Source organism: Pseudomonas sp. KUIN-1, from assembly GCF_009176725.1.
Taxonomy (GTDB): domain Bacteria; phylum Pseudomonadota; class Gammaproteobacteria; order Pseudomonadales; family Pseudomonadaceae; genus Aquipseudomonas; species Aquipseudomonas fragariae.
Genome location: NZ_AP020337.1, coordinates 2,802,888 through 2,918,230 on the forward strand (window position 1 = coordinate 2,802,888; position 115,343 = coordinate 2,918,230).

A 115,343-nucleotide genomic window follows, 5' to 3' on the forward strand; every position below is an offset into this window, starting at 1 on the left:
GTCAACGGCAACGTGACGCTTGAAGGGGGTGAGGTGGCGGGGGCAGAGCTGCCCATGGAACTGCACGACCTCAAGGTCCAGGCGTTGATTGCCGGAGCAAGCGTACAGCTCAATGGCGGCTGGAAAAGTGGCAGCACCGGGCAGGGCAGCATAGGCGGTCAGGTGGCCTGGGGGCAGAGCCTGAACGTCGATGTGAGCCTCAAGGGCTCGCGCCTGCCGATCACTGTCGAACCCTATGCGGCGGTAGAGGCGGCGCCTGATCTGAAAATCTCCATGCAGGGCGAGCGACTGGCCATCTCCGGCAAGGTGCTGGTGCCCAATGGCGCGATTACCGTACGCGAGTTGCCGCCTTCCACTGTGAAGCTCTCCGGTGACACGGTGATCGTCGGACAGCAGACCGAGGAAGGCGCTCCGCCGCTCGCGGTGGCGATGGATATCGATGTGGACGTCGGCCAGGAAAAGCTCAGCTTCAGCGGCTTCGGGCTGACCGCCAATCTGGTCGGGCATGTGCACATTGGCGACAATCTGGACACCCGTGGCGAACTGAACCTGAACGATGGTCGGTATCGCGCCTATGGGCAGCGGCTGACCATCCGCAAGGCGCGTCTGCTGTTTGCCGGTCCGGTCGACCAGCCTTATCTGGACATCGAGGCGATTCGGCAGACCGACGACGTGATTGCCGGTATTCGCCTGACCGGCAGCGCCGAGCAGCCTACCACCGAGGTGTTCTCCGAACCTGCGATGAGCCAGGAGCAGGCGCTTTCCTATCTGGTCATGGGCAGACCGCTCAGCACTTCCGGCGAAGACAACAACATGGTCGCTCAGGCTGCGCTGGCATTGGGTGTGGCAGGTAGCTCGTCGACCACTGGCAAGCTCGCCGACAATCTGGGGATCAAGGACTTCGAACTGGACACCTCGGGAACCGGCGACAAGACCAACGTGGTTGCCAGCGGCAAGATCACCGACAAGCTCAGCCTGCGTTATGGCGTGGGCGTGTTTGAACCGGCCAATACCATCGCCTTGCGCTATCTGCTCAGCAAGCGCGTGTACCTGGAGGCCGCGAGCGGTGTTGCCAGCTCGCTGGATATTTTCTATAAAAGGGACTTCTAGGCAAGGGCTGGTGGCGTTAAAAGCACGGCTCTGCACCCAGCCGTCTGGCCTTTCCCGGGCGTCTTTCTTGCAACTGCAAGTTACCTCACATGTCATCTACCTTCAGGTTGCCGGCCATCATGGATCGATTCAACGCCATGCGCGTGTTCACCCGTATCGTCGAGCTGGGCGGTTTCGCCAGGGCGGCCGAGAGTCTGCACATGCCCCGTGCCTCGGTGACGATTCTGATCAAGCAGCTCGAAGCGCATCTGGGCGTACAGCTTTTGCAGCGTACGACGCGGCAGGTCAGCGCCACCCCGGACGGCAAGGCCTATTACCAGCGCTGCGTCAGCCTGCTGGCCGATCTGGACGATGCCGAAGCGTCGTTCTCGGCGACGGGGGCCGAGCCCAAGGGGCTGTTGCGTGTCGATCTGCCGGTCAGTCTGGGGCGCATGATCATCATCCCGGCGCTGCCTGAATTCAGCCGACGCTACCCGCAGATCCGCCTGGAGATCGGCATGAGTGACAGGCCGGTCGATCTGATCCGCGAAGGCGTGGACTGCGTGTTGCGTGCCGGAGCGGCACTGGATGAAACACTGGTTGCCAGGCCGCTGGGCAGTCTGACCCAGATTACCTGCGCCAGTCGCGAGTACCTGGCGCAACACGGCACGCCACTGGACCTGCAGGCGCTCGCGCAACATCAGGTAATCGAATATTTTTCGACCAGCACCGGCAAGCGTTATGGCCTCGAGTTCATGGCTGCTGGTATGGGCGTCGAACATGCATCGGCCTGCTCGATCGCTGTCAACAGTGCCGACGGTTATGTCGCAGCGTGCGAAGCCGGTTTCGGCCTGATTCAGGTGCCGCGCTACCATGTCGCCGCGCAATTGCGCAGCGGTGGGCTGGTGGAAGTATTGCGATTGCATCGTCCGCCGCCGCTGCCACTGACCGCGCTTTACCCCCCGCATCGACAGTTGTCACGACGGGTCAGGGTATTCGTTGATTGGCTGGTGGAATTGTGTGCCCACACAGATATCAGGGACAGACTGGTTTCCTGAAAAAAATTCAGAATTATCCCATATAGGCCGCGGCACACTTTCGTGTTTAACTTCCGGCTCTTTCATCCATTTTGAAAAGGAACGTGTTTCATGGCTCAAGTGACCCTCAAAGGCAGCCCCGTTCAGGTCAGTGGCAACCTGCCTGAAGTCGGTAGCAAGGCACACGATTTCACGCTGGTGGGCGCAGGTCTTGCCGATAAGACTCTGGCTTCCTTCGCCGGCAAGCGCAAGGTATTGAACATCTTCCCGAGCGTCGATACGCCGACCTGTGCCACTTCGGTACGTAAATTCAACACTCAGGCCAATGACCTGAGCAACGCCGTGGTTCTGTGCATCTCGGCCGACCTGCCGTTTGCCCAGGCGCGTTTCTGCGGCTCCGAAGGCCTGGAGAATGTCCAGAACCTGTCCTCGTTCCGCAGTGCCGATTTTGCCCGCAATTATGGTGTTGCCGTTGCCGACGGCCCGCTCGCGGGTCTGACTGCGCGCGCCGTGGTTGTTCTGGACGAGAACGACAAGGTGCTGCACAGCGAACTGGTCGCCGAGATCGGTAGTGAGCCCAACTACGACGCTGCATTGGCTGTGCTGAAGTAACTTTCCGCAACCTATAGACGGCCTGAGTCCGCTCAGGCCGTTTTTTTTGTTTGTGCTTCATACGTTTATCCAAAGTAAGCGCTTGGTAAAGGCGCTTTGCTTGTAACGTAACTGTGCTTATTGTTCAGCCTTCTGAACAAACCCCCACCTGTAATGGTTGATTTATTCATGCAATCGTCTGGCTCCCGTAAATCCCGTCGCTGGTTGATCAGTTTGCTGGTCCTGTTGGTCATCGTCGCCTTGTGCTGGTGGTTCTGGCCTGCGTCCACTTCCGGCAAGGGGGCCGAGAGCAACAAGAAGCCCGCTACAAGCGGCATGGCAAGGCCCGGCTTCGGCGGATCGGCTGTGGCGGTCCCGGTGCGTGTGGCCCCGGCTACCGAAGGTGATTTTCCGATCTACTACAAGGCACTTGGCACCGTGACGGCGATGAACACCATCAATGTGCGCAGCCGCGTGGCGGGGGAGCTGGTCAAGCTTTATTTCCAGGAAGGGCAGATGGTCAAGGCGGGTGATCTGCTGGCTGAAATCGATCCGCGCAGCTATCAAGTGGCGTTGCAGCAGGCCGAAGGTACGCTGGCCACCAACCAGGCGCTGCTCAAGAACGCTCAGCTCGACGTGCAGCGTTACCGAGGCTTGTTTGCCGAGGACAGCATCGCCAAGCAGACCCTCGACACTGCCGAGTCGCTGGTCAACCAATACAAGGGCACGATCAAGACCAATCAGGCTGCCGTGGCTGACGCAAAACTCAACCTGGACTTCAGTCGCATTCGTGCCCCGATTGCCGGGCGTGTCGGCCTCAAACAGCTGGACGTGGGTAATCTGGTTGCCGCCAATGACACCACGGCACTGGCGGTGATTACCCAGACCCAGCCTATTTCCGTCGCATTCACGCTGCCTGAAAAGGACCTGTCGAAAGTTATTTCCCGCTACCGCACCGGCGACAAGCTGCCGGTCGAAGCCTGGGACCGTGGCGATACGAAGATGCAGGCCACCGGCGTACTGGCCAGCCTCGACAACCAGATCGACGTGGCTACCGGCACACTGAAGTTCAAGGCGCGTTTCGATAACAGCGACGAGGTCCTGTTTCCCAATCAGTTCGTCAATATACGGCTGCGCGCCGACACGCTGAAAAAAGTCACGCTGGTGCCGACGGCTGCCGTGCAGTTTGGCACCGACGGGACCTTTGTCTACGTGCTGGACGGTGACAAGAAGGTCAAGCTCAAACTGCTGAAGACCGGCCCGAGCGACGAGACATCCACGGTGATTACCGAAGGTCTGGCAGCCGGCGAGCGGGTGGTGCTCGAAGGCACCGACCGTCTGCGCGACGGTGCCGAAGTCGAAGTCGTCAACGACAGCAAGGAAGTCCCGGCTGGCCCGGCTCAGAAGCTGCAAGGCAAGCCTGACAGCAAGACCGACAAGTCGGCGGCGCTCGGCAAGGTGGAAAAACCAAACGTATGAACATGTCGCGCCTGTTCATCCTGCGTCCGGTTGCCACCACACTGAGCATGTTGGCAATCGTCCTGGCGGGTCTGATCGCCTATACCTTGCTACCGGTTTCGGCGTTGCCCCAGGTCGACTACCCGACCATCCGGGTGATGACCCTGTACCCGGGTGCCAGCCCGCAGGTGATGACCAGTTCCGTGACTGCGCCGCTGGAACGTCAATTCGGACAGATGCCCGGCCTGACACAGATGGCCTCGACCAGCTCTGGCGGTGCGTCGGTCATTACCTTGCGCTTCAGCCTTGAAATCAATATGGATGTCGCCGAGCAGCAGGTGCAGGCAGCGATCAACGCGGCCACCAACCTGCTGCCAACTGACCTGCCAGCGCCTCCGGTCTACAACAAGGTCAACCCGGCCGATACACCGGTTCTGACCCTGGCGATCACTTCGAAAACCATGTTGTTGCCCAAGCTCAATGATCTGGTCGATACGCGCATGGCGCAGAAGATCTCGCAGATCAGCGGTGTCGGCATGGTCAGCATTGCCGGCGGGCAGCGTCAGGCGGTACGGATCAAGGTCAATCCGGAGGCGCTCGCCGCCAACAGCCTCAACCTGTCCGATGTGCGTACCCTGATCAGCGCCTCCAACGTCAACCAGCCGAAGGGTAACTTCGACGGGCCGACCCGGGTGTCGATGCTCGATGCCAACGATCAGCTGAAGTCTCCGGAGGAGTACGCCAACCTGATTCTGGCTTACAAGGATGGCGCACCCTTGCGCCTGAAGGATGTCGCCGAAATCGTCAATGGTGCCGAAAACGAGCGGCTCGCGGCCTGGGCCAATCGTAGCCAGGCGGTGCTGTTGAACATTCAGCGTCAGCCGGGCGCCAACGTCATCGAGGTGGTCGACCGGATCAAGGCGTTGCTGCCGTCGATCACCGAAAACCTTCCGGCCGGCCTCGACGTCGTGGTCCTGACGGACCGCACGCAAACCATCCGCGCGTCGGTGACCGATGTTCAGCACGAATTGCTGATCGCGATCGTCCTGGTGGTGCTGGTCACGTTCCTGTTCCTGCGTCGTTTCAGCGCGACGATCATTCCTTCGATCGCCGTTCCGCTGTCGCTGGTAGGCACGTTCGGCGTGATGTACCTGGCCGGTTTCTCGGTCAACAACCTGACGCTGATGGCCATGACCATTGCCACCGGTTTCGTCGTCGATGACGCCATCGTCATGCTGGAAAACATCTCCCGGCATATCGAAGAGGGCGAGACGCCCCTGCAGGCCGCGCTCAAGGGCGCGAAGCAGATCGGTTTCACCCTGATCTCCCTGACCCTGTCACTGATTGCGGTATTGATCCCGCTGTTGTTCATGGCCGACGTGGTAGGGCGGCTGTTCCGCGAGTTCGCGATTACCCTGGCGGTCGCGATATTGATATCGCTGGTGGTCTCGCTGACCCTGACGCCGATGATGTGCGCACGCTTGCTCAAGCGCGAGCCCAGGGAAGAAGAGCAGAGCCGCTTTTACCGCGCCAGTGGTGCCTGGATCGACTGGCTGATCGACATCTACGCGGGCAGGCTGCGCTGGGTGCTCAAGCATCAGCCACTGACCCTGCTGGTCGCTTTGGCCACCCTGGCATTGACGGTGCTGCTGTACATCGTCGTGCCCAAAGGCTTTTTCCCGGTGCAGGATACCGGGGTGATCCAGGGTATTTCGGAAGCGCCACAGTCGGTCTCTTTCGCGGCGATGAGCCAGCGTCAGCAGGCACTGGCCGACATCATTCTCAAGGACCCGGCAGTGGTCAGTCTGTCGTCCTACATCGGTGTCGACGGTGACAATGCCACGCTCAACAGCGGGCGTCTGCTGATCAACCTCAAGCCTCACGGAGCGCGCGACCTGACTGCGTCCGAGGTGATCCAGCGCCTGCAGCCAGAGGTCGACAAACTGTCGGATATCCGTCTGTTCATGCAGCCGGTGCAGGATCTGACCATCGAAGACCGGGTCAGTCGCACCCAGTATCAATTCAGCATGTCGTCGCCCGACGCCGAACTGCTGACGTTGTGGAGCGAAAAACTGGTAGACGCGCTCGGCAAGCGGCCCGAACTGAGGGATGTGGCCAGCGACCTGCAGGACAAAGGTTTGCAGGTGTACCTGAACATCGATCGTGATGCGGCCAGCCGGGTCGGGGTCACGGTTGCGAACATTACCGATGCGCTGTACGACGCATTCGGTCAGCGCCAGATATCCACCATCTACACGCAGGCCAGCCAGTACCGCGTGGTGCTGCAGGCTGCATCGGGCAGTGAGCTCGGCCCGGCGGCGCTCGAGCAGATCCACGTCAAGACCACCGATGGCGCACAGGTGAAGCTGTCGAGTCTGGCACGTGTCGAGCAGCGCCAGGCGCAGCTGGCCATCGCTCACCTCGGGCAGTTTCCTGCAGTGATGATGTCGTTCAACCTGGCACCCGATATTGCCTTGGGCAAGGCGGTGAAGGTGATCGAGCAGGTCGAGCAGGAGATCGGCATGCCGATTGGCGTGCAGACCCAGTTCCAGGGCGCTGCCGAAGCGTTTCAGGCTTCGTTGTCCAGCACGTTGCTGCTGATTCTGGCGGCGGTGGTCACCATGTACATCGTGCTGGGCGTGCTCTACGAGAGCTACATTCACCCGATCACCATCCTCTCGACCCTGCCGTCGGCCGCGGTGGGGGCCTTGTTGGCTCTGCTGATCAGCGGCAACGATCTGGGGATGATCGCGATCATCGGCATCATTCTGTTGATCGGTATCGTCAAGAAGAACGCGATCATGATGATCGACTTCGCGCTCGATGCGGAGCGCAACCGCGGTGTTGCGCCCGAGCAGGCGATCTACGATGCGGCGCTGTTGCGCTTCCGGCCGATTCTCATGACCACCCTGGCAGCATTGTTCGGCGCCATCCCGCTGATGCTCGCCAGTGGCTCCGGCGCCGAATTGCGGCAACCACTGGGGCTGGTGATGGTCGGCGGGCTGTTGCTCAGCCAGGTGCTGACACTGTTCACCACTCCGGTCATCTACCTGTATTTCGACCGCCTTGGCCGTCGCTGGAGTCGCAAGCCTGCCGACCCGGACCGACAGGAACGGGCTGACGCATGAACCTCTCAGCGCCGTTCATCCGCCGCCCCGTCGCGACCGTTCTGCTGAGCCTGGCGATCATGCTGCTGGGCGCGGTGAGCTTTCGCCTGTTGCCGGTGGCACCGTTGCCGAACATGGACTTCCCGGTGATTGTGGTTTCGGCCAGCCTCGCCGGCGCCAGCCCTGAGGTGATGGCGTCCACGGTGGCCACGCCGCTGGAGCGTTCGCTGGGCAGTATTGCCGGTGTCAACACCATGACCAGCAATTCAAGCCAGGGCACCACACGGATCATTCTGCAGTTCGATCTGGATCGCGACATCAACGGCGCTGCCCGGGAAGTGCAGGCGGCGATCAATGCCTCACGCAACCTGCTGCCCAGCGGGATGCGCAGCATGCCGACCTACAAAAAGGTCAACCCGTCGCAGGCGCCGATCATGGTCTTGTCGATGACGTCGACGGTGCTGGAAAAGGGCCAGCTTTACGACCTGGCGTCCACCATCCTGTCGCAGAGCCTGTCACAGGTTTCCGGGGTCGGCGAAGTGCAGATCGGCGGCAGCTCGCTGCCTGCTGTGCGTATCGAGCTGGAGCCGCAGATGCTCTCCCAGTATGGCGTATCGCTCGACGACGTGCGGACTGCGATCACCGGCGCCAACGTAAGGCGACCGAAGGGGTTTGTGGAGGACGACCAGCATAACTGGCAGGTGCAGGCCAACGATCAACTGGAAACCGCCAAGGATTATGCGCCGCTGATCATTCGCTACAAGGACGGAGCGACCTTGCGCCTCAAGGACGTGGCGAAAGTCAGCGACGCCGTGGAGGACCGTTACAACAGCGGCTTCTACAACAATGACCGTGCCGTGCTGCTGGTCGTCAACCGCCAGGCGGGCGCCAACATCATTGAAACCGTGGCGCAGATCAAGGCGCAGTTGCCAGCGTTGCGAGCGGTGCTGCCGGCCAGTGTCAGCCTCAATATCGCGATGGACCGCTCTCCGGTGATCAAGGCGACGCTGCACGAAGCCGAAATGACCCTGCTGATTGCCGTGGTGCTGGTGGTGATGGTGGTGTTCCTGTTCCTCGGCAGTTTTCGCGCCTCGCTGATCCCCACCCTGGCGGTTCCGGTATCGCTGGTCGGCACCTTTGCGATCATGCACCTGTTCGGCTTCTCGCTGAACAACCTGTCACTGATGGCGTTGATCCTCGCCACCGGTCTGGTGGTGGACGACGCCATCGTCGTGCTGGAAAACATATCCCGGCATATTCACAACGGCCTTGACCCCATGAAAGCGGCTTTTCTGGGCGCCAAGGAGGTCGGGTTCACCTTGCTGTCGATGAACGTCTCGCTGGTCGCGGTGTTCATTTCCATCCTGTTCATGGGCGGTCTGGTCGAAAGTCTGTTTCGCGAGTTTTCCATTACCTTGTCAGTGTCGATCATCGTCTCGCTGATCGTGTCCCTGACCCTGACGCCAATGTTGTGCGCGCGCTGGTTGAAGCCACGCGAAGCCCATGGAGAAAACGCCTTTCAGCGCTGGAGCGAGCGGGTCAACGATCGAATGGTGGCAGGCTACGACCGCTCGCTGGGCTGGGTGATGCGGCATCGAAGGCTGACGCTGCTCAGCCTGCTGATCACCGTGGTGGTCAACATCGCGCTTTATGTGGTGGTACCCAAGACCTTTCTGCCGCAACAGGACACCGGGCAACTGATGGGTTTCGTGCGCGGTGACGATGGCCTTTCGTTTTCGGTCATGCAGCCGAAAATGGAGACCTTCCGCCTGTCGATTCTCGCTGACCCTGCGGTGGAAAGCGTTGCCGGTTTTATCGGTGGCAGCGGTGGCACCAATAACGCTTTCATGATCGTGCGCCTCAAGCCGATTGCCGAGCGCAAGCTGTCTGCCGAGAAAGTGGTCGAGCGCCTGCGCAAGAACATGCCGCATGTGCCGGGCGGCAGGCTGTTCCTGGCACCGGATCAGGACCTGCAACTGGGCGGCGGTCGCGAGCAGACCAGCTCGCAGTATCAATACATCGTGCAGAGTGCTGACCTGGGCAGCCTGCGTCTGTGGTACCCGAAGATCGTCGCAGCGCTAAAGTCGATACCCGAGCTGACCGCCATCGACGCACGGGAAGGGCGCGGGGCACAGCAGGTGACCCTGGTGGTCAACCGTGATACGGCCAAGCGGCTGGGTATCGATATGAACATGATCACGGCGGTGCTCAACAACGCTTACAGCCAGCGCCAGGTATCGACCATCTATGACAGCCTCAACCAGTACAAGGTGGTGATGGAGGTCAATCCAAAATACGCCCAGGACCCGGTGACGCTTGAGCAGGTCCAGGTGATTACCGCAGACGGGCAGCGCGTACCGCTGTCGAGCATCGCCCATTACGAGCGCAGTCTGGCCAACGACCGGGTATCGCATGACGGTCAGTTCGCGGCTGAAAACATTTCCTTCGATCTGGCTGAAGGGGCCAGCCTCGACAAGGCCACCGTGGCGATAGAGCGGGCGATTGCCGCCATCGGGCTGCCGTCCGACATCATTTCCAAAATGGCCGGGACCGCCAATGCCTTCGCCTCGACGCAGAAGAGTCAGCCGTGGATGATCCTCGGTGCGTTGCTGGCGGTGTACCTGGTGCTGGGTATCCTCTACGAAAGCTACATTCATCCGCTGACGATCCTCTCGACGCTTCCGTCCGCAGGGGTTGGCGCATTGCTGACGATCTATGTACTGGGCAGCGAATTCAGTCTGATCTCCCTGTTGGGGTTGTTCCTGCTGATCGGCGTGGTCAAGAAAAACGCGATCATGATGATCGACCTTGCCTTGCATCTGGAACGCGAACAGGGAATGACGCCGCAAGAGTCGATCCGCAGTGCCTGCCTGCAGCGTCTGCGGCCCATTCTGATGACCACGATGGCCGCCATCCTGGGGGCTTTGCCGCTGCTGCTGAGCACCGCCGAAGGCGCTGAAATGCGCAAGCCGCTGGGCTTGACCATCATCGGCGGTCTGATCTTCAGTCAGGTCCTGACCCTTTACACCACTCCGGTGGTTTACCTTTATCTCGACCGTCTGCGCCATCGTTACAACAAATGGCGTGGCGTGCGCACCGATGCTGCTCTGGAAACTCCGCTATGACCGAACGCCTGGCATTCACCTCCCGCCCGACAGGGCTGATTCGTCCATTCGCGCTGGGGCTTTGTGTGGTGCTGCTCAGCGCCTGCGCTGTGGGTCCGGATTACCAGAAGCCGTCCATGGCCGCACCCGCGCAGTTCAAGGCTGCGCAGGGCTGGCGTACGGCGACGCCGAGTGACGGGATGGGCAAAGGTGCGTGGTGGGAGGTGTACAAGGACCCGCAACTGAACGCGCTGGTCGAGCGCCTTAACACCTCCAACCAGACCGTCGCCCAGTACGATGCGCAGTATCGACAGGCACAGACACTGGTGCGCAGCTCCAGGGCTGCATTCCTGCCTACGCTTGACCTGACAACCGGCAAAACCCGCTCGGGGCAGGGCACAGGCACGTCGAATAGCGGCACGAGTGCCTCGGGGATTCGCAACAGTTACAACGCGCAACTGGGCGTCAGTTGGGAGGCCGATGTCTGGGGCAAGCTGCGTCGCGGGCTGGAGGCTGACACCGCCAATGCTCAGGCAAGTCTTGCGGACCTGGCCGCGATGCGTCTGAGTCTGCAATCGGAGCTGGTACAGAATTACCTGCAATTGCGCGTGATCGATGAACAAAAACGCCTGCTCGAATCCACAGTGGATGCCTATCAGCGCTCCCTGACGCTGACGCAGAACCAGTACCGGGCCGGTATCTCCGGAAGTGATGCTGTCGCGCAGGCGCAGACGCAGTTGAAAAGCACCCAGGCCGATCTGATCGATCTGGCCTGGCAGCGTGCGCAATTCGAGAATGCCATCGCTGTACTGATGGGCATGGCACCGGCAGACTTCAATCTGCCCGCCAGCACCTCGATTCCGCAGTTGCCGCAGATCCCGCCAGGCCTGCCTTCGCAGCTGCTCGAACGCCGACCTGATATTGCTGCAGCCGAGCGCTCTGTAATGGGCGCCAATGCCAACATCGGCGTGGCCAAGGCGGCTTATTATCCGGACTTCACGCTGAGCATGAGCGGCGGTTACAGCAGCAGTACCTTTGCCAACTGGATCAGCCTGCCCAACCGCTTCTGGTCGGTAGGCCCGCAGCTGGCGCTGACCCTGTTCGACGGCGGCAGGCGCTCGGCCGAGGTTGATCGTACCGAGGCCGTGTATGACCAGACTGTTGCCCAGTACCGGCAGACCGTGCTGAACGGTTTTCAGGAGGTCGAGAACTATCTGGTTCAGCTCAAGGTATACGAGCAGGAGGCTGCGGTGCGCCAGGAAGCGCTGGTCTCGGCTCGTGATTCGCTGCGCCTGACCAACAATCAATACAAGGCCGGGCTGATCGGTTATCTGGACGTCGTCAATGTTCAGGCGACTGCCTTGAGCAACGAACGCAGTGTGCTCAGCGTGCTGCAAAGCCGGTTGATTGCCAGCGTTCAATTGATCGCCGCACTGGGCGGGGGCTGGGATGCCGAAACAGGTTTGACGCTCCGGGAATAAGTATTTCGGGTTCAGAACGCAGATTTTCAGTGGAACTGTTCGCAGTAAACGAAAAAATAATAGCTATTCGCCAGCTTTGCGACCAAGTGCCGCGACATTCGGCCGCTAATGCGTACAATCACCCGCACAAGATCGGCATGGACGCGCTCATTGGTTTCCAGGTGCGTTTATGTTGATTGGCAGCTACATCCCCTCACTCGTCGTCATCTCGATTCTCGTCGCTATTCTTGCCGCCTATACGGCCCTCGATCTGGTTGGCCGCATCGTTTCGGCCAGGGGCCGTGCCGTTCACCTATGGATCGCGGGAGGCGCTGTCGCGATGGGCGTCGGCACCTGGTCGACGCATTTCATCGGTATGCTGGCGTTCGTATTGCCCATCGACCTGGGCTACGACGTGCCACTGGTGCTGCTTTCGCTGTTGATCGCCATCGGCTTTTCAGGGTTCGCCCTGTGGCTCGCCACTCTGCCGCGATTGCCGGCACTGCAACTGAGCCTGGGGTCGCTGTTACTGGGGCTTGGCATCAGCGCCACGCATTACACCGGCATGGCGGCAATGCGTATGCAGCCGGGCATCCAGTACACGCCGTGGCTGTTCGCGCTTTCGTTGGTCATTGCTGTCGTTGCATCCGCAGCAGCATTGCGCGTGGCCTTCCACCTTCGTCAGCAACGCCCGAGAGTCTACGTGTTGCGCGCCTCGGCGGCGCTGTTGCTGGGGCTGGCTGTCATCGGCATGCATTACACCGGTATGGCCGCCGCGAATTTTGCCGATGGCAGCTTTTGTGGTGCGCTGCCCCAAGGGTTGAGCAGTAACGGGCTGGACAGATTCGTGCTGGTCGCCAGCCTGTCGATTCTGGGGATTGCGCTGTTCAGCTGTATTCTCGATTCGCATCTGGAAACACGTACCGCCGTGCTGGCCGATTCTCTGACGCAAGCCAATCTGGAACTGACCCACCTGGCCCTGCATGACAACCTGACCGGTTTGCCAAACCGGGCGTTGTTGACCGAACGCATCGATCAGGCAATGAAGAGGGCCACCGAGACGGGTGGCTGCTTTGCGCTGATGTTCATGGACCTCGATGGCTTCAAACCGGTCAATGACGCGTTCGGGCACCACACCGGCGACCTGCTGTTGCGGCAGGTCGCCTTGCGTCTTCGCAACAGCCTGCACCGTCGCGACACGCTGGCCAGAGTCGGCGGTGACGAGTTTGTCCTGCTGGTGGAGCTTCAACACCCTGAGGATGCATTGGCCGTTGCCAGACGACAGGTCAACGAAGTCGGCAACCCGTTTATCATTGGCGAACATCAGTTGCAGATTTCCCTCAGCATCGGCATCTGCGTGTATCCGGGCAATGGCAGCACCCAGCATGAGCTTCTGATCAATGCCGACGCCGCCATGTACCACACCAAGGCGGCCGGCAAGAACGGCTACAGCTTTTTCGATGTGTCGATGAACAGTAACGCCCGCAATCAGTTGCAGATGTCGCAGGATTTGCACAAGGCGATCAAGCACCGGCAGTTCTGTATCTATTACCAGCCCAAGTTCGACGCGATGACCGGACTGCCCGTAGGGGCAGAGGCGTTGTTGCGCTGGAATCATCCGGAGCAGGGTGTTCTCGGTCCCGATCTGTTCATTTCCATGGCGGAGAAGACCGGCCTGATCATTCAGATCGGCGAGTGGGTACTGGACGAAGCCTGTCGGCAAATGCGTGAGTGGTACACCCAGGGCTACTCGCACTGGCGCATTGCAGTCAATCTGTCAGCCTTGCAGTTCTGTCATGCCGGGCTGGTTACGGCAGTGGCGGACACACTGGCCCGACATCAGTTGCCGGCCAACTGCCTGACCCTGGAAATCACCGAGACCACGGCCATGCATGATGCGGATGCCAGCCTGGCGGTGTTGCGAAGGCTTTCGGAAATGGGCGTGGACCTGTCGATCGATGATTTTGGCACCGGTTACTCCAGCCTGATGTACCTGAAACGACTGCCCGCCAATGAAATCAAGATTGATCGGGGCTTCGTCCGCGACCTGGAGCATGACACCGACGACGCCGCCATCGTCTCGGCCATCGTCGCGGTAGGGCAGGCGTTGAATCTGCGGATCGTCGCCGAGGGCGTCGAAACCGCTGTTCAGCAGCGCTTCCTGACTCACCTGGGATGTCACTCGCTGCAAGGCTTCCTGCTGGGTTATCCGTTACCGGCCGAGCAGTTTCTCGAAGAAATCCGCGCCGCCGAAGCGAAAGCTGCAGTGGAAGCGTCCGATACCGGGCAAGCGGCTTTCTGACGCGCGCAGATGGCGCTGGACGATAAAGGCTGTCACGATCCGAACCGGCTGGTTAACCTGCGAAGGTTGGCTGGATCCTGATGTAGGCCTTTGAAAAAAACGAGACACTCCATGGAAAAAGTCCTCATTGTCACCGGTGGTTCGCGCGGGATCGGCGCTGCTACAGCGCGTCTGGCCGCCTCACAGGGTTATCGGATCTGCATCAACTACCTGTCGGATCATGCCGCTGCCGAAAAGACCGCAGGCCAGGTGAGGGCAATGGGCGCCAGGGCGATCACCGTGCAGGCCGATGTCAGCAACGAAGACGAGATCATGCGGCTGTTTGCCAGGGTTGACTCCGAACTCGGCCGGGTTACCCATCTGGTCAATAATGCGGGCACCCTGGCGCAGGCTTCCAGAGTCGAGGACATGTCGGAATTTCGCCTGTTGAAGATGATGATGAACAACGTCGTCGGCCCGATGCTGTGCAGCAAACACGCCTTGTTGCGCATGTTGCCGGCACACGGGGGGCAAGGCGGCAGCATCGTCAACGTATCGTCACTCGCGGCACGCCTGGGCTCGGCAGGCGAGTACGTCGACTATGCAGCATCCAAAGGAGCGCTGGACACCTTCACCATCGGGCTCTCCAAAGAGGTCGCGGCGGAAAACGTTCGCGTCAACGCGGTACGTCCGGGGTTCATCTTCACCGACTTTCACGCCCTGAGCGGCGATCCGTTCCGCGTCAGCAAGCTTGAAGGGGCATTGCCCATGGGCCGTGGCGGTACCGCCGAGGAAGTGGCCGAAGCGATTCTCTGGTTGCTGTCGGACAATGCGTCTTATGCCACGGGAACGTTCATCGATGTGGCGGGAGGGCGCTGAAGGCGTCCATACTCGGGCAGACCCCTTCAGACCCTGCTTACTGGTCACACCGTGACGGGCGGCGCATTGGCTGGCGGATCGCCAACTGGCGTTTCATTGGGCGGCGGCGTGGATGGCGGCGGCTCCTGCTCGGGCACTGGCTCGGGCAGGGCGGGGTCATCGATGTTCGGATCGGGTACTTCTACAGGGTTGGGTAAGGTCATGGTTGCAGCCTCCTTGTCGACCCTGTTTACGACTGCCTGGCATGGCCGATGATTCAATTGATTTGCTTCAACCTCATCCGGAGATAAAAAGTCGTCGTGGAACGCTATATTCACGTCTTCTCTTCGGTGCACGTCGAAATTCAATAACTCGTAGTTGCAAGGTTTCAGAATCATGGAGCGTCTCTTTTTGGATGCGCTGACACAAGCTTCTGATTAAGTGTGCTGCAATGCCTTTGCTATCGATGGCTGAAGGCTTGGTAAACGACTCCTCCTACGGGGATTCGGGAATCAGAGCACGCATTCTCTTTAAATATTTCCATTGGCTAATGCCCACCCACGACCACCAAACATCCTCAAAACCTTTGAACTTTACCCTCGTTGACCGCTCGGAACCTAGTCAGCGGAAATAGACGAGTCGCCAGCACAGTGCGATCGTACGCTGCCATACCGTCAATTTTTCCATTGCATGGAATGCACAGGAGCGTCCCTGGGGCGTGAGGAGTGATGCTCGATGAATGAACAGCCATACGGTCCGGATTCCCTGGCCACCGATGTCCCGCAAGCAACCCTTCCGCTGTCACTGACCCAGGCGCTGCAATTACCCCGCATCGTGATCGAAGACACGTTGCCGGTAATCGATGGTGGCTTGTTCGCGGCCAAGGCGATCATCGGGCAACCGGTTACCGTGACCAGCAAGGTCTATGCCGATGGGCACGACAAGATGGCGGTCAATATCCGCTGGCGTGCTGCCGATGAAGAGCACTGGCACAGCGCGCCAATGCGCGAGCTGGGCAATGACAGCTGGGTCGGTGAATTCACCCCGACCTCGGTCAGCCTCCATGTGTTTCGCCTCGAAGCCTGGATCGATCAGTTCGGCAGCTATCGTTATGAGCTGGAGAAGAAGTTCGGCGCCGGCGTTCCTGTCGATCTGGAGCTGGAAGAGGGCCGCATTCATCTGGTGCACGCCGCCGAGCGCAGCCAGAACGAGCAGCGCCAGCAGATCGAAGGCCTGCTGGGCCAGCTTGAACAGGGCGATAAAGACGAGAAAGTCGCGCTGCTGTTGCACAGCGAAACCGCCAGCCTGATGAAGCTGGCCGATAATCAGGCCTTCCTGAGCCGCAGCGTCGAGTTCCCGCTGGATGTCGAGCGTGAGCTGGCGCAGTTTGCCAGCTGGTACGAGCTGTTTCCCCGTTCGATGACCGACGATCCGGCGCGCCACGGCACGTTCAACGACGTCCATTCGCGTCTGCCGATCATTCGCGACATGGGCTTCGACGTGTTGTATTTCCCGCCGATTCATCCTATCGGCCGTGCCCACCGCAAGGGCCCGAACAATTCCCTGACCGCTGGCCCTGATGATCCGGGCAGCCCGTATGCGATCGGCAGCGAGGATGGTGGCCATGAAGCCATCCACCCGCAGCTGGGCAGTCGTGAAGATTTCCGTCATCTGGTAAAAGCCGCAGCCGAGCATGGCCTGGAAATCGCGCTGGATTTCGCCATCCAGTGTTCCCAGGATCACCCGTGGCTCAAGCAGCATCCGGGCTGGTTCTCGTGGCGTCCGGACGGCACGATCCGTTATGCGGAAAACCCGCCGAAGAAGTATCAGGACATCGTCAACGTCGATTTCTACGCACCAGACGCCATCCCCGGCCTGTGGACGGAGTTGCGCGACATCGTTCTGGGCTGGGTCAACGAGGGCGTGAAAATCTTCCGCGTCGACAACCCGCACACCAAACCGCTGCCGTTCTGGCAGTGGATGATCGGCGAAGTGCGCAGTCAGCACCCCGAGGTGATGTTCCTGGCCGAAGCCTTTACCAAGCCGGCAATGATGGCGCGCCTGGGCAAGGTCGGTTACAGCCAGAGTTACACCTATTTCACCTGGCGCAACACCAAGGCGGAGCTGTCCGAGTACTTCACCCAGCTCAACGAAGTGCCTTGGCGCGACTGTTATCGTCCGAATTTCTTCGTCAACACGCCCGACATCAACCCGCGCTTCCTGCATGAGTCCGGTCGTCCCGGGTTTCTGATCCGGGCGGCACTGGCCACCATGGGTTCCGGGCTGTGGGGTATGTATTCCGGGTTCGAGCTGTGCGAAGCGGCCCCTATTCCCGGCAAGGAAGAGTATCTGGACTCGGAGAAGTACCAGATTCGGGTTCGCGATTACGCGGCACCGGGCAACATCATTGCCGAGATCGCGCAGCTCAACCGCATTCGTCGGCAGAACCCTGCGTTGCAAACCCACTTGGGTCTGAAGCTGTACAACGCGTGGAACGACAACATTCTGTACTTCGGCAAGCGCTCGGCGGACGGCAGCAACTTCATTCTGGTTGCCGTCAACCTCGACCCGTACAACGCACAGGAAGCGGATTTCGAGTTGCCGCTGTGGGAAATGGGCCTGCCGGATGACGCCGCTACGTCGGGTGAAGACCTGATGACCGGGCACCGCTGGACCTGGTACGGCAAGTATCAGCACACGCGTCTCGATCCATCCCAACCGTTTGGAATCTGGCGTATCCAGGCTGCGCAATAACACTCCCGAGGAGTCAATAATGGCCAAAAAGCCCGGTGACGCGACATTTATCAAAGACCCGCTCTGGTACAAGGATGCGGTGATTTATCAGGTTCACGTGAAATCGTTCTTTGATTCCAATAACGACGGAATCGGCGATTTCGCGGGCTTGATCGAAAAGCTCGACTACATTGCCGCGCTGGGCGTCAACACCATCTGGTTGTTGCCGTTTTATCCGTCGCCACGCCGGGACGATGGCTACGACATTTCCGAATACCGGGATGTGCACAGCGACTACGGCACCATGGCCGATGCCAAGCGTTTCATCGCCCAGGCACACAAGCGCGGCCTGCGAGTGATCAGCGAGCTGGTCATCAATCATACTTCCGACCAGCATCCCTGGTTCCAGAAAGCCCGCAATGCCAAGCCCGGTTCCAAGGCGCGGGACTTCTATGTGTGGTCGGACACTGATCAGAAGTACGACGGTACGCGGATCATCTTTCTCGATACCGAGACGTCCAACTGGACTTGGGACCCGGTTGCCGGCCAGTACTTCTGGCACCGTTTCTACTCGCACCAGCCGGATCTGAATTTCGACAATCCGCACGTGCTGGATGCGGTTCTGGAAGTCATGCGCTTCTGGCTGGATCTGGGCATCGACGGTTTGCGTCTGGATGCCATTCCGTATCTCATCGAGCGGGACGGCACCAACAACGAGAACCTGCCGGAAACCCATCAGGTGCTCAAGCGCATCCGTGCCGAGATCGACGCGAACTATCCGGACCGCATGCTGCTGGCCGAGGCCAATCAATGGCCAGAAGACACCCAGCTGTATTTTGGTGACAGCAAAGGCCCGGACGGCGATGAATGCCACATGGCCTTTCACTTTCCGTTGATGCCACGCATGTACATGGCGCTGGCCCAGGAAGATCGTTTTCCGATCACCGATATCTTGCGGCAGACGCCGGAGATCCCGGAAAACTGCCAATGGGCGATTTTCCTGCGCAACCACGATGAACTGACCCTGGAAATGGTCACCGATCGTGAGCGTGATTACCTGTGGAATTACTACGCGGCCGACCGCCGTGCACGGATCAACCTGGGCATCCGTCGGCGCCTTGCGCCTTTGGTGGATCGCGACCGTCGCCGGGTCGAGTTGCTCAACAGCATGCTGTTGTCGATGCCCGGCACACCGACGCTGTATTACGGCGACGAGATCGGCATGGGCGATAACATCTACCTGGGCGACCGGGACGGTGTGCGCACACCGATGCAATGGTCCATCGACCGCAACGGCGGTTTTTCGCGCGCCGACCCGGCCAGCCTGGTGTTGCCACCGATCATGGACCCGATGTACGGCTTCCAGTCGGTCAACGTCGAAATCCAGGAGCGTGACCCGCATTCGCTGCTGAACTGGAACCGGCGCATGCTCGCCGTGCGCAAACAGCAGAAGGCATTCGGACGTGGCACGCTGAAAATGCTCTCGCCGTCGAACCGCCGCATTCTGGCGTATACCCGCGAATACACAGCACCTGACGGACACAGTGAAGTGGTGCTGTGTGTCGCCAACGTTTCCAGCGCCGCTCAGGCTGCAGAGCTTGAGTTGTCTGCCTACGCAGGCACGGTACCGGTGGAAATGCTCGGCGGCAGCGCATTCCCGCCCATCGGCCAGTTGAGCTACCTGCTGACGCTGCCGCCGTACGGCTTTTACTGGTTTTTACTGGCTTCGGAGAATCAAATGCCCAGTTGGCACGTTGAACCCGCGCAGAGCATGCCGGACTTCCCGACTCTGGTGCTCAAGAAGCGTCTGGAAGAGTTGCTCGAAGAGCCACTGCGCAGCACCATGGAAAACACCTCGCTGGCGGTTTACCTGCCCAAACGGCGCTGGTTCGCGGGCAAGGACAAGGCGATCGAGAAGGTCAGCATTGCCTACGCCGTGCGCTTCGGCGAAGAAGCGAATCCGGTGCTGCTCAGCGAAATAGAAGTCACCGCAGGCGGGCAGACCGATCGCTATCAATTGCCGTTCGGCTTGCTGGCCGAAGACGACATCAGCAGTGCACTGCCGCAGCAACTGGCGCTCGCCCGAGTGCGTCGCAATCGCGATGTCGGGCTGATCACGGATGCATTTACCCTGGAAACTTTCATCCGCGCAGTGATTCAGGGCATGCAGTCGGATACGGTCATACCCTGTGCCGACGGCGAGTTGCGTTTCGAGCAAAGTTCGCAGCTGGCACCCCTCGGCCTGAACGCCGAGTCGGAAGTGCGCTACCTGTCTGCCGAGCAATCGAACAGTTCGGTGGTGGTCGGCAGCAGCCTGGTGCTCAAGCTGATTCGCAAAGTCAGCGCCGGGACGCACCCCGAGCTGGAAATGGGCGCGTTCCTGACCCGTGCCGGCTTCAAGAACATTTCGCCGCTGCTGGGCTCTCTGGTACGCGTCGGCAAGGACGGTCAGCCCAACCTGCTGATGATCGCTCAGGGCTATCTGAGCAACCAGGGCGATGCGTGGGAGTGGACCCAGAACAATCTCGAGCGTGCGGTACGTGACGAGCTGGCACATGGTGTTTCCGGTCAGGAACAGCATTACAACGCGCTGCTCGAGCTCGCGGACTTCTCGCGCAGTCTTGGCCAGCGTCTGGGTGAGATGCACCAGATTCTCGCGTCGCCCACCGACAATGCGGATTTTGCCGTCGAAGTCACCAGCAGCCAGGACAGCAAGGCCTCCGGGGTCAGCGTCAACGCTCAGCTCGAGCGCGCCTTGCAGCTGCTGGAACAGCGCATCGGCGAGCTGGACAAGGACGATCAGCAACTGGTCAACGATCTGCTCGCGCAGCGCAAGCAGATCCGCCAGCGCGTCGAAGGCCTGGCCAAGCGCTCCGCCGGTGGCCTGCGCATTCGTGTGCATGGCGATCTGCATCTGGGGCAAGTACTGGTGGTCAAGGGTGATGCCTACCTGATCGATTTCGAGGGTGAACCGGCCCGCGCACTTGAAGAGCGCCGTGCCAAGCACAGCCCGTTCAAGGATGTCAGCGGTGTCCTGCGGTCCTTTGACTACGCTGCGGCCATGGCTGTACGCAGTGCGCAGAGCGTCGACACGTCTCCCGAGGCAGCCGGCGCGCGCAAACGTGTTGCCGATACCTACCTGGCGCAGGCGCGAGAAACCTTTATCGAGGGTTATCGCTCGGCGACCACCGGCATTGCCCATGCCTGGAAAGATGCAAAAGGGGAGGACGCTGCACTCGAGCTGTTCACCCTTGAAAAAGCTGCTTATGAAGTGATCTACGAAGCCGAGAACCGTCCAGCCTGGCTGGCCGTTCCCTTGCAAGGCTTGCGTGGGTTGCTGCAACCGTCTGATGGAGAGTCAATATGAATGCGCCTGACAAAACCGGCACGCGCCGCCGCGCGATTCCCGCTGCTGTGGACCTCGACGCGCTGATCCGTGCTGAACACCGTGACCCGTTCTCTATCCTCGGCCCGCATGGTGATGGCGGCAGCGGGCAGTACGTCCGCGCCTACCTGCCCGCAGCGTTGAGTGTCCGTCTGCTGGCCAGGGATGACGGTCGTGAACTGGGCGAGATGGAAATGAGCGAAGTGCCGGGGTTTTTCGTCGGCCACCTCGAGCACCCGCAGCCTTACCTGCTGAAAATCAATTGGGCTGGCGGTGAACAGATCACCGAAGACCCTTACAGCTTTGGCCCGCTGCTGGGCGAGATGGACCTTTACCTGTTTGCCGAGGGTAATCATCGCGACCTGAGCAGCTGTCTGGGCGCGCAAGTCACCAGCGTCGATGGCGTGGACGGTGTGCGTTTTGCGGTCTGGGCACCCAATGCGCGTCGTGTTTCGGTGGTTGGCAGCTTCAACAGCTGGGATGGACGTCGCCATCCCATGCGCATGCGCCACCCGACCGGCGTATGGGAGATTTTCGTCCCGCGTCTGCAGCCCGGCGAGGTCTATAAGTACGAGATTCTCGGTGCTCACGGGATTCTGCCGTTGAAAAGCGATCCGATGGCCTTGTCCACCACATTGCCGCCCGATACCGCGTCGAAGATCGCTGCGCCATTGCAATTCGAATGGAATGACCAGGAGTGGCTGCAGTCGAGGGCAGGGCGCCACGAAGTCACTGCACCGCTGTCGATCTACGAGTTGCACGCAGGCTCCTGGCAAATGGAGCAGGTCGAAGATAATCAATGGCGGCAGTACAACTGGCGTGAACTGGCTGATCGCCTGATTCCTTACGTCAAGGAACTTGGCTTCACGCACATCGAACTGATGCCGATCATGGAACACCCATTCGGTGGTTCATGGGGCTATCAGTTGCTGGCCCAGTTCGCGCCAACTGCCCGTTACGGTTCGCCGGAAGATTTCGCCTTCTTCGTCGATGCCTGTCACCGGGCTGAAATCGGCGTCATTCTTGACTGGGTTCCAGCGCATTTTCCGACCGATACCCATGGTCTGGCGCAGTTCGACGGTACTTGCCTGTATGAGTACGCGGACCCCAAGGAAGGCTTCCATCAGGACTGGAACACCCTGATCTACAACCTGGGACGCACCGAGGTTCATGGCTTCATGCTGGCCTCGGCACTGCACTGGCTCAAGTATTACCACATCGACGGTCTGCGTGTGGATGCGGTGGCGTCGATGCTGTATCGCGACTATTCGCGTAATGCCGGCGAATGGGTGACGAATCGCTTCGGCGGCCGCGAAAACCTCGAGGCCATCGACTTCCTGCGTCATTTGAACGACGTAGTTGCGCTGGAAGCCCCCGGGACCATGGTGATTGCCGAAGAGTCGACCGCGTGGCCGGGTGTCAGCGAGCCGACCCAGCAGGGCGGGCTTGGCTTCAATTACAAGTGGAACATGGGCTGGATGCATGACTCGCTGCAGTACATGGAAGAGGACCCGATCAACCGCGGGCATCACCATGGCAAGCTGAGCTTCAGTCTGGTGTATGCGTGGTCCGAGCGTTTCGTACTGCCTATTTCCCACGACGAAGTGGTGCACGGCAAACATTCGCTGATCGACAAGATGCCAGGCGATCGCTGGCAGAAATTCGCCAACCTGCGCGCCTATCTGTCATTCATGTGGACGCATCCCGGCAAGAAGCTGCTGTTCATGGGCTGCGAATTCGGCCAATGGCGCGAGTGGAATCACGACAGGGAACTGGACTGGTACTTGATGCAATACGCCGAGCACGTGGGCGTGAAGAACCTGGTCGGCGACCTGAACCGCCTCTATCGCGAGGAAAAGGCGCTGCACGAGCGCGATGCAGACCCTGCCGGTTTCCAGTGGCTGGTCGGCGATGACAGTGCCAACAGCGTGTTTGCGTACCTGCGCTGGAGCAACGACGGCGAACCGCTGCTGGTGGTCGCCAACATGACCCCGGTGCCGCGCCTGGACTACCGTCTTGGCGCGCCGATGCGAGGTGCCTGGACGGAGCTGCTCAACAGTGACGCGGAAACCTACGCGGGCTCCAACTTTGGCAATGGTGGCGAGGTCATGACCGAAGCCGAGCCGGCGCATGGGATGGAGGATTCGCTGGTGCTGAATCTGCCACCCCTCGCGGTGCTGATCCTCAAACCGAAGAAAGACTGATCAAGGCGCGTCCCCGCGCCAACGATCGCTTTACCACACCAGCCTGAACCCCAGGCTGGTGTTCACTCCCTGCGCTCCGTCGTCGTCCAGATCACTGAGATAATCAGCGCTCCAGTGCAGACTGGCGCTGCTGCTCAATGTCGCTCCCATCCCTGCGCCAATACTGCCCGTCGTTGACCGATGCGCGGTTCTTATCTGCTCTGCGTGATCGAAGGTCAGCGTGTCATGGCCGTCTTTGGTGTGCCAGAGGTTGGCGCGCAGATAAGGCGCTATCGGTACGCTGCTCAATTGATAGTGTCCCTTGAAACGCAGGCCGATGCGCCCTGTGGTGTAAGCCTGGCTGTCGAACCTCAGATGGGCAATGCCGTCATGCTGGTCCTGCAGGTCAACGCGTTGGTAGATGATCTGTACCTGAGGCTCTGCGACCCAGCGCTGTGAGAGCGGCAGCGGATAACCTGCCTCGACAGACAGGCTGATGACGCTGCCTTCAGTGTCGACGCCTACGCCTCTGACAGAGCGGCTGCGACCGTCCAGGCGGGTGCCCATCGCCACTGCGTCGACATATCCGCCACTCGGCGTGGTCAGCGTCCAGTAGGCGCCCAGGCTCTCGCCCTGCAGTTTCAGACGCCCTGTTTCGTAGTCGCTGAAACCTTCTGCAAAACCCTTCACTCTGCCGTCCAGACGGTTATGCGCGACGAACAGGCCGACACGCTGAGTTCGCCCGCTGTCCTGTTGCCAGGCATACAGGTCATGGCCTATCTGATAACCCTTGAATGAAGCGTCCAGGCCAGGGCTCACGTCTCCCGACCAGCGTTGCCTGAAGTCGCTGCCGAACACGCGTGCCCAACCTGCCGACGTCGTGCCGTTTTGCGTCAGCAAGGCTTGATCCCCCTGACGCTCATGAAAGGTGCCCAGTGAGCTCAGGGCCAGGACCGCAGCGGTGGGAGCCACCACGGAGTAGTTGGCGACCTCGGGCCGGTACAGCGCGATGGGTGCAGCTCCGCGAACGGGTTCCGGCAGCGGCGGGGTTCCTATCGCCGGGACTGGCAGTGCGGCTGCTGGGGTGACAGGGGGCGGGCTGTTCGGCTCAGGCTCAGGGTCTGGAGGTGGGGCAGGTACAGGTTGCGGTGTTGGTGCAGGTTCTGGAGCAGGCACAGGCTGTGGTGTCGGTGTCGGTGTCGGTGTCGGCTCAGGAACAGGTTCAGGAACAGGAACAGGTTCTGGTTCTGGTTCTGGTTCAGGCTCAGGAGCAGGTGCGGGCAGCGGCGTTGGCTGTGCAGGTTCCGGGGCGGGCTCGACAGGGGGCGGCGCTGGCGTTGGCGGGGCAATCACCGCAGAGCGCAGAAACCAGCTGTTCTCAGAGCCGGCAGTAGCGCCGCCCTTGAACAGGTAATACTGATAAGCGCCTGCAGACAGCGGACTTTGCAACGAAAAGGCGCCGCTTTCGCTGGTTGCACCGTTGATGGCTTTTACCACTTCGATGCCATTGCCACGGGTCAGGGCGCCCAGCCCACCCGAGTTGCTGACGAGCATGCGCGTAGACCCACTGATACGCCCTTGTGCTACCACCAGTCGGTCGCTGGCGGATGCATCATCGCCCAGTGCCGAGAGCAACAGCAGTCGTCCGTTCTGGCCGGTGTAATTGCCGGTCACCGTCAATGTGCCAGTGAGCGAGCGGCCTGCATCGCTTAGATCCAGCGTTCCGGCATTCTGCAGTGAGGCGAGGGATCCGGCGCTGAAGGGGACAACACTGCCCGAGGTCGAGATCAGCCTGCTGCTGGAGTCTATGTCCAGAACGCCGGTGTCAGTCAGGCTGTCGCCGAGCACCAGCGTGCCGGCCAGATTCAGCTGCGAGCCATTGCTCACATTGACCGTTTCCCAGTTGGCGTAGCGACCCGGCTGTGATGATACGGTGTCGTCGAAGGTCAACGCGTCGTTGCCAGGGCCGCCGTCGAGCAGCGGGTTGGCGCTCAGGTAGTATTCGCTCAGGTTGTACAGGCGTGCCGTATCGTTGCCGTCGGCCATCAATACGTTGCTGCGTGCGTAACCGCCGTTCAGCCAGTTGAAAGTGTCATTGCCAACGCTGGTGCGAACTTCGCCGCGGATCTCGCCGCCACTGAGGGTGATCTGGTCGTCGCCGCCACTGACGCTGACGTTGCCGCCAACAATGCCACCCGACAAGGTGATGGTGTCCCGGCCAAAGCCGGTGACCAGGTTGTTGATGATAGTGCCACCAGACATTTCGAATACATTGTTGTCCAGCTTCATGTCCACGCGACCGATGCTGCCACCGGTCATCACCGCGACGTCGCCATCCTCGAACGCGCGGGTGATGGTGCCGCCCGTCATGAGAAAGGTATCGCGCCCGTCACCCTGGGCCAGAGAGCCCAGCGTGCCGCCGCTCATGAAAAAATCGTCGGGATCATCGCCTTGGTTCAGATCGCCGCTGACCTCGCCCGTGGAGAGCGTGAAGCGGTCGATACCGGCCCCTTGAGTAACGTTGCCCAGAATGCGCCCCGACTGCATGTCCACGCTGTCCATTCCCGGACCGAACAGGATATTGCCGGACACGGTGCCCGTTCCGCCGACCGGAAATATCAGTACATGGTCACCGCTCGGCGCGCTAAACGGCCCGCTGCTGCCGCTGTCGCAGACCTGAACGCCAGCCGATGCCAGGGAGGAAAGGCTGCAGGCGCCCTCGGCCCATGAAGGGATGATTGCCAGTATTACCACGGGCAGCACATTGCAGGTCTGGTACAGATGAACGCAACGAATTTTCATGACAGCACTCCCGTCCAGGCAGGCAGCAGGGAGGCAATCGAGAGGGATCGAAGCGCCAGACTGCTACGCAAAGCGGCGTCACACCAAGGCGGGTGAAGATCGCTTTGCAAGCCTGTTTCGAGGCTCGCAGTATCAAGTCAAGAAGTCGTTGCCGGATGCGTCAAGAAGTTGACCGACCGATGGCAGGATTTAAGCGTTATCTGCTAACTATTGGAACTACAGGAGAAAAGCTTATGCAGCAAAGCCACTGTTGAGGACCCTTCACCCGAGTTGAGTGGCGCGCCGCGACAACCAGACTGTCAGGGCCAGCGCGCAAACCGATAGCAGGGCGGCGTAGAAAAATATCCAGTCATAGCCCTGGCCCAAGGCAATTGCGCCCATCACCGGACCCGCGATTGCCAGTGCCAGATCGAAGAACACCGCATAGGCGCTCAGGCCTGCGCCGCGGCTAGGGGTGGGCACGCACTTGATAGCCTCTACGCCGAGCGCCGGGTAGACCAGCGACAGCCCCACGCCGGTCAGTCCGGCGCCTGCGAGGGCAACGCTGCTGCTTGGGGAAAGCCAGAGCATCAACAGCCCGCAGATTTCTACCGCCATGCACACAACGGCAGCGTTGTAGCCGCCCAGTCGATTGATGGCGCCGATGAACAGCAGGCGGGCGAGGATAAAGCACACACCAAACATGCTCAGGCAATAGGCCGCACCTTCCCAGCCCCGATTCAGATAGAACAGGGTGATGAAGGTGGTCAGTGTGCCGTAGCCGATCGACGAGAGCGTCAGGCCCAGACCGTAGGGTGCGATGCGGCCGAACACCGACCAGTAGGGCAGGCGCTCACCGACAATGATGGGTACGGATGGTTTGTCGCGAATCAGCCTCAGTGCCAGACCCGCCATCACCATCAGGGCAATACCCAGGCTGTTGAAGCCAATGCTATCGATGACCACGACGCCCAGCGGCGCACCGATGGCAATCGCACCATAGGACGCAATGCCGTTCCACGAGATTGAACGGGCGGTATGCTCCGTGCCGACCTTGCCGATGCACCAATTAATGGTGCCTACCCCGATAAGCCCCTGAGAGACGCCAAGGAACAGCCGGGCAACGATGAGAATCGACAGGCTCAGCGTGGCAAATTCGTGCAGCAGTGTGGCCAGCAAGGTCATGCTGCCGCTGATGACGATGCCCCAGAGCCCGAACACGATGGAACGCTTGCTGCCCAGCGTGTCTGTCGCGCGGCCGGCGAAGGGCCGGCTGAGCAGGGTGGCGAGGTATTGCGAGGCGATGGTCAGGCCGGCAATCAGCGGGCTGAAACCCAACTGGTCATGAACGTAGCCGGGCAATACCGCAATAGGCAGTCCGATACACAGGAAGGCGATGAACGTGTAGAAGACGATGGAGACGATCTGCAGGGTAATCGTCATGGAACCGGGGTGTGCGGCAGGCATTGGGCTCTTCGCTGGCGGGCGGTGGGAGTGCCTCATCATGGCCTGCGTCGTGGATAAATGAAAGCAGGCTAACGGTATTATGCGGGTTGGTTATCAGGCAGTTGCCGTTGTGAAGATATGCTCATAGGATGACTGATCACATCACAATAATAAAAAGGTTGTTCATGAAAAATATTCTGTTGCTGGCCGCTGCAGTCGGTTGTTCATTCGGCCTGAGCGCCCAGGCAGCCACCTTCGCCTATATCTCCAGCCCTACCGATGGGCTCATCTCTCAATACCGTCTCGATGAGCAGAGCGGGGCGCTCAGCCTGGTCGAGCAAATCAGGGCGGGTGATCAGGTCAATCCGATGGCCATCACGCCGGATGGCAAAGCGTTATTCGCGGCGTTGCGCGCCAAACCGTATCAAGTGCTGAGTTTCAGCATCGAACCTGGAACGGGGCACCTCAAGCCGCTGAGTCAGGCACCGCTGGCCGAGAGTCTGGCCTACCTGTCTACCGATCGCAGCGGACGCTTCCTGTTCGGCGCGTCCTATGGTGCCGACTTGCTCAGCGTCCAGCCCATCGACACGCAGCACCGCCCGAGCGACAGCATTCAGACTTACAAGACCGGCATGCACGCGCATTCGGTGCGCACCGATCCGAGCAACCGGTTTGTGTACGCTGGCAACCTGGGCGTCGATCGTGTGCTGCAATACCGACTGGAGCCCAAGGACGGCAAGCTCGTCCCCATCGGCGAGGGTTATGTCGCCGTTCCCGACAATACCGGCCCGCGCCACTTGGCATTCTCGTCCGACGGCAAGTTTCTGTATGTCGTCGGTGAAATGAGTGGCACCGTCACTGCCTTCGCGATCAATCAGAAAACCGGTGCGTTGAAGCAGACCAGTCAGGCAGACGGTATTCCCAAACGCTTGAACCTGGCGCCGGGACAGGCCCGCGATGCGCGCAACAACGACCTCAAGGATGACTCTACGCCACGCATCTGGGCTGCGGATATTCGCCTCGCGCCGAACGGCAAATGGCTGTTCATCAGTGAGCGCACCAGCAGCAGCGTGTCGGTGTTCAAGATTGAGCCCGCCAGTGGCAAGGTGGTGTTCGTTGACAATTATCCCGTTCAGGAAAAGCAGCCGCGCAACATCGCTGTTTCACCCAATGGGCGCTGGTTGCTGGTGAGTGGCGAGAAAAGCGACAAGGTGGGCAGTTACGCCATAGGCGAGAAGGGTGCCTTGCAACGGGTCGGCGAAGCGCCCTCGGGCAAGGGTGCGCTGTGGATTGAAATGCTCAGCCAGTCGAGCGAATAAGCGCGCTGAAACTAAAAAGCCCTGTCATATGACAGGGCTTTTTGCTGTTGCGGGCTGGCAGGCTTAGAACGTAACGCCCTGGCTGCGCAGGTAGTCGTCATAGGTGCCGCTGAAATCGACCACGCCACTTGGGCTGAGTTCGATGATGCGGGTTGCCAGCGAGGACACGAACTCGCGGTCGTGACTGACGAAAATCAGTGTGCCTGGATAGTTTTCCAGCGCCAGGTTCAGCGACTCGATGGATTCCATGTCCAGGTGGTTGGTCGGTTCGTCCATCACCAGCACGTTGGGCTTTTGCAGGATCAGCTTGCCGAACAGCATGCGGCCCTGTTCACCACCGGAAATCACCTTCACCGACTTGAGGATCTCGTCGTTGGAGAACAGCATGCGGCCCAGGGTGCCACGCACCATTTGCTCGCCGCCCTGGGTCCATTGACCCATCCAGTCGAACAGGGTGGAGTCATCCTCGAAATCGTGAGCATGATCCTGAGCGTAGTAGCCGATTTCCGCCGCATCGGTCCACTTGACCGTGCCCGCATCCGGTTGCAACTCGTCGACCAGGGTGCGCAACAGGGTGGTCTTGCCGATGCCGTTCGGGCCGATGATAGCCACACGTTCGCCGGCTTCGACCTGGAAGCTGAAGTCCTTGAACAGAGTCTTGCCGTCGAAGCCTTTGGCCATGCGATCGACGATGACTGCCTGGCGGTGCAGTTTCTTGGTCTGCTCGAAACGAATGAACGGGCTGACACGGCTGGATGGCTTGACCTCGGCCAGCTGGATCTTGTCGATCGCCTTGGCTCGGGACGTGGCCTGCTTGGCTTTCGAGGCGTTGGCCGAGAAGCGGCTGACGAACGATTGCAGTTCGGAAATCTGTGCTTTCTTCTTGGCGTTGTCGGACAGCAGCTGCTCGCGGGACTGGGTCGCCACGGTCATGTACTCGTCATAGTTGCCCGGGAACAGGCGCAACTCGCCGTAATCCAGGTCGGCCATGTGCGTGCACACGCTGTTCAGGAAGTGACGGTCGTGGGAGATGATGATCATCAGGCTGTTACGCTGGGTCAGGATGTTTTCCAGCCAGCGAATGGTGTTGATGTCCAGGTGGTTGGTCGGTTCGTCGAGCAGCAGCACTTCCGGATCGGAGAACAGTGCCTGCGCCAGCAGAACGCGCAGCTTCCAGCCCGGCGAGACTTCGCTCATCGGACCGTTGTGCTGTTCGATGCCGATACCCAGGCCCAGCAGCAGTTCACCGGCGCGGGATTCGGCGGTATAACCGTCCATTTCCGCAAACTCGGTTTCCAGCTCGGCAACGGCCATGCCGTCGTCTTCACTCATTTCCGGCAGCGAATAGATGCGGTCGCGCTCGGCCTTGACCTTCCACAGCTCTTCGTGACCCATGATCACGGTGTCGAGCACGGTGAACTCTTCATAGGCGAACTGATCCTGGCGCAGCTTACCCAGACGCACGTTCGGCTCCAGCATCACCTGCCCACCCGAAGGCTCGAGGTCGCCACCGAGGATTTTCATGAACGTGGACTTGCCGCAGCCGTTCGCGCCAATCAGGCCGTAACGGTTACCGGCGCCAAACTTGACCGAGACATTCTCGAACAAGGGTTTGGGACCGAACTGCATCGTGATGTTAGCTGTGGAGATCAATTACTTTACCTATCAATAACGTGGGCAATAACCGGGGGAGCGCTGGCGTCAGCAGGTGTGGTGTTCAGGACCCCACCGAGGCTGTTCAGTCCGCTCCGTCCGAGCATGAGCTGACCCAACGGGCATACGTCTACAGCAACGGCAGCCTGCCATGACTGCGTTGCCGGGATATGAATGTGGGGGTTCACGCCAGACATTGGCGCGCATTGTCGCATAGGTCGGGCGGCAGTGACATGGTGGTCGGCAGAGGATTACCGAGTTCAACGGGGCGGGGCAGGGCTGACGCCTGTTTCAGCACCCTTCGCCGAGGACAAGTGCGTATGCCTGAGACAAGCAGGCTGCGTTGCTGGCAGTACTCTTTGATGGCGAAATACTATTATTGAAGTGCGCAACTGACTCTATGGCGAACTTCATCAAGGCTCAACTTGGGAATGACCTCATGCGGTACTCGCGAGCTGTCCGAGACATTGAATACCTGGAAGTCGCTCCCGACGACCTGTTTCGACATCAGCTCCAGTGAAGGAAGAATTCTGGATTCGTAATGCTGGTCCAGACCGCAGGGTGAGCAATTGTCGCTGGAGGACTCGTAGAATCGGCCCACGGACTGATTCATATCGAAACCGACCAGAAAGACGTTATCGAAACCAAGGTGATAAGACAGTTGCAGCGCCAGATACATGACAGTACGTGCGTCGAAGAAACCAAGTTCCAGATTCTTGCTGAAACCGATATCCCGGCTTCTGCTACTCCATAACGAGCGTTTTCTGACCAGTGCATCTTCTCGCGAGCATAGCGCCGCCATCGTCGATAATCTCGGCGATTTCTTCAGTGCATAAGCGCGTCCGGAAGGCCTGGGGATGTCGCCGCGAAACTGATCTTCCCAGAGGCCTACGTTCTCGCTGGAGCGCATGGCAGCGGCGAACAGCTCAGGTTGCTGGTTGGGGAAATCCCTGTCGGAGCACACATAGAACAACGGCTTTATGTTCGTGCTTGCGAACATCGAGAACGCGCCGTTCATGGTAATCATGGGGATGTGCGAGAACTCTTCGATCGGGAAATCCTTTGCTGATTTCCCGGAGCCAATCAGGAAGACCGGCCCTTTTTTAGTGCCCTTGCATTGGCTGAAGTCAAGCACGCGCGTCGGTTCAGGCATGTGCTTGTCAACAGCATTGCGTACGTAGCGCGTCGAATGAATTGATTGACTAGTCATGACAACCTTGTAAGCACTCGTGGCAAATTAGTTAGGGCATTTCACGGGCAACATTATCGGCTGGTGGCTATTAATTCAATATTTATGAATCTCAAAAGAGTATCACACTGGAAACAACAGGCTACATAGCGCGGGCGCTGATTCAGGAAATGCGCTATTCACTAGATGGTTTTCGCATGCAAGGTCAGATAGGTGATATTGATTTAATATTGATTGGCTACTACTTGATGGCAGCTGGACAGGTTGCTGTTCACAGTCAAAGCTTGGCTAATTGGATGCATGACGATCAGCCATAAACAGGTATCAAGGGCGATACATGTGCGCGAGTCAAGTTGGACGAATTCATTCACAGAAGGGTTTTTCTGCAAGGCCCGGTGATCACCGGGCCTGCCATTTCTGGTGCGTGTTGACGGTTAGTCGGATTTCCTTTCCTGCTTCTTCCTCCTGAACCAGCTTCCCAGCGCGTGGAAAGGGTGAATGAACATCGCAATCGCTCCAAGCAGAAAGACGATGGAGACAAGGATCAGACCCAGGCCCTCGTGTGCAAACATAGTGATTGACTCCTGTTGTCACTTTGTCGGTCCGTTGAAGACTAGCCGCTGAAACGTTTCACCTCATGAAGAAATGTTAAGGAACTTTCCTGGAAACGCTTCAAGAGGCAACCCTGCGCCGGGCAGACCCTCGCACGGTTTGGCGCAGACGCCCGGTTTTGCTCCGCCAAACCAGTCGCGATGAGCGTTGGCCCTGCCGGATGAGGTTTTGATGCTGCGTGCAATATTTATCTGCAACCGGGTTCGGCAGGCCTCTTTCTGCTCGTCGAAGGCCTCGCGCTGCGTAACGTTTGCACCGCCCATCACCCAAAACCCTCAAGCGCCAGGTGGCATTCCTACAAGTATCTTCAGTGCTGTCGCGGAACTAGATGAGGCGACGACGAGACTATAAGCACGCTCGCGTTCAGCAGGCGTGGCCTGTGAGCGTGCATTCTTATGATCCCGGAGGTTACTGACATGAAGTCCCTTTTCCGCCCAGCTTTGCTGCTGGCTGTCGCTTTACCCCTGTTCCTGGCTGGCTGCGGCGACAAGGAGCCCGAGCAGCGCACTGCGTTCACCCAGTTCCTGCAAACCCGAATTGTCGACAAGCCGGGCGTACATGTTCCCAAGCTGACGGATGAGGAGAAGAAGACCTTTGGTGACTACACCTCGCACTACGCGGTCATCTCCGACTTTGGTGCAGGCATGGACACAGCGGTGCAGCCGCTCGCCGGTTTGATGCAGAAAGGCTCTTTTCATTCGGTCAGCGATGTCATTCAACGCCGCGCTGACCTGGCCGCCGTGCAGACCGGCCTTGACGAAGTGGGCGAAAAGCTGACCATCGAGCAGGGCAAGGCAGACGCTGCACGCGCGAAACTCAAGCAGCCGGAAGACCTCAAGGTGGTTTATGACAAGGCCTACGACCGAACTGTCAGCGTACCCGCCAACACCTTCCGTGAAGTGCTGCCGCAGATAAAGGGCACCTTTTCCAGCGGTCTGAAGGTTGCCGATTATGTGGACGCGCACAAATCGCAGATCGATATCTCGGGCTCGACGATCACCGTCAAGGATCCTGTGGTCCAGACCGAGCTCAACAAATTGCTGCAAGAGCTGAACGAGCAGGGCAAGAACGCTCAACAAGCCCAGTCCAAGCTGCAATCGCTGATGACCGGCCGCTGATATCGAGCTGCTGCGCCTGAAGTAACGGCCCGGCCCTGATGCCGGGCCGGTCCTTTTGTCAGGTATGATTCGGCCATCTGTCTGCCGGATGCCGGGAATCAACCGCCTGATGACTAACCCCTCTTCAATGACCATTACCCAGCGTGAGGCTTGCTCTGCGGATGCGTTGTGCCTTGCGGCGCTCGGTATGCAGGTTTTTCTCGATACCTACGCAACGCAGGGCATTCGACAGTCCATCGCCCGCGAGGCGCTGGAGGCGTTTTCGCCTGCGATCTTTGCGCAACTGCTTATCGAGCCGACAACGTTCATCGTCGTTGCCGAGTCGCAAGGGCATTTTATCGGCTTTGCCCAGGTCGCGTTGCGCACCGATCACGCAATGCTCGGTGTATCGACCGCTGCCGAGTTGCAACGCCTCTATGTGCAGGAGCGCTTCACAGGGCGTGGAGCGGGGCGGCTGCTACTTGAAGCCGCCGAGCGGCGTGCAGCAATCCGTGGTGCCTCGCTGTTATGGGCGACGGTCTGGGTTGGCAATCCGCGCGCGCTGGCGTTTTACCCTCGTCAAGGCTATGAATGGAAAGGTACGCCGCACTATGTGTTTCAGGGCGAGACACATGAGAATCAACTGTTTGCCAAACCGCTGATGACTACTGACTGACACGACGTTGCTGTGCAACAAGGACGCTGAATGCTGCGCATACTGGGCAAGACCTCCTCGATCAACGTACGAAAAGTGCTCTGGACGTGCGAGGAGCTGAAGATACCCTTCACTCAGGAAGACTGGGGGTCAGGCTTCAAACCTGCCAACACCGATGAGTTTCTCGCGCTCAACCCGAATGCCATGGTGCCGGTTATCGTTGATGATGACTTCGTGCTTTGGGAATCCAACAGCATCGTTCGCTATCTGGCCAACCGTTATGCTGGCGGTCATGTTTATCCACTGGATCCACGTGCCAGGGCGCAGACCGATCAGTGGATCGACTGGCAAGGCTCGGATCTGAACAGATCATGGAGTTATGCCTTCATGTCACTGGTGCGACGCTCGACCGAGCACCAGGACCCTGCCGCCATGGCCGCGTCCTGTGCCCAGTGGGCCAGGCATATGCAGATACTCGACAGGCAGCTGGAAAAGACCGGCGCCTATGTCTGTGGCGAGCGTTTTACCCTGGCTGACATCCCCATTGGTCTTTCAGTCAATCGCTGGTTCGAGACGCCTCTCGAGCATCCCGATCTGCCCGCCGTCAATGCGTATTACGAACGCCTGAGCCATCGTTCCGGCTACCTTCTCTATGGGCGTAACGGAACTCCGTGACGGCTTGTCGGGCTCGCGTTTATCCTTGGGCACCATTGTGAGCCTTGTTGCCTGTTAAGGAGTCGTTGAAGTGACCACCATCAAAATCACCGCAGGCGGATATGAGTTTCTGGCCGAAACCCATCCGGATGCGCCGCAAACGGTGGAAGCGTTTCTCAAGCTGCTGCCTTATCGGCAGAAATTCATTCATGTGCGCTGGAGCGGTGAGGGCTGCTGGGTGCCGCTGGATGATTATCAGCTGAAGCTTGATGACACATTGATCGGCTTCGAGAACGCAACCAGCCATCCTTCGGTAGGCGACATTCTTTTCTATCCGGGCGGTTACAGCGAAACCGAGATTATTCTTGCCTACGGCTCGTGCTGTTTCGCCAGCAAGATGGGGCAGTTGGCGGGCAACCATTTTCTGACCATTACCCAAGGCAAGGATAACTTGCGCAAACTGGGTGTGAAGACACTGTGGGAAGGCGCTCAGGATGTGGTTTTCGAACTGGCTTGAGTCGGCCGCCATTGCGCGATAGGCATTTGCCAGTATTTGTTGGAACTGCTGATCTTCGCCAGGGGTCTAGTCCACGATGCTTCCAGCTCCCGGAAGCCGACCTGGAGACATGACCGTGAATATTTTCGAAGCCCTGCGCGAAAGCCATGACCGTCAACGCAGCTACGCTGATGCCCTGATCAAGACCAGTGGCGACAGTGCCGAACGCGAGAAGGCCTACAAACAGCTCAAGGAAGAGCTGCAGGCCCACGAAACGGCCGAAGAACGGTTTTTCTATATCCCTCTGATGGCCCACGACAATGGCGTGGACCTGAGCCGTCACGCCATTTCCGAGCATCACGAGATGGACGAGATGATGGAAGAGCTCGATGAAACCGAGATGTCCAGTCCAGCCTGGCTGGCCACTGCGAAAAAGCTGTCGGAAAAAGTGCATCACCACCTCAAGGAAGAAGAACAGAAGTTTTTCCAGATGGCGGGCAAATTGCTCGACGAAAAGCAGAAACAGAGCTTGGCCGGCGAATACGTGAAGGAATACGAAGAGCAATTGGCTGAAGGTTGATAGTGCGTTGCAGTGCTAGAATCGGCTTTTTATCAGCGAAGGCATGACATGAAGTTTCTGTTTCTGACGAGCGCGACGGTGATTGCGGCAACCGTATTGACCGGGTGTGCAGCGCCTTCCAGCTCCGCACGTGCCGCAGGCCCCTACAAGGTCCTGTCGAGCGCCAAGCAGGATGCTGCCGTTGCCCAGTGCATTCAGGTGACCTGGCAGAACGAAGCCATGTTCGGCACGTCTTCTGACGTGTTCCTGCATGACCTGTCCGGCGGCGGTTTCACCGTGTTTACCACCGAGTCGACCTACTTTGCTGACGTGCGTGGCAAGGGCCCGACCACTGCCGTCGAGTTCTATGCCCCGCAAGGCGATGCCCAGGCCGCGTTGCGCTCTGCGGCCATTGCTACCTGTCTTTAAGCCTTTTCCCCACTCGACACCTCTCGTTCCCACGCTCCAGCGCGGGAACGCCGTTCTGGCCGCTCTTTGTGCCCGTGCCCGTGCCCGTGTTTAGGGCTTATTTGCGTTGATACTCCACGCCCGATAACAGCGCATGCGCACAAGAGTGGGGCCTTACCACTCAAATGTGACAACCGGTAGCGTTACCTGCGGGCTTCGTCCCCGCTTTCCCGACTCAATCCCAAATTCCAGTCTGTTGATTTGTTTCGACTTTTTCATGGGGTGTTTTCCGCGCGTCCTCTATGGCACACTTTCTGCTGTATATTCCGTTGTTACATACCTATATCCGCTATAGCGGAATAACGAATACTTCGGCGGAGTTTAAGTCATGCATCGCGGACCTTCCTTTGTGAAAGCTTGTGCCTTTGTTCTTTCAGCCTCATTCATGCTGGCCAATACGGTGCAGGCAGCCGAAGGCAGCAAGCTCGATGCAGTATTGAAACGTGGCAATCTGGTGGTAGGGACGGGCAGCACCAATGCGCCTTGGCACTTCCAGGGCGCGGACGGCAAGTTGCAGGGCTTCGATATCGACATTGGCAGAATCATCGCCAAGGGCCTGTTCAATGACCCGGGCAAGGTGGAGTTTGTCGTGCAGTCCTCGGATGCACGTATCCCCAACCTGCTGACCGACAAGGTCGACATCAGCTGCCAGTTCATCACCGTTACCGCCAGTCGCGCACAGCAGGTGGCATTCACCCTGCCGTACTACCGCGAGGGTGTGGCCCTGCTGTTGCCTGCCAATAGCAAGTACAAGGAAATCGATGACCTGAAGGCGGCAGGTGACGATGTGACTGTTGCTGTACTGCAGAACGTGTACGCCGAAGAGCTGGTGCATCAGGCGCTGCCCAAGGCCAAGGTCGATCAGTACGACAGCGTCGACCTGATGTATCAGGCGATCAACTCCGGACGTGCCGATACAGCGGCCACCGATCAGTCTTCAGTCAAGTACCTGATGGTGCAGAACCCTGGCCGCTACCGTTCGCCTGCCTTTGCCTGGAGCCCGCAAACCTATGCCTGCGCGGTCAAGCGTGGCGACCAGGACTGGCTGAACTTCGTCAACACCGCGTTGCATGAAGCCATGACCGGTGTCGAGTTCCCGGCTTACGCGGCGTCTTTCAAGCAATGGTTCGGTGTCGATCTGCCGGTGCCTGCAATCGGTTTTCCGATGGAATACAAATAAGTCCACTCTGACCTTCAGCAGCAGGGCGGGCCCTCGGGCTTTCCCTGCCAGGTACGGGCAAGCATGAATTACCAATTGAATTTTGATGCCGTGTGGCGCGACTTCCCCAGTCTTCTGGCGGGGTTGGGCCTTGGTCTGGAACTGGCCCTGATCTCGATCGCGATTGGCTGTGTGATCGGGCTGGCGAATGCATTTGCGCTGCTGTCACGCTACAAGGCGTTGCGTATTGTTGCGTCGATCTACGTCACGGTGGTGCGCAATACGCCGATTCTGGTGTTGATCCTGCTGATCTACTTCGCGCTGCCCGGGCTGGGCATTCGACTGGACAAGCTGGCGTCATTCATCGTCACCTTGTCGCTGTACGCCGGTGCCTATCTGACCGAAGTGTTCCGTGCCGGGCTGCTGAGCATCCACAAGGGGCAGCGCGAAGCGGGGCTGGCGATCGGTCTGGGCGAATGGCAGGTGCGGGCCTACATCATCGTGCCGGTGATGTTGCGCAATGTATTGCCGGCACTCTCCAACAACTTCATTTCGCTGTTCAAGGACACCTCTCTTGCGGCCGCCATTGCCGTACCGGAGCTGACCTATTACGCGCGCAAGATCAACGTCGAAAGCTACCGGGTGATCGAAACCTGGCTGGTGACCACAGCACTCTATGTGGTGGCCTGCTACGTGATCGCTCTGCTTCTGCGCACCCTCGAACAACGTCTGGCGATTCGCCGCTAGGAGGCTGTCATGTATCAACCCCCTGGCTGGTTGCAGGAAGTGTGGAATGCGCGGGAAGTGCTCTGGTCCGGTTTTACGACCAGTATCCAGTGCTCGGCGCTGGCGATTGCCGCAGGTACGCTGATCGGCATGCTGGCCGGTCTGGTGCTGACTTACGGCGGTTTTTTCGCCCGCTTGCCGATTCGGCTCTATGTGGATCTGATTCGTGGTACCCCGGTGTTCGTGCTGGTGCTGGCGGTGTTTTACATGGTGCCGGCGCTGGGTTGGCAGATCAGCGCGTTTCAGGCCGGCGCAATAGGCCTGACGCTGTTCTGCGGCTCTCACGTTTCAGAAATCGTGCGCGGCGCCCTGCAGGCCATCCCCCGTGGCCAGCTGGAAGCCGGCAAGGCCATCGGACTGCGCTTTGGTCAGTCGCTGCGCTACGTGTTGCTGCCTCAGGCCATGCGTCAGATCCTGCCGACCTGGGTCAACTCCTCGACCGAGATCGTCAAGGCGTCAACGCTGCTTTCGGTGATCGGTGTGGCTGAACTGCTGCTCAGCACCCAACAGGTGATCGCGCGCACATTCATGACCCTGGAGTTCTACCTGTTTGCAGGTTTCCTGTTCTTTCTCATCAACTACGCCATCGAACTTCTTGGGCGGCAAATCGAAAAGCGGGTGGCATTGCCATGACACAGACTCATAACCCTGGCCCGGCGCTGCTCAGCATCGAGGGCCTGCATAAATCCTACGGCGCAGTGGAAGTGCTCAAGGGCGTCGATCTGCGCATGCAGAAAGGCAATGTCGTGACCTTGATCGGTTCCAGCGGCTCGGGCAAGACCACCTTGCTGCGCTGCGTCAACCTGCTGGAAGAGTTTCAGGGCGGGCATATCCGTCTTGAGGGCCAGGACATCGGCTACAGCAATGTAGACGGCAAGCGCACCCGCCATCCGGAGCGTCTGATCGCGCAACACCGGGCAATGACCGGCATGGCCTTCCAGCAATTCAACCTGTTTCCGCACCTCAGTGCCTTGCAGAACGTCACCCTGGGCTTGCTCAAGGTCAAGAAGATGCCCAAGGATCAGGCCGTTGCGCTGGCCGAAAAGTGGCTGGACCGGGTCGGCCTGCTGGAGCGGCGTAATCATTTCCCCGGTCAGTTGTCCGGTGGCCAGCAGCAGCGTGTGGCGATCGCCCGCGCCATTGCCATGAACCCCAGCCTGATGCTGTTTGACGAAGTCACTTCGGCACTCGATCCGGAACTGGTGGGCGAAGTGCTGAGCGTCATCAAGGACCTGGCCGAGGAGGGTATGACCATGCTGCTGGTGACGCACGAAATGCGTTTCGCCTACGAAGTGTCGGACCAGATCGTGTTCATGAATCAGGGCCGTATCGAAGAGCAGGGGCCACCCAAGGTTTTGTTCGAGCAGCCGAAGTCGGCGCGCTTGAGCGAGTTTCTCAAGAACATCCGTTTTTAAACGTTCACCACGTCCAATGCTTCAAGACAAGGAAAAACTCATGACTATTACCCGTTATGGCGCAGGCAGCACAGCAGGGGGCGGCCAGCCACGTCCATTCGCTCGCGCAGTCGAGGCTGACGGCTGGTTGCACGTTTCCGGCCAGGTACCTGCGCAGGATGGCGAGATCATCGTCGGCGGCATCGTCGAGCAGACGCATCAGACCATGCGCAACCTGATCGCAATTCTTGAAGAGGCCGGTTATGCGCTCAAGGATGTGATCCGGGTCGGCGTGTGGCTGGAGGACCCGCGGGACTTCTGGAGTTTCAACAAGGTGTTCGGTGAGTACTTCACCCCCGAGCATGCGCCGGCACGCGCTTGCGTTCAGGCGAGCATGATGGTCGACTGCAAGGTCGAAATCGACTGTATTGCCTACAAGCGCAAATAGCACACGTGCAGCCACACGTTGCAAGCCAGAAGCCCGATCACTTGAGGCTTTTGGCTCGCCGCTTTCCCAAGGAATGAACCTCATGACCGAAGACACTATCAAGCGCCGGGCACGTGGACTGGACCGGGCGTTCGATATCCTGGATTTTCTCAAGGAAAAGGCCAGGCCCATGCGCCCCAATGAGATTGCCAGCGGCATCGGCAGCCCCAAATCTACGGTTTACGAACTGGTTGCATCGCTGCTGGAGCGGCGGATTCTGGAGACAGTGGGCAAGGACGGGCATGTCTATCTTGGCCGTCAGTTGTATTTCCTGGGGCAGGCACACTTGCGGCACTTCGATTTCACTCGCGAGGCCGAAGCCTGCCTGTGCGAGATCGTCAGCCAGACGCGGGAAACTGCGCAGATGTGCCTGCTCAATGGCCGCAAATACACCGTGGCGCTGATGAAGGAGGGTGAGCGTCATTTCAGGATTTCTTCGGACATCGGCGAAAACGCGCCCATCCCATGGACGGCGTCCGGGCGTCTGTTGCTCAGCCACCTGAGCGATCAGCAGATCATCGACCTGATCGACCCCGACGATTTCATTCTGCCGGGTGGCGAACGTCTGCCGCTGGAGACCTTTCTTCGGGAAATCCGCAAGGCCGGCGAGGAGGGCTTCTTTTCCTTCGACAGCGTGGCTGACACTTTCACCCACTGCTTCGCCGCCCCCGTGAACAACGAACACGGTCAGTGCATCGCCACACTGTGCATCGTCGCGCCGCGTGCCGACGCCAAGACCCACTACGACGACTATCGGCGGGTGCTGATCGACAGCGCCAATGGCCTGGCTCGCCGTATCAACGAATAACCGCAGGAGATTACCGATGAGCACCGCAGCAATGGACAAGGGTACTGCGCAGCCGGGTGACAGCCTGGTCAGTGATGTCAGCCTGCCTGCACTGGTAATTCATAATCAGGCGCTGCAACACAATATTCGCTGGATGCAGCAGTTTGTCAGCGACAGCGGTGCAGAGCTGGCACCGCACGGCAAGACCAGCATGGTGCCCGCGCTGTTTCGCCGGCAACTGGACGCGGGCGCATGGGGCATGACCCTCGCCACCGCAGTCCAGACGCAGGCCGCTTACGCGCATGGCGTGCGCCGGGTGCTGATGGCCAACCAACTGGTCGGTGCGCCGAACATGGCGATCGTCGCCGACATGCTGGCTGATCCGATGTTCGAGTTTCACTGCATGGTCGACCATCCGGACAATGTCGCCGCGCTGGGCGAGTTTTTCGCTGCGCGTGGCCTGCGTTTGAACGTGATGATCGAATACGGCGTACCCGGCGGGCGCTGCGGCTGCCGTAGCGAAGAACAGGTGCTGGCGCTGGTCGACGCTGTTCTGGCTCAACCGGCGCTGGCATTGACCGGCATTGAAGGGTACGAGGGCGTCATCCACGGCGACCACGCTATCGAAGGCATCAAGGCCTTTGCCGCGTCACTGGTGCGTCTGGCTGTCGACCTGCAGGACAAGGGCGCCTTCGCACTGGATCGCCCGATCGTCACGGCGTCCGGCTCGGCCTGGTATGACCTGATCGCCGAGGCATTTGACGCTCAGGCGGTTCGCGAGCGCTTCCTCAGCGTGCTGCGGCCGGGCAGCTATGTGGTGCATGACCACGGCATCTACAAGGACGCGCAGTGCTGCGTGCTGGATCGGCGTGCCGAATTGAGCGAAGCGTTGCTGCCTGCCCTGGAAGTCTGGGCGCATGTGCAATCCATGCCGGAACCGGGCTTTGCAGTGATTGCCATGGGCAAGCGCGATGTGGCCTACGACGCCGGGTTGCCCAATCCGCTGCTGCGTTACAAGCCAGGCGTGCAATCGACTGCCGGTGACGATGTCAGCGCCTGCAAGGTGACGGCTGTCATGGACCAGCATGCATTCATGAGCGTTGCACCCGGATGCGAGTTGAAGGTCGGCGATATCATTTCCTTCGGCACCTCGCACCCGTGTCTGACGTTCGACAAGTGGCGTTCAGGTTGCCTGGTGGATAATGACCTGCGGGTAATCGAGCCTTTCAGTACATATTTCTAGTCAAAATATTTGCAGGAGTATCGTCACATGAGCCTTCCCCGGGTCGCCCTTATCGGCGAATGCATGATCGAACTGCAACAGCATGCTGATGGCAGCCTGCGCCAGAGCTTCGGCGGCGACACGCTCAATACCGCGGTATACCTTTCCCGATTGCTGGGTGAGCGGGCCAAGGTCGACTACGTCACGGCGCTGGGCGACGACAGCTTCAGCGATGCGATGTGCCGGATCTGGGCGGACGAGGGCATCGGTCTGGGCAAGGTGCAGCGCCTGCCTGGACGCTTGCCGGGGCTCTACTGCATCCAGACCGACGCCAATGGTGAGCGGCGTTTCCTCTACTGGCGCAACGAAGCTGCCGTGCGCGACTGCTTCATGACCCCGGCGGCCGAGCCGATCCTGGCAGCGCTGGCCAGCTACGACGTGCTGTATTTCAGCGGCATTACCCTGGCAGTGCTTGGCGAGCAGGGGCGTGCCAAACTGCTGGAGGCATTGGCGCGCGCGCGTCAGCGCGGTGTCAGGGTCGCCTTCGACAACAACTATCGTCCGCGGCTGTGGGCCAGTGTCGAGCAGGCCCGCGAAGCCTACCGTGCGTGCCTGCAGCATGTGGATCTGGCCTTGCTGACCGAAGACGACGAGCAGGCGCTGTATGGCTATGCCGACAGCGAACAGCTGCTGGCCGCCTATCGCGGGCGCGGCATCGGTGAAATCGTCGTCAAGCGTGGCGCCCAGAGTTGCCTCGTCGAAGCCGGCGGCGAACGTTTCGACATCGCAGCGCAGAAGGTCGAGCGTGTGGTCGATACCACGGCTGCGGGAGACTCGTTCAGTGCCGGCTATCTCGCGGCCCGGCTCACGGGTGAACGCCCGCTGCAGGCGGCGGAAGCAGGGCATCGCCTGGCCAGTATCGTGATCCAGCACCCGGGCGCGCTGGTGCCCAAGTCGGTCATGCCAGTCTGATAGCACTTGCCACGGAACATGCAGTTGATCGGCTAACACACTGACAGACAAGCATATCGCTGGAACCCGCGCGAAAATCCGGCCACCATAGGCGACCTTTTCGCCTGCGAGCCCACCACCGGAGTCTGCGTGCCTGACGACCTGCCTTCTGCGCTTCCTCATGACCTGGATGTCGACCTTGTACCGCCCCGGCAATTGCCGTTTTTCCGACGCCTGTTGGCGCGGCTGATGGGGCGCGGCCTTACCGGGCTGCGCTCGCAGCACGCGCCCTCATGGTCGCAGGGGCATGCCGACGGTTATCTGAACGGCCACATCGAAGGCGTGCGTGAAGGCTATGAAGAGGGTTATCTGGATGGCCAGGAGTCGGGCCGTCAGGTGCTGGTCATCAGCGATACCCGGCCAGCCCGGCATCGTGGCCCCAAGGTCGACGATCATCTGTTCGATGACTGGCGACTGGCGCTCACACCTGAACTGAAAAAGCGCATCAAGGCCGATGTCGCCGAAAAACTCCCCGCACATGCCCAGCCCAGCGCGGCGCAGTGGAAGATGATTTTCAGCGATACGCCGTCTACCTACGTGATTGCCGGGGCCGGCGCAGGCAAATCCACGTCGCTGGTCCTGCGGATTCTGTTGCTGCATCACTACCTGGGCTTCGAACTGAACGCCATGACGGTGGTGACCTTCACCCGTGAGTCGCGCAAGGACTTCATCAGCAAACTGATCGATGTCATGGCCCTGTGGGGGCATGCGCTGGAGCAAAAGCAGGCGCGCGAGGTGGTACGTACCTTCCATTCGCGCATTCTGCCGCTGGTGCGCAGCCTGCCGGGGTTTGAGCAGCTGCGCGCGTTCGAGAACCTGAGCAGTCAGTCTTCCGGCCTGGAAGAGGCGGACAGCAACCCCTTCGACTTGCGGATCAACGATGCGCAGCGCCAGCAACTCAATCTCTGCTACCGCGATCTGTACGCCGGCAACGAGCGTTTTCGCGAAGTCATGGCGCCGCTGTATCGCCATGCCCTGCAGCTCAAGGAACTGGACCGCGATCACCCTGATGTGCAGAAACGGGTCGCCGTGACCGAGCTGTCCTCGAAACGCGATGAGGAGTGGTGCGACACCGTTGAAGATCTATGGATTCGCGCGGGAGCCTGGCCTATAAAAGGCATTGAGCCCATGCGCCAAGCTGTTGAAATAAATGGTTTTCCGTTTTCTTTTCACGGCTATATCGCCGAGCTGGATGCCTGGGTCGTGCTGGGTCTGGACGCCAGTGAGGACCAGCAACTCAAGCGGCCGGGCGCCAAGCTGCCGGTGTGGGCAGAGGGCGTGATAAAGCGCACGCTGTTTCAAGCTTTCTGCAGTAAGCCATTGATATGGTTGGATAACTACCAGTCGGCCAATGAGGTTTTGCAATCGCTGGCAGGGGAAGCCGCCGCGGGGCCTGGATTCGATTACCGGGTCAAGGGCGAACTCGGTGCGGCACCCTTGCTGGACTGCTTCGTCACGGCCGCCAGCTTCATCGAGAACCTGGGGCTGGATGTGCCGAGCGCCGTGTCCGAGATGAGTTTTGCCAGCGATGACCCGGACCGCTTCTTCTTCGAAGCACTCAGCCTGTTCTGGAAAGCCTTTGAAACGCACCTGCTGGCTCAATCGCCGCCGATCATGACCTACAACCGCATGTTTGCCTTGTTCGGCGAGACCTCACCCGAGAACCTCAAGCACGTCAGTGACCCGATGCTCAGACCCTTGGCGCATTTGATGATCGACGAGTTCCAGGACGTCTCGCCGCAGATCGTGTCATGGTTACGCGCCAGCCTGCGCGAAATCAGGCGTCGTGGTCCGGCGTTGCACACGGGCCGCATCGCCCAGCATTCATCGCTGCTGTGTGTCGGTGACGATTGGCAGTCGATCTACGGCTGGCGCGGCAGCTCGCCGAAGTACTTCATGGAGTTCGCAAAGGAGTTTTCCTCCCCGGCGACCACCAGGGTCATGCTCAGTGACAACTTCCGCAGTCATCAGCACATCATCGACGCCGCCGAGCACATCGTCCGTGCGGCCCCGGCCATCCCGGGCAAGAAGGCCCGCGCCAGCGGCCTGCTTCAGGAGCTGCTGCCGGTCAAGGTACTGGATCGCGATGAGGACGAGCTTGCCGAGCGGGTCGCCGAGCATTACCACGATGGCGACTCGATCCTGCTGCTGTACCGCAAGGGCAGCGAGAAGACGCGCTTCTCGGCGCGCCTGCAGGCATTGATCGACGCTGATTCGGCAAATGGCGCGCAGAACCGTCGCATCAGAACGCTGACCTACCACAGCTCCAAGGGCTTGCAGGCGGATGCCGTATTTTTGCTGGGCGATTGTCAGCATCTGACCGTCTCGCCCTACAAGAATCAGGTTTACCGGTTGGCAGGGCTGGGAGATACGAATGATCTTCAGCCATTCGATACGGCACAGAAGGATGAAGTCTTGCGTCTGGCCTATGTCGCCATTACTCGTTCGGCGCGGCACTGTTATTGGTATATCGATGAAGGCGCCACTTCAGGAGACGCTGTTCAGATGCCCAAAGCGTCAGACAGGATTGCCCGCGACAAGCCTTTCTTCGAAGACCTGCGTAACAGGGTTCGTGCCGGCTGAGGCATTCATGTCAGATAAAACCGGCGATCTGTCGTTGCGTATGAGTGCCGAATAATTCCAGCTCATCCTCGATGGCTTCGATGATGCGCTCCACGTCTGCGGCATTCATCACGGTAGAACAGGGCAGACCGGCAATGGCGACCACTGTTTCACCGCTGGCACGGTCGAAAAGTCGCGCAATCATGCTCCCTGGCGCATCCATCGAGGCTTCGAAACCCACGGGGTGGAAGTGCCAGCGCATCAATTGGCATGCATTGGGGAATGTGACTTTAGTCATGACGAGGGCCCACCTGAATCAATCGAGCACTTCCTTTGCTCCAATGGGTAGGCAGACAGCCAGAATGCGTCCGGTAAGCCATGATGACGAGGCGATGACCAGCGCTACAGATCATCGGTCGGTCAAGTTGCTTTCCAGCAGGATCGCTGAGCGGTCTGACGAACATTGAAAGTAGCATCTGCCAGCACCGTTCTGGAAAAATTTTTTATGACGAAGCACAAAAAAATCAATTATATGACTTGTGTCATTAGAAGGTATTAATAGGCACGCTCCATGCATTTGCAGAGCCGCTGCCGCAAGTCCTTCAATGGAATGAATTTGCCGTGACGAAGATGGTTTTCGTGCCGGGTCTGGGGCAAGCTGTCGCTATTGACCCGAGGAACCGCACATGCTGAAAAAATCCCTTGCCGCACTGGTGTTGCTGGCCTCGACCAGTCACGCGGCAGAGACGGTCAATATCTACAACTGGACGGACTATATAGCGCCGGACACCCTGAAGAATTTCGAAGCCGCCACCGGTTTCAAGACCACTTACCAAACCTTTGAAACCAATGAAGCGCTGAACGCAAAGCTGCTGGCTGGCCACTCCGGTCACGATGTGGTTTTTCCGTCCATTCATTTCATGGGACGACAAATCCAGAACGGGCTGCTCAAAACCCTCGACAAGCGGCAGTTGCCCAACTGGAAAAACCTCAACCCGGTCCTGCTCAAGGCGCTGGAGGGCAGTGATCCCGGTAATCAGCATGGCTTCCCTTATCTGTGGGGCAGTACCGGCATCGGCTATGACTCGACCAAGGTCAAGGCCATCCTCGGCAAGGATGCACCGCTCGATTCCTGGGATCTGGTGCTCAAGCCGGAAAACATGAAAAAGCTCGCCCAATGCGGTGTGGTATTTCTCGACAGCGCGCCGGCTCTGCTGCCGATCACCCTGAATTACCTTGGCTTGCCACCACACAGCGAAGTGCCTGACGACTACCGCCAGGCAAAGGCGGTACTGGACAGCGTGCGGCCATACGTACGCAATTTCAGTTCTGCCGATTACATCGCCGACCTCGCGAAGGGCAGAATTTGTGTCGCGGTGGGCTATTCCGGGGATATTTCCCAGGCTCAGGAGCAGGCACAAAAAGAAGGCAATGGCATCACCATCGACTATGCCGTTCCGAAGGAGGGCGCGCCCATGTGGTTCGACATGGTCGCCATCCCTGCGGACGCCACCGATATCAAGGGCGCCTACGCGTTCCTGAATTACCTGCTGCGCCCCGAAGTGATCGCCAACATCACCAATACCGTGCATTACGCCAACGGCAATGAAAAGGCAGACGCGCTGATAGGTCCCGGCCTGTGGACCGATACCACGGTGTACCCGGACGCCGACATGTTGAGCCGCCTGTTTGTGATGTCTCAGGTCCCGGACACTATCGATGCGTTGCGCGAGAAGCTCTGGGACAGTTTCAGGGCCGACAGGTAACGTTGCTCAGATGACATGAGCCTGTTGCAGTTCGGTCAGTGCCTGAGCCTTCAACCGGGCCAGCAGCGGATCGCGACGATCCCTTGGCGTCTGCAGCCCGACCGGTAATTGGTGGGTGATTGTGCCGGGGCGGCTGCCCATCACCAGCACGCGGTCGCTCAGGTACAACGCCTCGTCAACATCATGAGTCACCAGCAACAGGGTAATGGCATGGCGCGCAGCCAGTTGCAGCAGCAGGTCCTGGAGCTTCATCCGGGTAAACGCATCGACTGCGCTGAACGGCTCATCCAGCAGCAACACCGCCGGGTGCGAGTACAGGCCGCGCGCGATGGCCACGCGTTGCGCCATGCCCCCGGACAGCGCTTTGGGCAAGGCATCGGCAAAACCGGACAGGCCCACTTCTTCGATCAATTGAGCGACCCAGCGGCGGTCGTAGCGATCATCGTCACTGAAACCGATATTCTGTGCGACGGTCAGCCAGGGCATCAGGCGCGGCTCTTGAAACACGAACGCCACTTCGCCCTGAATACGCTGCACCGAACCACTAAATTCCTGCTCCAGCCCGGCGACAATCCTCAACAGCGTGCTTTTGCCGCAGCCGCTGGGGCCGAGCAGGCTGACGATTTCACCTGACTGTAGCGACAGATCGATGCCGTGCAGCACGGTATTACCCGCGAACGCCTTGTGCTGGACGCGTATGTCCATCAGTGATTCCGGCATCTATCAACCCTCACGGCTTTGCCCGTTGAATGTATCGCGCCAGGCCAGGAAGCGTTTTTCCAGGCTTGCCAGCAGGCCGTCGCTGAGTTTGCCCAGTGTCGCCAGAACGATGATCGCCGCCAGCACGATGTCCGGACGCGAGGTTTCGCGCCCGTCACTGAGCAGGTAGCCCAGGCCTTTGGTGGCAGCGATCAGCTCGGCAGCCACCAGAAACATCCACGACAGGCTCATGCCGCTGCGCAAACCGGTAAACAGGCCGGGCAGGGCTGCGGGCAGAAGAATGCGCCGGGTCAGGCGATAGCGGCTCAAGCCATACATCTGGCCGACTTCCACCAGCTTTCGGTCAATGCCTCGAATCGCGGCCACGCCGTTGAGGTACACCGGAAAGAACGCACCAATGGCAATCAGCACGATTTTCGATGTTTCGCCAATGCCCAGCCACAACAGCAGAAGCGGCACCCATGCCAGACTCGGAATGGAGCGAAGCCCGGCGAATGTAGGCTCCAGATACGCTTCTGCCTCGCGACTGAGCCCCACCCACGCGGCAAACACCAGGGCCAGACTCGCACCGATCGCAAAGCCGCTGAGCACACGCAACAGACTGGCGCTGATGTGCTTCCACAACGCACCGTCCGCCAGGTCGCGCAGGGTCAGCACGATCTCGCTGGGCGCTGGCATCTGGTAGGCAGGCAGCCAGCCGATGCGTACGATCATTTCCAGCAAAACGATAATCACGGCCGGCACCACCAGGCCCTTGAGTGGTGTTCTGTAGCGCTGCCAAAGCGTTCGTTGTGCCTTGTCCGGCACTGTTGCCTGCGCTGAGGCAGGCAACGACTTGTCCCTGCGGGTCATGGCGTGGCGATCACGGCTTTGGAGAATTCAGGCGTGATCAATTGATCAATGACCTGTTCGACATTGACGCCTTTGCGCACCAGATCCTCGGAGACCAGAATCGGCGCTGCGGCCTTGGACGCTTCCACGTCTTTCGCGCTCAGTTGCGGGGTGCTCAGGTCTGTGCGGGTCAATTGCAGCCTGGCGACTTCCAGCGGCAGGCCCGACTCGGCCGCCAGCAGCCTGGCCAGCTCGTCAGGGTTTTTCACTGCCCATTCCCGGGCTTGTTCATAAGCGCTCAATACTGTCCTGATCGCCTGAGGATGTTCCTTGGCGTAGGTTTCCGTGACGCTCAGTACGCCATAGCTGTTGAAGTCCTTGTTGCGGTAAAGCAGGCGCGAGCCGGACTGGATTTCACTGGCCGCCATGTGCGGGTCAAGCCCTGCCCAGGCATCTACGTCACCTTTTTCGAGGGCGGTGCGTCCATCGGGATGCTGCAGGTGCAGCAGCTCGACATCATCCTTTTTCAGCCCGGCCTTCTGCAGCGCGCGCAAGGTGAACAGATAAGGGTCGGTGCCTTTGGTGGCGGCTATTTTCCTGCCTTTGAGCTCGGCGACCGATTGCAGCGGCGAATCCTTGCGCACCACCAGTGCGGTCCATTCTGCCCGGCTGTAGACATACACCGACTTGATCGGGCTGCCGTTGGCCCGCGCCAGCACCGCAGACAGGCTGGCCGACGATGCAAAGTCGACGCTGCCGCTGTTCAGGTACTCCAGCGAGCGGTTGCTACCCTGGCTCAACACCCAAGTGACTTTCGCCTCCGGCAGGGCTTTCTCCAGCCAGCCAAAATGCTTGAGCGCCAGGCTGACCGGCGAATAGTAGGCGTAGTCGAGGCGGATTTCCGCAGGTGCGGTCTCGGCGGCTTGCACTGTGCCATTGAGGCTCAACGCCAATAGGCAGGAGCTTGCCATCCAGCGAATCAGCGCGCGGGGAGACAGCAACCGAAAAGAAACGGGGGGTTGTGGCATAGTGGCATCCAGGTCAGGAAAACTAGAGCCGCAGCGACCGGTTGGTATATTCCAAAACAGGCAGTTCGCAGGGCGTGAAATTCAGAAAAGGAATATTGCACGCTCTATGCCAAACACCAGAGTGCTTGAATTCCGGGGTTTTACGCGGCTTTCCGGCGTCTTTGATGTTGATCTGACAACGGTCTGTTGAATGGCTGTTGCCAGGCAGACAGTCGGGTTTGATGACTCATCTTTCGACGATTTTTTGACATTTTCCCTGCTTGTCAGGCGATTTTTTTTGCCGGTATTGCAACAGAATCGTTTTTTGACACTCTTAATCGTCCACATTCTTAATTTCGAAACATGTGCGCACTAGGCTCTGTACGAAAAGTCGGCGAGCGAAGGTCAGGCGAGGCAAAAACAGGCGAGGAAGCGGAGTCTACGTGTTGTAAATGAGCATTCCGAGCCTGTTTTTAACGAAGCATCACCGAGCGCAGCCACTTTTCGTACAGAGCCTAAGATTCGCGCGTGACCCTTTTTGACTGATCCGCAGAAATTTCCAGGGCGAGCTGCACAAGCCTGCGTATTCGCACCAGCCAAGTGGCTGTCCCCTTTCAAATGCGCACCGGACTCAGAAAATAATGAATATGCCGAAAATGTCTTCCATCAACCGACTTCAGCGCCGCCTTGCGTGGTGTTTCTTCCCCTCCGTGCTGGTGGCTTCTGCCCTGGTCCTGTTCACCATGGGCAAAGGCGTGCATGCAGAGCCCAAGAATGGTATCCAGACACTGGTATTTCTGCGTCATGCCGAAAAGCCGGCCATGGGGCTGGGGCAATTGAACTGCCAGGGGCTCAACCGGGCGATAGAGCTGTCGGAAGTCCTGCCCAGGGAATTCGGCAAGGCTGACTTCATCTTCGCCGCCAATCCGAGCCGACATGTGGAAGAGGGTGAGGGCGACCAGTCCTACAGCTACGTTCGTCCGCTGATGACGGTAGGGCCCAGCGCAATCAAACTGGGGTTGCCCGTCAACCTTGACTTCGGTGCCAACGACACCGCAGACCTGGCCGATGAACTGATGCAGGACAAGTACCACAACGCAGTCATCTACACCGCCTGGTCGCATGGCTATCTGCCGGAGCTGATCAACAAGGTGGCTGAAGAAGCGTCCGGCAAGAGCACCAATTTGCTGGATGACTGGACAAACGATGATTTCGACTCGGTGATTGTCGTCACCCTGAAATGGGTCGATGGCAAAGCCACGCTCGATTACAAGAATCAAAAGCAGGGCCTCAACAACGGCGCCGAGACCTGCCCTGAAGCGACCTGATGCCCAAGCGCAACGGTTTTCAGCCGTTGAGAGACTTCATCGACGCCGCGTTATAGCGCTCACCGGATGCCGACCCCTGGACCGGGAAAATCGCCTCCAGCTGGGCAAGGTCATCGGTACTCAGCGTCAATGAAGCCGCTGCCACGTTGCTTTCCAGGTATTTGCGCTGCTTGGTGCCGGGGATCGGAATAATGTCATCTCCTTGGGCAAGCACCCAGGCCAGCGCCAGTTGCGACGCGCTGATGCCCCTGGCCGTAGCCAGTGCCTTGACCTTCTCGACCAATTGCAGATTGCGATTGAAGTTTTCGCCCTGAAACCGTGGGGTGAAGCGACGGTAGTCATCGGCCGCGAAGTCGTCCGGTGTGCGCAATTCACCGGTCAGAAACCCCCGGCCGAGCGGGCTGTACGCCACGAAGGCAATGCCCAGACGGCGGCAGGTGGCAAGCACGCCATCCTGTTCCGGATCGCGTGACCAGAGTGAGTACTCGCTCTGCACGGCCGCCAATGGATGCACCGCGTGGGCCTTTTCGATGGTCGCGGCACTGGCTTCGCAGATGCCTATGTGGCGAACCTTGCCAGCCTTGACCAGTTCGGCCATGGCGCCAATGGTGTCCTCGATGGGCACCGTGGGGTCGACACGGTGCTGATAATAGAGATCAAGGTAATCGGTGTTCAGCCGCTTCAGGCTGGCGTCGATGGACTGGCGAATGTACGCCGGACTGCCATTGACGCCACGCGCATGCGGGTCATCGCCACGGACGATGCCGAACTTGCTGGCCAGGTAGATACCTTCACGCTTGCCCTCGAGGGCACGACCAAGCAAGGCTTCGTTGGTGTGCGGGCCGTACATGTCAGCCGTATCGAAAAAGTTGACACCCAGCTCGATCGCGCGGTGCAAGGTGGCGATGGATTCCTTTTCGTCGATGCCGGTGGTGTAGAAGTCCGACATTCCCATGCAGCCCAGCCCGAGGGCGGACACGTGCGGACCGAGTTGACCCAATTGGCGCGTGATCACAATGAGTGCTCCTGATCGTTGAAAGATCGGTCGAGTTTCGCCTCTTTGCGTGGCTCAATAAACCGGGTGTTTCTTATTTCACTGTTGTTGAAATCCAAACAATGCTGACCGTAGTGGTGGTCAGCGCCTGTCGGTGGGCATGCAACACCGCGCCTCTTGAATCCGACAAAGCGCGCTAGTCACACCATACCGAATGGAGTACAAATGTACTCCATGAGCACATTATCTCCTCGACGCAGCGCTATTCTTACCTTCATCCGCGATCGCATCGCGCAGCAGGGGCAATCACCGAGCCTGGCGGAAATTTCCGAGGCTTTCGGTTTTGCTTCGCGTAGCGTGGCGCGCAAACACATTGTGGCCCTGACTGAAGCCGGGCTGATCGAAGTCGTTCCGCATCAGGCACGGGGCATTCGCCTGCTGAACACTGAGCCACGGCCCGAATTGCTGGAAATTCCGGTCCTGGGGCGCGTGGCGGCGGGCGTACCGATCGGGCCTGATCTCGATATCCACACCACGCTGCACCTGGACCGCAGCACCTTTACCCGTGTGCCGGACTACCTGCTGCGCGTGCAGGGCGACTCGATGATCGAGGACGGCATTCTCGATGGCGACCTGGTGGGCGTGCACCGTAACCCGCAGGCCAGTGACGGGCAGATCGTGGTTGCCCGTCTGGACGGCGAGGTGACCATCAAACGCCTGCAACGCCGTGCCGACCAGGTTCGCCTGTTACCGCGCAACCCGGCCTACGAACCGATCATCGTCACGCCCGATCAGGACTTCGCCATCGAAGGCGTGTTCTGCGGGCTGGTGCGTCGCGAATGATGGGCGCGGTGGTCAGCCTGGACGCCTTGCTGGATGAGCGCAGGGTCTGGAAAGGGCGACAGCAGAGCGCGCCACAGGTCAGCCCGCAGCCCAGTGGCCATGCGTTGCTGGACGCTGCCTTGCCCACCGGCGGCTGGCCTGCTGCGGCCATGACTGAAATCCTCATCCCGGCCAATGGCAGCGGCGAACTGCGCCTGCTGTGGCCGAGCCTGGCGCGGCTTTCCGCGATCGCTGAGCGCATTGTGCTGGTCGCACCGCCCTATATTCCGTACCCACAGGCGTGGCTGGCCGCCGGCGTCGATCTGCGCCAGTTGGTGGTGATCGAGGCGAGTAACCGCGATGCCTTGTGGGCTGCCGAGCAATGCCTGCGCTCCGGCAGCTGTGGCGCGATCGTGTGCTGGCCGGGCATGGTCGATGACCGTGCGTTGCGACGCTTGCAGGTGGCTGCCGAAACCGGGCAGACCCTTGCCTTTGCCTGTCGCCCGCAGCAGGCCGCCGCCAACCCTTCACCTGCGGCCCTGCGCATAGCGCTCGATACCCGTCCCGCACAGTTGCGGGTACTCAAATGCCGGGGCGGACTTGCGCCGCCTTTCCCCATTCCGTTCCCGACCGACGCTTGAGGTTCTTATGCTCTGGGCCTGTGTCTTGCTGCCGCAACTGGCGCTGGACGGCGTCATGCGTCGTCACGGCAACCCCGATGAACCGCTGGCGCTGATCAGCGGCAGCGCTCAACGTCGCGTGTTGCAGAGCGTCAATCCGGCTGCGCGTGCGTTGGGTCTGAAAGCCGGGCAATCGCTGACCGCAGCCCAGGCGCTGGTGCCCAACTTCACCACGATCGAGCATGACCCGGCCGATATCGAGCGTTTGCAGCAACTGCTCGCGGCCTGGGCCTACGGCTTCAGTTCCAATGTCAGCCTCAAGTACCCGCGGGTGCTGCTGATGGAAATCGAATCCAGCCTCAAGCTGTTCGGCCCCTGGCCGGTGTTCGAGGCGCGTTTGCGTGAAGAGCTGACCACACAGGGTTTCCGCCATCGCATCGTGGTCGCGCCCAACCCCATAGCCGCGCGAATGCTGGCCAACATGCATGACGGGCTGAGCATCGACTGTCCGCATGAATTGCGTCGCCGTCTGGAGCAGATGCCACTGGAACGCATCGGCCTGAGCCGCGACACCGCTACCGCCCTGACACGCATGGGACTGCGCAGTGTGCGGCAGGTGCTGGCGCTGCCCCGCGATACGCTGGCTCGGCGGTTTCCGGCCAGCGTGCTGCAGCACCTTGATACCTTGCTCGGCGAGCGCCCTGTGGCGCTGGAGTGCTACACGCCGCCGGACTTTTTCGATGTACGCATCGAGCTGAATTTCGATGTCGAGTCCCATCAGGCCCTGTTGTTTCCGCTCAAGCGGCTGATCGCCGATCTGGCCTTGTTCCTGGCCGGACGCGACAGCGGTGTGCAGCGATTTTCCCTGCACCTCGAGCATGTGCCAGGGCCGGAAACCGTCGTGCCGGAGACTGTCGTACCGGTCGGGCTGCTGAGCGCCGAGCGCGATGCGTCGATGCTCTTCGAACTGGCCCGCGGCAGGCTGGAGCAGGTGCTGGTCGCGTCGCCGGTACGTGCCGTGCGCCTGCTGGCGCGAGACTTGCCGGATTTCGTCCCGGCGCACCGTCAGTTGTTCGATGAGCGCGTGCAGCAGACCTTGCCCTGGGAGCAACTGCGCGAGCGCCTGCGGGCGCGTCTGGGCGACGAGTCGGTCAATGGCTTGCGCGCCCAGGCCGATTATCGTCCCGAATGTGCCTGGCAAGCGCACAGCAGCAGTAAACCGGTCCTGCCAGCCAGAGGCTTCACGCGTCCAGGCTGGCTGCTGCGCGAGCCTCAGCCGCTGCCAGTGCAGGCGACCCGCATCGTGGCCGGGCCCGAGCGAATCGAATCCGGGTGGTGGGACGGCGGCGATGTGCGCCGCGACTATTACCTGGTCGAAACCGCCAGTGGCCAACGCGCCTGGGCGTATCGCGCGGTTGGCGAGCCGGGTGAACTGCTGCTGCATGGCTGGTTCGCATGACCCGCGAATACGCCGAGCTGCATTGCCTGTCCAACTTCAGCTTTCAGCGGGGCGCCTCGAGCGCACGCGAGTTGTTCGAACGGGCGTTGCGTCATGGCTACAAAGCGCTGGCAATCACCGACGAGTGCACCCTGGCCGGCATCGTACGCGCCTGGCAGGCGTCAAAAAGCACCGGTCTGCCCTTGATCGTCGGCAGTGAAATGCACATCGAAAACGGCCCGAAAGTCGTCTTGCTGGTGGAAAACCAGGCAGGCTATGAGGCGCTGTGCAAACTGATCACGGTAGCGCGCCGCCGGGCCAGAAAAGGTGAATACCGCTTGTTGCGCGAAGACTTCGAGCCTGCGCCGGACGGGTTGCTGGCCCTCTGGCTGCCGGACCTCGACGGCGATGCTCAAGCCTGTCTGGCCGGCGGGCGCTGGTTGCGTGAGCGATTTGCCGAGCGCCTGTGGCTGGGTGTCGGGCTGCACCGCGGCCCGGATGACGAGCAGCGGCTGGCCGACCTGCTGGCGCTGGCACAATCGCTGGGTATTCCGGCAGTGGCCAGTGGCGATGTGCACATGCACGCGCGTGGCCGGCGTGCCCTGCAGGACACCATGACTGCCATCCGCCACCACACCACAGTGGCCGAGGCAGGTCATCTGCTGTTTGCCAATGGCGAGCGCCATTTGCGGCCACTTGATGCGCTCAGCGAGCATTACCCGGACTGGCTGCTGGCCGAGTCGGTGCGTATTGCCCGGCGCTGCACGTTCGACCTGGGCGATTTGAAGTATGAATACCCGCATGAGCTGGTCCCCAAGGGCCAAACCTCTACGTCCTGGCTACGTGAACTGACCGAACGCGGCGTTCGCAGGCGCTGGCCGGGCGGCCTGACAGCGGCCACCCGTGCGCAGGTCGAGAAGGAACTGGCGCTGATCGCGGAAAAGAAGTTCGACAGCTACTTTCTGACCGTGCATGACATCGTGGAGTTTGCCCGCAGCCAGCACATTCTGTGTCAGGGGCGCGGCTCGGCGGCCAACTCGGCAGTGTGTTATGCGCTGGGGATCACTGAACTGAACCCGGAACAGAGCAACCTGCTGTTCGAGCGCTTCATCTCCAGAGAGCGCAACGAGCCACCGGACATCGACGTGGATTTCGAGCATGACCGCCGCGAAGAAGTCATTCAGTACATCTTCCGGCGCTATGGCCGGGGCAGGGCCGCGCTGACGGCCGTAGCCAGCACCTATCATGGCTCCGGCGCAATGCGTGACGTGGCCAAGGTGCTGGGCTTGCCGCCAGAGCAGATCAATGCATTGGCCGAAGCCTTCAGCCGCTGGAGCGATTCACTGCCGTCGCCTGAGCGCTTGCGCGAATACGGCTTCGATGCCGACACGCCGATCCTCAAGCGCGTGCTGGCGTTGACCGGCGAACTGATCGGTTTTCCCCGGCACCTGTCGCAACACCCGGGTGGATTCGTGATTTCCGAACACCCGCTTGAAACGCTAGTGCCGGTCGAGAACGCCGCGATGGCCGACCGCACCATCATCCAGTGGGACAAGGACGATCTGGACCTGGTCGGCCTGCTGAAAGTCGACATTCTTGCACTGGGCATGCTCAGTGCCTTGCGCCGCACGTTCGATCTGGTGCATTTGCACCGTGGCCAACGATGGACTTTGGCGACTCTTCCGGGCGACGACCGGAAAACCTACGAAATGATCAGCCGCGCCGACACCATCGGCGTGTTTCAGATCGAGTCGCGTGCGCAGATGGCCATGCTGCCGCGCCTCAGACCGGAAAAATTCTACGACCTGGTCATCGAAGTCGCCATTGTCCGGCCAGGGCCGATTCAGGGCGACATGGTTCACCCGTACCTGCGGCGGCGCAATGGTGAAGAGAACGTCACCTATCCGCCCAAGCTTGAATCGGTGTTCAAGCGCACCCTGGGTGTGCCGCTGTTCCAGGAGCAGGTCATGGAAGTGGCCATTCTGGCCGCCGACTACACGCCGGGCGAGGCGGATGAGTTACGTCGCGCTATGGCCGCATGGAAACGTCACGGCGGGCTCGAGCCGCATCGCGAACGGCTGCGCACGGGCATGCTGAAAAACGGCTACGAAGCGGACTTTGCCGACCGGATCTTCGAACAGATCAAGGGCTTTGGCAGTTATGGTTTCCCCGAATCCCATGCCGCCAGTTTCGCCTTGCTGACCTACGCCAGTTGCTGGCTCAAGTGCCACGAACCGGCAGCGTTCACCTGTGCACTGATCAACAGCTGGCCAATGGGGTTCTATAGCCCGGATCAATTGCTGCAGGACGCACGCCGCCATCACATTGAAATTCGCCCGGTGGATGTGCGTTACAGCGATTGGGATTGCTCGCTGGAGCCGCTCGATCATCCTGACCGCACGCGCAATCTGGCGATTCGTCTCGGGCTGCGCATGGTCCGTAGCTTTCGTGAAGAAGATGCCTTGCGCATCGAAGTCGCGCGCGCGAAACGCCCGTTTGTCGATGCCACGGACCTGACGTTGCGCGCCGAACTGGACGCGCGCGCCGCCGAAGCGCTGGCGGATTCCGGTGCCTTGCGCGGCCTGATCGGCCATCGGCACCGGGCGCGCTGGGAAGTCGCCGGGGTTGAGGCCCAGCGCCCGCTGTTCGACGACCTGCCCAGCGAAGAAACCCAGGTGATCTTGCCGCTGCCGACCGTGGCCGAAGACCTGGTGGCCGACTACACGACGCTGGGTACCACCCTGGGCCCACACCCGCTGGCCTTGCTGCGCCGGCAACTGGCTGCCAAGCGCTTTCGCAGCTCACAAGACTTGTTACACCTGGAAAACGACCGGACCCTCAGCGTGGCGGGACTCGTCATTGGTCGTCAACGACCGGGCACCGCGAGTGGCGTGACCTTCGTCACCCTGGAAGATGAGTTCGGCATGGTCAATGTGGTGGTCTGGCGCGACCTGGCCGAGCGCCAGCGCAAGGTGCTGGTGGGTTCGCAATTGCTGCAGGTGTTCGGGCGACTGGAATCGAAAAGCGGGGTGCGGCACCTGATTGCCCAGCGCCTGTACGACCTGACGCCGCTGCTCACCGGACTGGATGTGCGCAGCCGGGATTTTCAGTAATCGGGCCTGCAATTTGCAGTATCAATCGGCACATCCTGCCACCGAGAAGCCCAGTATGTACAAAGACTATCCAGCCGCTTACCAGGTCAGCAAAGGCGCGGCGCTGCAAGTCGACACTGCCTTTTATGAGCGCATCCGCACGAATGCGCAGCAACGCACCCTCGTCGAACAGTTAGACGTACCGATTCGTACCGGGCGGGCCTGGAAGGTCAAGGCTGGCCAAGTGTTTCGGGTCACCACACCGGTGGGTCCGCAAGTCGGCGATTTCAATGTCTGGAACGCCAACGACCCCCGCGAGCGACTGTGGGCTGCGCGCACGCGGCAGTTGCAGGGCGCGCATGTCAGCACCCATGATCGGCTGTGGTCGAACCTGCCGTTTTTGCGGCCAATGGTAACCATCACCGATGACAGTCTGGCCAGTTACGGAACCGACGAGCACGGCGGCCGCCTGCATGACCTGCTCGGCACGCGCTGCGATCCCTACATCAACAAGATGCTGACCGGTGAAGACTTTCACCATCACTGCCACTCCAACCTGACCCGCGCAGTGCTGCCGCACGGGCTGACCGAGTTCGATGTGCATGATGTGCTGAACATCTTCCAGTGCACCGGCCTGAACCACGACGACCTGTATTTCATGAAAGCGTGCCCGGCGCAGAAGGGCGACTATCTGGAGTTTTTCGCGGAAATCGACCTGCTGTGTGCCTTGTCGACCTGTCCGGGTGGCGACCTGTCACTGCCGATGTGGGGGCCTGATGCGCAGGACCCGTTGAGCGTCTGCCGGCCGCTGGGGGTCGAGATCTATGACCTCGACGCCGCGCTGCTGGACGGCTGGCAGTCCCCCGAGCGCGCGGCCTATAACGGCCTGCACGGTCTGCAGATCGCCAAGGCCGATTGGGAGCAATAACCGCTCAGGCTGCGCGCGCCATTCTGCGCAGTCCCCAGACCATCACCGCCCCCATCCCGAGCATGGCCAGCAGCAGTGCCGGGTAAGCCACCCACCAGTGCAGTGGGGCGGTCATCATGCTGAATTCCGACATGCCGCCGATCCCGGCAATCAGGTTCAATGGCAGAAACACCACATTGATCAAGGTCAGTTTGCGCAGCAGGGTGTTGGTGCTGTTATTGACCAGGTTGCCGCGCGCATCCATCAGACCGGCGAACACCGTGGAATAGATCTCCGCCTGTTTGTAGCACTGATCGTTCTCGATGATCATGTCGTCGATCAGCGCCAGGCTTTCTGCTGGGTATTGCCTGGCTTGCGCATGATTGCGCAGACGCGTCAGGACCGCACCGTTGCTGTGGATGGCGTTGATGTAATACACCAGACTTTCGCTGAGGTTGAACATCTGCAGCAGATGGCGGTTTTCCAGTGAAGAGTTGAATTTCTGCTGCAATTCACGGGCGACCATCTTGATGACTTTCAAGTGCCCCAAGTAGTGATGAATGTTGTTGAACAGCAGCTCCAGAAGGATATCCAGCGGCTGGTTCAACGGACGGTGAGCCCCTAGTGCGCTCAAGGGTTGCTCGTCATCACAGATCAGCACCAGCTGGTCCCGGCTCAGCAGCACGCCAAAGGACGAAACGTCGAACGAGAAGCTGTCCTTGCCCGAATAGTTCTCGGGGCGTTTCCAGATGACGAACAATGCATCAGGGTGAAACTCGATGCGCGAAATTTCGTCCGGGTCGAGTGCCGAGGCAACAGCGTGCTCATCAAGATGAAATCGCTCCAGCAATAATCTGCGTTCTCCGGCATCCGGTTTGCTGAACCACAGCACCTGGGCCTTTTGCGGATCACATGCCAGCAACTGGTTGTTGTCGAGTTTCAGGCCCTGAATCATCGTTTCACCATGCCTGACCGAGGCGCTTGAGCTCCAGACGGCGGACGAACTCTTCCAGCACCAGGCTGTACAGATCATCCTGCAGATAAGCGTCTTCGATGCCGGCATCCAGGTTCGGGTTGTCGTTGACCTCGATCACCACCACTTGATCGCCTGACTGCTTCAAGTCCACGCCATACAATCCGTCACCGATCAGGTTGGCGGTCTTGAGCGCCAGTTCGACCACGGCGCGCGGCGCTTCGTGCACCGCCAGCGTGCGGCATTCGCCAATCACCTCGGCGCCGATCGCCTTGTGGTTGTAGATCTGCCAATGCCCCTTGGACATGAAGTACTGGCAGGCGAATATCGGTTTGCGATTGAGAATGCCGATCCGCCAGTCGTACTCGGTGTAGAAAAACTCCTGAGCCAGCAGCAATACCGAGTGCTCGAACAACTGCGTCGTCGCCGTGTGCATTTCCTCGGGTGTACTGACCTTGATCACACCTCTGGAAAAGCAGCCGTCAGGGATCTTCAATACCAGCGGGAAGCCCAGGCGTGTGGCCACGTGCTGCAGTTCTTCCGGGCGGTCCTTGTAGAGAATTTCCGTTCGCGGCATGCCCAGATCGTGGCTTTTGAGCAGGTCGGTCAAATACACCTTGTTGGTGCAGCGCAGGATCGAGGTGGAGTCATCCATGACCACCAGCCCCTCGCTTTCGGCTTTCTTGGCAAAGCGATAGGTGTGGTTGTCGACGCTGGTGGTTTCGCGAATCAGCAGCGCGTCGTACTCGGCCAGCCGGGCGTAGTCTTTCTTTTCAATCAGCTCGACATCGATGCCCAGGCGCTGACCGACGCGGATGAAATTGGCCAGCGCCTCAGGGTTGGACGGCGGCAGCTGTTCCTGCGGATCATGCAAAATCGCCAGGTCGTAGCGGGCCATGCGCCGGGAACTGGGCTGGCGCCAGACGTTGCGGCTGAAGCCTTCCAGCGCCGAGGCGAACTCATCCTGCTGATCTTCGCGCAGACGCGGCAGAGCGCCGGCCTTGATACCCGCAATGTGCCAGTTGTCGCGCTTGCGAAACTCCACCATCAGGATCGGACAGGGGAAGACTTCAAACAACTGACGGGCAAGATCCTTCAACGGCTCAAGTGTGGTCTGGCCGAAGTACAGTGTCAGGGTAAACCCTTCAGTGTCGTCATACGGATGATCCTCAAGTGCGGTTTCCAGCAACTTGTCCAGGTCATCGAGGGCCAGGCCGTAGAGTGACTTGCGGGTCAACTCGCTGATGGTCTTTACCGAGGGAATGACATTGTGCTGGCGCGCTTCGGCCAGCAGGGAACAGTAATAACCGTGGCCCAGGTATTTGTAGCTGCGGCACAGGTTGATGACTTGCACACGCCTGCCTGCCGTGGCTTTCAGCGGTTTTTCCAGGTAGTCCTGGGCGCTGATCAGGTCTTCGCTGGGAAAGTACGATGCCCAGTCTTCGAGGCGTTCGACAATAATCACCAGTTGCCTCTGCGCTGCAAAGAGTGTTGTGGGGTCTGCACGTCGGGTTGTTGCTGAAAGCGCAAGTTGCGCAGATACTTCGTTCATCTTCACCTGTGCCGCTGACATGTGTAATCGATCCGATGGGAAACAAGTCCTTTCTATTAAGCATGTGCTTTTTGAAATGTCCCGTTTCGTTACACAACTTTTACGGCGGTGCAGATGGACTTTATATTTCGAGATGCAGTTGAAACCGATGTCGACGACTTGCTGCTTCTGGAGAACCAGTGTTTTGACGGCGACCGTCTGACCGCGCGCAGCTTTCACTGGATGATCCGCCGCGCCAATGCCAGCCTGATCGTCGCCGAGCAGGCCGGACAGCTCACCGGCTATGCGCTGGTGCTGTTTCATCGGGGCACCTCATTGGGGCGCTTGTATTCGCTGGCGATTGCCGATGCAGCGCGGGGCAAGGGACTGGGCAGACAGTTGTTGCAACGTGCCGAGCAGCAGGCCGTGGGCAGCGACTGCGCTTACCTGCGCCTTGAGGTGCGCCCCGATAACGGCGCTGCCATCGCGCTTTACGAGCGCAGCGGTTATCGGCGTTTCGCCCAGGTCGACGACTATTATCAAGACCATGCCCCGGCCTTGCGCTACGAAAAACGCATCGTTGAACACGCCAGGCTGGACAGTCGCTCAGTGCCTTACTACCAGCAGACCCTGGAGTTCACCTGTGGCCCGGCCTGTCTGCTGATGGCCATGAAAGCCCTGCAACCTGCGCGCTCGATGGGCCGTGGCGAAGAATTGCAGATCTGGCGCGAGGCGACCACGGTGTTCATGACCTCCGGCCACGGCGGTTGCAGCCCTCAGGGGCTTGCGCTGGCGGCTCTTCAACGGGGCTTCGCGGTGAAGCTGCTGGTATCGGTTTCGGGCCCGTTGTTTCTGGGCGGTGTGCGCAGTGACAACAAGAAACAGGTGATTCGCCTGGTTCACGAGCAGTTCTGTGATGCGCTGCAAACCGCAGGAGTGCAGACACTGCCCAATCGCTCGTTGAATCTGCCAGGCCTGCTGGCCGACGGCGGCAAGCCGCTGGTGCTGATCAGCAGTTACCGCCTGACCCGTTCCAAGGCACCGCACTGGGTGATGGTCACCGATTGCGACAGCGATTTCGTCTACCTGCACGATCCCGATATCGATCACAGCCTGCATCGGCAGGCCATCGACTGCCAGCATATGCCGGTAAGCCATGCCGACTTCAATCGCATGAGTTGTTTCGGTGCCGATAAACTTCGGGCGGCAGTGATTGTGTTTGCCGCGCCTGTGGATGATCATTCGTGCGCTTCAGCAGACCGGCCACAGGATTCCCTACCGTGATTAAGTTCGTGCTCAAGGCTTTTTGCGTACTGGCCATCGCTGCAAGCCTGTCGGCCTGCATCAGCGCGCCGATCCCGCTGACCGCGAAAACCGCCGCGCAGCTGCAGCAACAGCCACCGGTTCGATTTCTGCTGACCTTTGACGATGGTCCGAGTGCTTCGACGTTCTACAACCCCAGCATCACCGTGCTCGACAGCCTGGCCGACAATCCGCTGCAGCCAGGCATCAAGGCGGTGTTCTTCGTGCAGACCGGCGCAACCGGTGCGGGTAACAGTGATCAGGGCCGGGCGATCATGCATCGTCAACATGAAGAGGGGCACCTGCTGGGCTTTCACACCGCAACGCCGCACCACACCAACCACCGTTCGCTGAGCGATGAGGAACTGGAGCAATCCCTGACCCAGGGCTGCGCGATCATTGCCTCGATCACCGGAGTGCCGACCACCTTGCTGCGTCCGCCGTTCTGGAACTACGACAAACGCACGTTCAGCGCCTATCAGCGCCACCATCTTCAGGTACTGCTCACTGACCTGAGTGCCAATGACGGCAAGATCTGGGGCTATAACTTCAGCCTGCGCCGCCGTTCCAACATGGTCACCCAGCTCTCGCAGGTGCGCGAGCGCATTGCCGCCGGCGAGCTGCCTGCGGTGGATGGCGTGATTCCGGTGGTGGTGACCTTCCATGACTTGAACCGCTACACCGCGCGGCATGCGCGGGAGTACCTGCAGATTCTGGTCGACAGTGCCGGGCAGACCGGCGTTCGGCTCGCCGACAAGCCGTTCTATGACGACAGCGGGCAGTTGCAGCGCGCGGCACTGGTCCGCACGGTCAAGGCGGCGGGCGAGCCTGTCAGCTTGCCCGGTGCGTGGAGCTGGATCTGGGACCACAACGCGCACTGACGACACGCACTGACCAGGCGTCAGACCAGAGTGTTCTTGCGCACATGACCGCCCTGAACAATCATCGCCAGGTGCTCGCCCTGACCGACCAGGCAACTGATATCGCTCAGCGGGTCGCCATCCACCACCAGCAGATCGGCTATCGCACCGGCGGCGATGCAGCCCAGTTCGCCTTCACGCTGAAGGATCTGCGCCGCCACACTTGTCGCACTGCGCAGCGCTGCCAGATTACCCAGCAGTTCTGCGCGAATCTTCAATTCATGAGTCTGGTACTCATGCATTTCACCCAGCAAATCCGAGCCATAGCCCATCGGAACGCCCGCTTCGGCGAACAGTAACAGGGCATTGCGCCCGGCCTGGCGCACATCCTCGATCTTCGCGACCGAGTCAGCCGGCAGCCCAAAGCGTTCGCCATATTCGGCGAGCATTTCGTAAGTGACCTGGGTAGGTACCGCAAATGCGCCTTTCTCAGCCATCAGCCGCGCGGTGTCGGCATCGACCAGATTGCCATGTTCGATGGTCCTGACGCCGCATTCGATGGCACGGCGAATCGCCCGAGCGGTGTAGGCGTGGGCCATGACGTAGGTGTTCGCCGCGACGGCCTCATCGACGATGGCGCGAATTTCAGCTTCGCTGTATTGGGTGTTGGCAATCGGGTCGGTTGGCGAGGACACACCGCCCGAGGCCATGATCTTGATCTGGTTGGCGCCTTGCTGCAGCTCTTCGCGTACTGCCAGACGCACGTTGTCGACGCCATCCACCACGCGGGCGATGGCCCCGGCGCGGAAGCAGCAGGAGCAGGGCTCGTTGAGCAGCAGTTCGCCACGTGCGCGCATGTCGCCATGGCCACCGGTCTGCGACAGTGCCTTGCCCGATGCGAAGATGCGCGGGCCGGGAATCAGCCCCATCTGAATCGAACGGGCCAACGCCCAGTCAGCACCCCCGGCATCGCGCACGGTGGTAAAACCACGGTCGAGCATCGCCGCCAGAATCGGCAAGGCGCGGTACATGATGATTGCGTTGGGTTGCAGGGCGTTCATGCCCAGGTTGGCGTTGGAAGCCAGCACGTGCACATGGCAGTCGATCAGGCCGGGCATCAGTGTTCTGCCACCCAGATCGATGACCTGAGCGCCCGCCGGGGCCGGTTCACCCTCGGCGCGCACCGCGACAATGCGCTCACCCTCGATCACGACCTCCTGGCCTGAAATCAATTGTCCTTGTTGCACGTCCAGCAGGCGGCCGTTGCGCAGGATCAGGTGTGTGGCTTCAGTGGTACTCATTGGTAAGCTCCAGACAAGGGTTGGTGTGCCGCGGGCGCACGGTCGTGATAAAGCAGTGCGCCAATACCGCTGACGATGGCGGCGAACATGATGTAGAAGGCCGGCGCCAGGTTGCTGCCGGTCGAGGCAATCAGCCAGGTGATGGTGAAGGTGGCAAAGCCGCCGAAGAGGGTGACGGCGAAGTTGTAGGCCACCGAAAGCCCGGTGGACAGCACGTGGGTGGGCAGCAATTCACCGAAGGCTGCGAGGATCGAGCCGATGTAAGCGGAAATCAGCAGGCCGAGCACCAACTCGAAGATCAACAGTGAAAACAGCCCTGGCATCTGGTTGATGAACAGAAACATCGGGTAGGCGCTGAGGAAGATGGCAATGGCCGAGCCCAGCAGCCAGGGGCGATGCCCGCTGCGGTCGGCCAGGGCGCCGACAATCGGCGTGGCGACGATCAGCACCGCGCCGCCCATCATGCCCGCGCTGAAGCCCATCCATGACGGCAGACCAAGCACGCGCTGGGCGTAGGACGGAATGTAAAACAGGATGGCATAGGTGCAGACGGTCCACAGCACGACCAGCGAAAAGCTGATCAGGGTCTGTCGCGGGTAGGTCTTGATCACTTCGCGCAGCGGCGATTCGACCGGTTTGGCAGCCTTGTAGGCAGGTGTCTCGTCAACCCGGCTGCGAATATAAAAGCCGACCGGCCCGATCAGCGTGCCGATCAGAAACGGCACCCTCCAGCCCCAGCTTTCGAGCTGTGCCTGGGTCAGGTAACTGGACAGCACCGCGCCCAGCGCGGAACCCAGCAGCACCGCGACGCCGATGCTGGCCTGAATCCAGCTGGAGTAGAAGGCTTTCCTGCCCTCAGGCGCATGCTCGGTCAGAAACGCTGTGGCGCTGCCCATCTCGCCACCGGCAGAGAAGCCTTGCAGCAGGCGCGCCAGGACAATCAGCAGCGGTGCCAGATAGCCGATCTGCGCGAATCCGGGTGTAAGCCCGATGATCAGCGTACCCAGCGCCATCAGCAGGATGGTCAGCGACAATGCCGCCTTGCGTCCGCGCTTGTCGCTATAGATGCCCAGCACAATGCCGCCCACCGGACGCATGAAAAAGCCGACCCCGAAGGTCGCCAGCGCCAGCAGGTAAGACGTCAGTTCGCTGCCGGTGGGGAAGAACACCTTGGCGATGATCACCGAGAAGAAGCTGTAGACCGTGAAGTCAAACCATTCAAGGCCATTGCCGATCACCGTGGCGACTACCGCGCGGCGTGCCTTTTGTTCATGGGGGCGTGAAGCAGAGGATTGTAATGTGCTCACCGGATAAGCTCCTGCATGCGATACACGCAGGGAAGCCCCCTGCATCGGCTGCATTGATTGAGGGGCAGGTTGGTTGTGAGTGCGGCTGAGTCAGGTCTTTTTGCCCGTTTCAGTCGAGAGTAGGCGCTGGGCGGATTTTAAGAAAACGCTTATTACGCAGATTTGCATGCGCCAGACGCATGCAGGTTTCAGGGCACTGGCGCCAGTGTGGCGATTTCGTCCGCCAGCCATTTCTCGAAGGCGCGTGCGGCACGCCGAGGCGTCTTGCCGCTGGGTGTCAGCAGGTAGTAGCCACCTACCGCGCCGACGCTCTTGCGGCAGGCGGGCACCAGCGCGCCGGACTGTACGTGGCGGTCGATCATTGGCTGCCAGCCGAGCACGATGCCGTGCCCGGCGACCGCCAGATCGACCAGCACCGGATACAGATTGACGGTCATGCGCTTACGGATCAGCGAGGCATCGACACCCTGGCGGCCGAACCAGTCACCCCATGACAACCATTGACGCTGGCCGTCTTCGAGCATCAGCAGGCAATGATCCAGCAACTGCGCGGGCTCCAGCAGACGTCCGTCCAGATAGTCGGGCGAGCAGTAGGCATTGACCGATTCGGCGAACAGCAGACGGCTGTCGAGACCCGCCGGTGAGACTTCGCGCAGAAAATACAGCGCCAGATCGAATTCGGCGCGAATCAGCGAATCCAGCCCGTCGACCACGCGCAGGCGGATATCCACGGCCGGGAAGGCATCGCGATAACGTCCCAGCAAAGGCCCCAGCCACAAGGCCGCCACGCCACTGGAGCAGGCCAGGGTCAGCTGCTGATCGCCGCTGTGAGTGATCACCTGAGCGGTGGCCTCGGCGCACAACGTCAATACGCGCTGGATCTGCTCGGCGTAAATCTGCCCGGCGACCGTCAGATGAATGCGCTTGTGCTCGCGACGAAACAGCGCGCGGCCGAGAAATTCCTCCAGTTGCGCGACCTGACGGCTGATCGCGCTCTGGGTCAGGTTCAGTTCGCTGGCGGCACGCGTGAAGCTGCCATGCCGGACGGCAGCTTCGAAAGCGATCAGGTTCTGCAGCGGCGGAAGAGGCTCGATACGCACAGTGGCTCCTGTTGCGGGCAGGTTTTACAAAGTGTCGGGAAACGGCGTCGACAGCAGCCAGTCCCTGAACACGCACAGCGATGGCAGGTTCTGAAAACGCGTGGCGTAGGCCAGGTAATAATTGCGTCCGCTGTCCAGGGGCTCGAACAGGGTGACCAGTTCGCCACTGTGGATTTCGTCCTGCACCAGAATGCGCGGGACCAGCGCGACACCAATGCCGGCCGCGACGGCCTGGATCAGGTGCGAGGTCAGTTCGAAGCTCGGACCGGGGCGCATGATGTGATGGTCCAGCCGATTACTGTCGAACCAGTCCGACCAGGCATTGGGCCGCGACACCACGCTCAATAACGAATGCTGGGCAACCTGCGCCGGGGTCATCGTCTGGTAGCCGGCAAGGGCAGCCGGGCTGGCAATCACCACCAGTTTTTCACTGACCAGCGGATGCGCGATGTAACCGGGCCAGTTGCCGTTGCCGGCACAGATGATCGCGTTCATTTCGCTGGCAGCGGGCGTCAGGTCGGCATGCACGATGCGTGAATGGATGTGCACCACATAGCCCGGATGCCGGGTGTAAAAGTCATTCATGCGTGGCAGCAGCCACTTCGAGCCAAAGGTCGGCAGCACGGCCAGATGCAGCGTGCCGCCTTCGGTCTTGTGCGCGATGGTTTGCAGGGTCGCACTGCGGATGCGGCCCAGCGCGGCAGCCAGCTCATGCTGATACAGCGCGCCTGCGGTGGTCAGCTCGATGCGTCTGCCGTCGCGCTTGAACAGCTCGACTTCCAGTTGCGCCTCCAGCGCCTGCACCTGCCGGCTGACAGCGCTCTGGGTCAGGGCCAGTTCGTCTGCGGCCTTGGTGAAGCTGCCATGCCGGGCGGCGGCCTCGAAGGCGAGCAGCAGCGACATGGAGGGCGTCAGTCTTCGGGTGTTCATTCATAAAACTCATGGAAAAACGGCAGGTTTTACGTTTGCACTGAAGCATGACAGGCAGGAGAATCACGCTGACCGTTGATAACGCCATGCATTCGAGCGTTTCGAAGCATACGTGCTTTGCATATAAAACGCCTAGCGAGGAAGACCACCATGATTGCGCTGCTGAAACCGACCTCTGAGCAGATCGGTCACTATGACCGTTTCCTCAATGCCCTGGCGGAGGCCGGCTTTCGTGGCGAAATAGCCCGTGACCACGGTTCGCGCACCGTGCTGGCCACTGACAACTCCATCTACCAGCGCCTGCCACAGGCTGCCGTGTTCCCGATGGACAGCCATGACGTCGCAATCGTCGCCCGGCTGGCGGCGCGGCCCGAGCACCAACAGGTGGTGTTGACCCCGCGTGGTGGCGGCACCGGGACCAACGGGCAATCACTGACCGACGGGGTGGTGGTCGACCTGTCGCGACACATGAACGCTATTCTCGAGATCAACGTCGAGGAACGTTGGGTGCGCGTGCAGACCGGCGTGGTCAAGGACCAGCTCAATGCCGCGCTCAAGCCGCACGGGCTGTTTTTCGCGCCGGAACTGTCGACTTCCAACCGTGCCACGATTGGCGGCATGATCAACACCGATGCCAGCGGGCAGGGCAGTTGCACCTACGGCAAGACCCGTGATCACGTCCTTGAGCTATCGACCGTGTTGCTGGGCGGTTCGTACGTCAACAGCCATGCACTGAATGTCGAACAACTGGCCAGCGAGCAGGCACGCGTCGACCGCGCCGGCGACGTTTATCGTTGCGCGCAGCAGATTGCCGATACGCAGGCACAATTGATCAAGGATGTTTTCCCACCGCTTAACCGCTGTCTGACCGGTTACGACCTGGCGCACCTGCGCGAGGAAGACGGGCGTTTCAACCTCAACAGCGTGCTCTGCGGCTCTGAAGGCTCGCTGGGTTTTATCGTCGAGGCCCGACTCAACGTCCTGCCGATCCCCAAACATTCGATTCTGGTCAACGTTCGCTATGCCGGTTTCATGGACGCCCTACGGGACGCCAAGGCCTTGATGGCGCACAAGCCGCTGTCCATCGAGACCGTGGACTCCAAGGTGCTGATGCTGGCCATGCAGGATATCGTCTGGCATGGCGTGGCCGAGTATTTCCCCCAGGACCCTGCAACGCCGACGCTGGGCATCAACCTGATCGAATTCAGCGGCGATGAGTTGAGTGAAGTGGAGCAGCGCGTTCATGCGTTCGTTGCGCACTTGCAGACTGACACGTCGGTGCTGCGTCTCGGCCACACGCTGGCGGCTGGCAGTGCGGCAGTGAATCGCGTCTACACCATGCGCAAGCGCTCGGTGGGGCTGCTCGGCAACGTCAAGGGTGAAGCCAGGCCGCAGCCGTTTGTCGAAGACACTGCCGTGCCGCCGGAAAATCTTGCCGATTACATTCAGGAGTTCCGTGCGCTGCTGGACAGCCACGGCCTGCAATACGGCATGTTCGGCCATGTGGATGCCGGCGTGCTGCACGTGCGGCCGATTCTGGACATGAAGGACCCCGCGCAGGCTGCGCTGATTCGGCCGATTTCCGACGCAGTCGCGGCGCTGACCAAGCGTTATGGCGGGCTGCTGTGGGGTGAGCATGGCAAGGGTCTGCGTTCGCAATACGTGCCTGAATATTTCGGCGAGTTGTATCCCGCGTTGCAGGCCCTCAAGGCCGCCTGCGACCCGTTCAACCAGCTTAACCCCGGCAAGATCGCCACGCCTGCCACAGTGCCCGACGCGCGCCTGACGCTGGTGGATGAAGTGACGTTGCGTGGCGATCTGGATCGTACGATCGATGAACGGGTCTGGCAAAGCTACGACAGCGCGTTGCACTGCAATGGCAATGGCGCCTGTTACAACTATGACACCGACGACGCCATGTGTCCGTCGTGGAAGGCCACCCGTGACCGAATTCACTCACCCAAGGGCCGCGCTTCGCTGGTCAGGGAATGGCTGCGCCTGCAAGGCGAGCAGGACGTCAATGTCCTCACCGCCAGCGCCAGGGCGCGCAGTGCCAATGTGCTGAAAAGCCTTGCCGAGCGAACCGTCAACAGTGTCGCCAGGGTGGCGGGGCAGAAGGATTTCTCCCACGAAGTCTACGACGCCATGGCCGGTTGCCTGGCCTGCAAGTCCTGTGCGGGACAGTGCCCGGTGAAAGTCAACGTGCCCGAGTTCCGTTCGCGCTTTCTCGAGCTGTACCACAGCCGCTACCTGCGCCCGATCAAGGATTATCTGATTGGCTCGCTGGAGTTCAGCATTCCGCACCTGGCGCGCTTTCCGAAGCTGTACAACGCGATCATGGGCGCAAGGCCGGTGCGTTACCTGCTCGAACATGTGGCCGGCATGGTCGACAGCCCGTTATTGAGCCTGACCGACTTCCGTGCGGCTTGTGCTCGCTGGAATGTGGGCATCGCCACGCCGCAGCGTCTGGCCGCATTGAGCGAGGAAGAGCGCAAGCGCACGGTGGTGCTGGTTCAGGATGCATTCACCCGATACTTCGAAACCCCGCTGGCGGCAGACTGGCTGGAGCTGATTTCACGTCTCGGTTATCAGGTCTACCTCGCACCGTTTGCGCCCAATGGCAAGCCGCTGCAGGTGCAGGGTTTTCTGCAGGCGTTCGAGAAAGCTGCCGGTTTCAACAGTCAGTCGCTGGGCAAGCTGGCCGGGTACGGCATCCCGCTGATCGGTCTGGACCCGGCCATGACCCTGGTTTACCGCCAGGAGTACAGCAAGACGCTGGGCAGCGAGAATGTGCCCGAGGTCATGCTGCCGCAGGAATGGCTGGCGTCTACGGTCGAGGAAGGTGGTGATGGCGCGTCGGCAGAAACGTACTACTTCCTGCCGCATTGCACTGAAAAGACCAACGAGCCCGCCAGTGTCGGCCTCTGGCAGAAAGCCTTTGCCCGCGCCGGGCTCAAGCTGGAGGTGCTGGCCAGTGGTTGCTGCGGCATGTCCGGCACCTATGGGCATGAAACCCGAAACGCGAAAACCAGCGATACCATCTACCGTCAGTCCTGGCAGCCACTGGTGGCGCGGCACGGCGCTGAAGGTCGACTGATCGCCGATGGCTACTCATGCCGCAGCCAGGTCAAGCGCCAGGATGGCAAGGTGGTGCAGCATCCATTACAGGTACTGCTGGAACGGGTGAGGGCGCTATAAGAGAGGACGCAGAGCGTCCAGAACGGCATGCCCACGCGGAGCGTCGCACGATAGTGGCATTTTCCAGCGTGGGAATGCCTTGCGTGACGCTCAGCGTCACCGATCTGCGTCGCGCCGTTCGGTCAGAACTTAAACCAGGTACTTGTTGAACCACCCCAATGTACGATCCCAGGCCAGTTTGGCCGCTGCTTCGTCGTAGCGTGGGGTGGAATCGTTGTGGAAACCATGATTGGCGCCCGGATAAATGTACGTTTCGTACGTCTTGCCCGCCGCTTTCAAGGCTTTTTCATAGGCTGGCCAGCCTTCGTTGATGCGGGTATCCAGTTCGCCGTAGTGAATCATCACCGGCGCCTTGATCTTCACCACGTCTTCGGCGTTGGGCTGACGCCCATAGAACGACACCGCAGCACCCAGTTCCGGATACGCGACCGCAGCAGCATTGGCCACACCGCCGCCGTAGCAGAAACCGGTGATGCCGACCTTGCCGGTGGTTGCGTCATGCTTCATCAGCCACTCGATGGCGGCAAAGAAGTCGTTCATGAGCTTTTCCGGGTTGACCGTCTGCTGCAGCTCACGGCCCTTGTCATCGTTGCCCGGATAGCCGCCGACCGAGGATAGCCCGTCAGGCGCCAGCGCAATGAAACCGGCTTTGGCAACGCGGCGCGCCACGTCTTCGATGTACGGGTTCAAGCCGCGATTCTCATGTGCGACAACCACTGCGGGTACTTTCCCGGCCGCTTTGGCCGGGCGTACCAGATAGCCGCGAACCTGACCATGCCCCTTGGGCGAAGGGTAGGAAACATACTCGGCAACAATGTCCGGGTCGGTGAATTCCACCTGTTCGGCCAGCGCGTAGTTGGGGCTCAGCGAGGCAAGCAGCGCGCTGGCGGTCAGGCCGCCAAAGGTGAACAGCGCTGCGCGATCGAGAAACTCGCGCCGATTGATCCTGCCGTGCGCGTAGTAGTCATAGAGCTCAAGCAGTTCAGGAGCAAAGTCTTTTGCAGTGAGACGTTCCATCGGTACGCTTCCTTCCGAATCATTCAGGGCTGCCTGCGTCTGGGCGGGCTGACGAGCAATACGTGATCAACACAAGGTCCGCTCCCGATAATATTTGCGGAGCATCAGGATCGCTACTGTAAAACGACGAAAAACCGCCACCCGCTGCCAGTGGGTGCAAACTCACTGCGTAATGCCGGATGCTGCCGACACGGCCGGCGGAATATGAAAAAGTCAGCCACGGGATTGCACTACCCGGGCTCAATGATGTCCATTTGAGTCCTTCCGGCATTCACTGGGTTCGGGCGCTGCAGACAAACATATTATCCAGTCGCTGTATAAAGCGGCGTCGGTTCAGGCCGACAATACGTCATGATCTCAACCCTACGCCGAGGGTCATATTCCACCTGCATTTCGAGATAACGTGATGATGAGCCTTCCGACGGAAGACCGCACCCAGCTGTTCAAGGACACGGCTATCCAGTTCTGGAAACACATCACCCCGATCGTTTATGTCGCTCTGGGCATTCACTGTGTGTTGCTGACAGTGTTTCTGGGCCTGGGCATGAAGATCATGTGGATGGCGAACATCGTCAGCACACTGATTTATGTCAACTGCATCTACCTGATCCGCAGGGGGCGGCATCGACAAGCCGGACAATTGATGTGCCTGGAAATCATCGGCCATGCCGTGCTCGCGACATGGCAACTGGGCTGGGAAAGCAACTTCAGTTTTTACATATTTTGCGTGATTCCGGTCATTGCCTTCACGTTTCAACTCAACGTCATCAGACGCATTGCCTACAGCGTGGCGATTCTGCTGTCGCTGGTGGGCTGCTTCGTTTTTCGCCGATACACGGGGCAGGGAACCGGTCTGAGCCAGAACGTGCTCGATGCGTTCGGTATCGTCAACGTACTCACAGCGACCACTCTGTCGATTTACGCCACTGCACTGTCGGTACGTTTCACCTCGTCGATGCAACTGAGCCTGTTTCATATCGCCAACCGCGACAGCCTGACCAATCTCTACACGCGCAGACGAGTGCTGCATCGCATACGCGAACTGGAAGCCAGGCGGCAGGGGCTGTCGGCTTCGTTGATCCTGCTGGACATCGATCATTTCAAACAGATCAATGATATCCATGGGCATGAAACCGGCGATGTGGTTCTGCAACGGGTGGCCGAGATCATCGGTTCAAGCGTACGCAGCAGCGATATGGCGGCACGCTGGGGCGGCGAGGAATTTCTGGTGCTCATGCCGGACACTACGCCCGAAGATGCGCTGCGCGCGGCCGAACGTATCTGGCGGCGTATCGCCGAAGAGGCCGGGCGGATCAATGAGCGCATCATCGCCGTCAGCGCTACAGTCGCGGTGGCGACCATCGCCACGGGCGAGGCCTTCCAGCTGGCCCTCAATCGTGCCGACACGTCGCTGTACATGGGCAAACAGCAGGGCCGAAACCGGGTAATGATCGCCGGATGAGGTGCTTGCTCACGCCAGGCGCTACCAGCGTGTAGACTTTCGCGCTTTGAACCGGGGAGCACTGTGTCGTGCTTCCTCATCGGCGGTGTATCGATCAAGGCATGCTTATGGATTTGCGTCAGCTCGAAGCCTTCGCGGCGGTCATGTCGGCAGGCAGTGTCACGGCGGCAGGGAAAATGCTCGGCCGGTCTCAACCCTCGGTCACCCGGGCCATTCAGGAACTTGAACAGGAGCTGGGCTTTGCGTTGTTCGAACGCAGCGGGCCTAAGGTCACGCCTACCCACAAGGCGTTCATGATGTATGGCGAGGTGGAGAGTGCGCTGCTGGGTGTGCGCAACATCCGCCAGCGTGCGCAGCACATTGCCCAGGAGGAGAACCACCAGATCAAGCTGGTGGCGATCTCGGCCCTGGCGGCCGGCCTGCTGCCCACAGCCTTGTCGCGGCTGCCCGAGCACCTGCGTCCGCAACAGATTCAGTTGCAGAGCATGTCTCCGGAGAACGTGGTTCAGGCCGTCCTGTCGAAAACCATGGACCTGGGAGCGGTCAGCCTGCCGCTGGAGCATCGTGGTCTGCAAATCCACTGGATCGGCGAGGCGCCTTGTGTGGCGGTATTGCCCGCCGATTCAGCGCTGGCCGCTCATGAGGTGCTGTCGATGGAGCTGCTGCGTCAGCAAACGTTGATCACCATGGCCAACCCGTATCGCTTTCGTCGACGCATCGACAAGGCGTTTCAGGAGGCGGGTGGTCAGCCGCCGCGCATGCTGGACACCAATACGTCGCTGATTGCCATGCAGATGGCCAGGGTCGGGCTGGGCATTGCGCTGGTCGATCCGTTCACGGCCATGGGCGTGCCGGTGCAAGGCGTGGTCGTCAGACCGATCGCCTGCAACATTCCGTTTTTCTTCGGGCTGATTTCCGCCTTCGCCAGCCCGTTGTCGGATGTGGCGCGCGCGCTGATCGATGAAATTGCCGACAGCGCAAAAATCCTCTTGCCGGAAATGATCATGCACGAAGCCAGCGCGCACGATGCCCTGTTACAGAGCATTTATGCCGAGTAAGAGGGCAATGCATACAGCCTTCAGGCCCGGGCGTTGGTAGCGCCAGTCGTGGTGCGCAAGACTGAAGATCGGACGCAGCTCGCCCATGAATACCCTGGGTAACGCCTCGTTTTACGGCTCGTAAAGTCCTTTAATATTCTATTTGGGAATACAAATATGCTTTTTTGCGCGTTGCGAGAATAAAAATCGGCTTTTACTATTCGAATTAAGCATTCAAAGGCTTCAAGAATTCATTTATCACACTATTGGAATGATTCTTGAAGTGCTTTGAATCAAGGCTCGGGCTTGTAGCCCGATCATTTTTTCGAGTACCGATCAATGTCCGATGTGAATGCACCCGCTGGCCTGGCTGCTCTGGAAGCTCGCTTGCAGCAGGATCTGGCCTGGCTGGATCTGCCCGCCAGGCCATGGGTCAAGCCCAGGATCAGCGCAGGGCAGGCCGTACTCGACGTGGCGATCATCGGCGGAGGCATGGCCGGCCTTGCCCTGTCCGCAGAGCTGCGCAATCTCGGTGTCGCGGCGGTGATTTTCGATCAGTCACCAGCAGGTTTCGAAGGCCCCTGGGCCACCACGGCGCGAATGGAAACCCTGCGTTCGCCAAAGCAGCTGACCGGACCGGCACTGGGCTTGCCAGCGCTGACGTTTCGCGCCTGGTACGAAGCGCAATTCGGCGCCGATGGCTGGGCGTTGCTGGACAAGATTCCACGTTTGCAATGGGCCGAGTATCTGCGCTGGTATCGCAAGGTGCTGGCGCTGGACGTACGCAATGAGCACCGTATTAGCCGGGTAGCGCCAAGAGCGGACGGTCTGATTGAACTGGACGTTGTCACGCCGGTACAGACGCGGTTTCTGTTGGCCCGCCATGTGGTGCTCGCCACGGGGCGTGACGGTCTGGGCGGCCCTTGGGTGCCCGACTTTGCCCGGCAGTTGCCGGAGCATTTGTGGACGCATTCGGCGTCGGGTTTGCAGGACAGCTGGTTCGCCGGCAAGCGCGTTGCAGTCATCGGCGGTGGTGCCTCTGCGATGGACAGCGCCGCCACGGCGCTGGAGGCCGGCGCAACGCGGGTCGATCTGCTGATCCGGCGCGCCGAGCTGCCGCGCATCAACAAAGGCAAGGGCGTCGGTAATCCCGGCATGGTGCATGGCTACTGGCGCCTGCCGGACATCTGGAAATGGCGCATTCGCCACTACCTCAATACCCAGCAGGTGCCACCGCCGCGCGGCAGTACGCTCAGAGTGTCCGCTTCCGGCAAGGCGCGGTTCATGCTCGACAGCCCGGTGCTTTCCGTCGAACAGAGCGCTGCCGGAGGCGTGTGGCTGAATACGCCGAAGGCGCGTATCGAGGCCGATTTCGTGGTATTTGCCACCGGGTTTCGCACCGACTTCCGCCAGCGTCCGGAGTTTGCGCCATTCTCTGCGCAGATCCGCGTCTGGCAGGATCGCTTCGAAGCCCCGAGCGGCGAAACCGATGCGGAACTGGCTGTGCTGCCGGATCTGGGTAACTGCTTCGAATTTCAGGAAAAGACCCCAGGCGCCTGCCCGGGGCTGAACCACATTCACTGCTTCAGTTATCCGGCCGCGTTGAGCTATGGCGCGGTGTCCGGGGACATCCCTGCCATCAGCGAGGGCTCCAAACGTCTGGCCCATGCGCTGGTCGGGCAGTTGTTCAACGAGGACATCGCCCTGCATTTCGACACCATGCTCGATTACGCCGAGCCAGAGCTGCTGGGCGATGAGTGGGTCGTCAGCCAGCCAGACGCCGCAGAGCTGCGCCAATGATCGGCTGGGCGCTGCGTCGGTTGACTCAATCGTTGCTGGTCATCCTGTTGATGACGCTGGTGGTGTTCGTCGGCCTCAATGCCATCGGCAACCCGATGGACATTCTGGTCGGTGAAGACCTCAATCAGGCCGAGCGTCTGCAGGCCATTGCGCATTTGGGTCTTGACCAGCCGCTGTGGCAGCAGTACCTGATTTTTCTCAAGGGCGCGATTCACGGCAATCTGGGGCAAAGCTTCGTGTATCACGAGGATGCCATGCGCCTGATTCTGCAGCGTTTGCCCGCAACGTTCGAACTGGCGTTCAGCGCCCTGTTTCTGGCGGTGGTCATCGGTGTGCCGCTGGGCATGTTTGCCGGTATGTACCCCGAGCATCCGCTGTCCCGGTTGATGATGGCCGCCAGCATTGTCGGCTTCTCGCTGCCAGCCTTCTGGGTGGCCTTGATGATGATCATGCTGTTCTCCATCACCCTCGGCTGGCTGCCGGCCAGCGGCCGCGGCGAAACCCGTGAGTGGCTGGGCGTGCAATGGTCATGGCTGACGCTGGACGGTTTGCAGCACCTGCTATTGCCGGCGCTGAACCTGGCGCTGTTCAAGATTTCCCTGGTGCTGCGCCTGACCCGTGCGGGCGTGCGCGAAGTGCTGCCCCAGGAATTCGTCAAGTTCGCCCGGGCCAAGGGCCTGTCACCGATGCGCGTGATGTGCATGCACGTCATGCGCAACACCATGATTCCGGTGGTGACGGTGCTGGCCATGGAACTGGGCTCGACCATCGCCTATGCCGTGGTGACTGAAAGCATCTTTGCCTGGCCGGGTGCCGGCAAGCTGATTCTCGACAGCATCAACATGCTCGACCGCCCGGTGGTGGTCGCTTACCTGATGGTGGTCGTGGTGATTTTCGTGGTGCTCAACCTGATCGTCGACGGCTTGTATTACCTGCTGGACCCACGCGTACGCATCGAGGCATCGCGATGAATGTCATTGAAAAAGCCCCGATCGGCAGCACGCTGCTGCAGGCCCAGTCGCCCTGGCGACGCGTGTTCACCGAGTTCTTCAGCTCGCCCACGGCGGTGACGGGCCTGGTGGTCCTGCTGATCATTGTGCTGGTTGCAGCCCTGGCGCCGTGGATTGTGGTGCAGAACCCCTACGACCTGATGCAGCTCAACGTCATGGACGCGCGCATGCCGCCTGGCAGCCTCAATGGTGACAGCGGTTACACCTATTGGCTGGGCACAGACGGGCAGGGCCGCGATCTGGTCTCGGCGATTATCTACGGGCTGCGCATCAGCCTGTGGGTCGGCATTGGCTCGGCGTTGATTGCGGCAGTGCTCGGTACGCTGCTCGGGCTTGTATCTGCGTATGTCGGCGGCTGGCTCGATGCCTTGTTGATGCGTCTGGTCGACCTGCTGCTGTCGTTCCCGGTGATTCTCATGGCGCTGATGATCCTTGCCTGGCTGGGCAAGGGTGTCGGCAACGTGATGCTGACCCTGATAGTGCTCGAATGGGCCTATTACGCGCGCACTGCACGCGGTCAGGCGCTGACCGAAAGCCGCCGTGAATACGTCGATGCGGCGCGCGGGCAGGGCGTGGGGCCGCTGCGTATTGTGGTTGGCCACATTCTGCCCAACTGCCTGCCACCGCTGATCGTGATCGGCGCCTTGCAGATTGCCCGCGCCATCACACTGGAAGCGACCCTGTCGTTTCTTGGCCTGGGCGTGCCGGTCACCGAGCCGTCGCTGGGGCTGCTGATTGCCAACGGCTTTCAATACATGCTCAGCAATGAATACTGGATCAGTCTGTTTCCGGGCCTGGCGCTGTTGATCACGATCGTTGCAATCAATCTGGTCGGTGACCGTTTGCGCGATGTCCTGAACCCGAGGTTACAGCGATGAGCGTGCCTGAAATGTCGTCTGTGCCTGACGCAGTCCAACAGCCGACCCTGGAGGTGCGCAACCTGTGCACTTCGTTTCATACCCGCGCCGGGGTGTTGCCAGCGGTGCGCGATGTGTCACTGCGCGTAGAGCCGGGACGCATTCTCGGCCTGGTGGGTGAGTCCGGTTCGGGCAAGTCGGTCACCGGCTTTTCGATCCTCGGCCTGGTCGATGAACCCGGACGCATCAGCGGCGGCCAGGTGCTGTTCAAGGGGCGCGATCTGACCAGGCTGTCTGCCTCACAACTGCGTGGCATTCAGGGCAACCGGGTAGCGATGATCTTTCAGGACCCGATGATGACCCTCAATCCGGTGCTGCGGGTCGACACGCAAATGATCGAAGCCGTACGTGCCCACAGCCCGCTGAGCAGGCGCGAGGCCCGCGAACACGCCAGCCGCACGCTGGCGCTGATGGGCATCGCCAGCCCGGAAGAACGTCTGCGCGCCTATCCGCATCAGTTGTCCGGCGGCATGCGCCAGCGGGTGGCGATCGCCATCGCGCTGCTGCATGCACCGGACCTGATCATCGCCGATGAGCCGACCACGGCGCTGGACGTGACCATTCAGGCGCAGATTCTCAGTGAAGTGCAGAAGCTGGTGCGCGAGCAGGGCACTTCGCTGATCTGGATCACCCATGATCTTTCCGTGATCGCCGGGCTGGCTGACGATGTGGCGGTGATGTACGCCGGGCGCATCGTCGAGCAGGGTCCGGTCGCCGATGTACTGGATCGTCCGCAGCACCCCTACACACAAGGGCTGATCGACAGCCTGCCAAGTCGCAACCAGCGCGGCCAGCGCCTGCGGCAGATCCCGGGCATGGCGCCCGACCTGCTGTCGATGCCGGTCGGTTGTGCTTTCGCAGCGCGCTGCCCCAGAGCCTCGCAGGTCTGTGCGCAGGAGCCGCAACCCCACCAGGCGCGACCGGGCCAGACGGTTCGCTGTTTTCACCCAGGAGCGGCCGATGCCCAGTGATCAGATTCCCCTCATCGAGCTGCATCAGGTCAGCAAGACCTTCGGCAAACCCGTGGATGAGCGCTCCCTTCAGGGGCTCCTGCAACGGCTGCACTTTACACGCCCGAAACCGCTGACCCACGCCGTGGATCGTGTCGATCTGCGCATTGCGCGCGGTGAAGTGGTCGGGCTGGTGGGCGAGTCGGGTTGTGGCAAATCGACCCTGGGGCGCATGGTTGCCGGGCTGCTGCCGGTATCCTCGGGCACCACATCGGTAGACGGCAAACCGCTGGAGAGCCTGACCCCGCAGGAGCGCAAGGCGCTGCGCCTGAAAGTGCAGATGATTTTTCAGGACCCTTCGTCAAGCCTCAACCCGCGTCTGCGTGTCGACCGGATCGTCGGCGAAGGTGCGCTGTTGCACGGCCTGACCGACCGCAAGGGCGCAGATGATTACGTCAGTGCGCAATTACAGCGTGCCGGGCTCAGCCCGCAATTGCGCCAGCGCTATCCGCATCAGTTCAGCGGTGGCCAGCGCCAGCGCATCGGGATTGCCCGTGCGCTGGCGGTGCAGCCGGAACTGCTGGTGTGCGACGAGTCGGTGGCGGCGCTGGACGTGTCGATTCAGGCGCAGATCCTCAATCTGTTCATGGACCTGCGCGACGAGCTGGGCCTGACCTATCTGTTTATCAGCCATGACCTGGGCGTCGTCGAGCACCTCTGCGATCGGGTCATCGTGATGTACCTGGGTCGTGTGGTCGAGACGGCATCGGTCGATGACTTGTTCGCGCGGGCCAATCACCCGTACACCCAGGCTTTGCTGGCGCAGATCCCGCGCTTCGATATTCGCAGTACCCGTTATGACGCGATCCAAGGGGAAATCCCCAGCCCGCTTGACCCGCCTGCCGGGTGTCATTTCCACCCTCGCTGCCCGCACGCCTTGGCGCGCTGTCGCGAGGAAGTTCCAGCGCTGCGGGAGGTTTCGCCGAATCACCAGAGCGCCTGTCACCTGAATGACCAACGCTGAACGGGCACCTGAAGCCCGTTACTCTCTGCCATTGCGTACAAGGAACCACCCATGAAACCACTCGTTCGTTCATTGCTGGCGTCGGCTCTCTTGCTGGCCGCCGGCGGTGCCACGGCACAGGACTTGCGCATCGGTTACGCCGACCCGGTCTCGTCCCTCGACCCACAGCTGAACAATTATGCAGGCGACCGCTCGGTAGCGCTGCATGCCTTCGAATCGCTGGTCAGCCGCCGTGACGACAAGACCCTGCCAGGTCTGGCCAAGAGCTGGAAGGTGGTGGATGACACCACCTGGGAGTTCGCCCTGCGTGATGACGTCAAATGGCAGGATGGCACGCCGCTGACCGCTGATGACCTGGTCTTCTCCTTCGAGCGCGCGCGAAACGTGCCCGGCAGCGTGGCCTCGTATGCAGGTGCCATGCGTACCGTTGAATCGATCAAGGCCAGGGACGATCACACGCTGATCATCAAGACCCGTTCGCCCAATGCCAATCTGCTGCCGGACATCGATTCGATCTATATCGTCAGTCGTCATGCCGGTGCGGCAGCCAGCAGCGCCGATTACAACTCGGGCAAGGCGATGATCGGCACCGGGCCTTACCGGTTTGTCTCGTTCGTGCCGGGCGATCGCACGATATTCGCTCGCAACGACAATTACTGGGGTGGCAAACCGACCTGGGACAAGGTTGATTTCCGTTTCATCGCCAACGCCGCCAACCGTACCGCGGCCTTGCTGGCAGGCGATGTCGACGTGATCGACAAGGTATCGCCTACCGATGTGGCGCGCCTGCGCAAAACGCCGAACGTCAATGTCTTCGCCTATCAGGGGCTGCGTGCGCTGATCATTCAGCCGAGTTTCCGTGCCGGTCCGAACGAATTCATTCGCGACAACGCGGGCAAGCCGTTGGCCGAAAACCCGCTGCTGGATGTACGCGTGCGCAAGGCGCTGTCCCTGGCGATCAATCGTCCGGCCATCAACGAGCGCATCATGCAAGGCACCGTCACCGAAGCCAATCAATGGATGCCGGCCAACACGTTCGGTTACAACCCGCAGATCAAGAACATCCCTTATGACCTCAAGCAGGCCAAGGACCTGCTGGCGCAGGCAGGTTTCCCCGAAGGCTTCCAACTGACTGTGCATGTGCCGGGCGACCGTTATCCGCAGGCACCGGAGGTCATGCAGGCGGTGGCGCAGTTCTGGACGCGGATTGGCGTCAAGGTTCAGCTGGAGGTATTGCCGTGGGCGGTGTACGCGGGCAAGGCGAACAAGAATGAACTGGCGATCAGCGTGATTGCCTGGGGCAATGGCACCGGCGAAGCGGCCTATGCCCTGACCAATATTCTGACCACGGTCGACAGCAGCAAAGGGCAGGGCGCTTCGAACTGGGGCCATTACAGCAATCCGCTGGTGGACAAGGCCCTGGCTGATTCGACCGCTGAATTCGACGAGGCCAGGCGGCGCAAGATTCTCCAGGACTCGGTGCAGATTGTCAGCGATGACGTCGGCATCATCCCGCTGTTCCATTACCAGAACATCTGGGCAGCGCGCAAAGGCCTCAAGGTCGAGCCACTGGTCAGCGACCGCACTGCAGCGACCATGGTCACCGAGCAGCCTTGATTTTCTTCCATGACCGCGCCGCTTTTGCCAGCGCTGCGCGAATGCAACCACAGCCTCGCAGGACCTTTCATGACATCGACTGAACATTCAACGACACCGGACGTGCTCGACAGCCTGCTGGGTATCGCGCCGGGCAGCCCGCTGCACGCGGTTCGGCATGCGCGGGACAAGGTGGCCCTGGCAACCCAGGGCAGCCAGGACTTGTTTTTCGACCCGGCACTGGCGCACAACCTGTCACTGAGCGAACGCCTCTGGGTGGCCTACTACGCAACGCTGCTGAGCGGGCAGCCGACCCTGAGCGGGTATTACCTGTCGCAGCTGCAGACGGCCGGCGCCGAGGCAAACGTGCTGGCCGATGTGGACGCCAGCCGAATCGATCTGCTGGAGGATCAGCGTCTGGCGGCGATCCTGCGCTTTACGCGAACCTTGATCGAGTCTCCGGTACACGGCGATCAAAGCGCATTGCAGGCGCTGCAACAGCAGGGCCTGAGCACCGCTGAAATCGTGGTACTGGCGCAACTGATCGCTTTTCTGTCCTACCAGGTGCGTCTGGCCGCAGGGCTGGGTGCTTTAAAGTCTGCCGGAGCAGCCTGATGAGCGAACTCATAGAAATTGAAGGTTTCACCAATCAGGTGCTGGGCTGGAAGGCCTGGTTGCCCACCGTTGACCTCGACAGCGCGAGCGCCGAGCAGGTCGCTGTGCTTGAAGAAAGCCATCCGCAGGCCAAGACCTCGGATTACTACCTGACGCTGGCCCATCATCCGGACATTCTTCGCCAGCGCTCTCAGGCGTTCAACGCGATCATGTACGCCCCCGGCGGCCTGTCGCGCGCCGAACGAGAGCTGGCAAGTACCGTGGTGTCGCGTATCAACCGCTGCGTGTATTGCGCGTCGGTGCATGCGCAACGCTTCGAACAACTGGCCAAACGCAATGACGTCATCGCCCAGGTGTTTGCCGACCCCGCGACTGCAGGCACCACGGCACGTGAAAAAGCGATCGTGCAGTTCGCCATCGACCTGACGCTTGAACCGGCTTCGCTCAACGCCGGGCATATCCAGACGCTGTACGAACAGGGGCTGGACGAGGCACAGGTACTGGACCTGATTCACGCCATCTCGATATTCGCCTGGGCCAACCGGCTCATGCTCAACCTGGGGGAGCCGGTGTTTCCCGAGGTGTGAGGGTGGCAGTGGCCAGGGCCGGTGATTGAGGCGCGGTCTGGCCCGGTCGTTGCAGGTTCACTGCATGAGTGAACACGCGACCCGGACACGATTGAGGTAATGGAATGCTGATAGCACACATTTCGGACACACATGTACGGCCCAGAGGGCAACTCTATCAAGGCGTGGTGGACTCCAATGCCATGCTGGCCGCCGCCGTCGACACGATAAACGCCCTCGACCCAGCACCCGATCTGATTTTGTTCAGCGGTGATCTGGTGGACGAGGGGCGGCCCGAAGAGTACGCGATGGCTCGGGAGTTGCTGCAACCGCTACGGCAAAAACTGCTGATGATACCGGGCAACCATGATCATCGGCAGAACCTGCGCGACGCCTTTGCCGAGCACGATTACTTCATCAATGATCAGGATTGCAGCTTCGTCTACTCGGGTTCTGCGCCGGTGCGCATTATCGGTCTGGATATCAGCGTCCCCGAGCAGCATCACGGCGATATGACCGACACGGCGATACGGTGGCTGGACAGCACACTGGCGCTGGAGCCGGACAAGCCGACGCTGATCATGATGCACCAGCCGCCGTTTTCAAGCGGCATTCCCTACATCGATGCGTATCGCTGTGAAAGGGGCGAGCGGCTGGCGGAGGTCGTCAGCAGATACCCGGCCATCGAGCGCATCGTCTGCGGGCATATTCATCGCTTCATGCAGCTGCGCTTCGGCGGCACGCTGATGTGTACGGCACCGAGCACGACGACGGCCATCGCCTTGCGACTGCACCCCGAGGCTGCCGACGCCTCCTATGTCGAACCGCCTGCATTGCTGCTGCACCACTGGAAAGCCGACACGGGCCTGATCACCCATTGGGTGCCGATAGGCCGCTTCGAAGGACCTTTTGACTTCGCCTGAACGGGGATGACCCTGACAGCGCAGGCTGTCAGGTCGCCTGCTCCTTGGCCAGATTGACTGCTGGCCGCCCGTTCAGAACACGCCGTTCGCGTCAGCCGAAAAGGTGGCGACCACACGGTATGTGCCACTGACCCGTGGTTGCGTGGCGTATTGCTGGACGCCAGCAGCACGCCCTTGCCACGTCCTGCCGACGCTGAAGTGACATTGCCCGCGATTCGCCATTGGCTGACAGCCACATTCTGACACCTGACTCGATAATTTCAGCCACAGGGAGCTTATCCATGCGCTTCGACAGCCTGCTTTTCGATATTGACGGCACACTCATGCTCAAGGGGCAGCCTCTGCCGGGCGCAGCCGATGCATTGAGCTTCGCGCGTTCCCAGGGTTTGAGGCTGCAATTGCTGACCAACACCACGGCGAAGATGCCCGAGGAGCTGGCAGAGGAGCTTTGTCGCGCCGGAATCGAGGTCGTCCCCGACGAAATCCAGACCGCCACCACGGCCTGTCTGGGCTATTTGCAGCAACATCCGCACCTCAAGTGCCATCTGCTGGTCCCCGATTCGATACGGCCGGCGTTCAGAGGCATCGCTACAGACGATACGAACCCGGACGTAGTGGTCATCAGCGACGACGTTCTGACTGACTGCGCAGGGGCGAAAGCGGTCGGTGCCAGCAGCCTGCTGGTGCGTACCGGAAAATATGACCCGAGGCTGTTCGAGGCCCATCGGCAAAACGTGGATGCGGTGATTGAAGGGATTGCAGAATTTCCACGCTGGTGGATGTCAGGCAGTGCCGCAGGTCATCTGCGCCAAGGTTAAGTAACTGGATTACAAGGACGAATCATCAATGCAGACAGCATGCGCCAAAAAGTTGAAAGAACGCCCGGAAACGCTATCCGAGCGGATTTACGCCCGAATCAAAGAAGACATTTCCGAGTTTCGTCTATTACCCGGCGAACGATTTACTGAAGGTGAAATAGCCGAGCGTGTTCAGGCCAGTCGTACACCGGTCAGGCAGGCATTGTTCCGGCTGGAGCAGGAAGGCTATGTGGAGGTTTATTACCGAAGCGGCTGGCAGGTGCGGCCCTTCGACCCTCATCACTTCGAGGAGCTGTATGACGTTCGGGTGGTGCTCGAGCTGGCGGCGCTCGCCAGGCTGGGTTTGATGGACCTGAGCGTCGAGCCGCTGATCGACGAACTCATACGCACCTGGCTGGTGCCGAAAAACGAGCGATTGAGAGACACCGATATCCTCGCCGGGCTGGGCGAACGCTTCCATTGCGCGTTGGTCGAGGCGGTGGGCAACCGGGAAATGGCCAGGCTGCATTACGAAGTCACCGAAAAGACCCGGACCATCCGGCGTCTCGAATTCAGCGCCTCCAGAATCGATGCAACGTACGAAGAGCATGGCAGTATTTTAAAGGCCCTCCTGCAACGTCGGCCGCAACAGGCCCAGCAATTGCTGGAAGCGCATGTAGAGCTCAATAAGGAGGAAGCGCGCAGAGCCACCCAGCATGTCTTGCGCCGCGCGCGTCATTACGCCGAGAAGAACGGCGAGCCCGCCAGATTGCGTGCGCAAGTGCAGTGAGCGGTTGCTACGGAGCTGCGCGTTTTGGTCGTTTGATCAATCACCGGTAACGCAATGCTTCCAGTAACAGAGCAAACGCGGGCGATGCCTGGCGTCTGCTCGGGTAGTAGAGGTGGAAGCCGGCAAAGGTCGGTGACCAGTCTTCCAGCACCTGAATCAGACGTCCGGCTTCGATATGTTCGGCAACCAGATCGTGCGGAATGTAACTCAGCCCGAAGCCGTCGAGCGCCGCGTCCAGAAGCGGATAGACACCATTGAACGTGACTTGGCCTGTGACGCGGACGTTCAGGGTTTCGCTGTCTTTGGCGAACTCCCAGGCATACAGGCCGCCATTGGTAGGCAGGCGCAGATTGTTGCAGCGGTGCGCGGTCAGGTCTCTGGGCGTCTCGGGTTTCGTGCGGCCTTCGAAGTAGGCTGGAGAACCGACCACCGACAGACGCATGTCCGGGCCTATGCGGGTGGCGATCATTCCGTCCGCCACGGCTTCACCCAGACGCACGCCGGCATCGAACCCTTCGGCGGCGATGTCGACAAAGCTGTAGTCGCAACATACCTCGACACTGATGTCCGGGTATTTGTGCAAGAAGGTCTTGAGTACTGGCCGGATGATGAGGTCAAGCGAGTGATCCATCGCATTGATGCGGATCTTGCCGGCAGGGGTGTCGCGCAGGTCGCTCAGTCCTGCCAGCTCGATTTCGATTTCATCGAAATGCGGGCCGACTTTCTGGATCAGGCGTTCGCCAGCCTCTGTGGGCGATACGCTGCGCGTGGTGCGTGTCAGCAGGCGCAGGCCAAGGCGCGCTTCCAGGCTGCGAACGGTGTGACTCAGTGCTGATTGTGAAACACCCAGTCTGGCAGCTGCCTTGGTAAAGCTTCGCTCTTTGGCGACTGCGAGGAAGGCAAGCAGATCAGCGGCGTTTTCCCGAAGCATTGATGAGCCCTGTCGATAAGTATTTTCGAATTGTAGCCGATAGTCGCAATAGTTCTCGGCGGGTAGATTGGAGTGACTTCCAATAACGCTCAAGGATTCCCATGATTGTCATCAATTCCAGCGGCTCACAGCCTTCCGCCAGCGGCCCGACCGATTATTTCACCGGTACCGTGCGCATCGACGCGCCATTCAAGGGCTCGGAAGACGCGAGAATAAGCGGAGCCACGGTGACGTTCGAACCGGGCGCACGCACTGCCTGGCATACCCATCCCCTGGGCCAGACGCTGATTGTCACGTCAGGCGCCGGCCTGGTGCAGGAAAAAGGCCAGCCGGTTCGCACCATCAAGCCCGGCGATACCGTGTGGATTGCGCCCAACGTCAAGCATTGGCATGGCGCAACCGCAACGACGGCCATGACCCACATCGCTATTGCCGAGGTGCTGGACGGCGAGGTGGTTGACTGGATGGAACCGGTCTCGGATGGCGACTACCACGCGGCTAATAACAGCGAGTAACTTGCCCCAGCGCACTGCCTCGGCCATGACGCGTAACGCGTTGCCGCGCTTGGACAACTGATAAGCGTGCAGGGGATCGGTGATATGCGTTTCGTGCAGCATGGGCAGCGCAAGTAGTGCATCCACCGATGTGGTGGCCAGCGCCTTGGCCGCCGCATCGGCGTTGTCCTGACGCAGGTCGGCGAGCAATACGTGCCTGCCCGCGCTGACACGGCGGGCGATGGCTTGCCCTATGGAGCCTGCACCGATGACTACGATGATTTTTTTCGGGTTTTGCATGACCAGTTCCTCGGTGAAACTCGAGCGAATCCGCATCTGCAGATCAGCTTCGTGATGTCCGGATCACCTTATAGGTCTGTCATTTTTTCAACAATGGAGCATTATCGGGATAGACTCATGAATCATATTCATGAATTTCGGCTTTTGCTCATCTCAGCCTCGGCTGCACCGAATCCGCCAGTTGCGTCAGTATCAGGCAGCACGACACCGCGCCTGCATCCAGTACGCCGAGCGACCGTTCGCCGAGGCGACTCGCCCGGCCTATCTTCGCCACCAGATCACGGGTGGAGTCGCGCCCTTGTGATGCGGCGCTTTTCATTGCGTCAAGGGCGGCGCTGAATGATTCACCTCTAGCATGGGCCTGCTCGAAGGCTTCGACGGCCGGGATCAGGGTGTCCATCAGGCATTTGTCGCCGACTCCGGCTTCGGTGATGTCCTGCAGGGAGGTGAGGCCGCCGCGCAGCAGGCTGGCGAAGGCCGCGGCGTCGATCTGTTCGCAGCCGCGCACCTGATCGGCCATGCCGATGAACAGACTGCCGTACAGCGGGCCCATCGAGCCGCCGATGCCTTCCATCAGGCTCAGGGTCAGTTCGTCCAGCGCTTCGGCGAGGCTCAGTTGGCGGCCTTCGATGGTACGACCGCAGTGGGCGAAGCCCTTGGCCATGTTGATGCCATGGTCGCCGTCACCGATCGCGCCATCCACTTCGCTGAGGTAGTCGCGGTTGGCGACGATCACGCTCACCAGGTCGGCAACGATAGGAGTGCCCTGTTGTGCAGGGAGATGCGTAGAGAATTGCTCGCTCATGGTTTACTCCGCCTGGGTCATGCCGATGGACCGGCAAGGGTGGTCGATCAGGGTTTTCAGTTCGGCGTCCAGGCCCAGCAGCGTCAGGGTTACCCCCATCATCTCCAGCGACGTGAAGTAATTGCCCACGTAGCAACGATGGATTTTCAAGCCCCGGGCCTTGAGCAGGCGCTCCACTTCGGCGTAGAACACGTAGAGTTCCATCACCGGCGTGGCACCGAGGCCTGAAACCAGCACGACTACGCTGTCGTCCACGCTGAAATCCCGGTCGGCCAGGATCGGCTCCAGCATGCGCTCGGCCATGGCCGCTGCAGGCTCGATGTCGATGACTTCGATACCCGGTTCGCCATGGTGACCGATGCCCAGCTCCATTTTGCCGTCGGGGATCTGAAAGTTGGGCTTGCCGACCGCCGCGATGGTGCAGGGCGTCAGGCCGATACCGATGGATCGGCATTGATCCACGGCCTTCTGCGCGACGCGGATCACGCCGTCCAGATCGTAACCGTTTGCGGCCGCAGCGCCGCCGATCTTCCACATGAAAATTTCCCCGGCCACTCCGCGTCGCTTGGCGATATCGGATTTCGGTGCCGAGGCCACATCGTCGTTGGCCACCACGGTACGCACTTGCAGGTCTTTGCTGGCGGCCATTTTCATCGCCAGCTTCACGTTCATGTTGTCGCCCGCGTAGTTGCCGTACAGGCAGGCGATGCCCGCACCGTGATCGGCCGCGCGGAAGGCGTCGAAAAAGCTCTTGGCCGTAGGCGAGGAAAAAATCTCGCCGACCGCTACCGCATCCACCAGCCCAGGGCCGACATAGCCAAGAAAGGCCGGTTCATGACCCGAGCCGCCGCCGGTAACGATACCGACGCGTCCTTGATCAGAGGGACGGGTTTTGCTGATGACCCGCGGGTTACCTTCACTTTGCGACAGCTCGGGGTGCGCTACCAGAATGCCGCGCAGCATGTCCTCGACCACCTGGTCCGGATCGTTTATCACTCGGTTCATAACGCGATTTCCTGTGTTCTTTTTATAAGGATCGGGCGGATCAGGGTTCCAGAACCACCTTCAATGATTTATCACCGCGTTCCATGACGGCAAACGCCTCCTTGAACTGCGCCAGGGGAAATTTGTGCGTGACGACGTCGCGCATGTCGATCTTGCGGTTGCCGATAAAGTCGATGGCGCGCGGGTACATGTAAGGGCCGAGGTGAGAACCGAGCACGTCCAGCTCCTTGCGGTCACCGATGATCGACCAGTCCACCGTGGCCTCATCGTTGAATACGCTGAACTCCACAAAGCGTCCGAGTTTGCGCAGCATCGCCAGGCCTTGGTTGACCGCCTTGTGGTGTCCGGTGGCTTCTATATAGATGTCGCAACCGTAGCCGTCGGTTATCTCGCGGATCTTCGCCAGCACGTCGACCTCGGCCGGGTTCCACACCTCATCGGCGCCCATGCGCAGGGCGAGGGCCGCGCGCTCGGGCTTCATGTCGAGAACGATGAGTTTTTTCGGGTTACGCATGCGCACCGCGCCAATGATTCCGAGGCCCAATGTGCCGGCACCGGCGACGACCACAATGTCGTCGAAATCGACGTCGGCCCGTTCGGCTGCGTGCAGCGAGCAGGCCAGTGGTTCGATGAGGATGGCTTCGTCCGGGGCAATCGAGTCGGGCACCTTGTGAATGATGCCTTCCCTGGTAAAAATCATGTACTGGGCCATGGCGCCCTGCACGTTGTTCTGAAAGCCGTAAAGGTCGTGCTTCTGGCACATCCAGTACTGTCCGTGGTTACAGAAGCGGCAGCCCCAGCACGGTACGATCTGTTCGGAAATCACCCGGTCGCCGATCTGTACGCCGCGCTTTTCGGCGCCAGGACCGAGCGCCACCACACGACAGACGAATTCATGGCCGGGAATCATCGGTGGTTTGACGTAGCGAGGCTGCTCGGCATCGCCCCAGAACGAGGGGGCGCCGCGATAGGTCTTGATGTCGCCCATGCAGATGCCACACAGCTCGACCTTGGTGAGGATTTCATCGGGACCGGGGGTCGGCACATCCACGGTTTCCAGCCGGTAGTCTTCCGGACCGTGGCAGACCACGGCCTGCATGGTTTTCGGGATGACCGGTGAAAGTTGTTCGGCAGTGCGTTCGGTGACGGTGGACATGACGATGATCCTCACGACAGAAAATGAATTACTGGATGCTGTAGCCGCCGTCGATCACTACGTTTTCGCCGGTGATCATGCTGGCGGCGTCGCTGAGCAGGTACAGGGCCAGCCCGGCTATTTCCTCCGGCTGGGCGAAGCGGCCTGCCGGGATCTGCGTTTTGGCCCGTTCTCCGACTTCGCCCGCCCAGGCCTTTTTGCCCAGCGCGGTCTCGACGATGGTGGGCGAGATGGCGTTGACGTTGATGTGTGGTGCCCACTCCATGGCCAGCACTTTGGTCATGCCGACCACTGCGGCCTTGCTCGCGCAGTAGGCGACGTGCCTGTCCAGGCCAATGACCGCCGCCTGAGAGGCAAGATTGACGATGCGTCCGCTGCCTTGACCGAGCATGTGTCGTGCGCAGGCCTGGGCGACGAAGAAACTGGCCTTGAGGTTGATCTCCAGCGTTGTGTCCCAGGCCTCTTCGCTGACGTCGACGGCCTTGTCCAGCACGGCAACGCCAGCACTGTTGACCAGATAGTCGATGCGTTTGAAATGCTCGAAGACGCTGTCGATGGTGCTGTTGACCTGGTCGACCCGGCGCAGGTCGGCCGCAATACCGATGTGCTCGCTGCCCAGGCCGGCGGCAACCTCGGCCACTGCCGGGTCACGGTCCAGCAGTGCGACCCGCGCGCCGCGCGCGACCAGCAGGCTGGCACAGGCAAGGCCAATCCCGGCTGCTCCGCCGGTGATGACCGCACAACGGCCATTGAGATCGAACGCCTTGTTCCAGAATTCAGACATGAAGATGACTCCTGTAGCGCTGTTTTTTTGAAGATTCAAACACGTTAGCTTTTGATTCTGGCCGAAGGCCGTGGGAGCGAACTTGTTCGCGAAGAGGCCGGTATGACCGCCGAAAATGCGTCGTTTGAAATACTGTCTTCGCGAACAAGCGAAGCGTCGCCCGGTTCGCTCCCACGCCCTTCGGGCAGAAGCGGGAATCTCAGACCGGTTACTTGCCGCCGCTGACCTGCTTGTACAGCGCATCGGCGTTGGCATCGGTGACCGGCACCCAGGGCAGGATGTAGTTCTTGTCGGTGCCGTCGCCCCACTTGACGTCCTTGGCGTAGCGCTCCCAGATCACCGACTGCGGCTTGTAATCCTTGCCGGCCAAGGTGCGAAGGGCGACATCAAGGGCACCCTGGGACTGGGCCTGGGCGTCCTGCAGAAAGGTCGTGATTTCGTTTTTCTTCGCCGCCTGAATGGCGTCAGGCATGCCATCGATGGAGGTGATCGGCACATCGGCAGGCTTCAGGTTGCGCGATTTCACCGCTTGCAGGGCACCGAGAGCCATATCGTCGTTCTGCGAAATGATCCCGGAGATGCCGCCGTTCTGATGCGCATTGAGCCAGTCTTCAGTCAGCGTCTGGGCTTCGGCGCGGGACCAGTTGGCGGTCTTCTTCTCAATGATCTTGATGTCCGGGTGTTTGCTCAGGACTTCCAGTTCGCCTTTCTCCCGATCAATTTGCGCCGACTGGCCAATCGGTCCCTGGATGATCACCACATTGCCTTTGCCCTTGAGCTTGTCGACCATTGCCTGCGCCTGCAGCCGTCCGCCCTCGACATCGTCGTTGCCGACGTAAGGCACCTTGTTGCCGGCAACCCGGGTGTTCGATGCGATCACCGGAATGTCGTTTTCCATCGCCCTGGCCACCGTGCCGACACCGGCCTTGGTGTCGATGGGCACGAAAATGATCGCGTCGTAATGCTGGGTGATCATGGTCTCTATCTGATTGTTCTGGGTCAGCGCATCGTAGTTACCGTCGAACACGGTGATTTTCACGGTGCCGTCCTTGACCGCCGGATGCTCCTTGAGCTCACGCACCCAGTTCTGCATGAACTGACCCTTGAGGCCATACACCGCCGCGCCGATCTTGTAGGTCTTGCCATCGGCGGCCATGGAGATACTGCTGGCGAGCAGGGAGAACGCCGCGACAGCGGCCAGAGATGTACCGAATTTCATGATGAGAACCTCGTTATTGTTGTAGTCAGTCGTTCATGCCGGTCTAGCGTTTTTTCTTGCGCCACACATCAATCAACACTGCGAACACGATGATCAGGCCCTTGGCGACCTGCTGGTAATAGGAGGACACGCCGAGCAGGTTCAGGCCGTTGTTGATCACGCCGATCAGCAGTGCGCCAAACAGTGTGCCAACGATGCTGCCAGTACCGCCCGACAGGCTGGTGCCGCCGATGACCACTGCTGCGATGGCGTCCAGTTCGTAGGACATGCCGGCCTGGGGCAGGGCGGAGGTGGTTCTGGCGGACAGCACTACGCCTGCCAGTCCGGCGAGCAGCCCGGAAACCACGTACACCGAAAACATCACCTTGCGTACGCCGATACCGGAGGTGCGTGCGCTCTTTTCGTTGCCGCCAACGGCGTACACGTAACGGCCGTAGGTGGTGTAGCGCAGTACCATCCAGAAAATCAGCGCGACCACCGCGAAGATAATGATCGGCACACCAATCGGGCCGACCCGGCCGATACCCAGCGCCAGGTATTCTTCGGGCAGGTCGGTCACCGGGCTGCCGTCGTTGAGGATGAAGGTCATGCCGCGGGCGATGCTGAGCATGCCCAGGGTGGCCACAAACGGTGGAATCGAAAGATTGGCGACCATGAAGCCATTGACCACGCCAAGCATGGCACCGGCAAACATGCCTGCGCTGACCGCCGCCAGCAGGCCATAGCCCTGGGTCGCGACCAGTGCGCTGCACAATCCGGCGAACGCCAGAATCGAGCCGACGGAAAGGTCGATGCCCTTGGTCAGGATCACGTAGGTCATGCCGACCGCTAGAATGCCGTTGATCGAGGTCTGGCGCAGGATGTCCATCCAGTTGCGCCAGGTCATGAAATATTCGCTGGCAAAAGCCAGTACCAGGCACAACAGAATAAACACCAACGGCAGGCCGAAACGGTCGAGAGACAGGCGCAGGCGGCTGCGTGGAGACGTGGAAGCTGGGGCGATAATGGTTTTTGCATTCATGAGGCAAGACTCAACAGGACTTCCTGGGAAAGATCGGCATCGCTGCTGATGGTCACCAGCCTGCCACCCTTGAACACGGCGATTCGGTCACTCAGGCGCAACAGTTCCGGCGCCTCCGAAGAGACCACGATGGCGGCTCCGCCAGCGCGTACGAACTGATCCAGCAGGTGATAGATTTCCTGCTTGGCGCCTTCGTCGATGCCGCGGGTCGGTTCGTCGCAGAGCAGGCACACCGGCTCGGTCGACAGGCATTTGGCGAGGACGACCTTCTGTTGGTTGCCACCGCTCATCGACGCGACGGGCAGATCCAGAGAAGTCGTCTTGATCTGCAGGCGCTTGACCATGTCTTCGGCCAGTTTGTGCTCCTTGCGGGCATCGATCAGCGACCAGTTCGACAACTGCCGGTAGGCCGACAGTGCGATGTTGGACAGGATGCTGCCATTAAGTACCAGGCCGCTGTCCTTGCGGTCTTCGGTGACCAGTGAGACGCCCGCGCGAATAGTCGCTTTGGGCAGGCCGACCGGCAGCAGCTTGCCTTGCAGGGTGACGCTGCCTGAATCCGGTATGGTCAAGCCATACAGGCAGTTGAGAAACTCGCTGCGACCCGAGCCCATCAGTCCATAGATGCCGAGAATTTCACCGTGACGCACGTGCAGGCTGATGTCTTCGAATTCGCCGGTGCGACTCAGGCCTTCGACATTAAGGCAGCATTCGGCGGCGCATTCGCGACCTACCTTGTGATCGATACGCTGTAACTCCTGGCCGACGATGCCGCGTACCAGGTGTGCCCGGTCGATATCGGCCATACGTCCGCTTTCGACAAAGGCGCCATCGCGGAAGATGCTGTAATCGTCGGCAATCTGCGCCAGCTCGCTGAGGCGGTGGGATACGTAGATGATGCCCGCACCCCGGGCGGCAAGCCGGCGGATGGCTTTGAACAGGGTTTGTGCCTCACGCTCGCCGATGGCCGAAGTGGGCTCGTCCATGATCATTACCGAACAGTCATGGCTGAAGGCCTTGGCGATTTCCACCAGTTGTATCTGTGCCACGCTCAGCAAATGCATGGGGCTGGTGGCGTCGACATCGAATTCCAGCTCGTCCAGCAGTGCCCGGGTGCGTCGGTTCAGTTCCTTGCTGTCGACAATACAACCGGCCCGACGTGGCTCGCGGCCCAGCCAGATGTTCTCGGCGACGGTCATGAAGGGGATGGGTTCCAGCTCTTGGGTGATCATCGCAATCCCGGCGGCCAGGGCATCGCCGGGACGACTGAACTGCACCGGCTCGCCGTTGAGCAGGATGGTCCCCGCATCGCGCTGGGTGATGCCCATCAGAATGCTCAGGAAAGTGGACTTGCCCGCGCCATTGCCGCCGCACAGGGCGTGCACGCTCCCGGCTCGTAACGAGAGACGCCCGTCACGCAGGGCGGGGATGCCAGCGTAAGCCTTGGTGACGTGTTCAGCCTGGAGCAGTAATGGCTTGGCCATTGGCGTGTCCTCGTGCTGTGAATTCTTATTAGGTGCTGATGCGTTGCTCAGTGATCATATGTGTATCAAATGAAATTCTGATCAGTCAATCTGTTTCCTATAAAAGTTTTGGAGCGCCGCGCTTGGGCCTACCCTGCGGTCGTTCTGAACTTTGGTCCAGTATTCGCTGGAAAACTTGCTTGACAGAACCCGGCTAATGTTTCAGAAATGACTGATCGGAATTTCATCGATTGAACATTTGGTCAAATAATAAGACCCCCGGCAGTGGAGCCTGATGCCATGAACACACCTTTCCCGGTGGCTATCGGATGTGATGAAGCGGGTTATGAACTCAAGGAATTGTTGAAGCGCCATATCGAGTCGCTGGGTTATCCGGTGACCGATTTCGGTACTCATTCCACGGCACCGGTGCTTTACCCGGACATCGCCCTGGCCGTGGCCACAGCGATCAACGCCGGGCAGCAGCGGCTTGGCGTGCTGGTCTGCGGGACAGGAATAGGCATGGCCATCTCCGCCAACAAGGTCTTCGGCATTCGTGCCGCCCAAGCTCACGACACCTATTCGGCCGAGCGAGCGCGCAAGAGCAACGATGCGCAAATTCTTTCCATCGGTGCACGGGTGATCGGCACGGAACTGGCGAAAAGCATCGTCAAATCGTTCCTGGAGTCGGAGTTCGAAGCCGCGCGCTCCGGCGCCAAGGTCGAGCGCATCAACGCGATAGAGCGTGACGGGCATCAATAGTCAGTGGACGGAACAGGGCGGGAGTAGGGAGAATGTGCCTTTGACGCCGAAACGGAAGCCCGTCCACATGAGTGACAGTACCCAGCGCATGGCCAGCGACATCGACCTGATGACTGAAGTCGCGATGCTCTATTACCTTGAGAACGTCACTCAGGAAGCCATCGCCAAACGCTTCGACCTGTCGCGCGCAAAAGTCAGCCGACTGCTCAAACGCGCACGCGATGAAGGGATTGTCGAAGTACGGGTGCTGCAGCACCCGGCGATGAACAACGAGCTGGAACTGGCGCTGGTCGAGCGGTTTCAGCTGGACAGGGCGTTGATTGCAGTCGACCACAGCGACCCGGATACCCAGCGCTCGGCGGTCGCCAGCCTGGTTGCCAATTACCTGAACAAGACCCTGGGCGACGGCATGATCGTCGCCGTGGGCATGGGCCGCAATGTGGGTGCGGTCGCGGACAACGTGTTCCTGCCGGTGACGCGCAACTGCACATTTGTCTGTGCAATCGGCGGTTCGCTGAAGGCGGGCGAGTACATGAACCCCGACCACATCTGCCGCCGTCTGGCGCTGCGTTTTGGTGGTGAAAGCGAAAGCCTGTACGCCCCGGCGCTGGTCGCCAACCCTGAACTGCGCAGTATTCTGATCAGCAACGACACCGTGCGCTCGACGCTTGACCGCGCGCGGCGTGCCGACATGGCGCTGATCGGCATCGGTGACATGAGCGAGAACAGCAACATGGTGCGCATGGGCTGGTTCTCCCCGCAGGAAATCGCCCAGGCCAGGCTGTCCGGCACGGTGGGTGACATGATGGGCTATGACTTCATCGACATTCATGGCCAGCCTGCGGTCAATGCCATACAGGGCCGGGTGATCGGTCTTACCGTGCAGGAATTGTTTCGTATCCCGGATGTAGTGGCCATCGCCAGTGAAAACACCAAGGCCGCCGCCACGCTGGGTGCCTTGCGCTCAGGCGTGATCAACACCCTGGCAACCACCGTCACCAACGCCCACACCATCCTTGCCCTGGATGACGCGACACGCAAAAACTGACACTACGGGCTAAATCCGTGGTCGAAAGCGTCGCGGCGCAAGACTGGATAACAATAAAGGGCAAGGAAGATGATTCTCAAAGTGACCGGTATCGTCATCGCGATACTCAGCCTCATTCTGCTGTTCATGGGTGCGCAACTGGTGGCTGCCGGCGGTTCACCGGCCTACTCGATGATCGCCCTGGGTTTGCTGGCCACAGCAACCCTGGTATTCCTGAAAAGAAAGTCGGCACTTACCCTGTATGCAGTGATGATGTGGGGGATTCTGCTCTGGATCATCTATGAAGCGGGCCTGGACAAATGGCAGTGGATCCCTCGCGGCGATCTGTTTGCACTGATCGGCCTGTGGCTGGCCATGCCCTGGGTCGTGCGGCCGCTTTATCAAGCGCGATCGAGCATCGATAAGCGTCGTTTTCATCCGTTGCTGGGCGGTACGCTTGGCGTAATGCTGCTGATCGTGATTGCGCTGATGTTTCACGATCCGTACCCGCAGCAAGGGCGGATCGACAGCGTGGCGACCGCCCGCAGCGCCGAGTCGGCAGGCAGTGACTGGGCTGCATATGGCGGTAGCAACGCGGGCCAGCGCTTTTCCAGCCTCGATCAGATCACCCCGGACAACGTCGGCAAGCTGTCGGTGGCCTGGGAATACCACACCGGTGACTTGCGCGATGAAGACGAGGATGCCGGCGAGTACACCTTTGAAGCGACGCCCCTCAAGATCAACGACCGGGTGTATGTGTGCACGCCTCATAACGAAGTGCATGCGCTGAACCCGCAGACCGGGCAACTGGCCTGGAAATACACCCCCGAGAAAAAACGCTCGTATTTGCAGCAGCACCAGACCTGCCGTGGCGTCAGCTACTATTCGGCAGCCTCCAGCCCGACAGGCCAGCCACAACAGCCCGCTCAATGCGCCAAACGCATCATCACCGCGACTGCAGATGCCAGGCTGGTAGCGCTTGATGCCGACAGCGGCAACCTGTGCAGCGACTTCGGCAGCGGCGGGGTGATCGACTTGAGCTTCAACATGGGCACGATCCGCCCGCACGCGCTGATGCAGACATCCGCGCCACTGATTGCAGGCGATCTGATAGTGATCGGCAGCTCGATCATGGATAACGGTTATAACGACGGCAACCCGTCGGGTGTGATTCGCGCCTACGACGTCATCACCGGCAGGCTGGTATGGAATTTCGATCCGCAAAACCCGGACAACACCCAGCCTATAGCGGCTGACCAGAGCTATCCGCAGGACACGCCGGTCGCCTGGGCAACCCTGAGCGCTGATGTCAAAAACGGTCTGGTGTACGTCCCGTTCGGCAACGCTTCGCCCGACGAAACCGGCACCCGGCGTAACCCCGACAGCAACACCGAGAAGTTTCGCGATGCGCTGGTGGCACTCGACCTGAAGAGCGGCGCGCTACGCTGGAAATTCCAGACCTCGAACAATGACCTTTGGGATCGCGACAACCCATCGCAGCCCTCACTGCTGGATCTGGGAAAAGACGGTAGCCGCCAGCCTGCCCTGGTGTTGCCGACCAAAGTAGGCAACATCTTTGTGCTTGACCGACTGACGGGCGAGCCGATCGTGCCTGTCGATCAGGTCAGTGTGCGCACCGCGGGCGGTGTTGAAGGCGAGCGCTTTGCACCCACCCAGCCGGTCTCGCGACTTAACTTCATCCCGCCGGTGTTGACCGAGAAGTCCATGTGGGGCGTTACGCCTTTTGACCAGATGGCTTGCCGGATCGCGTACAACACCCTTCGTTATGACGGTAACCCCTGGACACCGGCCACCGAGTCGGGCTCGCTGATCTATCCCGGCAACATAGGCGTGTTCAACTGGGGTTCGGTGGCCGTGGACCCTGACCGTCAGTTGCTGATCGCCGCACCGGTGCGCCTGGCGTATGTCTACAACCTGATCAAGCGCCCCGCGCAGCCCCGGGAAAAACGCCTGTTCACTCAGGAGGGCAAGCCCTACTGGAACGAGAACTTCGACGGTGACTATGCCATCCGTATTTCCAGATTCGCCTCGAGCCTTGGCATTCCGTGCACAGCGCCACCGTGGGGGACCATGGCCGGGGTCGATCTGACAACTGGCAAGACTCAATGGATGCGCCGGGTCGGCACCACCAAAAACCTCAAGACCAGCTTCATGCAGGAACGTTTTCCGGTCGGTTTTCCCATGGGCATGGTCGCCCATGGCGGTCCGATGGTGACGGCAGGCGGATTGGCCTTTCACGGCGCGACGGCGGATAACTTTTTCCGTGCCTATGACGTCAATAACGGCGAAATGCTCTGGGAATATGAGTTGCCCGCGGGTGGTCAATCCATTCCTTCGACGTATACCGGCAACGACGGCAAGCAGTACGTGGTCATTGCTGCCGGCGGTCACGGATCGCTTGGTACGACATTGGGCGACAGCGTGATTGCCTTCCGGGTTGATTGAACGCAGAAGCGTCTGTGCGAGAGGGCCTTTAGTGGCCCTTTTTCTTGGCGCGTATCACTGCAGTTCATTCACCAGGGCATACGCGCTTCAATCACCAGCCATCCAGCGCGCCAGGCCATGTCGTCCGCTGACGCCCAGTTTGGCGGTAGCGCGCTTGAGGTAGGTCTCCACCGAACTGTTCTTGACCTTGAGGCGCTGCGCCATTTCAGCCACGGTGCCACCGGTCAGCAAGCCCAGGCAGACCTCCTGCTCGCGTGCTGAAAGTGTGACCGAGTCCTGTGCAAGCCTGCCACTGAAGGCCTGATCCAGCGAGCCCGGCTCTGGCTCGAGGCGCGTGGCGTTGTGGCTGGACTGAGCAAGGCTCTGCGCGTGGTGCTCGACCAGCGGCAACAGCGTGTCGGAGAGGCTCTTGAGCAAGGACAACTCTGTCAGGGAAAACGCCCGCAACGCGGTCAGTCGATAAAAACAGATGATCAGCCGACGTTCACCGTGGCTGGACACCAGATTGCACTGGTGGGTGTTGTGCTGAGGATGTTGCGCGCTCAGCGGGGTCTTGAGCTGAATCAACAACGGGTCCTGCATGTGCAAAATGCTGGATAGCAGAGGATGGTCGATGGCCTCGTTGCCGGGAGGGTCATGCTTCAGGCCCGCGCTGCCCAGCGGATTGATACGACTGATGCTGCTCTCGCGCAGGTCCAGCGTCCATTCACTGAGGCCAAGCCCGTGAATGGGCACCAGCGAATCCACCAATTGCAGCATGTGCCCGGCAAAGGTCTCGTCGCCCGTACTGGACACCAGCTTGGCCAGTTGCAGATAGAAGCGTGGGTCGTCGTGGTACTCGAAATGTTGCGCCGTGTTCATCTTGAGCTTTCCTGATTCCGACCGCGCAAAACGGACCATGTCGACTGCTGCGCGGCAACTACTGATTGCACTTACTGATAAGCCTGATGATGGCACTTGGTCTCCGGGTATTCAGCCTAACCTTTCATCCTGCGTCTGTAACAAAAAACAGGGACAGGATTGCAATCCGCTGAAAGTGTATCTGCGGTGGCATTTGGCCGTACGGCACTGTCCGGGTTAAAGGGGCCATACACAGGTGGGACGGCAGTGCTTAATCCGCTGCCTACCCGCCAAGAAGGACCTTGAGCCATGCTCGCCACCAGCGCCGCAACCTACCCATTGACCGCTGCTCAGCGCGACGTCTGGCTTGATCAGATCAGTCGCGGTGACTCCCCGCTTTATAACATCGGCGGCTACCTGCAACTGTCTGGAGCGGTCGACCCGGTGACGCTGCACAAGGCGCTGGAGCAACTGGTTTGCGCACATGAAGTGCTGCGCACGGTCCTGATGCCCGGTGCCGGAGCGGATGGCATGCCGCTTCAGTCGTACGCGGCTTGCTTGCCGGTGTCCTTGCCGTTGCACGACGTCAGCGGTTATCCCGAGCCGGAACAGGCAGCGCGAGCACTGATCAATGACAACATGCGCCGCCCGTACGTGCTCGATGGCAGCCCGTTGCTCGACTTCTGCCTGATCCGTCTGGCTGATGACCGCCACTGGCTGGCAGGCCAGGCCCACCATCTGATTCTCGATGGCTGGGGTTTTGGGCAATTGTTCAAGTCTCTTGGCGAGCTTTACAGCGCATTGATGGCAGGCAATGACCTTGAGCTGGTTGCACCGGGGTATAGCGCCTTCATTGCAGACGATGCACGGTATCAGGCGTCGCAACGCTATTCGCTGGACAGGGCCTATTGGCTGGAAAAATACCGCGATCTGCCTGAGCCGTTGCTGGTGTCGCGCTATCACAACCGCCGGGCGACGGACCCGGCGCCATCCCACGCCTGGGTGCAGCCGCTTCCGGGCACCTTGCATGCGCGCATGAAACAATTCGCCGAGCGCCATAATGCGTCGGCGTTTCATGTATTGCTGGCGGTTCTGCATGTCTATTTCACGCGCACGGCGCAACGCGACGAGTGGATTGTCGGGCTGCCGCTGCTCAATCGCAGTGGCGCGCGCTTCAAGGCGACGCTGGGTCACTTCGCTCAGGTCAGTGCCGTGCGCATGGCCTTCGACGACGGGCTGGACTTCGCTGCCTTGGTGGTCGAAGTGCGCGACGCACTGAAACGTGACTTCCGTCATCAGCGCTTCCCCTTGAGCGAGCTCAATCGCAGCCTCGAATTGTCACGTGAGGGAAGGGCGCAACTGTTCGAAGTGTCGGTGTCCTACGAGCTGGAAGACCATGGTTACTGCTACACCGATGCGCAGGCGCAGACTGTAAAAGTGTCCAATGGCTACGAGGCGACGCCGCTGGCCGTGCACTTGCGCAGCAACAGTTGCAACGACGAAGCCTCGCTGCACCTGGTTCACCACCGTGCCTGGATCGAAGATGATGAGGCCCAGGCGATCGCCGGACGTTTGCTGCACATTCTGGAGCAGGGGCTGGAAAACCCGGCACTGAAGATTCAGGACTTCCACCTGTCAGTACCTGCCGAACAATTGCAGCTAACAGCCTGGAACCAGACTGAACGCGTTACAGACGACGAGCAACTGATTCATCGACGCATCGAACAACAGGCCCGTACCCGTCCCTATGCCGTGGCGGCGATTTTTCAAGGGCAACACCTGACCTACGCGCAACTCAACCGCCAGGCCAATGCCCTTGCTCAGCGTCTGATCTACCAGGGCGTACGTCCTGACGATCGGGTGGCAATCGTTTCGCGCCGTGGTCTGGAAACCCTGGTAGGGCTGCTGGCCATTCTCAAGGCGGGGGCGGCTTATGTGCCCATCGATCCGTCGCACCCGCGCGAACGCCTGCACTATCTGCTCAGTGACAGTGCACCGGTGGTGGTGCTGACCCTGTCTTCGCTGATCAAGCGTCTGCCGCCGCTGGCAGTGCCACTGATCGAGCTGGACCACTGCATCGACGGCCAGGGCGCCGAGAACAATCCGCAAGTAGCGGGACTGAGCAGCGACAATCTGGTTTACGTCATTTACACATCCGGCTCCACTGGCCAGCCCAAGGGCGTGATGGTGGAGCATCGAACCCTGGCCAATCTGGTTGACTGGCACTGCCAGGCTTTCGATGTGAAGGCGAGCAGTCATACTTCTTGCCTGGCCGGCTTCGGTTTTGATGCGATGGCCTGGGAGGTCTGGCCGACCCTGTGCGCTGGTGCAACCCTGCATGTGGCGCCGGTCCAGGACGGTGGTGAGGACATTGAAGCCATGCTCGACTGGTGGCGCGCCCAACCGCTGGACGTGAGCTTTCTGCCCACCCCGGTGGCCGAGTATGCGTTCAGCCAGAGCCAGGACCATCCGACCTTGCGTACGCTGCTGATCGGCGGCGATCGCCTGCGGCAGTTCACTCACAACCGCCGTTATACCGTGGTCAACAACTATGGTCCGACCGAAACCACCGTTGTCGCTACCTCCGGTCAAGTGCTGGCCAACGGCTCGCTGCACATTGGCGGCCCCATCGCCAACACCCGTGTTTACGTACTCGATGAGCACTTGCAAGCGATGCCCGTCGGTGTTCCCGGTGAGCTTTACATTGGCGGCGAGGGTGTTGCGCGGGGCTATCTGAACCAGCCGCAACTCACCGACGAGCGCTTTGTTGTCGACCCGTTCAGCGATATGCCGCAGGCGCGCATGTACCGCAGTGGCGATCTGGTGCGCTGGAACCGCGACGGTAGCCTGGATTACCTGGGGCGTAACGACGACCAGGTGAAGATTCGTGGCATGCGCATCGAGCTGGGCGAAATCGAGGCGGTGCTGGCCAGTCTGGACGGCGTGAAAGACGCGGTTGTGCTGGTTCGCGAGCTCCATCTGCTGGCCTGGTTCACTGAAACCTCCACGGTCGACATCGACACGCTGGCACCGGCAATGCGCGCACGCCTGCCGGGCTACATGGTACCGCGCGCCTTTACCCGGCTGGCGTCGCTGCCATTGACGGCCAACGGCAAACTTGACCGCCGTGCGCTGCCTGATCCGGACCCGGCGTACCTGCTCGGCAACGCTTATGAAGCACCGCAGGGCGAAGTGGAAATCGCCATGGCGGCCATCTGGGCGCAGGTGCTGGGCATCCAGCGCGTAGGGCGGCACGACAACTTTTTCGAACTGGGCGGCCATTCCCTGCTGGCCGTCAGTCTGGTGGAGCAACTGCGCAAGGCCGGACTCAAGGCGGATGTGCATGTGCTGCTCAGCCAGCCGACACTGGTCGCTCTGGCGGCATGCCAGGCGGACGTCAGCACCTTCAAGGTGCCGACAAACCTTATTCCGGCAGGCTGCAAGCAGATCACTCCGGGCATGTTGAGTCTGGTGTCGCTTGAACAGTCAGCCATTGATCGCATCGTCGCCAGCGTGCCGGGTGGTGCTGCCAATGTGCAGGAGATCTACCCGCTGGCACCGTTGCAGGAAGGCATTCTCTATCACCACCTGACCGCAGAACAGGGCGATCCCTATCTGCTGCAATGGCGTCTGGCGTTCGACACGCCAGAGCGCCTGTACAGTTGGGCCGCAGCCTTGCAGGAAGTCATCGACCGCCACGATATCCTGCGCACCTCGGTGGTGTGGCAAGGGCTGGAAAGCCCGCAACAGGTGGTCTGGCGTAACGCCGAGCTGACGGTACAGGCCATCGAGTTCGAAGCCGAAGACCCCGAATCGACCGTTATCGACCGTCTGCAACGCCAGTTCGACGCCCGTCATCATCGACTGGATCTGACTCAGGCTCCCTTGATGCGTCTGGTGCATGCCCAGCAGTCGTCGAGCGGCGAAACTGTCGCCATTCTGCTGTTTCATCACCTGGTGCTGGATAACACTGCGATGGAGATCGTCAGCCGCGAGATGCAGGCGTTGCTGTTCGGTCACCGCTATGACCTGAAGACGCCGGTGCCGTATCGCAACTACGTGGCGCAAGTACGCCTGGCCAATGACGAGGCAAGCCACACAGCGTTTTTCACTGAAATGCTCGGTGACGTTGACGAGCCAACCCTGCCTTTCGGCATACAGGACGTGCACGCGGGCGGCAGTGACATCGAAGAGGAGCGACGGGCCCTCGACCCTGAACTGGCGCTGCGGCTGCGCGAGCAGGCACGCCTGCTCGGGGTGAGCGCTGCAAGTCTGATGCACGTTGTATGGGCGCGGGTTCTGGGCGTACTTGCCAATCGTCGCGACGTAGTGTTCGGCACTGTGTTGCTGGGACGCATGGGCGGTGAGGGCGCTGATCGGGCGCTCGGTGTTTTTATCAATACCTTGCCGCTGCGCGTGGATACAGCGCTGGACACTCGTTCAGCCGTCAAGGCGGTTCACGCCAGGCTGTCTGCACTGATCGCTCACGAGCAGGGGTCGCTGGTACTCGCTCAGGGTTGCAGCGCGGTGGCTTCAGGTTCACCGCTGTTCAGTGCGTTGCTCAATTATCGTCACAGCGCTGAGGTAAAACCGCAGGACGGCGAGGGGCTCTGGCAAGGCGTGCGGGTGCTCGGTGGTGATGTACGCAGCAACTATCCGCTGACCCTTTGTGTGGACGATCTGGGCGAAGGTTTCGACCTGCATATGCTGGCGCAGCAGGGTATGGGTGCCGAGCGTATCACTGGCTGGGTGCTCAACACGCTGGAGCATCTGCTGGACACGCTGGAACAGGCGCTGCCGCTGCGGCTGGAAAACGTTCCGATTCTTGACGCGGCAGAGCGCAACCATCTGTTGCTCGATTTCAACGGCAGCGAGCAGCCGTTCCCGCAAGACTGCACCGTCAACGCGTTGATCGAAGCGCAGGCTGCCAGCCAGCCGCACAGCCCTGCGGTGATTCAGGGGGGGCATGTACTGACCTACGCTCAGCTCAACGAGCGCGCCAATCGCCTGGCCCATCATCTGATTGGCCTGGGCGTCAAAACCGATGAACGCATCGCCCTGTGCCTGCACCGTGGTCCCGCACGCCTGGTTGCCATGTTGGCGGTGCTCAAGGCCGGTGCGGCCTACGTGCCGGTCGACCCGGTCTATCCGGCCGAGCGTATTGCCTACCTGCTGCAGGACAGTACGCCTCGCGTGGTTCTGACTGAAAACTCGACCCACGATCTGGCCGGCGATACTGAACGGGTGAACATCGAGCAGGCGGACTGGCTGGGTTCTTCCGGCAATAACCCCTGCGTTGCGGGCCTTGATGCGCAAAAACTGGCTTATGTCATCTACACCTCCGGCTCCACCGGCCAGCCCAAGGGCGTCATGGTCGAGCACTGCACGCTGGTCAATCTGGTGCACTGGCATTGCCAGGCGTTCGCTCTGCAGGCTGGCAGTCATACGGCGAGCGTGGCCGGTTTCGGCTTCGATGCGATGGCCTGGGAAGTGTGGCCAGCGCTGTGTGCCGGTGCGGTGCTGCATCTGCCACCGGCCGAGGTCGGCAACGAGCACGTCGATGAGTTGCTCGACTGGTGGTTGGAACAGCCACTTCAGGTCGGTTTCCTGCCGACCCCGGTGGCCGAACAGGCCTTCAGACGCCCGCGCCAGCACCCGACGTTGCGCACGCTGCTGATCGGTGGCGACCGTTTGCGTCAGTTCGACAGCGACCCTGGCTTCTCCGTGATCAACAACTACGGCCCGACTGAAACCACTGTGGTGGCGACCTCTGGTGCCGTGCAGCCGTGCGGGCCGTTGCATATCGGCGGCCCGATCGCCAACACTCGCGTGTATGTGCTGGACGAGCAGTTGCAGCCGGTGCCGGTGGGTGTCATCGGCGAGCTGTATATCGGTGGCGCGGGGGTTGCCCGTGGGTATCTGAATCGTCCGCAAATGACCGAAGAGCGTTTTATCGCCGACCCGTTCAGCGCCGCAACGCAGGCGCGCCTGTATCGCAGTGGCGATCTGGTGCGCTGGAATGCCGATGGCAGCCTCGACTACCTGGGACGCAATGACGACCAGGTGAAAATCCGCGGCATGCGCATCGAACTGGGCGAAATCGAGACGGCGCTGGCCAGTCAGGCCGAGGTGCAGGACGCCGTGGTGCTGGTGCGCGGTGAACGTTTGCTGGCCTGGTTCACCGAAAGCGCGCCCGTCGAACCCGAAGCGCTGCGCGAGGCGTTGCGTGCACGTCTTCCCGCACACATGGTGCCGCTGGCCTTCACACGCCTGGACGCGCTGCCGCTGACCAGCCATGGCAAGCTCGACCGCCGGGCCTTGCCGGACCCTGAGCTGGAAGCGCTGACCAGCCAGGCCTACGCGGCACCCGTGGGTGAAACAGAGATCCTCATGGCTGATCTCTGGGCGCACGTGCTTGGCCTGGAAAAAGTCGGCCGGCATGACAACTTCTTTGAACTGGGCGGCCATTCGCTGCTGGCGGTCAGTCTGGTCGAGCGCCTGCGCAATGCCGGGCTCAGCGTCGATGTACGCGTCCTGCTCGGTCAGCCGACCGTCGCCGCGCTGGCCGCATCGGTGGGCAAAGGGCGTGAAATCCCGACGCCGCTCAATCGCGTTCCGGCGGGCTGCACATACATCACGCCGGACCTGCTGAGCCTGTCACAGCTCGACCAGACGACCATTGAGCGCATTGTCGCCACAGTGCCTGGCGGCGCGGCCAATGTTCAGGAAATCTACCCGCTGGCGCCCCTGCAGGAAGGCATCCTCTATCACCATCTGACTGCCGAGCAGGACGACCCGTACTTGCTGCAATTGCGCATGAACGTCGACAGTCAGGAGCGTCTTGAGGCGGTGGCCGCTGCCTTGCGCGAAGTCATCGCCCGGCACGACAGTCTGCGTACGGCGATCGTCTGGGATGGGCTGGAGACGCCGCAACAGGTGGTCTGGCGCCAGGCGGATCTGCTTGTCGAGCGTGTGCCAATGGCGCAAATCGACACCCCGGCGGGTTCGGCACGCATGGACTTGAGCTGTGCGCCGCTGATCCGTCTGGCCTACTGCCCGGACGCGACCGGTCCTGGCCTGTCGGCAACACTGCTGTTCCATCACATTGTGGTGGACGCCACTGCGCTGGAAGTCATGCGTGAGGAAATGCTCGCCCATCTGCGCGGCGAGCCGGGTCCGACGCAGCCCGCCGTGCCGTATCGCAACTATGTGGCCCAGGCGCGTCTGGGTGTCAGCGAAGCGGAGCATGAGGCGTATTTCCGCGAGCAACTGGGCGATATAGACGAGCCGACATTGCCATTCGATCTGCGCGATGTGCAGGGTGACGGCCATTGCATCGAGGAAGCCCGGCAGATGCTGCCCGATGCGTTGCTACAGCGCCTGCGCACTCAGGCGCGGCAACTGGGTGTCAGCGTCGCCAGTCTGTTGCATCTGGCGTGGGCGCGGGTTCTGGGCGCGGCCACCGGCAATGACCGTGTGGTATTCGGCACCGTGCTGCTGGGTCGCCTGCAGGGCGGTGCGGGTGCTGATCGTGGCATGGGGATGTTCATCAATACGCTGCCGCTGCGGGTCGATCTGGGCAACATCAGCGTACGCGACGGAGCACGCGACACGCATGCCCGACTGGCGGCACTGCTTGGCCATGAGCACGCATCCCTGGCTCAGGCACAGCGCTGGAGCGGGGTGGCAGCGCCATTACCGTTGTTCAGTGCAATCCTCAACTATCGACACGCAGCTGGCCAGGCGCGCCAGGATGCGCAGCTCGATGCATGGCAAGGCCTGGAAATTCTGACCAGCGAGAAGCACACCAACTACCCGTTGAGCCTCAACGTCGACGACCTGGGCGACAGCCTGCGCCTGAGCGTTACCGTGCCACCCCGGGTAGGGGCGCAACGTATCTGTGCTTATGTGCAGCAGACGCTGACGGCCATGCTTGACGCCCTTGAAGGCCAGCCGGATCTGCCGGTGCAGCATCTGTCGGTAATCGGCGCTGAGGAGCGGCAGCGTTCGCTGGTCGACTTCAACGCCACAGCGATCCATCACGATCTTCAGCAAACCCTGCACGGACTGTTCGAAGCCCAGGCAGTACGCACGCCGCAGGCAATTGCCCTGCGCGCCGGACGTGCGCAATTGAGCTATCGCCAGCTCAACGAGCAGGCCAACTGCCTGGCGCATCACCTGATCGATCTGGGCGTGCGGCCTGATCAACGGGTAGCGATCTGTGTCGAGCGCGGCCTGTCGATGGTGATCGGGCTGCTGGCGATCCTCAAGGCCGGTGGCGCTTACGTACCACTGGATCCGGGTTACCCGCGCGAGCGTTTGCAGTACATGGTCAAGGACAGCACGCCGGTCGCCTTGCTGGTACAGGGCAGTACCCGTGATCTGCTCGACGACGAGCACGCGCTGCGGATCGATCTGGACAGCGTGACCTGGGACGCGCAGCGTGATCAGAATCCGCGTGTTCCCGGCCTGACGGCAGAGCATCTGGCGTATGTGATTTACACCTCGGGTTCCACCGGCACGCCGAAAGGGGTGATGGTCGAGCACCGTAATGTCAGCAACCTGGTGCAGTGGAGCTCGGTGTTGTGCCCACCTGCCTCGGGCACGGTCTTGCTGCAAAAGACCCCGATCAGCTTCGACGCCTCGGTCTGGGAGATCTTCTGGCCCCTGAGCAGCGGTATTCCACTGGTGCTGGCCCGCCCTGACGGCCAGCGCGATCCTGCCTACCTGGCGCAAGTGATTCAGGAGCGCCAGGTCAGCGTGGTGCAGTTCGTTCCTGCGCTGTTACAGCAGTTCCTCGATCTGCCGCAGAGCAGCGCGTGCAGCAGCTTGACCGACGTTGTCTGCGGGGGCGGTGAGCTGACCGTGGAGATGGCGGCGCAGCTGCGCAAACGTTTGCCGGAGGTGCGCCTGCACAACGTGTATGGCCCGACCGAAACCACAGTCGATTGCAGTGTCTGGACGCTGCAACCCGACCAAGCCGTGCCGGACACTGCCCTGCCTATCGGGCGTCCGATCAGCAACACACGGCTGTATGTGCTCGACGCTTATGACCAGCCCGTACCGCAGGGGGTTATCGGCCAGCTGCATATCGGCGGTGCCGGGGTGACGCGTGGCTATCTGAACCTGCCGAAGACCGATGCCGAACGTTTTATCGACAGCCCTTTCGTAGCAGGCGACCGCCTGTACCGCAGTGGTGATCTGGTACGCCAGCGGGCAGACGGCAACCTCAAGTTCCTTGGCCGCAATGACGATCAGGTGAAGATCCACGGATTACGCATCGAACCGGGCGATATTCAGGCCTGCCTGATCAGCCATCCGGGCATCGAACAGGCCATCGTGCTGGTGCGCGACGAGCAACCGGGCGGGCAACGGCTGGTGGCCTATTACACCGGCACACAGTTGCCGGTCGAGACCTTGCGTGAAGTGCTGCGTGCGCAGTTGCCGGATTACATGGTGCCCGCACTGTTCGTGCATCTGGACGCCATGCCGCTGAGCCCCAACGGCAAGCTGGATCGCAAGGCGCTGCCTGCGCCCGGGCAGGATGCGCTCCTGACCCGCCCTTATGAAGCACCGCAAGGCGAAACCGAAGTCTTGCTGGCCAGGCTCTGGAGCGAACTGCTCGGGGTCGGGCAGGTAGGCCGTCACGACAACTTTTTCGAGCTGGGCGGTCATTCGCTGCTGGCGGTGAGCCTGACTGCGCGCCTGCGCCAGGAAGGCATCGAGGCCGACGTCCGGGCGCTTTTCGAACAACCTACGCTGGCGGGCTACGCAGCCATCACAGAGAACATGGAGATTACCCTGTGAGCATCAACGAACTCTTGGCGACACTCAAAGCTCACGAAATCCACCTGACGGTCAAGGACGGTCAACTGGTGGTGCAGGGCAATCGCCGTGCCTTGACCGATAACGGCTTGCTGGAGCATCTGCGTGAGCATAAGCCGGCGCTGATCGAGCTCATCGAACAAGGCGATTATCAGAACGGCAAGCGTGGCGCACCGGCATTGCCAGCCAACGGCATCGAGCAGGGTTGCGAGCGAATCACCCCTGAAATGTTGACGCTGGTGAAGCTTGATCAGGCGGCTATCGACCTGTTGATGGACGCGATACCGGGAGGTGCCGCGAATGTCCAGGACATCTACCCGCTGGCGCCGCTGCAGCAGGGCATTCTTTACCACCACGTCAGCGCCACCCAAGGCGATCCCTATGTCATGCAGGTGCAATTCGCCTTTTCTGATCAGGCACGTCGGGACGCGTTCGCCGAGGCGCTGCAAAGCGTCATCACCCGGCATGACATTCTGCGCACCTCAGTACACTGGAAGGGGCTGGAAACCCCGGTGCAGGTGGTCTGGCGCCACGCTGAACTGAAAGTCGACAGCTCGCCGCTCGCGGCAGACCTGACGATGGATCTGGGCCAGGCCCCGCTGATGCGCCTGGTCTGCCATGCACCCGTAGCAGGCCAGCGGGTCGAGGCTACGCTGCTGTTCCACCACATTGCCATGGACCATAGCGCTCTTGAGGTCGTGCGCCATGAGGTCCAGGCCTGTCTGTCGGGACAAGCCGAAATGCTGGGCGTGCCGGTACCGTTTCGCAACTATGTCGGGCAAGCGCTGCTGGGTGTCAGCGAGGCTCAGCATGAAGCGTTTTTCCGCGAGATGCTGGGTGATCTCGACGAACCGACGCTGGCCTACGGTCTGCAGGATTTGAGCGGTGAGGGCGATGCAATCGAAGAACACAGCATCACCCTCGATCAGCAATTGTGTCAGCGCCTGCGCGCTCAGTCGCGAACCCTGGGCATCAGTGTCGCCAGCCTGTTCCACCTGGGCTGGGCACGGGTGCTGGCGGGCCTCGCCGGACAGTCGCGGGTTGTGTTCGGCACCGTGCTGATGGGGCGCCTGCTGGGTGCCGAAGCCACAGAGCGGGCGCTGGGTATCTTCATCAACACCTTGCCGCTGCGCCTCGATCTGGACGAGCAGGGCGTGCAAGCCGCAGTGCGCGCCACCCACCAGCGCCTGACCGCGCTGATGCGCCACGAACACGCACCGCTGGCACTGGCGCAGCGCTGCAGTGGGGTAAAAGCGCCGACGCCGTTGTTCAACGCATTGCTCAACTACCGCCACAGCGCGCCGGCGCAGGCGTCCGGTGAAACATGGCAAGGCATTGAGGTGCTGCAGGCTCAGGAGCGCAGCAATTATCCGCTGGTGCTGAGCGTCGATGATCTGGGCGAAGCCTTTGGCTTTACGGCACAGGCCACCGCAGGCATCGACCCGCACAGTATTTGCGCCTATATGCAATGGACCATGGAAAGCGTGGTCGATGCGCTGGAGCAGACGCCACAGATGCCGGTCGATCAGCTTGATATCGTGCCCGCCAGCGAGCGTGCGCGATTGCTGCTGGACTTCAATGACCGACGTGCCGACTACGAACGCAGACTGACGATTCATCAGCGCATCGAGCAACTGGCAGAGCAGCAGCCTGATGCTGTTGCCGCACAGGTAGGTGCACAACACCTGAGCTACCGCGAGCTGAACGCGCGCGCCAATGCGCTCGCTCATCATTTGATCGGTCTTGACGTACAACCCGATGACCGCGTGGCGGTGGTGGCACGACGTAGCCTGGAGACGCTGGTCGGCTTGCTGGCGGTGCTCAAGGCCGGTGCGGGCTATGTGCCGGTCGATCCGGCGCACCCGGACGAGCGCATTACCTACCTGCTCGGCGACAGCGCGCCGGTTGCGGTGTTGGCTCAACCGGCCTTTGTCGAACGCCTGCAAGGGTTGGGCTTGGCGGGATTGAACACCCCGCTGATCGAACTCGACCTGGCAAGCTGGCCAGAGCAGCAAGACAACCCTCACATCGACGCGCTCGATTCGACCCATCTCGCCTACGTGATCTACACCTCGGGTTCGACCGGCCAGCCCAAGGGCGTAATGGTCGAACACCGCACGCTGAACAATCTGATCGACTGGCACCGTGAGGCCTTCGATCTGCGTGCGGGCAGTCATACCGCCAGCGTGGCGGGCTTCGGGTTCGACGCCATGGCCTGGGAAATCTGGCCAGCCTTGTGCGCCGGGGCGACGCTGCACCTGCCACCGGCCGAAATCGGCAATGAACAGCTCGATGCGCTGCTTGACTGGTGGATCGCCCAGCCATTGCAGGTCGCTTTTCTGCCCACACCGGTGGCCGAATACGCCTTCAGTCGCAATCTGCGTCATCCAACCCTGCGCACGCTGCTGATCGGCGGTGACCGGCTGCGCCAGTTCCATCGCGATCCAGGCTTTGCGGTGATCAACAATTATGGTCCCACCGAAGCCACAGTGGTCGCCACCTCCGGTCGTTTATTACCCGACGGCAGCCTGGATATCGGCAAGCCGGTCGCCAACACCTCGATTTATCTGCTTGATGAGCGCCAACAGCTGGTTCCGCTCGGGGTGCCGGGCGAGCTGTATATCGGTGGCGACAGTGTGGCCCGCGGTTACCTGAATCAGCCGCAACTGACTGCAGAACGCTTTGTGCATGACCCGTTCGCCGGGCAACCACAGGCGCGCATGTACCGCACCGGCGATCTGGCGCGCTGGAATGCCGATGGCACCCTGGAATACCTGGGTCGTAACGACGATCAGGTGAAAGTTCGCGGGGTGCGTATCGAGCTGGGTGAGATCGAAAACCAGTTCAGCCAGTTGCCGGGTATCGAGGAAGCACTGGTGCTTGCTCGCGAGGACGAACCGGGGCAACCGCGGCTGGTGGGTTACTTCACTGAACGCGCAGGCGCTGCTTCCAGCACCGTGGAGCAATTGCGTACCGCGCTGCTGGCCCGTCTGCCGGGTTATATGGTGCCCGGCGCATTGGTACGCCTGGAAAGCTGGCCGCTGACGGCCAACGGCAAGGTCGACCGCCGTGCCTTGCCGGTACCCGATCGCACCGCGTTGTCGACCGGCGAATATCAGGCCCCGCAAGGCGATCTGGAGAGCGCACTGGCGCTGATCTGGAGCGAATTGCTGCAGGTCGAGCGCGTAGGGCGTCATGATCGTTTCTTCGAGCTGGGCGGTCATTCGTTGCTGGCCATGCGCATGGTTTCTCAGGTGCGTCAGCGCCTGGCACTGGAACTGGCCCTTGGCGACCTGTTTGCCGACAGTTCGCTGATCGCGGTCGCACACTGCCTGAGCGCTGCCGCACGCAGTCAGTTGCCGGCCATCGACGTGCAGCCACGCAACGGCCCGCTACCCTTGTCTTCCGCTCAGCAGCGCATCTGGTTCATGGCGCAAATGGAAGACGCCAACAGCGCCTACAACATCTCGCTGGGCCTGAAACTGAGCGGTCCGCTGGACAGCCGTGCCTTGACGCGTGCACTGGAGCGCATTGTGGCCCGCCACGACAGCCTGCGCAGCCGCTTCAGTCAGGAAGACGACATTGCCTGGGTAGAGGCCGCGCCTGTGACTGAAGTGCCGCGCATCTGCTGGCAGGACTTACGTGATCAGGACCCACAAGCGCTGCAGGCCGTGATCAGGGAAGAGGCCGCGCAGCCCTTCGATTTGCAGCACGACCTGCCGATCCGTGGCCGTTTGCTGTGTCTGGCTGAAGACCGTCACGTCTTGTTGCTGACCGTGCATCACATCGTTGCCGACGGTTGGTCGCTGGGCGTGCTGACCCGCGAACTGACCGCGCTCTACCAGGCATTCAGTCAAGGGCAAGAGGACCCGCTGCCCGCACTGGCGCTGCAATATGGCGATTACGCCGTATGGCAGCGCAACTGGCTGGACAACGAGCGATTGAGTCATCAGGCCGATTACTGGCAGCAGACCCTGACGGGTGCGCCGGTATTGCTGACCCTGCCCACTGACCGCCCACGTCCTGCGCATCAGGATTACACCGGGGCCAGCGTCGCGCTGGATCTCGATCCGCGTCTGAGCACCGATATCAGAGCCTTCTGCCAGGCGCAGTCGGTGACACCGTTCATGCTGTTCATGGGCGCATGGGCCGTATTGCTGGCGCGGCTGTCCGGACAGGAGGAGGTGGTCGTCGGCATGCCGGTTGCCAACCGCCGTCTTGCCGAAATCGAAGGCTTGATCGGGCTGTTCGTCAATACCCTGGCCGTGCGTGTCGATACGTCGGGCGAGCCGGATGTGGTGACGCTGCTGGAGCGCATCAAGGCCCGCGTGGTGGAAGCGCAGGATCATCAGGACCTGCCTTTCGAACAGGTCGTGGAGCGTCTGCGGCCGCCGCGCAGCCTCGCGCACAGCCCGCTATTCCAGGCATCACTGACCTGGGACGGCAGCCAGGGGCTGGAATTGCAACTGGGCGATATGCAGCTCGAACCGCTGGATGAACAGGCCGCATTCGCAAAATTCGACCTGGCGTTGAGCGTCAGCGATGGTCCTGATCATTTCCGCTGCATCGTGGAATATGCCACAGCGCTGTTTGACCACGGCACCATCGAACGCCACCTGAGTTATCTGGAGGCGATACTGCGGGCCATGGTGGCTGACAGCCAGACGGTGGTGAGCCACATTCCGCTGTTATCGGAGGCCGAGCGTCGGCAGTTGACCGACGGGTTCAATGCACCCGATGCGGTTTATCCGCAAGAACAGACGCTGCACAGCCAGTTCGAAGCGCAAGCGCAGCGCACGCCGGATGCGATTGCCGTCAGCTATGAAGAGGAGTCGTGGAGCTACGCGACACTCAACGCCCAGGCCAACAGGATCGCGCATCGCCTGATTGGCATGGGCATCGGTGCGGGCGACCGGGTCGCCATCTGCACCCATCGCGGCCTGCAGATGATCGCCGGCCTGCTGGGGATTCTCAAGGCCGGTGCCGCCTACGTGCCGCTGGACCCGGCTTATCCTGTTGAGCGTCTGACTTATACCCTCGACGACAGCGCACCGGTGGCGTTGTTGAGTCAGCGGTCAGTGCAGGGCACCT

83 protein-coding genes and 2 pseudogenes (2 of these 85 cut by a window edge) are annotated in these 115,343 nt (G+C 60.5%); 58 read left to right on the forward strand and 27 right to left on the reverse strand.

Going from position 1 to position 115,343, the window contains the following annotated elements:
• The 9 genes from KUIN1_RS12965 to KUIN1_RS13005 all read left to right on the forward strand — a co-directional run.
• A protein-coding gene (locus tag KUIN1_RS12965; RefSeq protein ID WP_116892663.1) for a translocation/assembly module TamB domain-containing protein crosses the window boundary here: on the forward strand, nt 1-1,110 show its end. 2,571 nt of this gene lie to the left of the window's left edge; the window shows 1,110 of its 3,681 coding nt (coding positions 2,572-3,681); its start codon lies off the left edge, out of view; its stop codon occupies nt 1,108-1,110.
• Between the two features lie 119 nt (nt 1,111-1,229).
• On the forward strand, nt 1,230-2,147 hold the full coding sequence (locus KUIN1_RS12970; RefSeq protein ID WP_024651443.1) for a LysR family transcriptional regulator: 918 nt from the start codon (nt 1,230-1,232) through the stop codon (nt 2,145-2,147).
• A gap of 90 nt (nt 2,148-2,237) precedes the next feature.
• Nucleotides 2,238-2,738 carry a thiol peroxidase gene (gene tpx / locus KUIN1_RS12975; protein WP_003402767.1) on the forward strand — a complete coding sequence of 167 codons (501 nt, stop codon included), beginning with the start codon at nt 2,238-2,240 and terminating at the stop codon, nt 2,736-2,738.
• 153 nt (nt 2,739-2,891) lie between these two features.
• Nucleotides 2,892-4,196 carry an MdtA/MuxA family multidrug efflux RND transporter periplasmic adaptor subunit gene (locus KUIN1_RS12980; protein ID WP_011267712.1) on the forward strand — a complete coding sequence of 435 codons (1,305 nt, stop codon included), beginning with the start codon at nt 2,892-2,894 and terminating at the stop codon, nt 4,194-4,196.
• Nucleotides 4,193-7,303: an MdtB/MuxB family multidrug efflux RND transporter permease subunit gene (locus tag KUIN1_RS12985; protein ID WP_060400155.1), complete on the forward strand. Its 3,111-nt coding sequence runs from the start codon at nt 4,193-4,195 to the stop codon at nt 7,301-7,303. Before KUIN1_RS12980 ends, KUIN1_RS12985 begins: the two co-directional genes overlap by 4 nt.
• A complete protein-coding gene (locus tag KUIN1_RS12990; protein WP_116886491.1) occupies nt 7,300-10,407 on the forward strand; it encodes an efflux RND transporter permease subunit in 3,108 nt (1,035 codons plus the stop codon). The genes KUIN1_RS12985 and KUIN1_RS12990 overlap by 4 nt, the downstream gene beginning before the upstream one ends.
• Nucleotides 10,404-11,867: an efflux transporter outer membrane subunit gene (locus tag KUIN1_RS12995; RefSeq protein WP_003402760.1), complete on the forward strand. Its 1,464-nt coding sequence runs from the start codon at nt 10,404-10,406 to the stop codon at nt 11,865-11,867. The genes KUIN1_RS12990 and KUIN1_RS12995 overlap by 4 nt, the downstream gene beginning before the upstream one ends.
• Before the next feature lie 169 nt (nt 11,868-12,036).
• A complete protein-coding gene (locus tag KUIN1_RS13000; RefSeq protein ID WP_003402758.1) occupies nt 12,037-14,148 on the forward strand; it encodes a putative bifunctional diguanylate cyclase/phosphodiesterase in 2,112 nt (703 codons plus the stop codon).
• Nucleotides 14,149-14,259: 111 nt separating this feature from the next.
• A complete protein-coding gene (locus KUIN1_RS13005) occupies nt 14,260-15,006 on the forward strand; it encodes an SDR family oxidoreductase (RefSeq protein WP_024641297.1) in 747 nt (248 codons plus the stop codon).
• A gap of 44 nt (nt 15,007-15,050) precedes the next feature.
• On the opposite strand, the gene KUIN1_RS13010 is transcribed toward KUIN1_RS13005, so the two are convergent.
• On the reverse strand, nt 15,051-15,383 hold the full coding sequence (locus KUIN1_RS13010; protein ID WP_116886490.1) for a hypothetical protein: 333 nt from the start codon (nt 15,381-15,383) through the stop codon (nt 15,051-15,053).
• A 337-nt stretch (nt 15,384-15,720) separates the two neighbouring features.
• Between KUIN1_RS13010 and KUIN1_RS13015 the strand changes: the two genes are divergently transcribed.
• From KUIN1_RS13015 to glgB, 3 genes are read left to right on the forward strand one after another with little or no spacing between them, the layout of a single operon-like run.
• A complete protein-coding gene (locus tag KUIN1_RS13015; protein ID WP_024659654.1) occupies nt 15,721-17,739 on the forward strand; it encodes an alpha-1,4-glucan--maltose-1-phosphate maltosyltransferase in 2,019 nt (672 codons plus the stop codon).
• Between the two features lie 19 nt (nt 17,740-17,758).
• Nucleotides 17,759-21,085: a maltose alpha-D-glucosyltransferase gene (gene treS, locus KUIN1_RS13020; RefSeq protein WP_011267720.1), complete on the forward strand. Its 3,327-nt coding sequence runs from the start codon at nt 17,759-17,761 to the stop codon at nt 21,083-21,085.
• Nucleotides 21,082-23,307: a 1,4-alpha-glucan branching protein GlgB gene (glgB, locus tag KUIN1_RS13025; protein ID WP_024659653.1), complete on the forward strand. Its 2,226-nt coding sequence runs from the start codon at nt 21,082-21,084 to the stop codon at nt 23,305-23,307. Before treS ends, glgB begins: the two co-directional genes overlap by 4 nt.
• A 30-nt stretch (nt 23,308-23,337) precedes the next feature.
• On the opposite strand, the gene KUIN1_RS13030 is transcribed toward glgB, so the two are convergent.
• Nucleotides 23,338-26,088 (reverse strand): autotransporter family protein, encoded by a 2,751-nt coding sequence (locus KUIN1_RS13030; protein WP_152092023.1) that lies wholly within the window; start codon nt 26,086-26,088, stop codon nt 23,338-23,340.
• A 261-nt stretch (nt 26,089-26,349) separates the two neighbouring features.
• Nucleotides 26,350-27,534: an MFS transporter gene (locus tag KUIN1_RS13035; RefSeq protein WP_162885980.1), complete on the reverse strand. Its 1,185-nt coding sequence runs from the start codon at nt 27,532-27,534 to the stop codon at nt 26,350-26,352.
• A 164-nt stretch (nt 27,535-27,698) separates the two neighbouring features.
• On the opposite strand from KUIN1_RS13035, the gene KUIN1_RS13040 reads away from it, so the two are divergent.
• The gene (locus tag KUIN1_RS13040; protein ID WP_152092024.1) at nt 27,699-28,832 is read left to right on the forward strand and encodes a lactonase family protein; all 1,134 of its coding nucleotides are present in this window, start codon (nt 27,699-27,701) and stop codon (nt 28,830-28,832) included.
• Nucleotides 28,833-28,895: 63 nt separating this feature from the next.
• On the opposite strand, the gene KUIN1_RS13045 is transcribed toward KUIN1_RS13040, so the two are convergent.
• Both KUIN1_RS13045 and KUIN1_RS13050 read right to left on the reverse strand, forming a co-directional pair.
• Complete coding sequence (locus tag KUIN1_RS13045) at nt 28,896-30,485, reverse strand: ABC-F family ATPase (protein WP_024638776.1); 1,590 nt, start codon at nt 30,483-30,485, stop codon at nt 28,896-28,898.
• A gap of 376 nt (nt 30,486-30,861) precedes the next feature.
• The gene (locus tag KUIN1_RS13050) at nt 30,862-31,695 is read right to left on the reverse strand and encodes a lipopolysaccharide biosynthesis protein (RefSeq protein ID WP_152092025.1); all 834 of its coding nucleotides are present in this window, start codon (nt 31,693-31,695) and stop codon (nt 30,862-30,864) included.
• 1,007 nt (nt 31,696-32,702) lie between these two features.
• On the opposite strand from KUIN1_RS13050, the gene KUIN1_RS13065 reads away from it, so the two are divergent.
• The 15 genes from KUIN1_RS13065 to KUIN1_RS13135 all read left to right on the forward strand — a co-directional run bounded on the left by KUIN1_RS13065 (nt 32,703) and on the right by KUIN1_RS13135 (nt 45,644).
• On the forward strand, nt 32,703-33,404 hold the full coding sequence (locus KUIN1_RS13065) for a DUF3053 domain-containing protein (protein WP_003402740.1): 702 nt from the start codon (nt 32,703-32,705) through the stop codon (nt 33,402-33,404).
• Between the two features lie 109 nt (nt 33,405-33,513).
• Nucleotides 33,514-34,059: a GNAT family N-acetyltransferase gene (locus KUIN1_RS13070; RefSeq protein WP_152092027.1), complete on the forward strand. Its 546-nt coding sequence runs from the start codon at nt 33,514-33,516 to the stop codon at nt 34,057-34,059.
• Nucleotides 34,060-34,089: 30 nt separating this feature from the next.
• Complete coding sequence (locus KUIN1_RS13075; RefSeq protein WP_003402736.1) at nt 34,090-34,713, forward strand: glutathione S-transferase family protein; 624 nt, start codon at nt 34,090-34,092, stop codon at nt 34,711-34,713.
• A gap of 70 nt (nt 34,714-34,783) precedes the next feature.
• On the forward strand, nt 34,784-35,209 hold the full coding sequence (locus KUIN1_RS13080; protein ID WP_024640962.1) for a DUF3830 family protein: 426 nt from the start codon (nt 34,784-34,786) through the stop codon (nt 35,207-35,209).
• Nucleotides 35,210-35,324: 115 nt separating this feature from the next.
• Nucleotides 35,325-35,768 carry a hemerythrin domain-containing protein gene (locus tag KUIN1_RS13085; RefSeq protein ID WP_024640963.1) on the forward strand — a complete coding sequence of 148 codons (444 nt, stop codon included), beginning with the start codon at nt 35,325-35,327 and terminating at the stop codon, nt 35,766-35,768.
• A gap of 48 nt (nt 35,769-35,816) precedes the next feature.
• Nucleotides 35,817-36,176: a hypothetical protein gene (locus KUIN1_RS27980; RefSeq protein WP_010429551.1), complete on the forward strand. Its 360-nt coding sequence runs from the start codon at nt 35,817-35,819 to the stop codon at nt 36,174-36,176.
• A gap of 367 nt (nt 36,177-36,543) precedes the next feature.
• On the forward strand, nt 36,544-37,395 hold the full coding sequence (locus KUIN1_RS13095) for a transporter substrate-binding domain-containing protein (RefSeq protein ID WP_024638770.1): 852 nt from the start codon (nt 36,544-36,546) through the stop codon (nt 37,393-37,395).
• A gap of 63 nt (nt 37,396-37,458) precedes the next feature.
• Nucleotides 37,459-38,121, forward strand: a complete 663-nt coding sequence (locus KUIN1_RS13100; protein ID WP_003345502.1) for an amino acid ABC transporter permease — start codon at nt 37,459-37,461, stop codon at nt 38,119-38,121.
• Between the two features lie 9 nt (nt 38,122-38,130).
• Nucleotides 38,131-38,793 carry an amino acid ABC transporter permease gene (locus tag KUIN1_RS13105; protein WP_024638769.1) on the forward strand — a complete coding sequence of 221 codons (663 nt, stop codon included), beginning with the start codon at nt 38,131-38,133 and terminating at the stop codon, nt 38,791-38,793.
• Nucleotides 38,790-39,575, forward strand: coding sequence for an amino acid ABC transporter ATP-binding protein (locus tag KUIN1_RS13110; RefSeq protein WP_011267730.1), 786 nt, complete (start codon nt 38,790-38,792; stop codon nt 39,573-39,575). Before KUIN1_RS13105 ends, KUIN1_RS13110 begins: the two co-directional genes overlap by 4 nt.
• Before the next feature lie 40 nt (nt 39,576-39,615).
• Entirely contained in the window at nt 39,616-40,002 is a 387-nt protein-coding gene (locus KUIN1_RS13115) for a RidA family protein (RefSeq protein ID WP_003317642.1), read from the forward strand.
• 82 nt (nt 40,003-40,084) lie between these two features.
• Nucleotides 40,085-40,849 (forward strand): IclR family transcriptional regulator, encoded by a 765-nt coding sequence (locus KUIN1_RS13120; protein ID WP_011267731.1) that lies wholly within the window; start codon nt 40,085-40,087, stop codon nt 40,847-40,849.
• Nucleotides 40,850-40,865: 16 nt separating this feature from the next.
• On the forward strand, nt 40,866-42,071 hold the full coding sequence (locus KUIN1_RS13125; RefSeq protein WP_054092609.1) for an amino acid deaminase: 1,206 nt from the start codon (nt 40,866-40,868) through the stop codon (nt 42,069-42,071).
• A 27-nt stretch (nt 42,072-42,098) separates the two neighbouring features.
• Nucleotides 42,099-43,022 (forward strand): sugar kinase, encoded by a 924-nt coding sequence (locus KUIN1_RS13130; RefSeq protein WP_024641603.1) that lies wholly within the window; start codon nt 42,099-42,101, stop codon nt 43,020-43,022.
• A gap of 129 nt (nt 43,023-43,151) precedes the next feature.
• On the forward strand, nt 43,152-45,644 hold the full coding sequence (locus KUIN1_RS13135; protein WP_058398601.1) for a UvrD-helicase domain-containing protein: 2,493 nt from the start codon (nt 43,152-43,154) through the stop codon (nt 45,642-45,644).
• A gap of 10 nt (nt 45,645-45,654) precedes the next feature.
• On the opposite strand, the gene KUIN1_RS13140 is transcribed toward KUIN1_RS13135, so the two are convergent.
• On the reverse strand, nt 45,655-45,921 hold the full coding sequence (locus KUIN1_RS13140) for a DUF1652 domain-containing protein (protein ID WP_003319126.1): 267 nt from the start codon (nt 45,919-45,921) through the stop codon (nt 45,655-45,657).
• 388 nt (nt 45,922-46,309) lie between these two features.
• On the opposite strand from KUIN1_RS13140, the gene KUIN1_RS13145 reads away from it, so the two are divergent.
• Nucleotides 46,310-47,389, forward strand: a complete 1,080-nt coding sequence (locus KUIN1_RS13145) for a polyamine ABC transporter substrate-binding protein (protein ID WP_003402721.1) — start codon at nt 46,310-46,312, stop codon at nt 47,387-47,389.
• A gap of 6 nt (nt 47,390-47,395) precedes the next feature.
• Here KUIN1_RS13145 and KUIN1_RS13150 read toward each other — a convergent pair whose 3' ends face one another.
• Genes KUIN1_RS13150 through KUIN1_RS13160 form a run of 3 tightly spaced genes read right to left on the reverse strand, consistent with a single transcriptional unit; the run spans nt 47,396 to nt 49,968 of the window.
• Nucleotides 47,396-48,109, reverse strand: coding sequence for an ABC transporter ATP-binding protein (locus KUIN1_RS13150; protein ID WP_024638765.1), 714 nt, complete (start codon nt 48,107-48,109; stop codon nt 47,396-47,398).
• 3 nt (nt 48,110-48,112) lie between these two features.
• Complete coding sequence (locus KUIN1_RS13155) at nt 48,113-48,961, reverse strand: ABC transporter permease (RefSeq protein WP_003402718.1); 849 nt, start codon at nt 48,959-48,961, stop codon at nt 48,113-48,115.
• On the reverse strand, nt 48,958-49,968 hold the full coding sequence (locus tag KUIN1_RS13160) for an aliphatic sulfonate ABC transporter substrate-binding protein (protein ID WP_032620021.1): 1,011 nt from the start codon (nt 49,966-49,968) through the stop codon (nt 48,958-48,960). The genes KUIN1_RS13155 and KUIN1_RS13160 overlap by 4 nt, the downstream gene beginning before the upstream one ends.
• Before the next feature lie 620 nt (nt 49,969-50,588).
• Between KUIN1_RS13160 and KUIN1_RS13170 the strand changes: the two genes are divergently transcribed.
• Nucleotides 50,589-51,275 carry a hypothetical protein gene (locus KUIN1_RS13170; protein WP_024641812.1) on the forward strand — a complete coding sequence of 229 codons (687 nt, stop codon included), beginning with the start codon at nt 50,589-50,591 and terminating at the stop codon, nt 51,273-51,275.
• A 19-nt stretch (nt 51,276-51,294) separates the two neighbouring features.
• Here the strand turns inward: KUIN1_RS13170 and KUIN1_RS13175 are convergent, their stop codons facing one another.
• On the reverse strand, nt 51,295-52,290 hold the full coding sequence (locus KUIN1_RS13175) for an aldo/keto reductase (RefSeq protein ID WP_032656078.1): 996 nt from the start codon (nt 52,288-52,290) through the stop codon (nt 51,295-51,297).
• A 204-nt stretch (nt 52,291-52,494) separates the two neighbouring features.
• Between KUIN1_RS13175 and lexA the strand changes: the two genes are divergently transcribed.
• The 5 genes from lexA to KUIN1_RS13200 are packed head-to-tail and all read left to right on the forward strand — an operon-like array spanning nt 52,495 to nt 59,169.
• Entirely contained in the window at nt 52,495-53,112 is a 618-nt protein-coding gene (gene lexA / locus KUIN1_RS13180) for a transcriptional repressor LexA (protein WP_011267741.1), read from the forward strand.
• Complete coding sequence (gene imuA / locus KUIN1_RS13185) at nt 53,112-53,732, forward strand: translesion DNA synthesis-associated protein ImuA (RefSeq protein ID WP_024638761.1); 621 nt, start codon at nt 53,112-53,114, stop codon at nt 53,730-53,732. Before lexA ends, imuA begins: the two co-directional genes overlap by 1 nt.
• Nucleotides 53,733-53,739: 7 nt before the next feature.
• Nucleotides 53,740-55,170: a Y-family DNA polymerase gene (locus KUIN1_RS13190; RefSeq protein WP_011267743.1), complete on the forward strand. Its 1,431-nt coding sequence runs from the start codon at nt 53,740-53,742 to the stop codon at nt 55,168-55,170.
• On the forward strand, nt 55,167-58,262 hold the full coding sequence (locus KUIN1_RS13195) for an error-prone DNA polymerase (protein WP_024651420.1): 3,096 nt from the start codon (nt 55,167-55,169) through the stop codon (nt 58,260-58,262). The genes KUIN1_RS13190 and KUIN1_RS13195 overlap by 4 nt, the downstream gene beginning before the upstream one ends.
• Before the next feature lie 55 nt (nt 58,263-58,317).
• Complete coding sequence (locus KUIN1_RS13200; protein ID WP_152092028.1) at nt 58,318-59,169, forward strand: urea carboxylase-associated family protein; 852 nt, start codon at nt 58,318-58,320, stop codon at nt 59,167-59,169.
• Nucleotides 59,170-59,173: 4 nt separating this feature from the next.
• On the opposite strand, the gene KUIN1_RS13205 is transcribed toward KUIN1_RS13200, so the two are convergent.
• Both KUIN1_RS13205 and KUIN1_RS13210 read right to left on the reverse strand, forming a co-directional pair.
• Complete coding sequence (locus KUIN1_RS13205; protein WP_011267746.1) at nt 59,174-60,103, reverse strand: magnesium transporter CorA family protein; 930 nt, start codon at nt 60,101-60,103, stop codon at nt 59,174-59,176.
• Nucleotides 60,104-60,107: 4 nt separating this feature from the next.
• Nucleotides 60,108-61,694, reverse strand: coding sequence for a RimK family protein (locus KUIN1_RS13210; protein ID WP_024648386.1), 1,587 nt, complete (start codon nt 61,692-61,694; stop codon nt 60,108-60,110).
• 93 nt (nt 61,695-61,787) lie between these two features.
• Between KUIN1_RS13210 and KUIN1_RS13215 the strand changes: the two genes are divergently transcribed.
• Both KUIN1_RS13215 and KUIN1_RS13220 read left to right on the forward strand, forming a co-directional pair.
• A complete protein-coding gene (locus KUIN1_RS13215) occupies nt 61,788-62,936 on the forward strand; it encodes a GNAT family N-acetyltransferase/peptidase C39 family protein (protein ID WP_116886481.1) in 1,149 nt (382 codons plus the stop codon).
• Nucleotides 62,933-63,835: a polysaccharide deacetylase family protein gene (locus tag KUIN1_RS13220; RefSeq protein WP_116886480.1), complete on the forward strand. Its 903-nt coding sequence runs from the start codon at nt 62,933-62,935 to the stop codon at nt 63,833-63,835. Before KUIN1_RS13215 ends, KUIN1_RS13220 begins: the two co-directional genes overlap by 4 nt.
• Nucleotides 63,836-63,855: 20 nt before the next feature.
• On the opposite strand, the gene KUIN1_RS13225 is transcribed toward KUIN1_RS13220, so the two are convergent.
• The 4 genes from KUIN1_RS13225 to KUIN1_RS13240 all read right to left on the reverse strand — a co-directional run bounded on the left by KUIN1_RS13225 (nt 63,856) and on the right by KUIN1_RS13240 (nt 68,452).
• Nucleotides 63,856-65,115, reverse strand: coding sequence for a metal-dependent hydrolase family protein (locus KUIN1_RS13225; RefSeq protein ID WP_116886479.1), 1,260 nt, complete (start codon nt 65,113-65,115; stop codon nt 63,856-63,858).
• Complete coding sequence (locus KUIN1_RS13230) at nt 65,112-66,422, reverse strand: MFS transporter (RefSeq protein WP_116886478.1); 1,311 nt, start codon at nt 66,420-66,422, stop codon at nt 65,112-65,114. The genes KUIN1_RS13225 and KUIN1_RS13230 overlap by 4 nt, the downstream gene beginning before the upstream one ends.
• A 188-nt stretch (nt 66,423-66,610) precedes the next feature.
• Nucleotides 66,611-67,522, reverse strand: coding sequence for a LysR substrate-binding domain-containing protein (locus KUIN1_RS13235; protein ID WP_116886477.1), 912 nt, complete (start codon nt 67,520-67,522; stop codon nt 66,611-66,613).
• Nucleotides 67,523-67,546: 24 nt separating this feature from the next.
• The gene (locus tag KUIN1_RS13240; RefSeq protein ID WP_116886476.1) at nt 67,547-68,452 is read right to left on the reverse strand and encodes a LysR substrate-binding domain-containing protein; all 906 of its coding nucleotides are present in this window, start codon (nt 68,450-68,452) and stop codon (nt 67,547-67,549) included.
• A 150-nt stretch (nt 68,453-68,602) separates the two neighbouring features.
• Here KUIN1_RS13240 and ydiJ point away from each other — a divergent pair, with 150 nt between their 5' ends.
• Entirely contained in the window at nt 68,603-71,650 is a 3,048-nt protein-coding gene (gene ydiJ / locus KUIN1_RS13245) for a D-2-hydroxyglutarate dehydrogenase YdiJ (protein ID WP_152092029.1), read from the forward strand.
• A gap of 129 nt (nt 71,651-71,779) precedes the next feature.
• Here the strand turns inward: ydiJ and yghX are convergent, their stop codons facing one another.
• Nucleotides 71,780-72,667 carry a YghX family hydrolase gene (gene yghX / locus KUIN1_RS13255; RefSeq protein WP_116799645.1) on the reverse strand — a complete coding sequence of 296 codons (888 nt, stop codon included), beginning with the start codon at nt 72,665-72,667 and terminating at the stop codon, nt 71,780-71,782.
• A 406-nt stretch (nt 72,668-73,073) separates the two neighbouring features.
• Between yghX and KUIN1_RS13260 the strand changes: the two genes are divergently transcribed.
• The 14 genes and pseudogenes from KUIN1_RS13260 to KUIN1_RS13325 all read left to right on the forward strand — a co-directional run bounded on the left by KUIN1_RS13260 (nt 73,074) and on the right by KUIN1_RS13325 (nt 86,154).
• Complete coding sequence (locus tag KUIN1_RS13260) at nt 73,074-74,129, forward strand: GGDEF domain-containing protein (protein ID WP_024638749.1); 1,056 nt, start codon at nt 73,074-73,076, stop codon at nt 74,127-74,129.
• 107 nt (nt 74,130-74,236) lie between these two features.
• Nucleotides 74,237-75,187: a LysR family transcriptional regulator gene (locus KUIN1_RS13265; protein WP_060406180.1), complete on the forward strand. Its 951-nt coding sequence runs from the start codon at nt 74,237-74,239 to the stop codon at nt 75,185-75,187.
• A gap of 318 nt (nt 75,188-75,505) precedes the next feature.
• On the forward strand, nt 75,506-76,966 hold the full coding sequence (locus KUIN1_RS13270) for an NAD(P)-binding domain-containing protein (RefSeq protein WP_003402667.1): 1,461 nt from the start codon (nt 75,506-75,508) through the stop codon (nt 76,964-76,966).
• Nucleotides 76,963-77,937: an ABC transporter permease gene (locus KUIN1_RS13275; protein ID WP_011267757.1), complete on the forward strand. Its 975-nt coding sequence runs from the start codon at nt 76,963-76,965 to the stop codon at nt 77,935-77,937. The genes KUIN1_RS13270 and KUIN1_RS13275 overlap by 4 nt, the downstream gene beginning before the upstream one ends.
• The gene (locus KUIN1_RS13280) at nt 77,934-78,854 is read left to right on the forward strand and encodes an ABC transporter permease (protein WP_024641599.1); all 921 of its coding nucleotides are present in this window, start codon (nt 77,934-77,936) and stop codon (nt 78,852-78,854) included. Before KUIN1_RS13275 ends, KUIN1_RS13280 begins: the two co-directional genes overlap by 4 nt.
• Nucleotides 78,851-79,864, forward strand: a complete 1,014-nt coding sequence (locus KUIN1_RS13285) for an ABC transporter ATP-binding protein (RefSeq protein WP_011267759.1) — start codon at nt 78,851-78,853, stop codon at nt 79,862-79,864. The genes KUIN1_RS13280 and KUIN1_RS13285 overlap by 4 nt, the downstream gene beginning before the upstream one ends.
• Complete coding sequence (locus KUIN1_RS13290) at nt 79,854-80,867, forward strand: ABC transporter ATP-binding protein (RefSeq protein WP_116886474.1); 1,014 nt, start codon at nt 79,854-79,856, stop codon at nt 80,865-80,867. The genes KUIN1_RS13285 and KUIN1_RS13290 overlap by 11 nt, the downstream gene beginning before the upstream one ends.
• Before the next feature lie 51 nt (nt 80,868-80,918).
• Nucleotides 80,919-82,484 (forward strand): ABC transporter substrate-binding protein, encoded by a 1,566-nt coding sequence (locus KUIN1_RS13295; RefSeq protein WP_058398611.1) that lies wholly within the window; start codon nt 80,919-80,921, stop codon nt 82,482-82,484.
• A gap of 69 nt (nt 82,485-82,553) precedes the next feature.
• Entirely contained in the window at nt 82,554-83,078 is a 525-nt protein-coding gene (locus tag KUIN1_RS13300; protein WP_032656113.1) for a CMD domain-containing protein, read from the forward strand.
• Nucleotides 83,078-83,665, forward strand: a complete 588-nt coding sequence (locus KUIN1_RS13305) for a peroxidase-related enzyme (protein ID WP_116886473.1) — start codon at nt 83,078-83,080, stop codon at nt 83,663-83,665. Before KUIN1_RS13300 ends, KUIN1_RS13305 begins: the two co-directional genes overlap by 1 nt.
• Before the next feature lie 104 nt (nt 83,666-83,769).
• Complete coding sequence (locus KUIN1_RS13310) at nt 83,770-84,567, forward strand: phosphodiesterase (protein WP_024641596.1); 798 nt, start codon at nt 83,770-83,772, stop codon at nt 84,565-84,567.
• Between the two features lie 57 nt (nt 84,568-84,624).
• Nucleotides 84,625-84,810: pseudogene (locus KUIN1_RS27985) on the forward strand (hypothetical protein); the annotation flags it as partial.
• Nucleotides 84,811-84,848: 38 nt separating this feature from the next.
• On the forward strand, nt 84,849-85,385 hold the full coding sequence (locus KUIN1_RS13320; protein WP_116892662.1) for an HAD hydrolase-like protein: 537 nt from the start codon (nt 84,849-84,851) through the stop codon (nt 85,383-85,385).
• Nucleotides 85,386-85,413: 28 nt separating this feature from the next.
• Nucleotides 85,414-86,154, forward strand: coding sequence for a GntR family transcriptional regulator (locus tag KUIN1_RS13325; protein WP_032656012.1), 741 nt, complete (start codon nt 85,414-85,416; stop codon nt 86,152-86,154).
• Nucleotides 86,155-86,194: 40 nt separating this feature from the next.
• Here the strand turns inward: KUIN1_RS13325 and KUIN1_RS13330 are convergent, their stop codons facing one another.
• Nucleotides 86,195-87,085: a LysR family transcriptional regulator gene (locus KUIN1_RS13330; protein ID WP_003402627.1), complete on the reverse strand. Its 891-nt coding sequence runs from the start codon at nt 87,083-87,085 to the stop codon at nt 86,195-86,197.
• Nucleotides 87,086-87,186: 101 nt separating this feature from the next.
• Between KUIN1_RS13330 and KUIN1_RS13335 the strand changes: the two genes are divergently transcribed.
• On the forward strand, nt 87,187-87,600 hold the full coding sequence (locus KUIN1_RS13335) for a (R)-mandelonitrile lyase (RefSeq protein ID WP_003402624.1): 414 nt from the start codon (nt 87,187-87,189) through the stop codon (nt 87,598-87,600).
• On the opposite strand, the pseudogene KUIN1_RS27990 reads toward KUIN1_RS13335, so the two are convergent.
• The 8 genes and pseudogenes from KUIN1_RS27990 to KUIN1_RS13375 all read right to left on the reverse strand — a co-directional run.
• Nucleotides 87,577-87,879, reverse strand: a pseudogene (locus KUIN1_RS27990) (3-hydroxyacyl-CoA dehydrogenase NAD-binding domain-containing protein); the annotation flags it as partial. The gene KUIN1_RS13335 and the pseudogene KUIN1_RS27990 overlap by 24 nt on opposite strands.
• 148 nt (nt 87,880-88,027) lie before the next feature.
• Nucleotides 88,028-88,684, reverse strand: coding sequence for a dihydroxyacetone kinase subunit DhaL (gene dhaL / locus KUIN1_RS13345; RefSeq protein ID WP_024660688.1), 657 nt, complete (start codon nt 88,682-88,684; stop codon nt 88,028-88,030).
• Between the two features lie 3 nt (nt 88,685-88,687).
• Complete coding sequence (locus KUIN1_RS13350) at nt 88,688-89,689, reverse strand: dihydroxyacetone kinase subunit DhaK (RefSeq protein WP_011267781.1); 1,002 nt, start codon at nt 89,687-89,689, stop codon at nt 88,688-88,690.
• 40 nt (nt 89,690-89,729) lie between these two features.
• The gene (locus KUIN1_RS13355) at nt 89,730-90,845 is read right to left on the reverse strand and encodes an erythritol/L-threitol dehydrogenase (protein ID WP_003402615.1); all 1,116 of its coding nucleotides are present in this window, start codon (nt 90,843-90,845) and stop codon (nt 89,730-89,732) included.
• Between the two features lie 28 nt (nt 90,846-90,873).
• Nucleotides 90,874-91,629 (reverse strand): SDR family oxidoreductase, encoded by a 756-nt coding sequence (locus tag KUIN1_RS13360; protein WP_116886471.1) that lies wholly within the window; start codon nt 91,627-91,629, stop codon nt 90,874-90,876.
• A 208-nt stretch (nt 91,630-91,837) separates the two neighbouring features.
• On the reverse strand, nt 91,838-92,848 hold the full coding sequence (locus tag KUIN1_RS13365) for a substrate-binding domain-containing protein (protein ID WP_011267783.1): 1,011 nt from the start codon (nt 92,846-92,848) through the stop codon (nt 91,838-91,840).
• Between the two features lie 43 nt (nt 92,849-92,891).
• Nucleotides 92,892-93,869 carry an ABC transporter permease gene (locus KUIN1_RS13370; RefSeq protein ID WP_003369589.1) on the reverse strand — a complete coding sequence of 326 codons (978 nt, stop codon included), beginning with the start codon at nt 93,867-93,869 and terminating at the stop codon, nt 92,892-92,894.
• Nucleotides 93,866-95,353 (reverse strand): sugar ABC transporter ATP-binding protein, encoded by a 1,488-nt coding sequence (locus KUIN1_RS13375; RefSeq protein WP_011267784.1) that lies wholly within the window; start codon nt 95,351-95,353, stop codon nt 93,866-93,868. Before KUIN1_RS13375 ends, KUIN1_RS13370 begins: the two co-directional genes overlap by 4 nt.
• A gap of 279 nt (nt 95,354-95,632) precedes the next feature.
• Between KUIN1_RS13375 and rpiB the strand changes: the two genes are divergently transcribed.
• The 3 genes from rpiB to KUIN1_RS13390 all read left to right on the forward strand — a co-directional run bounded on the left by rpiB (nt 95,633) and on the right by KUIN1_RS13390 (nt 99,587).
• The gene (gene rpiB, locus KUIN1_RS13380) at nt 95,633-96,094 is read left to right on the forward strand and encodes a ribose 5-phosphate isomerase B (RefSeq protein WP_003395470.1); all 462 of its coding nucleotides are present in this window, start codon (nt 95,633-95,635) and stop codon (nt 96,092-96,094) included.
• A gap of 67 nt (nt 96,095-96,161) precedes the next feature.
• On the forward strand, nt 96,162-97,142 hold the full coding sequence (locus KUIN1_RS13385) for a sugar-binding transcriptional regulator (protein ID WP_003369595.1): 981 nt from the start codon (nt 96,162-96,164) through the stop codon (nt 97,140-97,142).
• Between the two features lie 69 nt (nt 97,143-97,211).
• On the forward strand, nt 97,212-99,587 hold the full coding sequence (locus KUIN1_RS13390; RefSeq protein ID WP_116886470.1) for a glucose/quinate/shikimate family membrane-bound PQQ-dependent dehydrogenase: 2,376 nt from the start codon (nt 97,212-97,214) through the stop codon (nt 99,585-99,587).
• 87 nt (nt 99,588-99,674) lie between these two features.
• Here KUIN1_RS13390 and KUIN1_RS13395 read toward each other — a convergent pair whose 3' ends face one another.
• Nucleotides 99,675-100,448, reverse strand: a complete 774-nt coding sequence (locus tag KUIN1_RS13395) for a helix-turn-helix transcriptional regulator (RefSeq protein WP_116886469.1) — start codon at nt 100,446-100,448, stop codon at nt 99,675-99,677.
• Nucleotides 100,449-100,736: 288 nt separating this feature from the next.
• Here KUIN1_RS13395 and KUIN1_RS13400 point away from each other — a divergent pair, with 288 nt between their 5' ends.
• On the forward strand, nt 100,737-110,234 hold the full coding sequence (locus KUIN1_RS13400) for a non-ribosomal peptide synthetase (protein ID WP_116886468.1): 9,498 nt from the start codon (nt 100,737-100,739) through the stop codon (nt 110,232-110,234).
• A protein-coding gene (locus KUIN1_RS13405; protein ID WP_152092030.1) for a non-ribosomal peptide synthetase crosses the window boundary here: on the forward strand, nt 110,231-115,343 show its 5' end (the start). It continues 12,668 nt past the right edge of the window; 5,113 of the gene's 17,781 nt are visible here — the first part of the coding sequence; it begins with the start codon at nt 110,231-110,233; the stop codon falls past the right edge of the window. The genes KUIN1_RS13400 and KUIN1_RS13405 overlap by 4 nt, the downstream gene beginning before the upstream one ends.

Excerpts from the sequence above, each read along its gene's own strand:
- KUIN1_RS13310 (WP_024641596.1), top strand. The coding sequence starts at position 83,770 with ATGCTGATAGCACACATTTCGGACACACATGTACGGCCCAGAGGGCAA.
- KUIN1_RS13035 (WP_162885980.1), bottom strand. The coding sequence starts at position 27,534 with ATGCCTGCCGCACACCCCGGTTCCATGACGATTACCCTGCAGATCGTC.
- dhaL (WP_024660688.1), bottom strand. The coding sequence starts at position 88,684 with ATGAGCGAGCAATTCTCTACGCATCTCCCTGCACAACAGGGCACTCCT.
- KUIN1_RS13030 (WP_152092023.1), bottom strand. The coding sequence starts at position 26,088 with ATGAAAATTCGTTGCGTTCATCTGTACCAGACCTGCAATGTGCTGCCC.
- KUIN1_RS13375 (WP_011267784.1), bottom strand. The coding sequence starts at position 95,353 with ATGGCCAAGCCATTACTGCTCCAGGCTGAACACGTCACCAAGGCTTAC.
- KUIN1_RS13210 (WP_024648386.1), bottom strand. The coding sequence starts at position 61,694 with ATGTCAGCGGCACAGGTGAAGATGAACGAAGTATCTGCGCAACTTGCG.
- KUIN1_RS13385 (WP_003369595.1), top strand. The coding sequence starts at position 96,162 with ATGAGTGACAGTACCCAGCGCATGGCCAGCGACATCGACCTGATGACT.
- KUIN1_RS12970 (WP_024651443.1), top strand. The coding sequence starts at position 1,230 with ATGGATCGATTCAACGCCATGCGCGTGTTCACCCGTATCGTCGAGCTG.
- KUIN1_RS13370 (WP_003369589.1), bottom strand. The coding sequence starts at position 93,869 with ATGAATGCAAAAACCATTATCGCCCCAGCTTCCACGTCTCCACGCAGC.
- ydiJ (WP_152092029.1), top strand. The coding sequence starts at position 68,603 with ATGATTGCGCTGCTGAAACCGACCTCTGAGCAGATCGGTCACTATGAC.
- KUIN1_RS13355 (WP_003402615.1), bottom strand. The coding sequence starts at position 90,845 with ATGTCCACCGTCACCGAACGCACTGCCGAACAACTTTCACCGGTCATC.
- KUIN1_RS13040 (WP_152092024.1), top strand. The coding sequence starts at position 27,699 with ATGAAAAATATTCTGTTGCTGGCCGCTGCAGTCGGTTGTTCATTCGGC.
- KUIN1_RS13365 (WP_011267783.1), bottom strand. The coding sequence starts at position 92,848 with ATGAAATTCGGTACATCTCTGGCCGCTGTCGCGGCGTTCTCCCTGCTC.
- KUIN1_RS13360 (WP_116886471.1), bottom strand. The coding sequence starts at position 91,629 with ATGTCTGAATTCTGGAACAAGGCGTTCGATCTCAATGGCCGTTGTGCG.
- KUIN1_RS12980 (WP_011267712.1), top strand. The coding sequence starts at position 2,892 with ATGGTTGATTTATTCATGCAATCGTCTGGCTCCCGTAAATCCCGTCGC.
- KUIN1_RS13335 (WP_003402624.1), top strand. The coding sequence starts at position 87,187 with ATGATTGTCATCAATTCCAGCGGCTCACAGCCTTCCGCCAGCGGCCCG.
- KUIN1_RS13115 (WP_003317642.1), top strand. The coding sequence starts at position 39,616 with ATGACTATTACCCGTTATGGCGCAGGCAGCACAGCAGGGGGCGGCCAG.
- KUIN1_RS13000 (WP_003402758.1), top strand. The coding sequence starts at position 12,037 with ATGTTGATTGGCAGCTACATCCCCTCACTCGTCGTCATCTCGATTCTC.
- KUIN1_RS13215 (WP_116886481.1), top strand. The coding sequence starts at position 61,788 with ATGGACTTTATATTTCGAGATGCAGTTGAAACCGATGTCGACGACTTG.
- KUIN1_RS13240 (WP_116886476.1), bottom strand. The coding sequence starts at position 68,452 with ATGAACACCCGAAGACTGACGCCCTCCATGTCGCTGCTGCTCGCCTTC.
- KUIN1_RS13050 (WP_152092025.1), bottom strand. The coding sequence starts at position 31,695 with ATGACTAGTCAATCAATTCATTCGACGCGCTACGTACGCAATGCTGTT.
- KUIN1_RS13110 (WP_011267730.1), top strand. The coding sequence starts at position 38,790 with ATGACACAGACTCATAACCCTGGCCCGGCGCTGCTCAGCATCGAGGGC.
- glgB (WP_024659653.1), top strand. The coding sequence starts at position 21,082 with ATGAATGCGCCTGACAAAACCGGCACGCGCCGCCGCGCGATTCCCGCT.
- KUIN1_RS13170 (WP_024641812.1), top strand. The coding sequence starts at position 50,589 with ATGAATATGCCGAAAATGTCTTCCATCAACCGACTTCAGCGCCGCCTT.
- KUIN1_RS13195 (WP_024651420.1), top strand. The coding sequence starts at position 55,167 with ATGACCCGCGAATACGCCGAGCTGCATTGCCTGTCCAACTTCAGCTTT.
- KUIN1_RS13285 (WP_011267759.1), top strand. The coding sequence starts at position 78,851 with ATGAGCGTGCCTGAAATGTCGTCTGTGCCTGACGCAGTCCAACAGCCG.
- KUIN1_RS13265 (WP_060406180.1), top strand. The coding sequence starts at position 74,237 with ATGGATTTGCGTCAGCTCGAAGCCTTCGCGGCGGTCATGTCGGCAGGC.
- KUIN1_RS13190 (WP_011267743.1), top strand. The coding sequence starts at position 53,740 with ATGCTCTGGGCCTGTGTCTTGCTGCCGCAACTGGCGCTGGACGGCGTC.
- imuA (WP_024638761.1), top strand. The coding sequence starts at position 53,112 with ATGGGCGCGGTGGTCAGCCTGGACGCCTTGCTGGATGAGCGCAGGGTC.
- KUIN1_RS13390 (WP_116886470.1), top strand. The coding sequence starts at position 97,212 with ATGATTCTCAAAGTGACCGGTATCGTCATCGCGATACTCAGCCTCATT.
- KUIN1_RS13130 (WP_024641603.1), top strand. The coding sequence starts at position 42,099 with ATGAGCCTTCCCCGGGTCGCCCTTATCGGCGAATGCATGATCGAACTG.
- KUIN1_RS27980 (WP_010429551.1), top strand. The coding sequence starts at position 35,817 with ATGAAGTTTCTGTTTCTGACGAGCGCGACGGTGATTGCGGCAACCGTA.
- KUIN1_RS13205 (WP_011267746.1), bottom strand. The coding sequence starts at position 60,103 with ATGATTCAGGGCCTGAAACTCGACAACAACCAGTTGCTGGCATGTGAT.
- KUIN1_RS13005 (WP_024641297.1), top strand. The coding sequence starts at position 14,260 with ATGGAAAAAGTCCTCATTGTCACCGGTGGTTCGCGCGGGATCGGCGCT.
- KUIN1_RS13095 (WP_024638770.1), top strand. The coding sequence starts at position 36,544 with ATGCATCGCGGACCTTCCTTTGTGAAAGCTTGTGCCTTTGTTCTTTCA.
- KUIN1_RS13300 (WP_032656113.1), top strand. The coding sequence starts at position 82,554 with ATGACATCGACTGAACATTCAACGACACCGGACGTGCTCGACAGCCTG.
- rpiB (WP_003395470.1), top strand. The coding sequence starts at position 95,633 with ATGAACACACCTTTCCCGGTGGCTATCGGATGTGATGAAGCGGGTTAT.
- KUIN1_RS13350 (WP_011267781.1), bottom strand. The coding sequence starts at position 89,689 with ATGAACCGAGTGATAAACGATCCGGACCAGGTGGTCGAGGACATGCTG.
- KUIN1_RS13400 (WP_116886468.1), top strand. The coding sequence starts at position 100,737 with ATGCTCGCCACCAGCGCCGCAACCTACCCATTGACCGCTGCTCAGCGC.
- KUIN1_RS13275 (WP_011267757.1), top strand. The coding sequence starts at position 76,963 with ATGATCGGCTGGGCGCTGCGTCGGTTGACTCAATCGTTGCTGGTCATC.
- KUIN1_RS13200 (WP_152092028.1), top strand. The coding sequence starts at position 58,318 with ATGTACAAAGACTATCCAGCCGCTTACCAGGTCAGCAAAGGCGCGGCG.
- treS (WP_011267720.1), top strand. The coding sequence starts at position 17,759 with ATGGCCAAAAAGCCCGGTGACGCGACATTTATCAAAGACCCGCTCTGG.
- KUIN1_RS13100 (WP_003345502.1), top strand. The coding sequence starts at position 37,459 with ATGAATTACCAATTGAATTTTGATGCCGTGTGGCGCGACTTCCCCAGT.
- KUIN1_RS13395 (WP_116886469.1), bottom strand. The coding sequence starts at position 100,448 with ATGAACACGGCGCAACATTTCGAGTACCACGACGACCCACGCTTCTAT.
- KUIN1_RS13010 (WP_116886490.1), bottom strand. The coding sequence starts at position 15,383 with ATGATTCTGAAACCTTGCAACTACGAGTTATTGAATTTCGACGTGCAC.
- KUIN1_RS13075 (WP_003402736.1), top strand. The coding sequence starts at position 34,090 with ATGCTGCGCATACTGGGCAAGACCTCCTCGATCAACGTACGAAAAGTG.
- KUIN1_RS13105 (WP_024638769.1), top strand. The coding sequence starts at position 38,131 with ATGTATCAACCCCCTGGCTGGTTGCAGGAAGTGTGGAATGCGCGGGAA.
- KUIN1_RS13260 (WP_024638749.1), top strand. The coding sequence starts at position 73,074 with ATGATGAGCCTTCCGACGGAAGACCGCACCCAGCTGTTCAAGGACACG.
- KUIN1_RS13295 (WP_058398611.1), top strand. The coding sequence starts at position 80,919 with ATGAAACCACTCGTTCGTTCATTGCTGGCGTCGGCTCTCTTGCTGGCC.
- KUIN1_RS12995 (WP_003402760.1), top strand. The coding sequence starts at position 10,404 with ATGACCGAACGCCTGGCATTCACCTCCCGCCCGACAGGGCTGATTCGT.
- KUIN1_RS13290 (WP_116886474.1), top strand. The coding sequence starts at position 79,854 with ATGCCCAGTGATCAGATTCCCCTCATCGAGCTGCATCAGGTCAGCAAG.
- KUIN1_RS12985 (WP_060400155.1), top strand. The coding sequence starts at position 4,193 with ATGAACATGTCGCGCCTGTTCATCCTGCGTCCGGTTGCCACCACACTG.
- KUIN1_RS13330 (WP_003402627.1), bottom strand. The coding sequence starts at position 87,085 with ATGCTTCGGGAAAACGCCGCTGATCTGCTTGCCTTCCTCGCAGTCGCC.
- KUIN1_RS13320 (WP_116892662.1), top strand. The coding sequence starts at position 84,849 with ATGCGCTTCGACAGCCTGCTTTTCGATATTGACGGCACACTCATGCTC.
- KUIN1_RS13125 (WP_054092609.1), top strand. The coding sequence starts at position 40,866 with ATGAGCACCGCAGCAATGGACAAGGGTACTGCGCAGCCGGGTGACAGC.
- KUIN1_RS13280 (WP_024641599.1), top strand. The coding sequence starts at position 77,934 with ATGAATGTCATTGAAAAAGCCCCGATCGGCAGCACGCTGCTGCAGGCC.
- KUIN1_RS13070 (WP_152092027.1), top strand. The coding sequence starts at position 33,514 with ATGACTAACCCCTCTTCAATGACCATTACCCAGCGTGAGGCTTGCTCT.
- KUIN1_RS13270 (WP_003402667.1), top strand. The coding sequence starts at position 75,506 with ATGTCCGATGTGAATGCACCCGCTGGCCTGGCTGCTCTGGAAGCTCGC.
- KUIN1_RS12990 (WP_116886491.1), top strand. The coding sequence starts at position 7,300 with ATGAACCTCTCAGCGCCGTTCATCCGCCGCCCCGTCGCGACCGTTCTG.
- KUIN1_RS13325 (WP_032656012.1), top strand. The coding sequence starts at position 85,414 with ATGCAGACAGCATGCGCCAAAAAGTTGAAAGAACGCCCGGAAACGCTA.
- yghX (WP_116799645.1), bottom strand. The coding sequence starts at position 72,667 with ATGGAACGTCTCACTGCAAAAGACTTTGCTCCTGAACTGCTTGAGCTC.
- lexA (WP_011267741.1), top strand. The coding sequence starts at position 52,495 with ATGTACTCCATGAGCACATTATCTCCTCGACGCAGCGCTATTCTTACC.
- KUIN1_RS13145 (WP_003402721.1), top strand. The coding sequence starts at position 46,310 with ATGCTGAAAAAATCCCTTGCCGCACTGGTGTTGCTGGCCTCGACCAGT.
- KUIN1_RS13150 (WP_024638765.1), bottom strand. The coding sequence starts at position 48,109 with ATGCCGGAATCACTGATGGACATACGCGTCCAGCACAAGGCGTTCGCG.
- KUIN1_RS13065 (WP_003402740.1), top strand. The coding sequence starts at position 32,703 with ATGAAGTCCCTTTTCCGCCCAGCTTTGCTGCTGGCTGTCGCTTTACCC.
- KUIN1_RS13160 (WP_032620021.1), bottom strand. The coding sequence starts at position 49,968 with ATGCCACAACCCCCCGTTTCTTTTCGGTTGCTGTCTCCCCGCGCGCTG.
- KUIN1_RS13225 (WP_116886479.1), bottom strand. The coding sequence starts at position 65,115 with ATGAGTACCACTGAAGCCACACACCTGATCCTGCGCAACGGCCGCCTG.
- KUIN1_RS13015 (WP_024659654.1), top strand. The coding sequence starts at position 15,721 with ATGAATGAACAGCCATACGGTCCGGATTCCCTGGCCACCGATGTCCCG.
- KUIN1_RS13155 (WP_003402718.1), bottom strand. The coding sequence starts at position 48,961 with ATGACCCGCAGGGACAAGTCGTTGCCTGCCTCAGCGCAGGCAACAGTG.
- tpx (WP_003402767.1), top strand. The coding sequence starts at position 2,238 with ATGGCTCAAGTGACCCTCAAAGGCAGCCCCGTTCAGGTCAGTGGCAAC.
- KUIN1_RS13305 (WP_116886473.1), top strand. The coding sequence starts at position 83,078 with ATGAGCGAACTCATAGAAATTGAAGGTTTCACCAATCAGGTGCTGGGC.
- KUIN1_RS13120 (WP_011267731.1), top strand. The coding sequence starts at position 40,085 with ATGACCGAAGACACTATCAAGCGCCGGGCACGTGGACTGGACCGGGCG.
- KUIN1_RS13140 (WP_003319126.1), bottom strand. The coding sequence starts at position 45,921 with ATGACTAAAGTCACATTCCCCAATGCATGCCAATTGATGCGCTGGCAC.